We start from the raw sequence: 115,343 nt of genomic DNA, 5'->3' as shown, positions 1-115,343 counted from the left end.
CGACGAGGCTCTCCGAGTAGTGGAGCCGAACGGTGACACCACCGTCGGTGAGTTCCTCGACCTGTTCCGCCCATCGCTGCGCCGTACGCGACTGGTCCGACGTGGCGTTGGAATAGGTCGTGTAGTGCAACACGTAGGTGTCGTCGCCCAGAGCGGTACCGCTACACGCGGTCAGTACCGCCAGGGCCGCGCCCGAGGCCAGGAGTCCGGTGGCACGGGATACCGAACCACCGGCTCGGGCACGTCTTGCGCCTGCGTTCATGTCTCACGCTCCTGTTGGGGCCACGCCGTAGCGACGAAGGGTCAGGGCGGGGTTGACCTTGCGGACGTGGTCGAGCCGGTCACGTTCGACGACGGCCTTGCCGATGCCCGGGGCCTCACCGACGGTGGCGATGGCGATCCCCATCGGGTCCACGACGGCGCTGTTGCCGGCGCCGGTCGGGGCGCTCTGGTCGGCGGCGAGAACGTAGACGGTGTTCTCGATCGCCCGGGCCCGCACCAGGGTGTTCCAGTGGTACTCCTTCAAAGGACCGGGAACCCATTCGGCGGGCAGGGCGATGATGTCCGCGCCGGCGTCCACGAGGATCCGCGAGACCTCCGGGAAGCGCAGGTCGTAGCAGGTCTGCATGCCCACCTTGAAACCGTCGACCTCCAGGATCTGCGGCTCCTGCGGGTCGGCGGCCAGGACACGGTCGGACTCCTTGTAGCCGAACGCGTCGTAGAGGTGGACCTTGCGGTAGACCGTCTTGACCTCGCCGTCCTGGATACCGACGAGGGTGTTGTGGATACGGCCACCGGTGGCCGTCTCGTTCACGCCGGCGATGATGGAGAGGTCGAGTTCGGCGCTGAGGGCGCGCAGGCGCGAGACCGCCGGACCGTCGAGCGGCTCGGCGCTGTCGACGAACCGATCGTCCATCGCGGGGGCGGTGAACACCGCGTACTCCGGCAGCACGGCCAGGCGCACGCCACCGGTGGCGGCCTCACGCAGCATCCGCTCGATCTCGGCCAGGTTCTCGGCCTTGTCCTCGGCGGGCGCGAACTGCACGACTGCAACGTTCAGGGACATCAACGGCTCCTCAGCTCGTTCTCGATGTTTCGCAGGGTGTCGAGCGCTCCGGTGAACCCGGACAGCAGCGCTCCGTACTGCATGGTGGTCACGATGGTCTCGGCATTCTCCTCGACCGCGAGACGTTTTTCCGCGTCGCTCCAGGCGGGCAGGACCCACGGCTTGCCGGCGGCCTGGGCCGCGCGGGCCAGGTGGCGCAGGTCCGCCAGGTCCTCCTCGCCGGCGGTGTAGGCGCCACGGTCACGACGCAGCGACAGGTCCGAGGGACCGATGAAGATGCCGTCGACCATGGGCAGGGCGAGGATCTCATCGATCTCCTCCAGCGCGGAGGCGTCCTCGATCATGGGGTAGCAGCGTGTCCCGGTGTCCTGCCGGGTGACCCACTCGTCGGTGAAGCCCCGGAAGTCGGAGGTCCGGCCGCCCGCGAAGGACCGGTCGCCCAGCGGGGGGAACTTCGCGAATCCGCAGACCTCCTTGGCGTGGGCGGCCGACTCCACGTGCGGGATGGCCACGATGTTGGCTCCCAGGTCCAGGGCCTGCTGGATCGGGCCCCGCTCCGGTCCCAACACCTTCGCGATGACGTCCATGCCCTTGGAACGGATGAGCGGCATGATCCAGTCCAGGGCCGCCAGGTCGAACGTCCCGTGCTCGATGTCGAGTACGACCGTGCCGTATCCGGCGAGGTTCGCCATCTCCACCGCCGCCGCGGAGGGCTCGGAGAGCCAGACCGCATGCCGCTTGTCCATTTGCGCGCTCAAGGTGCTTCCCTTCAAAGGATGTGACGCACACCGCTAAATATCTGGTGTGGACACCTTGTATACACGGAGCATCCAGGCTGTGTAAAGGTAGGGTGGGCTCTGTGTCACATCAAAACAGCATCGCAACCGGGGGTAGCAAACCTCGACAGTCCGCACGGGAGCGCGCATACGAGATGATCGGGGCCGCCATCCTGGCCGGCACGTTCGCCGAGGGCGAATTCCTTGACGAGGCGGTCCTGGCCAGGGAGGTCGGCACCTCCCGAACACCGGTGCGTGAAGCGCTCCACCGTCTCCAGGCCGAGCGCTTCGTCGACCTCGTGCCTCGACGTGGCGCGCAGGTCCGGGTCGTCACCGCCACGGAGATGCGCCAGATCTATCAGGCCCGTTTCGTCATCGAGGCCAACGCCATCGGCAAGATCTGCGATCGCCGTCTGGGCGCTCCCCCCGAAACCCCGGAGCTCATCGAAGCGCTGGAGACCGCCGGCCGGAACCAGGACTGGAACGAGTTCGCCCAACTCGACCAGCGATTCCACTCCTGCATCGTTCAACATCAGGGCAACGCGGTCCTGGCCCAGATGTACGACTCCCTACGACCACGACAGGTGCGTCTGGCGGTACGCACCATCACGCAGGGCCCCGAACGCTTCCCCATCATCGAGCGCGAACACCGTGAACTGGAGGCCGCGCTCAACGCACACGATGCCGCCCTAAGCACGAGGATCCTCAACGTGCACCTCCAGGAGGTGCCCGAACTCGTCCGAGCCTTCTCGGAGTGACCCGGCTCGATCGACGCTCGATCGGCATGGTTCGCCCGAACCCTGGAACGCCGGGTCCCCCACCCCCCATGGGCGAGCGGCCCGGCGCTCGGCGACCCGGTCGACCCCCGGCATGCCCCGATCAGTCCTCGTTGGGGTCCTTCTCCGCGTCCTTGTGCGCCGGATGCACGGTGCCGGGCTCGTGGTCCGGCGGACCGTAGAGCGCATAGAGCTTCAACGGCCGGTCACCGGTGTTGACGACGTTGTGCCAGGTCCCCGCCGGGACCATGATGACGTCGTCGTCCTCGACCTCCCGGACGAAGTTCAGATCGTCCTCGGCCGGCCCCATCTCGGTGCGTCCACTCCCCTGCTCCACCCGGAGGAACTGATCGTTGTCCGGATGGACCTCCAAGCCGACGTCGTCGCCCACGGCGATGCTCATCACGGTGAGCTGTAGGTGCTCGCCGGTCCACAGCGTGCGTCGATAGTGGCTGTTCTCGACGCTCGCCTCCTCGATGTCGACGACGAACGGTCTCCCGCCCCGGTCCTTCCCGGTGGTGTAGTCATCGCTCACGGCCGTACCTCCTGGGGTCACGCGTGGAACAGTTCCCGACCTGCCTCACCCTAGGCACCAGCGTGTGAAGCACCCAAGAAGGCACGGCCGGGGTCCACCGGGTTCACCCGTCCGAGAATCCCCACCGCCTCCGCAGGTCCGCGCTCACCGTTTCGGTGTCCCGATTCCGGGTCTCGGGGACGAACCTGGCCACGAAGACCAACCCCACCAGACAGATGGCCGCGAAGATCCAGAACGTGGGGCCCTGCCCGATGAGTTCGATGACCGGCAGGAACAGCAGGCTCACCAGGAAGTTGGCCAGCCAGTTCACCGTCGCGCCCACGCTGGACCCGGTCGCCTGGTGGTCGGTCGGGAAGAGCTCCCCGAGCAGGATCCAGAAGATCGGGCCCATGCCGACACCGAACGACAGGATGTAGGCCATCATGAACACGAGCATGAAGAGCGGGGCCATGCCCACGCTGAATGCCAGTCCCAGCAGGCCGATGGAGACGAACATACCGGTCAGGGAGATGAGCAGCAGCGGGCGACGGCCGATCCGGTCCACGAGGCTGAGCGCGACCAGCGTGATGACGACGTTGACCACACCGATGAAGACCGAGTAGTAGATCGCGTTCGACGCCGACAGCCCGGCCTGACCCATGATCGTCGGCGCGTAGTAGAGGATCGTGTTGATCCCCACGAACTGCTGGAGCGCGGCCAGGGCCACGGCGACCAGGAGCGCCGCCAGGGCCGTGCCCTTGAACAGACTCGACGACCCCCTACGGGCCCTCTCCTCCTCTTCGCGATGTTCCTCGGTGACCCGGGCGACCACCTTGTCCGACCCACCCGGTTCGGCGACGCTGTCCACGACCTCCCGCGCCCGCTGTGTCCTGCCGTTGCGGATCAGCCACGTGGGCGATTCGGGCAACCACACGGCCGCGATGAACAGGAGCGCGGCGGGGATGGCACCGACCCCGAACATCAGGCGCCACATTCCGGCGTCGGCCAGGGCCCAGTTCACCAGGTAGGAGACGAGCAGGCCCACGGAGATGAACAGCTGGTTCAGGCCGAGGATGCGCCCTCGGATCTGCGCCGGCGCCATCTCGCCGAGATAGGTCGGCACCGTGGCCGACACCCCGCCCACGGCCAGGCCCATGACGAACCGGCCGGCCACCAGCGTCCAGTATCCGGGGGCCAGGGCCGCGGCCATGATCCCGACGAAGAAGACGACGCCGATGGCGCCCATGACAGGACGGCGCCCGTAGCGGTCGGCGATACGCCCGCAGCCGAGCGCGCCGATGACGGCACCGAGCAACAGAATGCTCACGGCCGAGCTCTGTTGGAAGGACGTGAGCTCGAAGTCCTCCTGGATGAACAGCAGCGCGCCGGAGATGATGCCGGTGTCGAAGCCGAACAGGAAGCTACCGAGGGTGATCCCGATCGCCCATCTACGGACGGTCCTGAGTCCCTTGGGCGTGAGCTCGACGAAATGGCTCTGCTGCCTGGGACGGGTGTTCAACGGTTGGCTGCTCATGGCTCCCGGTTCTCCATGATCTCCGCGCCGGTACTTCCGGCCCGGTAGTGGTGGAGGGGGACCCGGCCGGCGTTCCACGCCCGCAGCACCGGCTCGACGATGCGCCACGACTCCACCGACATGTCACCGCGCACCGACAGGGGCATCTCGTCGGAGAGCACTCCTCGGAGCACCTCGCCGTATTCGAGCAGTTCACCGGGGTCGTAATCGGTGGCCAACGTGACCGGTGAGACGTCGTAGGGGTCTCCCGGGCCGTTCACGTTGAGGTCCATCCCGATGTGGCGAGAGCCCAGACCGATACGCAACCGGTTCTCGACGAGGTCGCCGACGAGGCCGGTGGGGACGTGTTGTGGGGCCTTGAAGCGGAAGACGATCTCCTGGCGGGGCGAACCGATCGCCTTTCCGGTGCGGATCCGGAACGGCACACCGTGCCATCGCCAGGTGTGGACGGCGAACACGACCTCGCACAGGGTCTCGGTGCCGCGTTCGGGGTCGATACCGTCCTCGTCCACGTAGGCGGGCATCGAACGGCCCTCGACGGTGCCGGCGGTGTAGCGGGCCCGGTGGCTGAACCGTTCCGGATCGTCCCGCCACACGCGAGTGGCCCGCAGGATCCGGGCCTTGGCGTCACGTTCGTCGCGCGCGTCCAGGGTGCTGGGTGGTTCCATGGCCACCATCGCCAGGACCTGGAGCAGGTGGCTTTGGACCATGTCGCGCAGGGCTCCGGTGACGTCGTAGAATCCGGCCCGACCCTCCAGTCCCAGGGACTCCTCGAAGAGGATGTCGACGGACTCCACGTGCTCGGAGGAGAGCAGTGGTTCGATCACCCGGTTGGCGAACCGGATGCCGAGGATGTTGAGCACCGTCGTCATACCGAGGAAGTGGTCGACCCGGTGGACCTGTTCCTCCGGTACCAGGGCGTGGAGCAGCTCGTTGAGCGCGATGGCGTCGGCCATGTCGGTACCGAAGGGTTTCTCCAGGACCAGGCGCGTGTCCTCGGGGACGCCGATGCGTTCCAGGATCCGGCAGCTCCCGACCACGACCGCGGGCGGCAACGCGAAGTAGAGGGTGACGCGGCCTCGGGCTCGGGCGAGGAGTCGACGCAGGTCGGATTCGTCGGTGGCGTCGGCCTGGACGTAGCGCGTGTTGCGTACGACGGTGTCGACGTCGGGCCCGCTCACACCCCCGTCCGCGAACGCGCGGGCCACCGTCTCCTGCCACTGCCCGTCGGTGCCCTCACCTTGGCCGCTACCGATGAGGAGGAGGTCGCCCAGTGCGTCGGCGGCGACCAGGGTGCCCAACCCGGGCAGGAGCAGACGTTGGGTCAGGTCGCCTTGCGCACCCAGGATGATCAGGGTCTGGACCGATTCTTCCACCGAGTCTTGCATGGGTCTCCCGTTCACCCGGCGAACCCCGGACCGGCCGGCCCCGGACGCCCGGTGAGCGGGCCAACGGCGTGCCCGTCTCCGGTCCGGCACCGAGGTCGAGGTGTTCGCGCGAGATAGTGATGAATAGGCGATCCAGGCGGACCGCCGAAGGTGTACGCCGTGACCTTGGCGACCGGGGGACGCGCGACCTCGTCGAGCGCGCCCTCCGGTGTGCGCCTGTGCGCCGAACCGCCGGCTCCGCGCCGTGTGCTCACACGGGCGTCGGCGTCACAGGCGCAGGACCGGCTTCAGGACGCGGCCCTCGGCGGCGTCGGTGGCGGCCTCGTTGATCCGGTCCGGCTCGTAGAGGCGGACCATCTTGTCGAAGGGCAACCGTCCGGACCGGTACAGCCCGACCAGTTCCGGGATGAAGTCGAAGACGTCGCTGTCTCCCTCGGTCACACCACGAATGGTGCGCCCGTTGAGCAGGAAGTTGACGTCGAAGGTGCCGTCGGTGCCCACGGGAGGCGCGCCGACCACGGCCGCCATACCGTCGCCCACCGCCAGGGAGTCGACCGCCTGGCGCAGCAGGGCGGGCACCCCACTGCTCTCCAGGGCGTGGGTGAGCCCCCGGCCGCCGGTGATCTCGGCGACGCGCGCGACGGTGTCCTCCTCCTTGCCGTTGATGGTGTGGGTGGCGCCCAGTTCACGGGCCAGTTCCAGACGGGAGGGCACGATGTCGATGGCGATGATCTTCGCGGCCGGGGTGAGCGCGGCCCCCATGACCGCGGACAGGCCCACCGCTCCGGCTCCGAAGATCGCGACCATGTCCCCGCTGCTCGGGTCGAGTTCGTGGAGCACGGCCCCCACACCGGTCTGGATCCCGCAACCCACCGGCGCCAACATCGCGAGTTCGTCCTCGTCGGCAGCCTCCACCGGGACGACGCTGCGCGCGTGGGCCACGCAGTACGTGGCGAAGGAGGACTGTCCGAAGAAACGGCCACCGATCGCCTCACCCGTGGTGGAACCGATCGGGGTGGTGCCGTCGGGGCGCCTGCCGTCGAAGTTGAGGGAGAGGAAGTCGACGCAGTAGGCGGGGTGTCCGTGCCGGCAGGATCGGCACTTCCCGCAGGAGCTGAAGGAGAGCAGGACCTTGTCGCCGGCCGAGACGTGGGTGACGCCCTCGCCCACCGCCTCCACCACGCCGGAACCCTCGTGGCCGAGCACGGCGGGCAGGGGGGTGTGCAGGTGCTCGTCGCGGGTGGCCAGGTCGGTGTGGCAGATCCCGACACCCACCACGCGGACCAGGACCTCGTCGCTACGGGGTTCCTCCAGGCGGACGTCCTCCCAGGTGAAGGTGCCACTACCGGGATGGACCACCGCGGCCCTGGCTTCGGACATGACCGAGTCCTCTCTTGCGTCCGTCCCCCGAGAAGGGGAGATCGGGCACATTCTCCGTCAGGGGGAACGCGGTGGCCGCAGGACGCGCCGAGTGATCCGATGTCGTCCGACGTGGTCATCCACCTGATCGTTCTCGCCCGGAAGAGGGAATCGGTTGGTCCACCGAGTCGTTCATGCGTTCCCTCGGGCGAACTCCGAGCCGACACCGGCAGTAACCGCGAAAGGGTGTGCGGTGGTGGGGACCGGTCGGTGGGAAGGCACGGGCACGGACCTTCGAGGGAGCGACCACGGGTGGCCACAGAGTGGCGGGGGCCTCGCGCAGAGCATTCAGAAGGGTTGTCCAGACGGACAGAGAAGACGTGAGGTGTCCCAGGTTCACCCCGTGGTGATCCGCTCCCCCATGCCCAGGCTCGCCGCGTCCGCTGCGGCCCGACCCGCCCGCCACCCGCTCGGGTTGGTCGTCCGGGAGACCCTGGCCATCTCCAGTTCGGGGAAGGACTCCGCCAGCGCCTCGCGTACCTGCCGCTCACGCGACGCCAACACGGGCAGCAGGTCGGTGCCCGCGCGAGCGTACTCGTCCAGGGCCGCGCTCTCCTCCCCGTCCGCCGACTCGGCCAGGCGTTCCCCGATCCGCTGGGCGAAGGAGCTCAGGAAGGAACTGCGGAAGGACCGCGTCGTGGAACGGCCACGGGCGTCACGGGTGGAACCGGCCCGCCGCATCGCGGTGGTGGCCTGGACCAAAAGGGAGGTGAACAGCAACTCCACCATGTCGATCTGGTCGGGGAAACCCATCACCGTGCACATGCCCATGTTCTTGTGCCAGACCGACCGACAGTGGTTGGCCTGCGCCACGACCTCCAACAGCACCACCTTGAGGTCCTCGTAGGGGGCGTCCAGGGGCATGCGCCGCGCACCGACCTCCGATACGCGGCCCGATTCCGCCATCAGGGCGGCGTGGTCGATGCTGTGCCTGGCCATCAACCGTTGGGCCCGTTCGGAGAGCGCCTCGGCCTCCTCCGGGAACTCGGTGGCCTCCGCCTTGGCCAACAGCGCACGGATCCGGGCGAGCTTGCTCGGGTCCACCTGGTCCCGGAGCCGGCGGGAGGTGGCTCTGGCCGTTCCCGGCGGGGGCGTGAGGACCTGGATCTGCGGGAGGTGGTCCAAGAACTCGATGAGTTCCAGGGCCGTCGTGACGTGGCCCAGACGGGTGACCCCGTGCCGTTCGATGAACCGGGCCGTGTGGTCGATGTCGGTCCCCCACCACGGCTCGCCCAGCCCGCGCACCTGGTCGGCCCACTCGGGCGCCACCCGGGCAGCGGCGTGGTGACGGTTCTCGGCCATGACCACGTCCGTGACCAGGTCGGCGGCCTGACGTGAGTTCTCCCGACGCACGATCCGGACGAGTTCGGCGGGCTGCCACCCTCGGGGCCACACCTGGGCGACCGCGTCGACGAGTACGCCGAACAGGGCCCTGTCCACGATCCGGTGCCACTCGCCGCCCTCCTCCGCGAGTATCGCGGCGACCTCCTCGCGAGGCCGGCCGGGGCACCGACCACAGTCGCAGGAGGACGCCCCCGAGTCGATCAGGGCCGTGATGATCTCCTGATCGGTCATCGTGTCGAAGATCGACCCTTCGAAAGGCGCTTGGCTCTGGGTGGGGCCACTGCGACGGCGTTGCCGCTCCCGCGACTTCTTCTGCTTCGCCCGACGGCGTTCGCGATTGGACTTTCCCACGTGGTCCTCACCATGGTCTGGGATGTTCGTTACGAGCGTCCCACATCGACGTCTTCGCCGTTGACGGTTGTGGACAACGCGCGAACGATCCCTCGATCAGGTGGTCGGGTTCGTCGCGATGGCCGCGTACCACGGTGAAGTGGCGGGGCCGGGCGCCCACGGGGGCGCCCGCGAGGTGGTCCAGGTGGGCGCTCCCGTCGTTCCCTTCAAAGGGTCCGGGCAAGGCGGGTCTGTCGCACTCCTCCGCTACGCTCCGCGTGACCCTCCGACCATCACCGTTGGGCTTCCCGTCCCCATCCCCTCCCATCCCCCTTCCCGGGAAGATCCGCGGCCTCCTCCAGGAGTCCCCATGGAACCGACCTACGCCGATCTCACCGCCAGTCCCGCTCGGGTGGCCAACGCGCACGTGGACCGCGAGAACGCCCGGTTCGGCGGAAGCAGGATAGAGCTGGATTCGGGAGGCTCCGTCGATCTCACCTTCTACCTGGACAAAGTGATCGTGGAAGGCGTCCTGCGGGTGACCGCGCTCGTCTCCAAGAACGGGGGCTCCCCGGGGCATGCCCCGCTGACCGTGCTGGTCAACGGCGAACCGGTGGCCTCGCGCCTGACCATCCCCGGCGGCGGCGACCTGCCCCAGGACCTCGACTTCGCGGTTCCCGGCGGGTGGCTGCGAACGGACGGCCCCAACGTGGTGACGGTGCGCAGCGGCACGGACGCCCGAACGATGCTGTGGCTGTATCGCATCAGCGTCGACTCCATCGACGAACGCGACCGCTCGGTTCGTGCGATGCTCGCCGCCGCCGACCGGCGTTCGGTGCTTCGCTACACCACCCGCAAGCGGGTCCATTCCACGCAGGGGCCACAGCAACAGTGGGAAACCGCCGAGCGGCTGCTGGTGTACGTCGACCGGGGTGAGAAGGCACCGATCGCTCAGCTCTCCTGGCGCGACGCCGACGGAGCCGAGGCGGCGATCAGCTTCCAGTCGGCACTGGGTGACTTCCACGGCTACCACCGCTCGGCCGATGGCCTGCTGAGCGAGTACCGGGGTGACCTGGAACAGCGCCTGGCCTACCCGGAGGGGACGGAGGAGGCCACCGTGCACCGCTTCCGCACCGAAGAGCACTGGGGCGAGCGTTGGCACACCTCGGGGGAGCTGCGGCTGATGGTCGAGGATGGTGACGCCCCGGTGGAGCGGATCACCTGGCGCGACCAGCGGGAGAACTCCGGTTCGGTCGCCTTCGAGGAGGATCGGACAGGCTTCCTCGGCTATTACCAGCGGGTCGGCGAGGGCCCCATCGGTTACCGAGGCAGAGCCGTCAACGAGGTGTGAGCGGTCGCGCTGCTCAAGGCGGCGCGACACGGCGCCCCCATGCCCTGGTCCACGGAGCGGACCCCGGCCACCGAGTGACACGGTGCCCGGCGAGGGTCATGGGGGCGCGGGGCCGTGTTCTCAGGCCTGGCCGGACTCGGCGCGGCGGATGCGCTTGAGGGGGATGGGCAGGACGCAGACGGGGGCCGGGACGGCCAGGCGGTGACCGGTGTCCTGGGGAACGCCGGTGTCGGGATCGATGAGCAACGACATCAGCTCATCGCCGTTCTGGGCGGCGGCGACCAGGTGGTCGGGCTCGTCGCGATGGCCTCTGACCACGGTGAAGTGGCGGGGCCAGGCCCCCACGAGGGTGTCCGCGAGGTGCTCCAGGCGGGCACCTCCGTCCCGGACCGCGAACGTGGAGATGGCGTCGGCGCCCCGGTTGGAAACGTACACGCGCCCCTCGTAGGTGCTGGTCGGGGGCAACGCGTCCCCCTCGGCGATCTCACGACCCTCGACCTTGAGCCGGTGCAGGGCGATCTCGGCGGGGAAGTTCTTCCCGGCCGCCTCGTGGGCGGTGGCGGTGACCGAGCCCAGGTGTTCGCCGCTGCCGGACACCCCGTCCCAGCGGACGACGTGCACGCGGGAGTCGAGCTCACCGGCGACGTACACGTGGTCGCCGTTGACCACCATGTGGCGGGGTCCGGTGCCGGGTGGCAGGGGCACGCCGGGGAAGGCGTTCTCGCGAGGCTCGGGGGCCTCCTCGGTGAGCTGTTCGGGGACCGGGCTGTAGTGGTAGACGCGCAGTTCGTCCGTGCCCAGGTCGGCGGCGAGCAGGTAGCGGTTGCCGGGTTCGAAGGAGTCCAGGGCCACGGCGCTGCTGTGCGCGTGCGGCCCTTCCTGGCGTTCGGTGACGGGGCCGGTGCCCTGGTGGGTGAATTCGAGGGTGTCGCCGGTGGGTGTGCCGTCGTCCGCGGTGGCGACGAGGGTGACCACACCGTTGGCGTAGTTGGTGACGGCGACCTGGTGCGGGCCGAGGTAGCGCACGTGGCAGGGGGAGCCACCCCCGGTGGGCACGGAGCCGATCTCGGTGAGGGAGGCGTCACCGTGCGGCCGGAAGGCGGTCAGGGTGCCTTCGGCGCGCTCGTTGACCGCGTACACCGTGGGCGGTTCGGGCCGGTAGGCGAGGAAGGAGGGACCGGTGGTGTCGACGGCGATCCCGCCGTCGGTCATCTCACCGGTCCGGGGGTCGAACCAGACCCGGTGCACGCCCTGTCCCTCCCCCGGCGGTTCGGAGTCGGGGGTGTAGGTCCCCACGAGCAGGAGCCGTCGTGGTGTGTCCACAGGGTGCCTCGTTTCCGTCGCTTGGGGCAGGGATGTGGTCCATACCACCGGCGGCATGGTATCGCCCCTGGGCACGGTCGGAAAAGGCCGAACCGAGCGGCGCACCGACCCCCGTGTGAACGTCCCGGGGTCCGGACCTCGCGCGAGGCGTCCAGGTCGCGCGCACCTGAGTCCCGAAAGTATTCACTGTTCACAAAAAAGAGGCCTCTGCCCTGTGTAGCGCATCTGTTACAGTTCCTCCTCGAAAGACCGATCCGGGGAGGACGGAACCACCCTCGATAACCCATGTCCTCTGCGGTTTCGGCGGATTCAGTCTCTCGGATTCCGCGAGAAAGCAGAAGACCAGGGCACTTAGGGACCTTGGTCGTGAAAAGCACACGAAGGTCCAGGGCAGAGACTCGATCATCCTCGGTTCGGAGGGTGCGCCCGGCCCGGCGTACTCACCACCCGTGACCCCGCACCCGAACAACAGGACCCCCATTGGCCCTCCGTCCCATATCCGAAGTACCGCTGCCCGACCAGGCGACCATCGAGGATGTCCGCCTCTCGTGCGCCGATATCCCCGAGGGGTCGACCCGCCTGTCAAGGGCCTTCTACGACCACCTCTTCGCCATGGTCCCCGAGGTGCGGGTGATGTTCTCCACCGACCTCAAACCGCAGCAGCAACGCATGGCCGACGCCCTACTGTCCGTGGTCCACCACCTGGACACCCCCGAGGAACTCGCGGGATACCTGCGGAACCTGGGGCTGCAACACCACCGCGAGCTGGGCGTGCGACCCGAGCACTACCCCCACGTGGGACGTGCCCTGATCCGCGCCGTCAGCGAGGTCTCGCCCACCTGGTCCTCCTCGATGAGCTCGTCATGGGTGCTGGTCTACCAGTGGATCACCGCGCACATGATGGCCGGGGCCGAGAGCGCCATGTCCCACTCCGCGTCCCACAGGGCACGCTGACGGCATCGGACGTCACACCCGCGCGTCGCCGTCCCCGTACACCGCACACCGTCGAAGGTCCTCGTTGATGACACAGAGCAGTAGCAACCACGTGCCCGGATCCGAGGGGGAACACTACGTACAGGCGGTCATGGGAAGCACCGAACGCGCCGAACGCTTCTACCGCGACCAGATGCTGGACCACCTCAATCCGATGATGAGGGAGTTCATCGCCCGTCAGGAGATGCTGTTCATCGCGACGGCCGACGCCCGTGGTGAGTGCGACTCCAGTTTCCGGGCCGGGCCACCCGGTTTCGTGCACGTCATCGACGAGTGGACCCTGGTCTATCCGGAGTATCGCGGCAACGGTGTGTTCGCCAGCGCGGGCAACGTGATCGAGAACCCGCACATCGGGCTGATGTTCATGGACTTCCAACGCGACCGGATCGGCCTGCACGTCAACGGCCGCGTGAAGATCATGGAGGACGAGCGTCTGCGACCCCACGTCCCGAACCTGCCCCTACCGCAGATCCCGGGCCAACGGGCGCAGATGTGGATGATGGTGCAGGTCGAGGAGGCCTACATCCATTGCCGTAAGCACATCCCCCACCTGCGCAAGGTCGGCGCCGACGAGTCCTGGGGCACGGACGACGCGCTGCGCAAGGGCGGTGACTTCTTCGCCGCCAAGGAGGAACGCGAGACCCGCCTGCGCGCACCCTCCGGGGTCGGCCACCCGTAGGCGCTCACCGGGTGCCCCCTTGGAGGGGTACACCCGGTGACCACTACTTCTTGTCGGCGGCCTTGACCGCCTCGATCGCCTTCATGATGCGTTTGTCCGAGACCGGGTAGGCGGTCCGCAGCTCCTGGGCGAACAGGCTGACCCGGTACTCCTCCAGCATCCAGCGCAGTTCGACCACGTCCGGGTCGTCTACGCGGCCGGCCTTGAGCACACCCCGGATCCGCCGCACGGCCTGGCGCATCTGTTCGACCTTGGACATGTTGACCTGGTCGCGGCGCGGGTTCTCGGGCAGCTTGTTCAGCCGGTACTCGATACCGCGCAGGTACCGGTGCACGTCGTCCAGACGGGACAGGCCGGCATTGGTGAGGAAGCCATCGCCCACCAGGTCGCCCAGCTGACCCTGGACGTCGTTGAGCGAGGGCAGCACGGCCAGGGACGTGGAGCCCTTCACCTTCTTGGACACCTTGCGCCACAGCACGAGGACACGGGCGGCCTTGTCCAGGACCTCGGCGAGGGTGTCACCCAGGTCGGCGCGCACGCGATCGCGCAGCTTCGCGAAGTCGTCGCCGTTCCACACCGGGCCGCCCTCGCGGGCCAGCAGGTGGTCGACGGCGGCGGACTCGGCGTCGGCGAGGATCTTCTTGATCGAACCGTGCGGGTTGTCGGCCAGGGCGAGCTTGTCCGGGTTGTTCAGGCCCTTGCTCACCGCCGTCGCCGGGGACGGGATCGTGAGCAGCAGGAGTCGGCGCACACCCGCGCGCATGGCGGAGCGCTGTTCGGCGTCGGTGTCGAAGATGCGGATGGCGACGCTGTCGCCCTCGTCCACCAGCGCCGGGTAGCCCTTCACCTTGGGGCCCAGCGCCTTGCGTTCCAGGGTCTGCTCCAGCGGGCCGAAGTCCCAGGAGGTGATGCCCTTCTTCTCCACGCCCTTGGCCTCGGTGGCGATCGCCTCGCGCAGCCGCGGCTTGAGCTTGGCGCGCAACCGTTCGAGGTCCTTGGACTCGGCCAGTGTGCGCTTGCGGTCGTCCACGGCGCGGAAGGTGATGCGCAGGTGGTCGGGGACCCGATCGAGCTGGAAGTCCTCGGGCCGGACGCGTTCGCCGTAGGCCATGACGGTGAGCTCCGCGGCCAGGGCCTCGGTGAGCGAACCCTCATAGGGGTTCAGGGCGCCGCGGGCCCGGGCCGCGTTGTCGGGCACCGGCACGAAGTGGCGACGCAGCGGTTTGGGCAGCGAACGGATCAACGCCGTGACGAGCTCGTCGCGCAGTCCGGGGATCTGCCAGTCGAACCCGTTGTTCTCCACCTGGTTGAGGAACTTGACGGGGATGTGCGCGGTGACGCCGTCGGAGTCGCTGCCCGGCTCGAACTGGTAGGTGAGCGGGAAGACGAAGGGCCCCTGACGCCAGATGTCGGGGTAGTCGTCCTCGCTGACCACGTCCACGCCGTCGTTGATGAGCTCATCGCGGGTGAAGTCGAGGAGCGTGGGTTCGGTGCGGCGGGCCTTCTTCCACCAGGAGTCGAAGTGGGCGGCCGACACGGCGGAGGAGTCCACGCGACGGTCGTAGAAGTCGAACAGGGTGTCGTCGTCCACGACGATGTCGCGGCGGCGGGCCCGGTGTTCGAGGTCCTCGACCTCGTCCAGGAGTTTGCGGTTGTCGTGGAAGAACTGGTGGCGGGTCTCCCAGTCGCCCTCGACCAGGGCGCGGCGGATGAACAGCTCCCGGGACATCTCCGGGTCGATCCGACCGTAGGACACCTTGCGCTGCACGACGATGGGCACCCCGTACAGGGTGACCCGCTCATAGGCCATGACGGCGCCGCGCTTGCGTTCCCAGTGCGGTTCGCTGTAGCTGCGCTTGACGATGTCGCCGGCCAGTTCCTCGGCCCACTCGGGTTCGATCCTGGCGACCATGCGACCCCACAGTTTGGAGGTCTCGACCAGTTCGGCGGCCATGACGAAGCGCGGTTGCTTCTTGAACAGGGCCGAACCGGGGAAGATCGCGAAGCGCGCCCCACGACCGCCCAGGTACTCGTGTTTGTCGGGGTCCTTGAGGCCCACGTGGGAGAGCAGACCGGACAACAGCGACATGTGGACGGCGCGGGTGTCGGCGGTCTCCTCGCGCAGCGGCGGCACCTCGATGTCCATCTGCCGCAGGACCTGCTTGAGCTGGCCGTGGATGTCCTGCCACTCGCGTACCCGCAGGTAGTTGAGGAACTCCTCGCGGCACATCTTGCGGAACCGGTTGCCGGACAGTTCCCTCTGCTGCTCGCGCAGGTGGTTCCACAGGTTGAGGAAGGCCAGGAAGTCCGATTCCTTGTCGGCGAACCGGGCGTGCGCCTGCTGGGCCTGTTGCTGCTTCTCCGTGGGGCGTTCGCGCGGGTCCTGGATGGACAGCGCGGAGGTGATCACCATGACCTCGGGCAGGCAGTCGCGTTCCTGGGCCTCCAGGACCATGCGCCCCAGGCGGGGGTCGATGGGCAGCTGGGCCAGGCGGCGGCCGGTCGGGGTCAGGCGACGCCGGCTCTCCTTGGCGTCCTTGGGCTCGGGGTGCAGGGCGCCCAACTCGGTGAGGAGGTTGACGCCGTCCTTGATCTGGCGGTGGTCGGGCCCGTCCACGAACGGGAACGCGGCGACGTCGCCCAGCCCCAGGGCGGCCATCTGCAGGATGACCGAGGCCAGGTTGGTGCGCAGGATCTCGGGGTCGGTGTACTCGGGGCGGGACAGGAAGTCCTCTTCGGAGTACAACCGGATACAGATGCCCTCCGAGACACGACCGCAGCGACCCTTGCGCTGGTTGGCGGAGGCCTGCGAGACCGCCTCGATGGGCAGACGTTGCACCTTGGTCCGGTGCGAGTAGCGGGAGATGCGGGCGGTGCCGGGGTCGATCACGTACTTGATGCCGGGCACCGTCAGGGACGTCTCGGCGACGTTGGTGGCGAGCACGATGCGGCGGCCACCGTGCCGGGACCACACACGTTTCTGTTCGGCCACCGACAGGCGGGCGTAGAGCGGAAGGACCTCGGTGCCGCGGAGTTTCTTCTTCTCCAGGGCCTCGGCGGTGTCGCGGATCTCGCGTTCACCGCTGAGGAAGACCAGGACGTCGCCGGGGTCCTCGCGGGAGAGCTCGTCGACGGCCTCCAGGATGGCCTGGGTCTGGTCCTTGTCGGTGCCCCCACCCGGGTTCTTCTCCTCCGGGTCGAGGATCTCGTCGGTGATGGGCCGGTAGCGCACCTCCACCGGGTAGGTGCGTCCGGACACCTCGATGATGGGGGCGTCGTCGAAGTGACGGGAGAAACGCTCGGGGTCGATGGTGGCCGAGGTGATGATGACCTTCAGGTCGGGCCGCTTGGGCAGCAGCTGCCTGAGGTATCCGAGCAGGAAGTCGACGTTGAGGCTGCGTTCGTGCGCCTCGTCGATGATGAGCGTGTCGTACTGGCGCAGCATCCGGTCGTGCTGGATCTCGGCCAGCAGGATGCCGTCGGTCATCAGCTTGACCAGGGTGTTGTCACCGGAGGAGTCGGTGAAACGGACCTTGTAGCCGACCGTCTCCCCCAGGGGGGTGCCGATCTCGTCGGCGACGCGCTCGGCGACTGTGCGGGCGGCGAGCCGGCGCGGCTGGGTGTGGCCGATGGTGCCCATGACGCCACGACCCAGCTCCATGCAGATCTTTGGCAGCTGGGTGGTCTTACCCGAACCCGTCTCACCGGCGACGATGACGACCTGGTTGTCGCGGATGGCCGCGGAGATGTCGTCGCGTTTTGCGCTGACCGGGAGTTCTTCGGGATAGGAGAGTTCGGGGACGGCCTCACGGCGCAGTTCCACGCGCGTCTCGGCGCGTTCGACGTCCTTGACGACCTGGTCGCGCACCGAGGCGCGGCGACGCTCGTCACCGATCTTGGCGAGGCCGTCGATGCGGCGACGGAGCCGATGGCGGTCGGCGGGCATGAGGCCGCGCAACCGGGCGCGGAGCGGATCCGCGTCGGAGGAGGGTTTGCGCGCGTGCGCGGGCGTGGTGGTGCTCATCAGTACTCAAGGTTAGAAGGGCCCGCAACCGGTTTTACCGGGCGTGGCCGGCCGGGTCGGTGCGGGGTGCGGGCGGCTGCCGGGTCGGGGTCCCGGGCGCACCACAGTCGCCAACGCCCCGACGAGACGGATTGTTCCGCCGCCGATCAGTGGGGACGAGTCAGCCATTGGTGGAGAATGCGATTCCACTGCCGAGGGTCGTTCAAGTGAGGGTCGTGAAATGTGTCCTCCATCTCTACGAGGCGGGTGGTGGGACGACGGTCGAGCAGACTCCGCTGCTGAGCGTCGCTGAACATGCCGAGGTCGCCGAAGACGGCGAGGGTCGGGACCTGCAGGTTCTCCCATTCGGACCATCGCGGTCGGCGGAGGCCGACCATGATCGCTTCCAGGACCGCGGGGTCGAAGCGGGGCACGAATCCCTCGGGGGTCTCCTCCAGATCGGCGACCCAGACCTCGGTGAGATCGTGGCGGCCGAGGTGGGCGCGGGCCGCGTCCCGGTCGGGGAACGGGGTGGGCCAGGAGGCGAAGTACGCGCCGATGCGGGGCGCGGTCTCGGGGCCGTCTCCCCCGGGGTGTCCCTCCAGCATGGTGAGCCGGTCCACGAGGTCGGGGCGGGCGCTCGCGGTCAGCATCGCGGTGTGGGCGCCCATGGATTGGCCCACCAGGTGCACGGGCCCCTCGGCGAGTTCCTCGATGACGGTGACGATGTCCGCGACGAACGCTTCCCGGGAGGTGTCCTCGGGCAGGCGGGTGCTACGGCCGTGGCCGCGTTGATCCACCATGAGGACCCGGAAGTCAGGTGCGAGGGCGTGAGCGGTCGGGAGGAACTCTCGGGCGTTGCCGGCCAGGCCGTGGAGCAGCACGACCGGTGGTCCCTCGGTACCGGTGTCCAGGACGTGGAGGGTAACGCGGTCGCGGTGGATCCACCGCGACCGCGTCGACGAAGAGATCACTCGGCGATGCTCCGGTCCACCGCTTCGGCGGTCCGGGGGGCGTGTTCCTCCATCATGGTGAAGTGGTCCCCCGGCACCTCGAACCGGTCGTGCGCGGTGGGCCAACTCCAGTCCAGGCCGAGTTTGGCGCCGCCGGCGGTGACCACCGCTTCGATCGGACGCACCTGCACCGTCGGGCCCCGCCACGACGAGGGCCGCCACGAGGAGAACAGGTCGAGGTAGGCGCCCATCGCGGTCAGTCGGGCGGTGTCCATCAGCTCGAACTCGTTGGCGCGCTCGGTGACGAACTCCGTCACCATGGGCAGGAGTTCGTCGTCGCCGGGCACCACCGTGTCGAGTAGGACGGCCTTCGCGGGCGGGGTCCCCCTGGCGGCGAGTTCCTCGGCGACGGCGTGTGCCGTCCAACCACCCGAGGAACGACCGACCAGGACGAACGGACGACCGGCGGCCACGGCGAGCGCCTGGTCGGCCTGGGAGCGCACGAAGGTGTCCAGGTCCGCGGGTAGTTCCTCGCCCTCCAGGTACCCCGGAGCGGAGAGCACGTGGACTCCACGGCGTCCCTGCCACCGGCCGGCGAATCGGGCGAACTCGTGCGGGCCGGAGGTCATGACCAGGGACGGGTGGCAGATCAGGACGGGTTCCTCGGGTCCCGTGGCCAGGGTGGTGGCGGCAGAGGGTGAGGCCCCGGTGAAGACCGCGCGTGTGCGCGAGGCGGCCAGGGCCAGGTCGACGGCCTCCTTGGGGCGGTTCGCGACGCAGGCGTCCAGGAAGAGTCCGACCAGGCTGTCGGGGGTCCCCCCGGTCGTGCCCGTTCCCGGGGTGGACCCGCCCATCTCCCGGTCGAGGTGCTCGGCCAGGGCCACCGGGGTGGAGTGCTGGAACACCAGGGTGGCGGGCAGGCGCAGATCGGTGAGCGCCTGGAGGTGGTTGCGCAGCTCCACGGCGGTCAGCGAGTCGAACCCGGACTCGGGGAACTCCTGGTGGGCGCCGTACTCCGCGTAGCCCAGGATCTCGGCCGCACGTTCACGGACCAGTCGGGTGATCAGCCCCCTGCGCTCGGCCCCGGACGGCACGGAGATCACCCGGTCGGTGTCGCCGGCCGCGCGTTCGGGGGCGCGCACCAGCCCGCGCATCAGCGCCGGCACGGACCCTTGGGTGACCGCTCGGGTGCGCAGGCCCACCAGGTCGATCGGTGAGGGCACGAGTTCGGCGCGGCCGGCGGCCATGGCCGCGTCCAACAGCGCGCACCCCTCGTCGTCGCCGATCCCCTGGACGCCCCAGGTGCGGGCCATCCGGTTCGCGGAAACGTCGTCCATCTCGGCGAACTCGCGGGTCTCCACCAGCCAGCGCCCCCAGGCCAGCGACTGGGCCGGCAGTCCCTGTTCCCGACGGTGCCGGGCGAGTGCGTCCAGGTAGGCGTTGGCGGCCGAGTAGGCGGCCTGACCGGCGCTACCGAAGACCCCCGCCGCCGAGGAGAACAGGACGAACGCGTCCAGGTCGAGGTGGGCGGTGAGACGGTGCAGGTTCCACGCGCCGACGGCCTTGGGAGCCATCACCTTGTCCAGGCGTGCGGTGGTCAGCCCGGTGAAGGTGGAGTCGTCGATCAGGCCGGCCGAGTGCACGACCGCCGAGACCGGAACCTCGGTGAGGAGGTCCCGCAGACGGTCGGTGTCGGTGACGTCGCACGCCTCGATCCGGACGCGGGCCCCGAGCTCGGTGAGTTCGGCGACGAGTTCGGTCGCGCCGGGGGCGCGGGGCCCCTGGCGACCGATGAGGAGGAGGTCCTCCACGCCATGCCGGACGACCAGGTGGCGGGCGACCAGGCTGCCCAGGCGGCCGGTGGCCCCGGTGATCAGGACCGTTCCACCGGGGCGCAAGCGAGTGGACAGCTCCAGTACGGCCTTGCCGACGTTGTGGCCGCGCTGCATGATCTGGAACGCCTCGGGCGCCTCCTCGATCGGGTACCGACTGAGGGGGCCGCGGGGCAGGGTGCCGTCCGCGAGGAGCGGCAGGAGTGCGGCGAAGGCGCGCCGGATCGGCTCCGGCCCCGATTCCAGGACGTTGAAGGCCCGGTAGGTGACGCCTTCGGGGACGTCGCCCGTTCCGAGCAGTTCGTTACGGCCCAGTTCCATGAACCGGCCGCCCTCGCCGAGTAGCCGCAGGGACGCTGTGATCGCGTCCCCGGTGAGGGAGTTGAGGACCACGTCCACGGTGCCGGCGCTCGCGCGGAAGCACTCCTCGAACCCGAGTTCACGCGAGTGCGCGATCTCGTCCTCGCCCAGACCGGACCCTCGGAGCAGGTCCCATTTCTCGGGGCTTGCCGTGGCGAGCACGCGGGCACCGAGGTGCCGGGCCAGGCCGAGTGCCGCCTGACCCACCCCGCCCGCGGCGGAGTGGATGAGGACGGTCTCACCGGCGCGCAGGCCGGCCTCCTCCACCAGGGCGAGGTAGGCGGTGAGGTAGACGGCGGGGATGGCGGCCGCCTCCGCGTGGTCCCACCCTTGGGGGACCTTGGCCAGGTACCGGTGGTCGGCCACCGCGACCGGGCCGAAGGCGCCGGGGAAGAGCCCCATCACCCGATCGCCCGGCTTCAGGCCTTCGGTGGCCTCTCCGACCTCCAGCACCACGCCGGAGCCCTCGTTGCCGATGTCGCCCGGTTCGGGGTACATGCCCACGGTCATCAGGACGTCGCGGAAGTTCAGCCCCGCGGCGCGGACGGCGACACGCACCTCATGGGGTGCGAGCGGGCGTTGGGCCACGGGCACGTAGGTAAGTCCGTCGAGGATGCCGTGACCGTCGGTGTCCAGACGCCAGCCCGGGCCGCGGGCGGGCGGAACGGTACCGATGTCGGCCTCGGAGCGGGTGCGGGCCAGGCGCGGGGCGTGGAGCCGACCGCCCCTGGCGGCCACTCGCGGTTCCGCCGTGCGCAGCGCGGCGGCGACCAGTTCCGGGTCGGCGTGGTCGGCGTCCAGCAGCAGGAAGCGGCCGGGGTTCTCGGTCTCGGCGGAGGCGATGAGTCCCCACAGCGCCGCGGCGGACGGGTCGACGGGCAGGTCGGTGTCCCCCGGCAGGCTCACGGCTCCCCGGGTGAGCACCACGAAACGGGTGGCGGCGTAGCGGTCGGCCTCCACCCGGTCGCGGATCGGGCCCAGTACGGCGGACAACCGTTCGAGGGCGTGTTCGGGGTCGGCGCCCGCGGGTCCCTCGGGCGCGAGCACGATCACGGCGGGCGCCTCGTCGCCCTCCTGGGGACGACGATCGATCCCGGGCACGGTGCCCACCGCGGCCCAGGTCGTCGGGTCGGGCACGGCGCCCTCGCCCGGTTCTGTGAGTTCCTCCCACTCCTGGTGGAAGAGCGCGTCCTGGTCCGCTCCGGTCATCGGTGCGGCCTCCCGGACGGAGAGGGCGGCGATGCTCAGGACGGGCGCGTCCTCGGGGTCGGTGAGCAGGACCTCGTAGGTGTCGTCCCCGGTCCGGGTGAGCCGCACCCGGACCCGTTCGGGGGTGTCGGACCGATGCAGTCGTACCCCGCTCCAGCCGAAGGGCATCAGCAGTCGGGGCGCCTCGTCGGTGTCCGTCTCACGCAGGAGCAGGGACTGGAGTCCGGCGTCGAGCAGGACCGGGTGCGGGCCGGTCATCGCCTCGGCGTCAGTGGGCAGGGTGTCCGGTCCGGCCTCGGCCCAGGTGCGGGTTCCGTCGGCGCGGACCGCGCGCAGGCCCTGGAAGGCGGGACCGTACTCGATGCCGCGGGCCTCGAACAGGGCATAGGTGTCGGCCATCGCGAGTTCGGTGGTGCCGGGGGCGAACGGCACGGGGGCCGGCGCGGGGGTCCGTGCGGCCGGGACCAGCCGTCCCTCGGCGTGCTCGGTCCAGTGTTCTCCGTCGGGGGAGGACGAGAGCAGCCGGAAGTCGCGCGCCCCGCGCAGGTCGGGGGCCTCCACGATGACCTGGAAGGGCGTCCCGGGACCGTCGGGGTCGATCTCCAGTGGTGCGCTCAGGGTCAGCTCGGCGATCTCGGGACGGTCGCAGACCCGTCCGACGGTCAGGAGCAGTTCCAACGTGGCGGTTCCGGGCAGGATCACCCGACCGGACACCGCGTGTTCGGTCAGCCAGGGCGCCCGCGCGGTGTCGAGTCGGCCGGTGAAGAGAGTCTGTCCGCTCGCACCGATCGGCGTCCAGGCGCCGATCAGCGGGTGGTCGGCGGGGGTGAGGCCGACCGATGAGGGATCACCGGCGAGCTCGGGCTCCTCCAGCCAGTATCGGCGTCGTTGGAAGGGGTAGGTCGGCAGTTCGACGTCGTTCGCGCCGGCGCCCAGGACCCGTTCCCAGTCGACGGTGATTCCTTGGCAGTGCGCCTCGGCCAGCGCCGTGAGGAAGCGGTCGCCGGTGTCCTCGTCCCGGCGCAGGGTGTGCACCACGGGGCGGTCGGCGACACCGGCGGCCTCCAGGGTCCGCCGCAACGGCATCGACAACACCGGGTGCGCTCCGACCTCGACGAACGCGTGCCCGGCGGTGGCCAGTCGACGGATCACCGGTTCGAGGAGCACCCCGTGGCGCAGGTTCCGGTACCAGTGGTCGGCGTCGAGCGTGCTCCCGTCCACGGGCTCCGTCGGCGGCTCGTCCCCCGGTCGCCAGGTGGGCGAGGGGGCCACGGTGGAGTGGAACGGTACGGTGCCCGGGCGGGGGCGCAGGTCGACCAGACCGGCCCGGAACTCCTCCTCGACCCGGTCCATGAGGAAGCAGTGCGAGGTGTAGTCGACCGGGATCCTTCGCACGAAGGTCCCGTCCCTCTCACGGGCCGCCACGAACACGTCGATGACCTCGGCGGCACCGGCGACCGTGCTGGTATCCGGTCCGTTGGCGCCCGCGAGGACGATCCGGTCACCTTGGCCTTCGATCAGACCGGCGACCTCGGCCGCGCCGAGCCCGACCACGGCGATGCCGCCCTCCCCCGCGACCTTGCCCAGCACACGGCTGCGGGTGACCACCACCCGCGCACCGTCCTCCAGGGAGAGGATCCCGGCCACACAGGCGGCGGCCACCTCTCCTTGGGATTGACCGACCACGGCGGAGGGTTCGACCCCCGCGGCGCGCCACAGCCGGGCCAGGGACACCAGGACCGCCCAGAGGGCCGGTTGCACGACGTCCGCCGGCGCGTCCTGCCCCATGAAGGGCGGGGCGTGGGGTTCCTGTCGCAGGACCGCCGACAGCGACCAGTCCACGAGAGGGGCCAGGGCCCGTTCGCACTCGGCCACGGACTCGGCGAAGACCGGGGAGTGCGCCATGAGGCCCTTGGCCATGCCCGCCCACTGACCGCCTTGACCGGGGAAGACGAAGACCGGCTTCTCCGAGCGTCCGGGCCGGTGGACCTCACCGGTGACCAGACCTTCGGTGTCCTCGCCTCGCGCCAGGGACCGCAGCCGGTCGGTGAGGACCTCGGTGTCGGCGCCGACAACGGCCGCGCGCCGGGCGAAACGGCCGCGGGTGGTGGCCAGCGAGCGGGCGACGTCGCCGGCGGAGGGGGCACCACCGGGGTGGTCGGTCAGCCGATCGGCGAGACGGTCGGCCTGGGCCGTGAGCGCGGCCCGGTCGCGGGCGGACAGCGACCAGACGGTGCGCCCCTCGACCAGTGGCCCGGCGGTTTCCGGGGCCTGCGAGGCCTCGGCGGCGGGTTCGGGGGCCTCCTCCAGCACGAGGTGGACGTTGGTCCCGCTGATGCCGAAGGAGGACACACCCGCGCGGCGCGGTCGTTCGCCGCGCGGCCAGTCCCGCGCCTCGGACAACGGCCGCACACCGCCCGATTCCCAGTCGACCAGGGTCGAGGGGCGATCGGCGTGCAGCGTCCTGGGAAGTCGTTCGTGACCCAGGGCCAGCACCATCTTGATGATCCCGACGGCGCCGGCCGCCGCCTGGGTGTGGCCCAGGTTCGACTTGACCGACCCCAGCCAGAGGGGATCCCCGCCCGACCTACCGCCGAACACGTCCAAGAGGGCGTCGGCCTCGATCGGGTCACCGAGTTCGGTGCCGGTTCCGTGCGCCTCCACGGCGTCGATGTCGTCGGGGGTCAGCCCGGCGTCGGTCAGCGCCGCCCGGAGCACCCGGGTCTGCGCGGGGCCGTTGGGGGCGGTCAGTCCGCTGGAGGCGCCATCCTGGTTGACCGCGCCGCCCCGAACCACCGCCAGGACGCGGTGGCCGTTGCGTTCGGCGTCGGAGAGCCGCTCCAGGACCAGGGCCGCGGCGCCCTCACCGAACCCGGTGCCGTCCGCCCCGGCACCGAAGGCCTTGCAGCGACCGTCCTGGGAGAGCACGCCCTGTTTGGCGGACTCCGCGAAGAGCGAGGGACTCGACATCACGGTGGCGCCGCCCGCCAGCGCCAGTGAGCACTCGCCCTGGCGCAGGGACCGCACGGCGAGTTGGACGGCCGTCAGGGAGGAGGAGCACGCGGTGTCGACGGTCAGCGCGGGGCCCCGCAACCCCAGGGTGTAGGCGATCCTCCCCGAGGCCACGCTGGCGGCGACGCCGGTCATCAGGTAGCCCACGGCCCCTTCAGGCATGGGCACCCTGCCGGAGGTGGTGGTGCGGGCGTAGTCGGTCGTGCTGATCCCGGTGAAGACCCCGGTGGACGTCTCGGCCAGGGCCGCGGGGTCGATCCCGGCGCGTTCGAGGGACTCCCAGGTGACCTCCAGCATGAGCCGCTGTTGGGGATCCATCGCCTCGGCCTCGCGCGGGGAGATCCCGAAGAACCCGGCGTCGAACCCGGCCACGTCGTCGAGGAACCCGCCGCCCGCGGACATGCCCGGGCGGCCTCGCATGTCCTCGACGTCCCATCCCCGGTCCTCGGGCAGGTCGCCGATGGCGTCGGCCCCCTGTGCCAACAGGTTCCAGAGTCCTTCCGGGCCGTCCACCCCTCCGGGCAGACGGCAGCCCATGCCCACGATCGCGATGGGCTCGCTGTCGCGTTCACGCAACCGCGCGAGTTCGGCGCGGGTGCGTCGCAGATCGGTGGTGACCCGTTTGAGGTAGTCGAGAACCTGTGCGTCGTCGGTCATGGGCGTGCCTCACCGCTTCACTTCGCGGCACCGCGCACGGTGCCGAGGTCTTGGCTGTGGTCGTTCGGTTCTTGGTCCTCGGCGTCGGCCGGGATCAGTCGCCCAGGGTCTCGTCGATGAGCGCGAAGAGCTCTTCCTTGGAGGCCGTGGCCAGGTCGGAGCCCTCGGGTCCGGACTCCGGCCGGTTCGACGCCCCCGGATCCAGTCGGCCCAACAGGGCTCGGAGTCGCTCGGTGACCAGGGTTCCCCGTTCGCCCTCGTACTCGTCGAGGGCGGCGGTGAGGCCGTCGAGACGTTCCAGGACGATCTGTTCCGCGCTGCCGAACACGCGCTCCTCGACGTGCCGGGCCAGCGCCTCACAGGTGGGGTGGTCGAAGGCCACGGCGGAGGGCAGGCGGACCCCGGTGAGCGCGGAGAGCCGGTTGCGCAGTTCCACCGCCGTGACCGAGTCCATTCCGAGGTCCTTCAGCCCCCGGTCGGACGGGACGTCGTCCGCCGACCGGTACCCGAGGATGGCCGCCACGTGCTCGCACACGTGCTCGGTGAGCGCGCGGACCCGTTCGCCGCGCCCCGCCCCGGAGAGTCGGTCCCGCAGGGTCGCTCCCTCCGTGGGCGGGGTGGTGGACGCGGTGGTCCCCGTGCCCCCCACCGGGTGGAGGTCGCCGATCAGTGGGCTGGGCCGGTTGGCGGTGAAGGCCACCCGGAAGCGCGGCCAGTCGACGTCGGCGACGGCCAACGCCGTCTGGTCGTGGTCCAGGGCGCGCCGCAACCCCTCCAGCGCCGGTTCCGGTTTCATGGTGGGCAGGCCGTGTCGGCGCAACAGTCCGGCCACGGCCTCGCGACCGGCCATCCCCGCACCCTCCCAGGCACCCCACGCGATCGACGTGGCGGGTAGTCCCAGGGAGCGGCGGTAGTGGGCGAAGGATTCACAGAAGACGTTGCCGGGGGCGTAGTTGCCCTGGCCGGTCACACCGAACACGGCGCCCACCGACGAGAACAACACGAACGCCGAAAGGTCCAGCCCTCTGGTGAGCGCGTGCAGATGCACGGCTCCGTCCGCCTTGGCCCGCAGGACCCGGGCGATGTCGACCGGGTCGAGGTCGGCCACGGCGCCGTCGTCCAACTCGGCGGCGGTGTGGAACACGGCCGTGAGCGGGAGGTCCTCGGGAACATCGGCGAGGGCTTGGGCGAGTTCGGCGCGATCCCCGACGTCGCAGGCCACGAGCGTGACCCGGGCCCCGGCCGCACGGAGGTCGGCCGTCAGTTCCTCGGCCCCGGGGGCCCGGGGTCCGCGGCGGCTGAGCAGGAGGAGGTGCTCGGCCCCCAGTTCGGCGAGCCGGCGCGCGGTGTGCGCCCCGAGCCCTCCGGTGCCGCCGGTGACCAGAACCGTGCCCGACGGCTTCCAGTCCCGGACCCCGTCCCCTCCGAGCGGTGCTCTGGCGAGTCGTCGCGCCAGCACGGCGGGTCCGCGCACCGCGAGTTGGTCCTCACCCGCCGCGACCCGGCCGGTCAGGATCGCGGCCAGGACGGTTCCGCTCTCCGGGTCGTCGGGGTCGGGGAGGTCGACCAGACCGCCCCAATGGTCGGTGTGCTCCTGGGCCGCGACACGGCCCAGGCCCCACAGCAGCGCGGCGGCGGGATCGTTCACGCCGGTTCCGCTGTCGACCGCGCCACTGGTCAGGCACCACAGCGGGGCGTCGATCCCCGTGTCGAGCATGGCCTGGAGGGTGAGAAGGGCGTCCTTGTGGGCGGGGTCGGTGGACGGGGGCCGGACCTCGTCGGGGGCGGTGTCCAGGGCGGTGGTCAGCAGGACGCCGGCGATGTTCCCCGCCCCGTCCCGGGCGGTGTCGAGCAGCGCGGACACCGAATCCCGCCCGGCGTCGTGGGGGAGGTCGACGACGCGGGTGCGGTGACCGTCCGCCTCCAGGGCCGCGACGCAGCCCTGGATCGCCGGCCCGCTCCGGGAGCCGACCAACAGCCAGGTGCCCCGGTCGGTGGCCGTGGCCGGTGGGTGCGCCGAAGCGATGGCGGGCACCGGAACGGTCACCCACTCCTCGCGGTAGGTCCAGCCGCCGGCGGGACCGCCGTCGACGGCGCCGACGACGTTCTCGAAGGAGCGTCCCTCGGCCTGCGTCTCCGGTCCCGGCCGCCAGTACCGCTGTCTTTGGAAGGCGTAGGTGGGCAGGTCGACCGGGACGGCGTCCACATCGAACAGTGGGGACCAGTCGAGGTCGACACCGTGGCCGTGGGCCTGTCCCAGGGCCGTCAGGAAGCGGACCGGGCCACCCTCGTCACGGCGCAGGGTTCCCAGCGCGACCGTGTCGTCGGCCCCGACGGCCTCCGCTGTCTCCTGAACGGCCGGGGTGAGCACCGGGTGCGGTCCGACCTCGACGAACACGTCGTGTCCGGCGGTGATCAGGGCCTCGGTGGCCTCGGCGAAACGCACGGGTTCGCGCAGGCCCTGGAACCAGTGGGCGGCGTCCAACGGTCGTCCGTCCAGGAGTTCACCGGTCAGGGTGGAGTACAGGGGGATCTGCGGTCTGGTCGGAACGATCCCGGACAGTTCACCCTGGATCCGATCGCGCAGGACGTCCACGAACGGTGTGTGCGACGCGTAGTCGACGGCGATCATCCGGGCCCGGACGCCTTCGGCCTCACACCCCTGGACCACCTGGGCCACCGCGTCGGGTTCACCGGCGATGACGGTGCTCGAAGGACTGTTGACCGTGGCCACGTGGACCCGTCCCGCCCAGGGGCCGAGGCGGTCGAGCACGGCCTTGGCGGGGCTCGCCACCGAGGCCATCGCCCCGGTGCCGGCGAGTTCGAGCACGGCCCGGCTGCGCAGGGACACCACCTTCGCGGCGTCCTCCAGACCGAGGGCGCCCGCGATGTGCGCGGCGGCGACCTCCCCTTGCGAGTGGCCGACCACGGCGGCCGGGACCAGGCCGTGCGCCATCCACAGGCGGGCCAGGGAGACCATGACCGCCCACAGCGCGGGCTGCACCACGTCCACGCGGTCCAGTGCGGGTGCGCCCCGCACGCCTCGAAGGACGTCGGTGAGCCGCCAACCGACGTGGGGTTCCAGCGCCCGTTCACAGGCGTCGACGTGCCGGGCGAACTCGGCGGAGGCGTCCAGAAGCTCGACGGCCATGCCCTCCCACTGGCCGCCCTGGCCGGGGAAGACCAGTACGGGGCGGCGGTCCGGGCGGGCCCGTCCGGTGGCCACGGTGGCCCCCGGCGTTCCGGCCTCCAGGGAGGTCAGCGCGGTCAGGAGTTCGTCGCGGTCGCGTCCCGTGACCACGGCCCGGTGTTCGAGGGCCGAGCGCGTGGTGGCCAGAGCGTGCCCGACATCGGACGGAAGGAGGTCGGGGTGGTCCTGGACGTGTTCGCGCAGGCGCGCGGCCTGGGCGGTGAGCGCCTCGGGGGTGCGTGCGGACAGGGGCCATGCGGCGGCCCCCGCCACCGAGACCGGCCGCGCGGGGACGTCCCGTGGGTCGGCGTCCGGAGCCTGTTCCAGGATCAGGTGGGCGTTGGTCCCGCTCATCCCGAACGAGGAGACCGCCGCCCTGCGCGGCCGGCCGGTGTCCGCCCAGGGACGGGTCTCCTGGAGCAGCCGGACACCTCCGTCCCAGTCCACGTAGGTGCTGGGTTCGTCCGCGTGCAGGGTGGGCGGCATGATCCCGTGCCGCAGGGCCTCTACGGTCTTGACGACCCCGGCCACCCCGGCGGCGGCCTGCGGGTGCCCGATGTTGGACTTGAGCGAACCCAACCAGAGCGGATGGTCCTCGGAACGTCCCCGGCCGTAGGCGTCGATCAACGCCTGAGCCTCGATGGGGTCGCCCAGGGTGGTCCCGGTGCCGTGGGCCTCCACCAGGTCGACGTCGGCGGGGGTCAGCCCGGCGTCGGCGAGCGCCCGGCCGATCACCCGGGTCTGGGAGGGGCCGTTGGGGGCGGTGAGCCCGTTGGAGGCCCCGTCCTGGTTGACCGCGCCGCCCCGAACGACCGCCAGGACGCGGTGACCGTTGCGTCGGGCGTCGGACAGGCGTTCCAGCACCACCATCCCCGCCCCCTCCGAGAAGGCGGCTCCGTCGGCGTCCCGACCGAAGGCCTTGGAGCGCCCGTCGGGGGCCACCCCGCGCAGGCGGGTGAACTCGGTGAGGGTTCCGGGGGTCGACATGACCGTGGCGCCACCGGCCAGGGCCAGTGAGCACTCGCCCCCACGAAGGGCGCGCACGGCCAGGAGCATGGAGACCAACGAGGAGGAACAGGCGGTGTCCACCGTCAGCGCGGGGCCGGTCAGTCCCAGGCAGTAGGAGATACGGCCGGAGGCGACGCTCGACGACACCCCGGTCAGGGTGACGCCGTCCGCCGTGTGCCGGTGCACCGGCGGCCCGTACTCCTGTTGGACGAGCCCGACGTAGACACCGGTCTCGCTGCCGGCCAGGGAGGTCGGGGCGATCCCCGCCCGTTCGAGCGTCTCCCAGGCCAGTTCGAGCAGGAGGCGCTGTTGGGGTTCCATCGCCTCGGCCTCACGGGGCGAGATACCGAAGAAGGCCGGGTCGAAGTCGAAGACGTCCCGTAGGAAGGATCCCCGGTCCATGTCGACGAGTCGGCCGTTCTCCCCCTGGGCCAGGAGTCCCGTCAGGTCCCATCCACGGTCGTCGGGGAGGGGACCGACCGCCTCCCGTCCCTCGAAGACCATCTCCCACAACTGTTCGGGGGTGTCCACACCACCCGGCAGCCGGCATCCCGTTCCCACGATCGCGATCGGTTCGGGTTCACTCTCCAGCTCGGCGCGGAGCCGGGAGTTCTCCTTCATCGTGTTCCGGAGCGCCGCGACCAGGCGTTCGCTTTCGCTGCTCAACTCAAGCTCCTCGTCAAACGCTCGGGCCCCGCAGGGCGAGGTCCACCAGTTCGTCGACGCCCATCTCGTCGATGTCGTCCTCGTCGCCGGTCTCCGTACGAGGTGTGTCGGTCCGGTGTCGGCCGACGCGCTCGGTCGCGGCCTCGGGTTCCCGAGCCAGGAGACCGTCGAGCAACCGTGCCAGCGCCCGGGGGGTGGGGTGGTCGAAGACGGCGGTGGCCGGGATCCGCACCCCGATGGCGCTGCTGAGCCGGTTGCGCAGCTCCACGCTGGTCAGCGAGTCCGTGCCCTGTTCGGTGAAGGGGCGGTCGGGGTCCACCTTGGACGCCGAACCGGCCCGGTGTCCCAGGACCACGGCGGTGTGCGCGCGGACCTCCGCCAACAGGGCACGGGACCGCTCGTCCTCGTCCATGGCGGCGAAGCGCGCGGCCGGATCACCCGTGTCCCCCGCGCCACCGGTGGAACCGGAGGCGGTGGGTGTGGCGGGCAAGGCACGCTCCGCGCCGGGTTCGGGCAGGAGCCCTCGGAGCACACTGACTCCGGTGGCCGGGGTGAGCCACGCGGGGACCGCGTGGACCGGGTTCCGGGAGAGCACGGTGTCGAACAGGTCGAGCGCCGCGTCGGGCCGCATCGGCAACAGACCGCTCCGGCCGAGCACGTCCAGGTCGGACTCCTCCAGGTGGCCGGTCATACCACCGCCACCTGCCCACAGCCCCCACGACAGCGAGACGGCGGGAAGGCCGTCCCCGCGCCGCAGGTGTGCCAACGCGTCACAGAAGGAGTTGGCCGCCGCGTAGTTCGCCTGCCCGGGGTTGCCCAGGACACCCACCGCCGAGGAGAACAGGACGAAGGACGACAGGTCGTCGGTGAGTTCGTGCAGGTTCCACGCGGCGTCGACCTTGGGGCGAAGGACGGTGTGCAATTGCTCCGGGGTCAGGGTGGCGACGGTGGCGTCGTCGAGGGTTCCCGCGGCGTGGACCACCGCGCGCAGCGGACGCTCCTCCGGCACCGCTGCCAGGACACTCCGCAGTTCCTCGCGGTCGGCCGCGTCACAGGCGACGACCTCCACCTCGGCGCCGAACGCCTCCAGCTGGGCGGTCCGCTCCGCCTGTCCGGGGGTGTCCGCGCCGCGACGGCCGAGCAGCAACAGGTTCCGAACGCCGTAGGCGGTGACCAGGTGGTGCGCCAGACGGTGGCCGAGCCCGCCGGTGCCACCGGTGATCAGGGTCGTGCCCTCCTGGGGGAAGGGTGCGGGGATCTTGAGGACCACCTTGCCGACGGTCTCGCCGCGCTGGAGCGCGCGGAAGGCCTCCTGAACCTCTCCGACCTCGTACACGGTGGTGGGCAGGGGACGCAGGGCCCCCTCCTCGAACAGCTCCATCACCCGCACGAGCATTCGGCCGATCCGTTCGGGATCCACGTCCGGCAGGCTGAAGGCCTCGTAGGTACGGCCCGGGTGGTCGGCGGCCACCTCGTCGACGTCACGGATGTCGGTCTTGCCCATCTCCACGAACCGGCCGCCCGGTCCCGCGCCGTCGCCGGGCGAGCGCAGGAGGCGCAGTGAGGCGTCCACGAACTCGCCGGACAGTGAGTTGAGGACCACGTCGATGCCTCGGCCGTCGTTGGCCTCCCTCAGCCGGCCCTCGAACTCCAGCGTGCGGGACGAGGCCAGCCGTTCCATCGGGAGGCCGTAGGCGGCCAGCCCCGGCCACTTGTGCGGGCTGGCGGTGCCGAACACCTTGGCGCCCATGTGCTGGGCGAGTTGGACGGCGGCGGTACCCACGCCCCCGGCCGCCGCGTGCACGAGCACGCTCTCACCGGGGCGCACCGCGGCCAGGTCCACCAGGCCGTGGTAGGCGCTCAGGAAGGCCACCGGCACCGAGGCCGCCTGCTCGAAGGTCCAACCCTCGGGCATACGGGCCAGACGGGCCCGGTCCGCCACGGCGAAGGGGCCGAAGGCACCGTCGAACATCCCCGCCACCCGGTCACCGGGGGCCAGGTCCGTCACCTCGGAACCCGTCTCCAGGACGATTCCCGCACCCTCGATGCCGATCCCGACACCGTCGTCCACAACACCTAGAGCCGTGACGACGTCATGGAAGTTCACGCCGGCGGCCCGTACGGAGAGACGTACCTCCGAGGGGGCCAGGACGGCACCGCCTTCGGGCGAGGGCACCGCGTCCAACGCTTCCAGGGAACCCGGGCTCCGCGTGTCCGCGCGCCACAGTCGGCCTGGCGGGGTGAAGGTTCCTTCCTCCGTTTCCTGGGGTTTCCGCAGACGTGGGACCAGGACGGTGCCCGAACGCAGGGCGATCTGTGGTTCGTCGAGTTCGAGCGCCGCGGGCAGGACCGCGTGGGACTCCTCGGCACCGTCGGAGTCCAACAACACCAAGCGGCCGGGATGTTCGCGCTGGGCCGCGCGGAACAGTCCCCAGACCGGACCGGCGGCGAGCCCGGGGAGCGGCTCCCCGGTTTCGACGGCGACCGCGCGCCAGGTGATCAGGGCCAGCCGAGAGTCGACCGTACGCTCGTCCGCCAGCCACGCGCGGACCGATTCCAGGGCCGACTCCAGCCCCTGCCGTACCGCGTCGGGCAGGGTGTCGCCCTCGGCGTAGACCACGGAGGCGGGCAGCTCGGCGCAGACCAGCGCGGGCACCGGCGCCTCGGGATCCAGGTCCGCCAGGGCGGGAAGGGTACCGGTCTCCTCGACCCGGGGTTCCGGAGGTTCGACCCTCTCCCACTGGAGCTCGTACAGCTCGGGAAGTTCGCCCGGCTCCGGTTCGGGCAGAGCGTCCCGGCCCAAGGGCCTCAGGGTCAGTTCATCGACGGACCAGAGCGTTTCGCCCCCGGTGTCGGTGGCCAGGAGCCGGTAGCGGTCCCCGCCCAACGGGGAGAGCCGTGCCCTCAGCGTGCGGGGCATCTCCCCTCCCTCGAAGGCGCTCAGCCGAATACCGCTCCAGGCGAAGGGCACCACGGGTCCGTGGTGGCCCTCTCCGCCGCCTCCCGGTAGCACCGCGTGGAGGACGGCGTCCATCAGGGCCGGATGAAGCGCGTGGAACGTCTCGTCCGTGGCGACCCGCTCCGGCAGTTCGACCTCGACGAAGAGTTCGTCCGCGTATTCGTGCACCGACTTCAGTCCGCGGAACGCCGGACCGTATCCGTAACCCCGAACGCTCAGGTCGGTGTAGTCGACCGGGATCCGCTCGGTACCGGAGGTGGGCGGGACGGTCGAGCCCGGTTCCGTGTTCTCGGGGGCGCCCGCGGGGGTCCGCACGCCAGCGACGGCACCGGAGGCGTAACGGATCCAGGGCGGGTCCATGGTGGCCCCACCTCGCGCGTACACGTTGACCTCACGGTGCCCTCGCCCGTCCTGGGCGGCGACGAGGACCTGTAGCTCCGCCGTCCCCTCACGCCCCAGTGTCAGGGGCGCCTCCAACACCAGGTCCGTGACGACGTCGGCACCGACGCGCGCTCCCGCTCGGGCGACCAGGTCCACGATCGCGGTTCCGGGCACCATCACCCGGCCCAGGACCCGGTGGTCGGCGGTCCAGGGCTGTCGGGCGACGGAGATCCGGCCGTGGAACACCGCTCCCCCGTCGGCCAGGGAGAGTCCGTCGTCCAGCAGCGGGGTCGCCACCTCCTCCGCACGGGCCTCGGGCGCACTCGGCGAAAGCCAGTGGCGGGAACGCTGGAAGGGATCATCCGGCACGGTGACCGGGGCGACCTCGTCGGCCACCCCCTCCAACAGCACGTGCGCGTTGGTACCGCTGATCCCGAAGGAGGACACCGCGGCCCGCCGGGGTCGTCCGGTGTCGGGCCAAGGGGTCTCCTCGGACAGCAGACGCACACCACTGCCTCGCCACTCGACCCGGTCCGTGGGTTCATCCACGTGCAGTGTCCGTGGCAGGCGACCGTGGCGCAGCGCCTCCACGGTCTTGATCACGCCCGCGACCCCCGCCGCGGCCTGGGCGTGGCCGATGTTGGACTTGAGGGAGCCGAGCAACAGGTCGTGCTCCCGATCCTGGCCGTAGACCGACATCAGGGCACGGGCCTCGATCGGATCGCCCAGCCGGGTCCCGGTGCCGTGCGCCTCGACCGCGTCGACCTCGCCGGGGGCGAGCCCGGCGGCGGACAGGGCCTGACGGATCACCCTCTCCTGGGCCTCCGGGTTGGGGGCCGTCAGACCATTGGAGGCCCCGTCGGAGTTCACGGCGCTGCCACGCAGCAAGGCCAACACGGGGCGACCGTTGCGGCGCGCCTGCGAGGCCCGTTCGAGCAGGAGCATGCCCGCTCCCTCCGCCCACGCGGTGCCCTCGGCGCCCGCGCCGAAGGCACGGCAGCGCCCGTCCGCGGACAGGCCGCGCTGCGCGGAGAACTCCAGGAACATCCCGGGGGTGGCCATGACGGTCGCACCACCGGCCAGCGCCATGGAGCACTCGCCCCGGCGCAGGGCGGCGGCGGCCTGGTGCAGGGCCACCAGCGAACCGGAGCAGGCGGTGTCGATGGTCAACGCGGGGCCGTTGAGGCCGAGCACGTAGGCGATACGCCCGGAGGCCACGCTCAGCGTGCTTCCGGTCAGCCGGTACCCACCGTCGGCGTCACCGGCCGGATCGGCCAGTCGCGCGCCGTACTCGCCGGGCATCGCACCGACGAAGACGCCCACCTGTCGACCGCGCAGTTCCTCGGTGTCCAGGCCGGCCCGTTGAATCGCCTCCCAGGAGGTCTCCAACAGCAAACGCTGTTGGGGATCCATGGCGTCGGCCTCGCGAGGGCTGATCCCGAAGAAGTCGGCGTCGAAGAGGTCGGCGTCGTAGAGGAATCCGCCGTTGCGCGTGTAGGTGCGCCCGGGGGTACCGGGTTCCGGATCGTAGAGCGAGTCCAGGTCCCAGCCACGGTTCTCGGGGAAGGCCCCGATGGCGTCGGTCCCCTCCTCCAGCAACCGCCACAACTGTTCCGGTGAGCTCACCCCGCCGGGCAGGCGACAGGCCATCGCGGTGATGGCGATCGGGTCGTCGTCGGCCGCTCCCACCGGCGTGGTCTCGGCGGGGGCCGCACGGCGCGGCGCGACCTTCTCCCGCTCCCGGTCGGGCGGTTCCTCGCCCAGTTCCTCGGCTACGTGTCCCGCGAGCGCGGCCGGGGTGGGGAGTTCGAAGAGGACGGAGTCCTCCAGGCGGACACCGGTCTCGTCCTCGATGAGGTCGGCCAGTTCCAGCAGCATGATGGAGTCGAAGCCGAGGTCGCGGAAGGCCCGCCGTTCGTCCGCGGGCTCCAGCCCGTCCAGTTCCAACACCTGGGCGCTCAGGGACGCCACCAGCCCGGAAGCGCCTCCGCCCCCGGGGGTGACCGACCCGTCGGCAGGTTCTGGCGCGCCCTCCGCCGCCACGGTCATCGGTGCGACCGGGGTGAGCTCGGGCCAGTGACGGGTGCGTTGGAAGGGGTAGGTGGGCAGGTCGACGCGGTGCGCGCCCGAACCCCTGAAGAGGTTCCCCCAGTTCACGTCCAGTCCGGCGGTGAAGGCCTGGGCCGCCGCGGTCAGCAGCTGGGCCTCGTCTCCGTGGTCGCGCCGCAGGGTCTCCAGCACCGCACCGCGCGTCTCACCGGACGCCAACACGCGTTCGATCCCGTGGGCGAGGACGGGATGCGGGCCGACCTCGACGAAGGTGTCGTGTCCGCCGGCCACCGCCTCGGCCACCGCTTCGGCGAAGCGGACCGGATTGCGCAACCCCAGGTACCAGTACCGACCGTCCATGGCGGGCCCGTCCTGGCGCAGCTCGCTCCCGGTCAGCGTCGACAGGACGGGGATCCGGGCCGGACGCGGCGTGACGCCCTCCAACTGTTCGAGCAGGGTCTCCCGGACCCGTTCGACGTGCGCGGAGTGCGAGGCGTAGTCGACGTCCACCAGGGCGGCGTGCACACCGTCGTCCACGCAGTGGTCCACGGCGGCGCGCACCGAGGCGGGATCGCCCGAGACCACCACGGACTCGGGCCCGTTGACCGCCGCCAGGTGGAGGTCGTTCAGCGAGCCGATGAGCTCCTGGGTCTGTTCCGGGGAGAGTCCGAGGGAGGCCATGGCACCACTGCCGCCGAGGGAGGTCAGCGCCCGACTGCGCAGCGCCACCACCTTGGCGGCGTCCTCCAAGGTCAGCACACCCGCCACGTGGGCCGCGGCGATCTCGCCCTGGGAGTGACCGATCACGGCGGTGGGACGTACCCCCAAGGTCTCCCAGACCCGGGCCAGCGCCACCATGACCGCCCACAGGACCGGCTGGACGACGTCCACGCGGGCTCCGGGGCCGACGTAACGGGGCGCCCCCGGCTCCCCGCGAAGCACCCGGGTGAGGGACCAGTCGACGTAGGGGTCCAGGGCCCGCTCGCACTCACGCAGTCGCCGACCGAAGGTCCGGGCGAGTCGACCGTCGCCGTCCAGGAGCGGACGGACCATGCCCGCCCACTGGCCGCCCTGTCCCGGGAAGACCAGGACGGGGCCGCGACCATCGCGTTCGCCCACCGGCGCACCGGAGGGACGGATCGACTCCAGGTCACGTGTTCCATTGCCGCCCGGGGCGAGGATGACCGCGCGGTGCTCCATGACCGTGCGGGTGGTCGCCAGCGAGAAACCCACGTCCTCGGGGCGCAGACCGGGCCGCTTGGACACGAAGGAGTGCAATACCGAGGCCTGGGCGCGAAGGGCCGCCTCGGAGCGGGCCGAGAGGATCCAGGGCACGGGGTCGAGAGCGCCCTCCCCCGGTGCCTGGCCGGAGGCCTCGGGTGTGCGTCGAGGCGGCGGAGCCAGGACGAGGTGGCAGTTGGTCCCGCCCATGCCGAAGGAGGACACCCCGGCCAGAGGTGTCTCCGTGGGCCAGGGTTCCCGAACGGTCTGCGGGGCCAGCCCCAGACCCTCCAGGTCGATCCCCGGGTTGGGCGCGTCGAAGTTCCGAGTGGGCGGCAACAGGCCGTGGGAGAGGCTGAGCACGACCTTGATCAGGCCGACGATTCCGGCGGCGCCCTCCAGGTGTCCCACGTTGGTCTTGACCGAGCCCACCCGCAGGGCGCTGGAACGCTTGGTGAAGACCTCGCCGAGCGCGGCGGCCTCGACCGGGTCGCCGGCCGGGGTGCCCGTGCCGTGCAACTCCACGTACCCCACGTGCGCGGGGTCGATCCCGGCCCGGCGGTGGGCGGCGCGCAGGACCTCCACCTGACCTTCGGGTTCGGGCCGGGCCAGGTAGGAGGTGGGACCGGAGTTGTTGACCGCTCCGCCGGACAGAACGGCGTGGACGTGGTCACCGTCCGCCAGCGCGCGATCGAGCGGTTTGAGGACGACCACGGCCCCGCCCTCGCCTCGGACGTAACCGTTGGCGCGCGAGTCGAAGGTGTAGCAGTGGGCGTCCGGCGACAGACCGCCGAACAACTCCACGTCATCGGTGCTTCCGGGCAGGAGGATGAGGTTGACGCCGCCGGCCAGCGCGATGTCGCACTCTCCACTGCGCAGGCTCTCCATCGCCGTGTGCACGCTGACAAGGGAGGAGGACTGCCCGCTGTCCACGGTCATGCTGGGCCCACGAAGGCCGAGCGTGTAGGAGACGCGGTTGGCGATCATGCCGCGCTGACCACCGGTCAGGCTGTGGTGCGAGGCGGGCTCGTCCCGAAGCAGGAGGGAGTAGTCCGAGGAGATGGCACCGGTGAAGACCCCGGTCCTGGTGCCGTGCAGACTGTCGGGCGCGGTACGCGCGTTCTCGACGGCCTCCCAGCTCAGTTCGAGCATCAGCCGCTGCTGGGGGTCCATGGCCACGGCCTCGCGCGGGGAGACACCGAAGAAGGCCGCGTCGAAGTCCTCGGCACGATCCAGGTAGCCGCCCCAGCGGTGGTCCCGTTCGGTGGAGGTCCAACCGAGACGTTCGGGCGGCGGTGAGATGGACTCCCGCCCCTCGCACAACAACCGCCAGAGGGCCTCCGGTGTCGAGGCGCCTGGCAGCCGGCAGGCCAGCCCCACCACCGCGATGGGTGAGCGGGGGGCCGCACCGCTTCGAGGATCCCTGGTCATCGCGTTCCTCCGGTCGAACTCGACGTCCTCACCCGGGCGGGTCCTGGCCCGAGGGAGTCACGGCTCGGCTTGAAAGTCTCGTGAAGGTGCACGCGCACTGCCCTTTATGCGCAGTTCAGGGTGGGTCCGACGAACACGAGGCCCCGCGACCGAAACCGATGAACTCTTCGGAAATCGACCACGGGGATAATCAAGCCGCACACGGCTCGATCAACACTTCAACCACACGTTCCCCACCCGTGGTTTCAAGCCGTCCGCAGAGTGGATGCTATCCGCGATTCAGGACAGAAGACAACGGAACACTAGTTTTCGGTCAATCCACTGCGAGCATTCAGACCCTGACACAACTGGTAATTTCACAGAACTGTTACCAAAAGGAAATGCCCGATGTCCGTGGACATCGGGCACTGCGGGGTGGGGCGGGAGCGATCAGCCTCCGTGCCGCTGTTGGACCTCGGAGAGATACCTCATGGCCTCTTCCTGGTCCAGGAGCCAATTGGCGTAGTCAGGCGGGTAGTCCCACCCCTGAATCCAGCGATCTGCGATCTCGGGGTGGTGTTGCGCACCATCGATGAGCCGGTGGAAGTAATCCGGCAGGTCACCCTGATCCCAAATGGTGGAATTCATCTCAGACCACAGCTGGTTGTGCAGACCGAATTCCCAGAACCGATCGAACATGCCGACCAGGAAGTCCTCATCGAACTTCCCATCTCCGTGTTCCATGATGGCCTCAAGGTAGGCCTTCGCACAGTGCATGGAGTTGTTCCAGCTCTGGCCGACGTAGGGGTCCATCGTGACGACGACATCGGCCATACCCAGAACCCTCCCTCCGGACGGCAGAATCCCGACGGGGTTGCGCACCTGGGGGGTGACCTCGTCGGTGAGGGTGCTGTTGTTGCCGTCGACCAGCGCCGCGTCCTTGACCCGCTCGTAGTACTCCGGAGCGTAGCGACGCATTAGATCCTTCATCCGGCGCAGCTGTTCCTCAGGGCCCGGACGGTCGGGCCAGGCGTCCATCGGTCCGCCTCGTTTGTCCACCATGACCAGGGCGTGGCAGGGGCCCTCCTGGCTGAGGATGGGCATGAGGATGGTGTTCCCGGCCTCCGCGGCGGAGGCCGCCCAGCCGACGTTGACGTCGTCAGCGGAGTCCGGCCACACGTCGTAGATCAACGCCTGGGCCATGGACCGGGGTCGGGCTCCGCTGAAACGACTCTCGTCGTAGTCGAAGAGTTGACCGAGTTCCCCATGGCCGACCGCGACGATGATCAGGTCGAACATCCGGGAGAAGTAGTCGAGGTCGGTGACGGTGACGCCGTGGATGACGACCTTGCCCCCACGGTCCTCGAAGAACTCCAGCCAGTCGGCCATCTTCACTCGGCGGTCCACCGACACCATGTAGTCGTTGTTCCGGCCGGTCCTACCGACGAAGGACAGGGCGGGATTGTCCGCTCCCGGGTAGAGATGGATTCGTTGGTTACGGACCTGCGGGGACAGCACACTCCACAGGTCGAGGTCGTACTCCCGCTCGTGGCTCAGGGCCGTGGGAAGGGTGAACTGCGTGACGGAGGACCGTCCCGTCCGGATCTCCGTCGAGGACTGCCCCGTGATCACCGTGACGTCGTAGCCATGGGTCAAGAGACCGTGGGCCAAGTGCAGGCCGGCGTGGCCGGCGCCGACGATAAGGATCTTGCGCATTGTGTCGCTTACTTTCCTGGGAATCTACGGGGCTGTGGGAAGGGTCGACCACGAGTCCGAGCGGCCCCCACCCGTCAGGCGACGGGCTCGCTCGTTCGTTTGTGCTCCAGCGCGTACCGCAACAGGGTCTTGAGTACGTCGCCGCCGGACATCCGGTGCCGGGCGTCGAAGTCGATGATGGGCACCTCCGGGCTGACCTCCAGGGCCTCACGGACCTGATCCGAGGTGTAGTCGAGACGACCCTCGAACTTGTTCAGCGCCACGATGTAGGGGATGCGCTTGTTCGTCTCGAAGTAGTCGACGGCGTCGAAGGAGTCCGCGAGCCTTCGGCAGTCGACCACGACCACGGCACCGACGGCGCCACGGACGAGATCGTCCCACATGAACCAGAACCGGGCCTGGCCCGGTGTACCGAACATGTACATGACCAGCTCGTCGTCGATGGTGATGCGACCGAAGTCCATCGCGACGGTGGTGGTCGTCTTGTCCGGTGTGACCGAGGTGTCGTCGTGTCCGACGCTGGCCTCGGTCATGATCGCTTCGGTCGTGACCGGTGGAATCTCCGACACCGAGCGAACCAAGGTCGTCTTGCCGGCGCCGAAGCCACCGGCGATGACGATCTTGCTCGACATCTTCTTGCGATTCGACCTGTTGTCACTGGAAAAGTCGTTCGAGACCACGAAGAGCCCTCTCCAGAACCTGGTTTTCCGATGGACTGCTGCCGGTGATGGTCGGGTGGATGTACACCAGGTCCTGCTCAGCCAGGTCACTGACCAGCACCTGTGTGACGCCCAGAGGGATGTTCAGCTCGGCCGAGACCTCGGCGAGCGACCGCGTCTCCCGGCACAGCTTGTGGATGTTGATCGACTCCGGCATGAGGGTGCCAGGAGGGTCCTGCCCGGGCTCGGACGTCGAGACCAGGGTCTGCACCATCAGCGGATGCCGTGACCGGGTACGCCCACCCGTGAAGGTGAACGGACGGACACGGTTACTCCTTCGCCTTCGGAAGCTCATAGCCGAGGCAACCTCATTCCTGCCGAACCGTTACGGAACACGCCGTCGTCAGTTCTGGATGACTTCGCGCAACTGCGAGCGCAGCTGCGGCGTGAGCACGTGGGCGACGTTGTCCACGAGCTTGGCCATCTGGAAACCGACGATCTTCAGCTCCGTACCGGGTGCGGTCAGCACCGCCATGCAGGAACCGTCACTGATGGCCATGATGAAGAGGTGGCCGTGGTTGAAGCGAACGAGCAGCTGCTCGCACTCACCCCGCTGGAACAGACCGGCTCCACCGACCGCCAGGCTGTGCAGGCCGCTGGAGATCGCCGCGAGCTGTTCCGCGTGCTCTTCGGGGAAGTCACTGGAGTGGGTCAGCACCAGGCCGTCGGAGGAGACCACCACGGCGTGTTCGACACCGCGCACGTCCCGGACGAACCGGTCGATGAGCCACGAGAAGTTCTCAACGCTGTCGTTCGTGGATTCAGTCATGCTTGTGCTCTACCTGCCTCGGCCGAGTTTCTTGATTCGCTGGGGGTCTGGGAGACGGCGGAACCGCGCGATGCCGCACGGGTCGCCGTGTCGATCGTCATTCCTGGTCGCCCTCTAGCTCCTCGCCTTCGAGAGCGGCGCGTTCCCCGTCGAGGAAGTCGCCGATCTCGTCACGGATCTGCTCCGCCCGGGCCTCACCGGTGAGCTTGGGCGGGGTGTCCTCCCTGCCCTTCGGGGCGGGCGGCGGGTTGTCCGAGAGCGCTCCGGGGTGCGGCATCATCCGCAGCGGCGAACCGTGCGGGGTGGCGCTGCGCCGGGGCAGACCGGCCGCCGTGACGGCGGAGCTTCCGCCGGTGGGCGGCTTGGGCGCTCCGTTGGATCCGGGGGAACCGTTGGTGCCGTTGGTCTTGCCGTTGCCGGTCGATCCGATCGGTGTCACGGAGGCGCTCGCGCTCGGTGTCGTCGAGGTTCGGGCCTGCCCGGGTACCCGGGGGGTGGCGATCCGCAGAAGTCCCTGGGGGATGATCGTGTAGGCGTTGACCCCGCGGAACGAGCGAGGCTCCAGGCGGGCCTCCAGACCGTGCTTGCGGGCGATGCGGCTGGCCACGTACAGGCCCATGTGCCGGGGCACCTCGTCGTCGAGGACCGGTTCGCCCTCCAGTCGGTTGTTGAGCTCGGCCAGCTGGGACTCGGGGATGCCCACGCCCTCGTCCTCGACGACGATCATCAGGCGCCCGTCGTCCAACTCCTGGGCGCTGATCACCACCTGTGAGTGCTCGGGCGAGTTCGCCGTGGCGTTGTCCAGCAGCTCCGCGAGGAGGTGGCTGATGTCGTCGGCGGCCAGACCGGTGATGGAGGCCTGGGGGATCTTGCCGAGGGTGACCCTGGGGTAGTCCTTGATCTCCGAGGTCGCGGCGCGGGCCACGTCCAGCAACGGGACGATCTCGTCGTGAGCGTCGGACTCGCCACCGTCATGCCCGGTCAACACCAGGAAGTTCTCTCCGTTACGCCGCATACGGGTCGCGAAGTTGTCGATCTGGAAGAGCTTGTCGAGCAGGTCGGGGTCCTGGGCGCTGGTCTCCAGTTCCTCGACCATCTCCAGCAGCGCGTCGACCAGGGAGAGGTCGCGCATGGCCAGACCGGCGAGCGCCTCGTTGAGGAGGTCGTCCTTGGAGTCGCGCAGGACCTCGGAGACGGCCTCGGCCACCTCCGCCTTGGCCGCGGCCTCCTCGTCCTGGACGACGCCGGCCTCGGGCTCGGGGGCCTCGGTCTCCTGCTCGACAGGGTTCTCGGCGCTCGGCCGCTCCCGCTCCGGGGTCGTCTCCTCGCCCGTCTCCTCCTCCGCTCGGGTGAGCGCCTTGTCCTGGCCCACCTCCGAGGAGAGGGTCGGTTCGGCGCGCTCGGCGAAGAGCGTGGCGGCCGACTCGGCGGTGATCACCTGTGGCTGCTGCCCGGCGGCGAGCACGATGACGTGCTGGACGGGCTGACCGTAGGGGTTGATCTGGCCGTAGGGCGCGAACTGGCCCGGGTAGACCATCGGCTGCCCAGGCAGGACGTAGCCGGGCGGCTGGTAGGGCAGCGGGTAGGCGCTCTGGTACGGCATCGGCTGCGCGTAGGCCTGGTAGTGCGGCGCGGGCTGCGGCATCGGCGGCTGCGGCGGGTACCCGGCGGGCGGAGCCGCGGGGTGACCTTCGTGGTGCGGCCGCTGGTAGTAGTACGAGTTCGGCTCGTATCCGCCTCGGTGGCCGTGGTCGGGGTGTCCTTGGGGGCCGGGGTACGCGGGCGGGCCCTGGTGACCGTACGGCCCGGGGTACCCCTGTCCTTCCCCGTAACCCCGCGGTGCGCGGTGGTCGTACGGGGCCGGGGGTCCCTGCTGTCCTCGCGGGCCGGGGCCATAGGGGTCCTGCCCACCCGGGCCCCGGTCCCAATCCTGTTCCGGGCCCTGGTGTCGGGTGGGCGAGGGGCGCTGCGACTCGTAGGGCGCCCGCGGGCCCTGCTCGTATCGCGGGGGCGCCCAGTGTCCTTGTGGCGCCGCGGGCTCGGCCTGCGGCCACGGGGTCTCCGGCGGCGCTTCCGGACGCGGTGGCTCCGCGCCGCGGCCCTCGGCTCTGTACGGCTCGGAGACCACGTGCCGCCCCGGCTCGGGCCGGTGCTCGGCCTCGGGGGCGGGTGGGGACACAGGGGCCTGGGGCCGCTCCGTGTTCTCTGACGGGGTGGGGGTGTCGGTCATGGTGTCCGTGGTGGCGGGAGTGTTCTGGCTGCGGAGTTCGGGCTCGTCGAGCCCGACGCCGCGCCACTGACCGACCGGGGTAGCGCCGGTGTCGACGTCGTCGACCTCGACGTTCCTGGTCGTATAGGGGTTGGGGACGCTCACCCTGGAAGTGGGACGGTAACCGTTCTCGGCGGACGCGGAGAAGGGTCCGGTGGGGGGCTCCGTCACGGGTGTGGCCTCGCCGGCCGACGAGCGGTCGTCGGGTTCTTGCGAGTGCGGATGCACGGGCTGATGCACGGGATTTCCTAGCTCGGTCTCCGGTGACGGGGGTTCCTGGGACTTGACCATCCGGGAGATGGCCCGGCGGAACCGTCCTTCACGCCTGGCTCCACGCCCACCCTCCGTCGACATCATCTTGGCCAGGGAGTCGTCATCGCGTTCCTGCGGTGACTGCGCCTGTGCCACAATCTCGTCTCCTCGAATCAGGTGGGCGGCTCGGCGGTGGCCCCGCACCACCGCCCCGACCAGGGAGGATGAAACTTCGGGGCCTTCGATCGGTTACCTGACGGGACAGGTTCCCCGATCGCCGGGGGAACGCCTCGACGGCCTTCGGGGCCGAGGGAACCTGTGGTCGGGCCCGTCACCGGCCCGGGCGACGTGCGCCCGATCCGGAGGACAGGTGTCCACGTTCCACACAATTCCTGTTCTTCCACCGAGAACCGTCGTTCGGTTCGTCAGACTAACAAAGGACGCCCCGCTTGACAGAAGAATCGGAGAAGGGGTGGAAAAGCCCCAGATGAAACCCACATGACGTGCGAGAACACCCTGAAACCAATACCCCGAACACCCCCCGAAGCGCGGCATTTATACCTTTTGTCTGTTTCTAGCCAGGTGTCATCAGTATCACTACTAATCGGCCCTGATCTGGATCACGCGACCCCGAAAGGGTGCTAGGACGTGTTCGGTGGACGCGCCGCGCAGCAGGGCGGGTATTCGCGGAACACGCCCTAGGAAAGATCCAGACCGGTCTGACCTGGGGCGGCGTTGACGAGCGCGGCCATGTTGCCCGGAGGCTGCCGGTTCTCGTGCAGGATCTGGTGGGCCTCACCGATCTCGTCGAACCCGACCACCTTGGTCACGCACGGGTCGATCCGACCGCTCTCGACGAGGTGGATGGCTATACGGCACTGGGCCGGCGAGGCGAAGTGGGAACCTTGCAGGCGCTTGAGGCGCATCCACAGGAAGCGCAGGTCCACATCGGCCTGGAAACCGGAGGTGGCCCCACAGATGACGACCATGCCCGAGTTGTCGCACAGGTACAGGGACGTGGGCAGGGTGTCGGCCCCGGTGTGCTCGAACACGATGCGAGGCGAGCGCCGCTCCCCCACTTCGGCCCAGAAGCGCTTGCCGAAGGCGCGTACACCGCGGAACCACTCGGCGTAGGCCTGGGTGTCGCTCTCGTCGGGAACCCTTCCCCAGTGGTCGAACTCGGTCCGCAGGATGGTGCCGACCGCGCCGAGTTCGCGGCACAGCCTCGCCTTCTCCTCGGTGGAGACCACCGCGACGGGCAGGCCACCGGCCTGATGGACCAGCTGGATGGCGGAGGTGCCCAGACCGCCCGCGCCACCCCAGATGAGGACCGGGTCGCCGGGGTCGACGGTGTGGGGCGGCCAGCCGAACAACTGCCGGTAGGCGGTGGCGACGCTGACGAGGAAGCCGCCCGCGACGTCCCAGGGCAGGGACTCGGGTTTGTGGTGCAGTTGGACGTCACGGACCAAGGTGAACTGGCCGAAGGACCCGTGGTTGTTCTCATAGCCCCACACCCGCATGGTCCTGGAGGCGATGGGGTCGCCGCCCATGCGGATGTCGTCGGCCGTCTCGTCCCACTGCCCGGGGGCGATGATGACGTGGTCGCCGACCTTCACGTTGGTGACACCGTCGCCGACGGCCCAGACCACACCGGAGCCGTCGGACCCACCGACGTGGTAGTCCTCGGGCTCCCCCGCCTTCTCACGCGCGGCGATGACGTCGGCCGGGTGTCCCTTGGCCGCCCAGATGTTGTTGTAGTTGATCCCCGCGGCCATCGTGTAGATCAACACGTGCCCGGGCTTCAACTCGGGGACCGGCACGATCTCACGGGCGAACGCGTCTCGGGGCTCTCCGTAGCGTTCCCTGCGGATGGTGAAAGCGTGCATGCGCGTGGGCACGTGGCCCAGTGGCGGAACCTCTCCGATTTCATACAGGTCCTTGGGCATGACGCGGCGATTCCTTTCGACGGCCGAGGCCCCTGAACGGGGCCGGGGTGTGATCGGGGCGTGGATCGGGCGGTCGGGAAAACGCGTGTGCGGTTGCACGCGCGAGGCGAGACTACATTCACTTCACATGCCCGCGTATAAACGGACATTGAGTAATCAAATGCACCCTGGTCCGTAATAAACGGAGGCGGGGCAGGACGAAGGGGCGGACGTCCGTCGACGCCCGCCCCTCTCTGCCGTTATCGGTACCGTTCGTTCCGCCCGATCACTCCTGGACCGGCCGCAGTTCGCCCTGGATGAGGGCGAGGATGACGTGGTTGTCCTGGTACTGCTCGTTCTGCGAGGTGGGTGTGTCCGTCGGGAACTCCTCGACCCGCACGCCCTCGATCGCCGGGGACAGGTACTTGTAGGTCCAGATCGGGACACGCGGCAGGAGTTCGTTGAAGATGATCGAAAGCCTCTTCAACGCCTCCTTCTGCTCTTCATCGCTCTCGGCGCGCTGGGCGGTGTCCACCAGCTCGGCGATGTCCACCTCACCCTGGGAGGGGCTCTCGACCTGGAGGTCGAAGCCCTGACCCGGGGAGTCTTCGGTACCGGCGTTCTCGGTCAGGAAGTTCATCTGGAACGCGCCCCAGTAGTCGGGCTGTTCGGGGTTGCCCCAGTGCCGGACGGCGACCTCGAAGTCGCCCGCGCCCCAGATACCCCACGGGTTGTCCTCGGGTACGTTGCGGGCCTCGGTCTTGATCCCGAAGTCGTTCCAGGCCTCCTCCACCTGGGTGGCGGTCAGCTCGAAGTCGCCCCAGCCGGCGACACCGATGACCTCGAAGCTCGCCTCCTCACCGTCTGGCAGGAACCACTTGCCGCCCTCCAGGGTCCAACCGGCCTCCTCCAGCAGTTCGGTGGCCTTGTCGTGGTCCTGGTCGTAGTTCTCGAACCCGGCCAGTTCCTCGGCGGTGAAGATCTCCTCGGCCTGGATGTCGGCCAGACCCGCGTAGTGCTCGACCCTGCTGTAGGCCTCGCCCCGGGCGACCTGCCCGATCTGGTCGCCGTCCAGGATGTAGGCCAGCGCCTTGCGCACACGCACGTCCTGGACCTCCGGCTTGGCCCGGTGGTTGAACATGATGCCGCAACCGTCGTAGCCGGCGTGTTCGATCCACCGGAACCCCTCCACGCCCTGGAAGGCCTGCTGGTCGGCGGCGGAGGGCGCCAGGGTGGAGTAGTCGACGTCACCGCTCTGGATCAACAGCGCGGACTGGCGGTTGTCGCCCTTGTGGATGACGACCTCGTCGAACGCGACCTCGGTACCCTGGTAGCCCTCCTCGTTGCGCACCAGCGTGATGCGCGCGTCCGACATCTGCGCCTCGTCGAACTTGTACGGACCGCTGCACACGATCTCGTCGGGGTCGAACTCGATGAACTCGGCGTTCCAGTCGGCGTGCTCGTCGTCGCCTTGACGGACACCGTCGTTGACCATGTCCACGGCGGGTTGGCCGAAGCCTTCATAGGTGGTCTTGGAGACGACGCGGTGCTTGATGATGCTGCGCTCGATGTTGGGGAAGGGGTCCTCGAAGCCCACCCGCACGCTCAGGTCGTCCAGCTTCTCCAGGGCCTGGACCTGTGGGAACCCGAAACCCCACGGTGGGGCCTCCAGGACACGCATGGCGTAGCTGCGGATCATGTCGTCGGCGTTCAGGTCCGAGCCGTCGCTCCACTTCAGGCCGGACCTCAGCGTCACGACGAGGTCGTCGCCGTCCCACTCGTGCCCTTCGAGCAGGAGGTAGTCCCACTCGTGGGTGCTCCAGTTGTAGACACCGCCCGGGCACAGGAACAGGTCCTTGTACACCGAACCGAGCAGCAGCGCGCCGTCCTCACGGTGGACGTTGCGGGTCATGGAGTCCAGGTCGAAGTCGAAGACCCCGGTGAACCGTGTGGTGCCACCGCTCTCGGCGTCACCGCCGGCGCAGGCCGACAGGAGCCCGGCGCCCGTGACTCCGGCCGCGCCGAGCCCCATGGCCCGCAGGAGGCGTCGTCTGCTCAGATCCTGCCGGATCGCGTTGTGGAGGGGGTGGGGGGAGGTCATGGTTGACGCTTCCTTTCCAGGAGGACGGCGAGCAGACCGAGACTGAGGACGACCAGGCCGATACCGACGGTGACGACGCTGATGACGAACTCGGCTGTGCCGGGGGATGTGAACACGGCCATGAGGACGCAGGCCAGGGTGAGGAAGGATCCGACGAGAACGCCGAAGCGCCCGATGAGGAGGAGCAAGGTCCCATCACCCCCGGGTGACGACGTGACAGGCGAGCAGCCGGTCGTGGCCGCGCACCAGCGGGGGCCGCACGGCGTCACAGTCGCCCTCGGCGTAGAGGGGACAGCGTGGATGGAAGTCGCAGCCCGGCGGCAGGTCGGTGAGGTCGGGGATGTCGGCCTCGCGCAGTCGGACCCGTTCCTTGCCGTGGACCAGGTCCGGGTCGGGTTCGCACACCGCGGAGACGAGCGCCTTGGTGTACGGGTGCCGCGGATCGTTGACCACCCGGGGGGTGGTGCCCTGTTCCACGACCTTGCCGAGGTACATGACGGCGATCTCGCCGTGCCAGGCGAAGTACTTGGCGACGGCGAGGTCATGGGTGATGAACAGGAAGCCGACACCGAGCTCGTCGCGGAGTTTTCCGAGGGTGTTGAGGAGACTCACCCGGATGGACACGTCGAGCATCGACGTGGACTCGTCGGCGATGATCACCTCGGGGTTCATCGCCAAGGCACGGGCCACGGCGACGCGTTGCCGTTGGCCGCCGGACATCTGGTGGGGGTACTTGTCGAGGTGGTCCTCGGCGGGGGTCAGGTCGACGCGTTCGAGGAGTTCGGCGGTGGCGCGCCTGGCCTCGGCGTGGTTCTTCACCATCTTGTGCCGACGCAACCCGGCGGAGACCGTGGAGTAGACGGTACGGACCGGGTTGAGGGAGGCGTAGGGGTCCTGGTGGATGTACTGGACCGAGCGGCGGAAGACGGCGCGTTCCCTCCGATCCATCGTGGCGACGTCCTTGCCGTGGAACAGCACGGAACCGGCGGTGGGGTCCGCCAGGGCCGCGGCCATGCGGGCCGTCGTGGTCTTGCCGCAGCCGGACTCCCCCACCAGGCACAGGACCTGTCCGGGGCGGACCTGCAGGTCGACGCCGGCGACGGCGGGCACTTCGCCTCGGGGTGTCTTGAAGGTCTGGCGAGCGCCCTTGAGGGTGAGCACCGGTTCGGTCGGCGTCTCGGTACTCACCGGGGTGGTGGCCAAGGTGTGGTCGATCAACGGGAGACCCCCTCTGCGTGGAGTTCGGCGTCGGTGGAGCGCAGGCAGGCCGCCGCGTGAGCGAGACCCTCGTCTCGGGGGACGAGCACGTCCAGCTCCGGGCGGGTGAGGTCGCATTCGGGCAGGGCGTGGGCGCAGCGCGGGGCGAAGGAACAGCCCGGCGGCAGCGCGTGGAGGCTTGGCGGGCCGCCGGGCAGCGATTGGGGGACGTGCAGATCGCCGACGACCGGGGGCACGGAGTCGATCAGCGCCGAGGTGTAGGGGTGCCGGGAGCGGTGGAAGATGTCGCGGGTGGTGCCGGTCTCGATGAGGCGTCCCGCGTACATGGTGCCGACCCGGTCGGCCAGGGCGGCGGCGAGGCCCAGGTCGTGGGTGATGAAGACCATCGAGAAGCGCAGTCGTTCGCGCAGTTCGGCGAGGCGTTCCACGATGGAGCGCTGGGTGAGCAGGTCCAGGGCGGTGGTGGGTTCGTCCAGGATCAGCAGTTGGGGGCGCAGCGCCAGGGCCAGGGCGATGAGGCCGCGCTGTCGCATGCCGCCGGAGAGTTCGTGGGGGAAGGCGTTCAGGACCCGGGCGGGGTCGAGCCGGACCATCTCCAGGAGTTCGGCGGACTCTTCGAGGATCTCCCGCCGGGGGCGTCGATCGCCGTCCTCGTGGGCGCGGAAGGTGTCGACGAAGTGATCCCCGATGCGCAGCACCGGGTTGAAGGCGTTCATGGCGCCTTGGAAGACCATGGCCGCCTCGTTCCAACGGAAGCGGCGCAGCCTCTCCTTGTGGAGGGTGCGCACGTCGACGCGGGTGCCGTCCTTGCGCCGAAAGAGGATCTCGCCCTTGGGGATGACGCCGGTACGCGGCAGCAGTCGGAGCAGGCCCAGGCCGAGGGTGGTCTTGCCGCAGCCGGACTCCCCGACCAGGGCCATGGACTGACCGGGGTGGAGGTCGAAGGAGACGTCGTGCACGGCGGTGACGTGGGTCCGGCGTCCGGTGCGGTAGCCGACGTCGATGCCGCGAACCGACAGCAGGGCGCCGTCGTCGGTGCCCGGGCCGGTGGGGAGGTCGTTCACGGGGATCACCTGTCCCGGAGTCGGGGGTTGAGGGCCTGTTCCAGCGAACGGGTCATGGTGACCAGCCCGATCTGGAAGAGCATGATCATGACCATCGGGGCGATGAGGAAGGGCGCCGCCTGGGGCAGGAGGAAGGCGTTGTTGTCCCAGGCCTGCTGGATCATCAGCCCCCAGTTGTCGGCGGTGCTGGGCAACAGGCCGAGCAGGTACATGCCGACGACGGCGTAGATCGCGTTGGTGATGGCGATGATGAAGTTGATGAAGATGTAGCCGGCCATGTTGGGCAGGACCTCGACGAAGAGGATGCGGGCGGTGCCCAGGTCCTGGAGGCGGGCGGCCTCGATGAACTCGCGTTCCTTGAGGCTGAGCACCTGCGCGCGGATCGACCTCATCAGGAACGGCCAGGTGACCAGGCCGATGATGAAGGAGACCACCAGTGGCGACGAGGTCCGGTAGAAGGACGCGATGACCAGCATCAGCACGATGAACGGGACGGTCATCGTGATGTCGGTGACCTGGAGCAGGAAGTGGTCGATCCGGCCTCGCACGTAGCCGGCGACCGCGCCCAGGACGACGGCGATGGCGACGGTGATGAGGGCGGCGACGAAGCCGACCCAGATGGGTTCGCGACCGCCGAGGACGAGTTGGGTGAAGGTGTCCTTGCCCTCGTGGTTGGTGCCGAGCCAGTGTTCGGCGTTGGGGGCACCCCAGATCTTGGCGACGTCTGTGGGGTTGGCGTGGTCGATGAACAGCGGCCCGACGAAGGAGAAGAGCAGGACTCCGAGGACCAGGCAGAGCCCGATGAATCCGCTGGTGCTGCGGGTGATGCCCTGCCAGATGGCGCCCCAGACACCGGGGGCGGGGGCGGAGGCTGTGGTGACGGCCATGGCTCGTTCGTCCCCTCTAGTGCCGCGTCGGTCGGGGTTCGCCCGTTACGGAGCGGCGTTCAGGATGGTGCATCGCAAGGCGGCGGGAAGCCCTCATAGCGGTTCCTATCTGGGTTTTTCGCCAACGCGGCGAGGTGCCGTGCTGAACGTCGCGACGGGGTGAACCTCGGCCGACGCGGCACTAGTTTCGGATGCGCGGGTCGAGCCTGCTGTAGAGCAGGTCGGAGATGAGGTTGGCGACCACCACGCACGAGGTGATGATGACGAGCAGGCCTTGGAGGAGCGGGTAGTCGCGGTAGTGGACGGCGTCCAGCAGCAGGCCGCCCACGCCCTTGTAGACCAGGACCTGTTCGACGAAGATCGCGCCGCCGACGAGGGTGCCGAAGGAGATGGCGATCTGGGCGACCAACGGCAGGACCGCGTTGCGGCCGACGTAGGCGGTCGCGATGCGGGTGTCGGGCAGGCCGCGGGCTCGGGCGACGGTCACGTAGTCCTCGCCGAGGACCTCGGTGGTGGAGGCCTTCATGACGAGCATCCAGGTGCCGATGATGGCGAGGACGTAGGTGAGGATCGGCAGGGCCGCGTGGTAGAACGCGTCGCCGACGAAGACGAGCGTGAAGCCGGGTTCGACTCCGGGGCTGAGGGTGCCGCGCAGGTCGATGGGGTTGAACCAGCCCAGGTACATGCCGCCGCCGACGACGAGGACCATGGCGATGAGGTAGTTGGGGATGGCCCCCAGGACCGAGGCGAGGACGCTGAGCACGTGGTCGATGACCTTGTTGCGTCGGTAGGCCATGACCATGCCCAGGGTCAGGCCGAGCCCGATGGCGATGAGGGTGCCCACGCCGATGCTGAAGAGGGTCCAGGGCAGGTAGGCGCCGATGGCTTCGGTGACGCCGACCCCGGGGCGGTTGATGGTGCCGCCGAAGTCGAAGGTGAACAGGCCGACGAAGAACTCCCACCACTGCCGCAGCAGGGGCGCGTCGGGGTCGTAGGCGAGCGAGTTCATCGCGATGGCGCGCGCCTCCTCCATCGACATGCCGCCCTGGGTGAGACGGCCGGCCATGACGTCGATGGGGTCGCCCGGCATCGCGCGCCCGAGGAAGAACGTCACGTTGGCGACCACGAACACCACGACGACGGCCTTGCGGATCTTGACGAAGACGTGGTCGCGCCAGATCCGTCCCAGGAGGGTCGTCTTCGGGGGTGTGGAGGGCCCGACGTCACCGGTGTCCGGTGGCGGGGCGGCCGCGAGTTCGGTGGCCACGGAGCTCCTTCGGGCGAGGGGGTCGGAAGGGGGAAGCGCCACGCTTCTATTAGGAAAGTTTCCTAATAGAACATCACGCTAACGCGGCCGATGTGCTCTACGCCACCCCCGTGACCGAACGGCGTCCTTCACGCGACCCGATCGCCACCACGAACCGAACAGACGACCACAAACCACCCGACAAGCACGGGTTCGAGTGTCCGCATCCGGTCACCAGGACCCACTCATGACATTTGTGGGTGTTGGCGCTCCTTGCACGCTTCGTACGGTTGCTGCGCATACGCACGCTTCCGACGACAGCGGAGGGAATCCCCCGTGCCCCCAGCACGCACCGTCATCCGTGGGACCGCGGCCGTGATGGCCGGCGGTCTCGCCCTGACCCTGGCCTCGGCACTCCCCGCCACGGCCGAACCCGTCGATCCGATCCCCCTCGACGACGGCGCCACCATGGACGCCCTCGCCCCCTTCCACGACCAAGAGGTCGACTGGGCCCTGTGCGAGGAGGAGCTCCTCGCCGAACTCGAACTCGAATGCGCCCGGATCGAGGTCCCCCTCGACTACGCCGACCCCGGCGGAGAGCGCATCGAGATCGCCATCCTCCGCTCCGCCGCGAGCGACCCCGAGGCCCGGCGAGGCATCCTGTTGAGCAACCCGGGCGGCCCCGGCGGCGCGGGGCGGGCCCTCGGCGCCGACCTGGGGCTGAGCACGCGCGCCGGCGAGGTCTACGACAGCATCGGCATGGACCCGCGCGGAACCGGAGCCTCGACCCCGCTGGACTGTGGGAGCGAGTTCCCCCTCAGTTACCCGCGCCCCACCGACCGACAGATCTCCGAGACCACCCGGGAGACGATCCGTTACACCCGGGAGTGCGACGCGGCGGAGGGCGACCTGCGTCCGCACATGACCACGGCCAACACCGCCCGGGACATGGACGTGGTCCGTGCGGCGCTGAACGAGGAGCGTCTCAACTACGTCGGCTACTCCTACGGCACCTACCTGGGCGCGGTGTACGGGAGCCTGTTCCCCGACCGGCTCGACCGCAGCGTGCTCGACTCACCGGTGCACCCGGACGGCATCTGGCGGGAGAGCTTCATGATGCAGGCCACCGCCTACACCGACAACATGGGGCGGTACTCGGCCTGGTTGGCCGAACACGACGAGGTGTTCGGGATGGGGGACGACCCCGAGGAGATCCTGCGCGTCTTCGAGGAGACCGCCGACCGACTGCAGGAGGAACCGCGCGACGACCACCCGAGCGGCCAGGCCTATGACGGTAACGCCTTCGCGGCCGAGGCGGGGTTCGCGGCGCGAGGGCAGAGCACCTGGGACGACGCCACCTGGTATCTCAAGGACGTCATCGACGGTGAGCCCTTCCCCGAGGTCGAGCCCGTGCCCGAGGTCGCGCGGGACGAGGCCGACCTCTTCGGGATCAACATGGACCTGCACACGGCGATCCTGTGCGAGGCCGAGTGGCCCGATCGCGTCTCGACCTACCACGCCGACATGCGCGACCATCGCGAAAACCACCCCTACGGCACGGGTGCGCACTGGGCGGGCCCGCAGACCTGCGGCTTCGCCCAGAACCTACCGACCGAACCGGCGGTGGACCTGATCCCGGCGGGCACGACCACCCCGCTGGTCATCGCCGGTGAGTACGACGCGAACACGGCCTACTCGGGCGGCCCCGCCATGGCCGAGACCCTGGGCGGTTCCCTCGTCACGGTCACCGACGACGGCGGCCACGGGTTCTACGCCGTCATCGACCTGGTGGACCTGGAGTTCCTGCACCCGTGCGTGAACGAGGCGGTGGACGCCTACCTCGTGGACGGCGCGGATCCACAGGACCTGGAGTGCGCGGGGCTGCCTCGCCCGGAGGCGACCTCCGATCGGCCCGACGCGATGGACCTGGGCGAGTTGTTCCAGCGGTTCGAGGAGTACGACGAGTCCGAGCCCACGCGTGCCCGGGCCCTCGGCCACCACTGATCCCCCGCCATGACCGAGAACGGCCCGCACCGGTGGAGGTTCACCGGTGCGGGCCGCTTCCGTGGACGGGAACGCTCTCACGTCGCCGCGGAACACACCCTAGATCTGGGAGTCCTCAAGGGTCCCGGTGGTCTGTTCGCCGTACTGTCCGACCAGGCACAGGTACTCACGGTCGCCCTGGGCCCAGCCGTCCTCCGTCGGCATGAGGCTGGAGAAGTCCAGCGCCGACTCCATGTAGTCGGTCCCGACGAAGTCCTCGAAGGCGTCGACGCAACCCTCGTTGACCATGTCGTTGAGGGCGTCGCCCTCCGGGTAGGAACCGCTCTCGTCGAGGGTGCCCTCGTAGTAGACCTCAAGGTCGTGCGGCTCCGAGCAGTCGATCTTGGGCACCGAACTGACGTTCTCGTCGGTGTCGGCGCTCCACTCGTTGATGCAGTCACCGGTGCTGAGGACGAACACGTCCTCATCCTGTGCGCCGAGCGGCTCGGGCTCCTCGGTCTCGGTCTCGGTGAAGTCGGTCTCCTCCTCCACCGGCTCTTCGCTCTCGATCGGCGTGGGGCTCGGCTCGGGCTCCGCGCCCTGGAAGGCCGGGGGGAGGAACGGGAGTCCACAGGCGCTGAGGGACAGGACCGCACCCACGGCCAGAGCCGCCAGGGCGGCACGGCCGGGCAGGTACCGAGGGGCTTGGGACACCATTGCTCACTCCAACAAGATCGTCGCTGCCGCGCCGGTCTTGGTCGACCGGCACCACCTATATCGATGCGTCGGAGCCGGAGAAGGTTCCATCGACCTGCGGGTTTCTGACAATTCACCAAAAACCGACCGGCCGGCGCTTCTCGGAAGCGCCGGCCGGTACCGGTCGAGAGCGGTCGAAGATCAGCGGCCGGAGGCCTCGAGCGTGCCGGTGGTGGGCTCGTTGGCGACGACGTAGCAGAGGATCTCGCGGTCGCCCGCGGCCCAGCCCTCCGCGATCGGGCGGAGGGAGTAGGCGTAGAACTCCGACTCGTACCACTCGACACCGATGAACTCCGTGAAGGCGGTGCCCTCGCAGGCCTCGGTCGCGGCGGTCTCGATCGCGTCATCGCCGGGGAAGTCGCCCTCGGGGAGGATCTCACTGTGGAAGAACTCGGAGTCGTGCGTCTCGGAGCAGTCGATCAGCGGGATACCGCTCACCTCTTCGCCCAGCAGGGCGGTCTCCATCTCGGCCTCGTTGAAGCAGTCGCCGACACCGACCTCCATGACGTCCTGCGTCCCGCCACCGGCGGTGCCCCCACCCTCCGAGGCGTCTTCGACCTCCACGGTTCCACCATCTCCCGTGGCGCCCTGCTGGTTCTCCAGCGCCGTCTGGACGATTCCGCAGGCGGACAGGGAAAGGACCGCTCCGGCGGCGAGCAGGGTGAGGGACGCGGTGCGAACGGCGGGGGTGAAATCGGACATGGCGGTCTCCGGCATCGTCAAGGGATAGGGGTACCGAACCGGGAACAGGAGGTTGGCGGCAGAAAGACAATCCACCACATATTGACCGCTTGTCAATTCGGTTTCCCCTTGGCCACGGAAGCGTCTCGGACCTGGACTCTTCGTGGTCGGCGGCAGCGGCCCGACCCGGGGAACACCCTGGAAACGACGAAGGCCCCAACCGACGTTCTGCGTCGATCGGGGCCTTCACCCACTGTGCGCCATCAGGGACTCGAACCCCGGACCCGCTGATTAAGAGTCAGCTGCTCTGACCAACTGAGCTAATGGCGCCTGTTCTCCGCCCGACCCTTGGGCCCTGCGCGGCAACAAGGACAACTCTACCGGATCCACGAAGCGACTTGTGCCGTTCAGGACCCGTTCGCCGCCGGTTGTGCCGCAGACCACTGGGCGCACCCTCCGGCCGACATCCCCATCGGCACGACGACAACGAGAAAGGCCCCGGCGATCGTTTCCGATCACCGGGGCCTTCGTCTGGTGCGTCATCAGGGACTCGAACCCCGGACCCGCTGATTAAGAGTCAGCTGCTCTAACCAACTGAGCTAATGACGCCCGACTCCCGCGGAGAACCTCGCGGCTCCCTGCGGCTACGGATGTAACTCTAGCAGGATCGCGGGGTGGCCGCGAACCGGTTTCGGGGCCGGCCGAGGGTCGGCCCCGTCACATCGTGGATGCGCCGGCTCCCTAGGAGAAGGCCAGCACCAGGACGACGATGATCCCGATGGCGAGGAGGACGCCGACGCCCGCCAGCACCAGCGGAAGGATCGGGCGGCGCGGGGCCTCTTCGGGCTCGGGGTTGTCGTCGACGAAGCGGCGGAAGTGCTGCGTGGTTCCCGCCGGGTCCATGTCGGGATCGTTGTTCTGCGTCATGGGGTTGACACTAGCGACTCATGGCACCGGTGAGCACCCCCTGAAGCAGAATCGGTCGATCTCACAACCGACCGTCGACCGGCCGCCAACAGTGCGAGAACCCGACATCGGGGCGGTGGCGGCCCTGCCGCCGCACTCCCCCTCGTGACCCGATCGAAAACCGAACGTAAGAGGATTGCCGCAGACTCAGTGCGGGTGCTCGGATCCCGGTCGGTACTTCCCCGCGGCCGAGCCCGCACCCAAGGGCCCGGCGCGAAGAACCGCGGCCATCCGGGCCGTGGGGGAGATCCCTCGTGCCGGGTCCACCCGTTCCACCAATGGCACCAAGGCGTCCGCCGTGTGTTCGGGATGGGCGTCCAACCACGCCACGGCCATGCGCAGCGACAGGGGCAGGCCACCGGCCAGCTCGGCCACCCGACGCAACGCCTCTTCGGGGTGGCGCCGCTCCCCCAACAGGGAGCGCAACAGCGCCACCGCGTCCGCGACGCCCAAGGCGTCGATGGGCAGTGCGCGCACACCGTCGCGGACCAACAGGTCCGTGAGCCAGCTACGACCGGTCACCACCGCTGCGCTGCCGGGGTCGCCCGGTAGGAGCGGGCGCACCTGGTGGGCGCTGGCGGCGTTGTCCAGGAGCAGGAGCACCCGCCGCCCGGCCATCAGGGAACGCAACCGGGCGGCGGCCTCGTCTGCCTCGTCCTCGGCCGCCGACAGGTCCACGGAGCCGACGCGGCCCGCCGACAGGGAGCGCACCAGACGGCGCAGCACCTCGGTCGCCTCGCGAGGCGTGCCGTCCGGACGGCGCAGGTTCACGTAGAGCCGTCCGTCGGGGAAGTGCGCGGCGACGGAGTGCGCCCAGCGGACGGCCAGGGCGCTGGCCCCGGCCCCGGCCGGCCCGCGGACCAGGACGCTCACGGGGGTGGCCGCGCAGGGGTCGACGAGACGGTCGAGTTCGGCCAGCGTCTCGGCCCGGCCGACGAGCGGGTTCGGGGCGGCGGGGAGTTCGGCGGGTACCAGGGGCCAGGGGCCGTGTTCGCCCTCGCGCGCGGGGTGGGAATGGGAACACGTGTCGCGATGGTCCCGGGGGCGCGGCACCGAGAGGGGCGGGACACCCGAACGGGCCGGGAACGGGTCGGGGTCGGCGGCCACGCGAGTGGAGCGCCCACTGATCCCCAGGTCACCGCGTAGGACCCCGTGGAAGGCCGCCAGGAGCTCACGGCCTGGATCCAGGCCGGGTTCCTCCGCGAGGGCGGAACGGGCACGGGAGTAGGCGTTCAGGGCCTCGCTCCGTCGGCCGCACCGGTACAGGGCGACCATCTGCACCCGGACGAGGGGTTCGCGTCGGGGATGAGAGGAGACGATGGGCGCGACCCGGTCGGCGACGCGTTCGTGCTCACCCCGGTCCAGGTCCGCGGTGAAGGCCCGCTCGGCCACGCGCAGGAGCTCCTCCTCGATCGGCGGCACGTCGTGGTGGTGCAGGACCGGGGAGGCGACGTCGGTGAGCACGGGTCCGCGCCACAGGGCCAGGGCTCGGCCGAGCAGGTCGGCGTGGGCGTCGGCCTCGCCGCGTTCGGCCGCGCGGTCGGCCTTGTGGACCAGGGACCGCAGGCGCAGCAGGTCGCAGCCGTGTGTTCGGAGGTCGACGCGGTACCCGTCGTCGGTGCTGCGGATGAGGGGGTCGCCCAAGTGCTCTTCGAGGAGGGCTCGGAGGCGGGCCACGTGGACCTGGAGGGCGCCTCGGGCGGCCGGTCCGGGTTCGGTCCAGACACGGTCGATGAGGTGGTCGGTGGGCACCGACGCGCCCGTGTTGAGGAGGAGGGCGGCGAGCAGGGAGCGGCGGCGCTCACCGCGTAGGCGGACCGGGGAGCCGTCGACGTGGAGGGTGAAGCGACCGAGCAGCCCGACCCGGATACCGTGGTGTTCGGACGGCCCGTCCGCGGTCGACTCGTCCTGTGGTCCGACCGGGCCGAACCGCGCCACAGTGCCCTCCCTCGTGTCCCCGGATACGGCGGTTCTCCGAAAATCCCGGAAGTTGCACCGCTTCGTCCCAGCGTGCCCGCTGAGCTGGGATCCCGCAATCGGAACAGGGATACTTGCCGCGCGGACCGTCCCTTGAAATCCTTGAATCTCCCGGTTTTTCCCGTCCGTGCGTTGACTCTGCACCGCGACCGAAAGAAACTTTCCTTCATGGCGCAAATTCCGAAGTCTTCAGGCGAATCCGTGAACCCGGATGAGGGTCCCGCGCCGAGCGCACCGACCACGGTGCTGCGGATCCGCTCCCTGCTTCCCTCCCTCGCCCCCGCCGAACAGCGGGTGGCCCAACGGGTGATCGACGACCCCGAGCGGGCCGCCGCCTCCTCCATCACCCAACTCGCCAAGGATTGCGCCACCTCCGAGGCCACCGTCATCCGCTTCTGCCGCACCATCGACTTCAGCGGTTACCGGGAGCTGCGTCTGGCCCTGGCCACCGAGGCCGGTCAGGCGCGCGGCGCCCGCAGCAACATCCCCGAGCTGTCCAGCGACATCAACCCCGACGACACCCTCGTCACGGTCGTGCAGAAGATCGCCTACACCGACGCGCGCGCGGTGGAGGAGACCGGTGCCGCCATGGATGTGGAGGTGTTGCGCGCCGTCATCGACGCCCTCGCCAACGCCCGGCGCATCGACATCTACGGGGTGGGCGCCAGCGCGTTCGTGGGAGCGGACCTCCAGCAGAAACTGCACCGGATCGGGCTGACGTCGTTCGCCTGGTCGGACGCGCACGTGATGCTGACCAGCGCCTCCTTGTTGGAGGACACCGACGTGGCGATCGGCATCTCGCACAGCGGCACCACCATCGACACGGTGCAGGCGCTGAGCGAGGCCGGCAGGCACGGTGCGAAGACGGTGGCGATCACCAACTTCCCGCGCTCGGCGATCGGGTTCGCCGACCACGTCCTGACCACCGCCGCCCGCGAGACCACGTTCCGTTCCGGTGCGACCGCGTCCCGACTGGCGCAGCTGACCGTCGTGGACTGCCTGTTCGTGGGGCTGGCCCAGATCCGGTACGCCGACAGCCGGAGCGCGCTGGAGACCACCTACGAGGCGGTGCGAGGGCTTCGACTGCACGAGGACCGCAAGCGCCGCCGTTCCGAGACCCCGCCCAGGAACTCCGACGGCGGTAACGAGAGCAGTACTACCGACAGCAGCACCGGAAGCGACGACTGAGCCGCGACCCGGACCGAAGAGGAGAGCTCATTGCACGGCAGAGACGGACGAGCACAGGATCGAGCGGAGGATCATGAGGCCGTGATCGTACGGTCTCCCACCGAGACCCGGAACTCCGGTACCTACGACATCGACCTGTTGCCGGCACTGGAGATCCTCCGACAGATCAACGCCGAGGACGCCACGGTCACCGCGGCGGTATCGGCCGTCCTGCCACGCCTCGCCGAGGCCGTGGAGCTGGGGGTGGCCGCCCTGGAGCGGGGCGCCACCATCCACTACTTCGGCGCGGGCACCTCCGGTCGGATCGCCGCGCAGGACGCCGCGGAGCTTCCGCCCACCTACGGGGTACCGGCGGACTGGGTGGTGGCGCACCACGCGGGCGGCGGGGGTGCCCTGTCCAAGGCCCTGGAGGGGGTGGAGGACGACTGGGAGGCCGGCCGGGTGGACGCGGCAGGGGTGACCGAGGGCTCCCTGGTGGTCGCTCTGGCCGCCAGTGGCCGCACCCCGTACGTGGGAGGCGCCTTGGAGGCGGCCCGGGAACGGTCGGCCGCCACGGTGCTCATCACCGCGAACCCGGACGCGCCACTGGCCTCGGCGGCGGACGTGCACGTGGGCGTGGCCACGGGCGCGGAGGTGATCGCCGGTTCGACCCGGATGAAGGCGGGCACGGCGCAGAAGCTCCTGTTGAACGCGTTCTCCACCGCGGTGATGGTGCGGATCGGACGGACCTACTCGAACCTGATGGTCGGGGTGGACGCCACCAACGGAAAGCTGCGCGGGCGTGTGCTGACGATCCTGGGCGAGGCCACCGGCCTGGACGAGGCGGCCTGCGCGCAGGCGCTGAACGCGGCCGAGGGCGACACCCGCGTCGCCCTGGTGACGTTGCTGGCCGGGGTGGACGCCGAGCGGGCCGCGGACGCGCTCAAGCGTGCCCGCGGCCGGGTCCGGGTGGCCCTGGACGAACTCGGCGTGGGCGGCTCCAAGCCGAGCTAGTGCCGCGTCAACCGGGGTTCGCACGCAAGGCCCGGCCGGGTCCGTCCCGGTCGGGCTCACCCGCCCAGGACCGCGTCGATGAGGCCCAGCGGGGGCGCGCCCAGTTCCAGCAGCTCCCGATGGAAGCGCGGCAGTGAGAAGTCCTCGCCCCACTCCTGCCGGGCACGTTCGCGCAGGGCCAGGATCTCCAGCTTGCCCCAGGTGTACCGGCCGTAGGTGGGATCGAAGGTGGCGCGCCGGGCCTCGGCGCGGGCGGCCGGGCCGCGCAGCGCGGTGTCCTCGGTGAACCGCGCGGTGGCTTCCCGCACCGTCATGGAGCCCGAGTGCAGGCCGATGGCCACTGCCAGGCGCGTGACGCGGACCAGCGCCTCCAACCACACCCCGATCTCGAAGTGGTCGGCGGTCCATTCGGGGTCGCCCAGGCGTTCGGCGGCGTAGGCGCCGAACCCCTCGTCCACGCACACCTCCTCCACGTAGTGTGCCCACCCCTCGACGAAGGACATGGAGGGCAGCGCGCGCCGCACCGGGCTCTGGAGGCGACGCAGGGCGCGTCCGTGCGAGTAGTGGCCGGGTGCGACCTCGTGCACGCTCACCGCGGGCAGGGTGGTGTGGCTGAACATCTCCAGCCACTCGTCGGCCTCCTCCTCGGACCACTCGGGGTCGGGCGGGTTGACGTAGTAGAAGGACGCGGTGTCCTCCTCCCAGGGCCCGGACCAGGCCATCATCGCGGTGCCCCAGCGCAGGGCGGGCGGTGGCACGTCCACCTCGCACTCACCGTCGCCGTAGGGGGCGAGGGAACGCTCGGCGGTGAACTCCAGGCACAGACGCGTCCACTCGCGGGCCGCCTCGAGGACCCCGTCCGCGCCGGGGTGGTTCCGGGTGAGCTCGCGGGCGAACTCCATGGGGTCGCGGTCGGGCGCCAGGCGCCCGGCCGCCTCGGCCAGGCGGGCGCGCAGTCGGTCGCGTTCGACGTCGGCGCGGGCGGCCAGGTCGTCGAGATCGACCTCCATGGCCTCACCGATACCCATGAGACGAGAGAGCGTCTCCGCGCCCAGACCGGCCTGATCCGGGCCGTGTTCGGCGGCGTGTTCCAGGTGTGCCATCAGTCGGGAGTGCGCGACCAGGGCGGCGTCGCGCACGTCCTCGGGCAGTTCGTCGGGCAGACCGCCGATGAGCCCCCGCGCCGCGGTGAGCAGCGACTCGGCGATGGGCGCGGAGACACGGTCCAGGGACGCCAGGGCGTTGTCGGCCAGCCACGGCCACAGCCGCAGGTGGGCGAGGCGGGCTGCGTCGCGTTCGGCGGCGGGTGCGTAGTCGCGTTCGTAGTCGGACAGGTCCATCTCGCCGATGTGGAGCAGGGGGTTGGTCCGGTGCCACTGGAGTTCGCCCAGTTCGTGCCGGAGCGCGTTCTCGAAGGCGGCCAGGTGCGCCTCGTCGTGGGCGTCGTCGAGCGGGTCGCCGCCCAGGTCTTCGAGGTGGGCACGCACGCCCGCCGGTGACAGGTCGGCGGCCCTGCCGTCGTAGGAGTGGAGTCCGGCGTGCCCGCGCATGGCGCCGGGCAGCAGGTCGGCGATGGCCCTCAGCCGCGGGGGGAGTTCCTCGTGGGAAGGTACAGACATGCGGCCGACCCTAACGTTCCCGCGCCTGGTCGGTCCCGCCCCTGACACGCTCCCCCGGCGCGTCCGGTGAAGGCGCCGGCCGGTTCCGGTGTACACGCGCTCGATCACCGGGAACCGGGTGGGACGCTCGGTCGTCTCCCAGGGTGTGACGACCTCCGAGAACTCCCAGACACCCTCGACTCCCGAGTCCGCTGAACCGGGCACGGGTGCCGTGCGCCCGGGCAGGCGCCGTCTTCCACTCCTCCTGGCCGCCGTGGCCGTGATCGTGTTGGGCTGTGTGCCGTTCGTGTGGCAGCTGTTCGCCACCTCCGAGCATCGGTATGGCGTCGAGGAGGTGCCCGAACGTCCGGTCGCCTTGGTGCTCGGCGCCGGGGTCCGCCCCGACGGGATGCCCAGTCACCTGTTGGCCCAGCGTCTGGAACTGGCGGTGGAACTGTACGAGGCCGACCGGATCGAGGCGGTACTGGTCAGCGGTGACAACGGCGTCGACCACTACAGCGAGACCGACACCATGCGCGACTACCTGATCGAGGCGGGCGTCCCGGCGGATCGGATCGCCGGCGACCACGCCGGGTTCGCCACCTGGGACTCGTGTGTGCGGGCCACGGAGGTCTTCGGGGTGGAGGAGGCCGTGGTGCTGACCCAGGACTTCCACGTGCCGAGGGCGGTCGGGCTGTGCCGGGCCGCGGGCATCGACGCGGTGGGCGTGGGCGACAACAGCTTCGGCGAACGCGCGACGGCCACCGTCTACGGGTGGGTGCGCGAGGTCCCGGCGGCGGTGGCCGCCCTGGGCACGGTCCTGCTGCGTCCGGACCCCACGTTCCTGGGCGAGCCCGAGACCGGCGTGGAGGAGGCCCTGGCCCGGGCCGCCGAAGAATCGGCGGCCCCCTGACCAGAACGTGTTCGGCGGTCAGCGACCGCCGAACAGACGACCGAACAGACCCGAGGGCGCCTGCTGGGGCTGCGGGGCCTGCTGGGCCGGGGCGGCCTGGGGCACGGGCTCCGGCTCGGGTTCGACGCCGACCAGGGCGCAGAACTCCTCGGCCTCTTCGGGCAGGGCCCAGGCGGCGAGCGTGGCGGTGAACTCCTCGTCCTCCCAAGCCGAGGCGGGCAGCTCGGCGATGGCCCACAGGACCTTGAGGGTCTCCTCGTCGTAGTCGGCCTGGACGTGCTCCTCGGCGGTACGGTCCTTGGAACGCGGGCCCAGCACCAGTTCGAGGCCGACGCCGGTGACCAGGGCGCGGGACTCGTCCTCACCCTTGATCAGGCCGGTCAGGATGTCCAGACGCAGTCGGCGGGCGCGATCCCCGGCGCGGCCCAGCGCGAGGAAGCCCAGGACCTGCGGGGAGCGGGGGCCGCAGTGCGGCCACGACTCGTTGAACAGACCCTCGTAGCCCATCGTGGTGCCGCCACCGCGGCCGATCCGGCGCAGGCCCTCGCGGGGGGTGTTCTCGCCGTGGATGAGGACCATCGCCACCGAGGCGGCGAAGGAGTTGTAGAGGTTGCCACCGGCCATCTGGTGGGTGAGACCGACGGTGGTGTCGATGTCGTTCGGAGCGGCGAGCAGGCCGAGGGCGAACAGTTCGGCGGGCAGCGGCTCGGACTGGCCACCGCCGCCACCGGCGGCCTGATCCATCGCGTCGCGCAGGGAGGTGGGGGCCTTGGGGGTGGGGCGCAGGTCCTTGGCGAGGAGGAACTGGGAGGCGCCGGTGATCTCGGAGACCACGCGCTCGGACTCGTCGGGCAGGAACGCCAGCAGGTAGCTCACCCACTCGCCGGCCCGGTCCAGGCCGCCCCGGTTCACTCCACCGTGTAGGAGGGAGACCAGGTCGGGAACGCGGGCGAGCACGGCCTCGTAGGTGTCGAGTTCGGCCTGCAGGATCTCCGCGCCGTCGTCGGACCCCATCACGGCCAGACGGTTGCGCATCCGGTGGTGGTGCTGCTCGTCGGGGGCCTCGTCCATCCAGTCGCGGTACTGGGCGCGCACCTTCTCGGCGTCGTTGGAGAGGGCCCAGGCCACCTCGTCACGCCACTGAGCGAGGTCGAGGTGCTCGGGGAAGCGGTCCTCCGCGTGGGCCGCGACCAGCTCCAGCAGGAGGCTCAGGGGCCGCCACCGGTCCATGTCCGGGGTCTCGTCGGCGGTCGCGGCGTCGACGAGGTGGTCGACGACCTTCGGTGCGGCACGGTGGCCCGGCTCGGGGAACCGGATGATGTCGTGGAGGTCGGACAGCGCGCTGTCACTGCCGGCGACCCTGCCGAGGAGTTCGGGGATGCGTTCCCCGCCCTCCGGGGCCAGGGAGGCCCAGTCGACGTCGACGGCGTTGTCGTGTGGTTCGTTTCCCGTGGTCGCGTTCATATGCCCGATTATCCCGGCTCGGGCAACAGCTCTGAGCCCCGCTCCTCCTTGTCATCGCGCCGACGACCTCGCCCGTGGTGTCGGGATCGGCGCCGCGAGCGGGATCATCGCGGGTCGGGGCGGCCGACCATGGCGGGTGCGGGGCGCAGTACGGCGTCCTTGAGGGCCTTGAAGGCGGCGGGGACCTCGCGCAGGTAACCGATCACGGTGGAGCGTCGTCGGGCGCCCAGGCTGGAGTCGCCCACCCCCACGGCGTCGATGCCGGCGGCGCGGGCGAGCGCGATGGTGCGGGGCAGGTGGAAGGACTGGGTGACCATGGTGGCGGCGTCCACCCCGTAGTACTCCTTGACCCTGACGCAGGTGTCCCAGGTGCGGTAGCCGTGGGGGTCCGCCTCGATCAGGTCGACCGGGACGCCCTGTTCGACCAGGTAGCGGGTCATGGTGTCGGTCTCTCGGCGGGACACGTCGCGGTTGTCCCCGGAGACCAGGACGCGATCGACCTTGCCCTCCCGGACCAGGTCGACGGCCAGGTCCAGACGACGGGCGAGCAGCGGCGAGGGGCCGTCGGACCAGGCGGCGGCGCCCAGGACCACTGCGACGGGGCGGTGCGGGACACGGGCGGGTCCGGGACGACGTCCGACTCCGGCCAGGCGCGTCCACGCGAACGGAGTCAAGGCGAGGGCGACGACCACGATCGTCCCGATCCAGATGAGCACGACCGCCCGCCTTCCGATGTCCGGCACGGCCCGTGCCGTGCGCCCCACCATCATGGCGCACGGCCGTAGCGGTCAGGTCAGGAAGGAGGCCCAGCCCCCGGACCGCTTGTGGCGCACACGCAGGCCGCCGCCCTGGGCCGAACCGGTGACGACGAAGTGGGTGGCGTCGTTCCGACGGATCGAATCGACGTCCGAGCGCACGCTGCCGAACCAGGAGGAGTCGACGTCGACCTCGGCGGTGGCCCCCTCGGGCAGGATGATGTCGGCCGAGCCCCAGGAGGCGTCCACCCACACCTCCACCACCGGGGTGGTGACGCGGGCTTCACGGAAGTCGAGCCTGGTTGAGCCGAAGCGGGCATCGATCTCGATGCGATGCGGCACGGTCCAATCGCCCTTGCGGACCAGGGAGTCGCCCTTGGCCTTGAGTTTCAGCGGTTGGCCGACGGGGCCGGCCGGGGTGTGCTGTGGGGCGACCGCGCCAGGGGAGGCCGAGGAGGCCAAGCCGCCCGCGCCCGTGGGAAGGTCCGCGACGATGGGTTCGAGGTCGGCGTAGGTCTTGGCGCTGTAGACCGCGTTGAGTCGCTCGTCCACCTCCTCCAGGTCGAGACGCCCTTCCCCTGCGGCTTCCCGCAGGATCTCCGCGACCTGGTCGCGCTCGGCGTCGGAGATACGCATTCGGCTCATGTCATTGGGGGCCACGTGCTCGTCCCGCTCCTTCTGCCTGTTTTGTCAGACCCACGTTAGAGCATGTGGAGCGTCGGCGGCGGTCGCCGACCGGCGTGATCGGAGGAAGGCGCTCCCGCCCCGCTTTGGGCCGGACGGGAGCCGGGTACTGCTTCTCTAGGGTGGTTGAGGACTCTGCCGGGGTAGGACGGACCCCGGCAGAGTCCTGAACCACGCGTGTTCCCCTCCCCGGCCGCCTCCACGATCCCGCAACGCACCCCGCCCCGCACAGAGCGTGTCCGCATCCGGCCAGACGGTGAGCGGGGCGTGGGGACGCCTCATGTTCTTCAAGCGTTGCCCGGTCGGCCACCTTGTCGGGTTTCGGTCACTTCGTCCACACCCGACCGCACCCACCCCTCACTCCCCCCGTGTTCCCAAGCGAGAGGGTTCGCCATGCCTCTGCGCACCTAATTTCGGTCAGACCATTAATCGGGTTTTGGACACCGAGACTTCCAGCGAAACCGCAGGTCGCGGAGAGCCGATCGCAAGGACTCCGAAAACTTGGCGATGGACTTCGAACACCCCTTCGCAAGCCACGCTTTGAACTGCGGAAACACGGAACATCGAAGGTTCCCGAAATATCCCGTTCTTCGCCTTCCCGACAGCGTTTGCCCAAATTCCGTAGCGAGCATGTTTCAAGTGAACGCGAACGGTCGCCCGACCGACTTCCTCTCGCGCGACGCCCATCCGATCCGACCAACCAGCAGAGCCACCATCAGGTCGAAGACCGGAGGAGACCACGACGTGTCCGCCCTTGCGATCGCCCCGACGTTTCTCAGCGACTTCAACCGCCTCGCGCCCGACGTCCAACTCGGCACCCTGGCCGTGATGCGCGCCTACCAGGCCGGAGAGACCACCGAACTGGAATCCGTCGCGGGCGCCGCCGACCCTCGTGTCCGGGTCGTGTCCATCGCTTCCGACTGGACCGGCGTCATCGCCCCCGACCCGTGCACGGAGTCCCATGAGGACGAGTCCGCGGAACAGGACACCGATGACCCGCACTACCGGCTGCTCACCGTGCGCCCGCGCGCCGAGGCGCTGCGCTACGCCCAGAATCTGCGCCCCCGGGCCCTGGCCGACGCTCCCGCCGAACTCGGGCTCGGCATCGTCGACCTCACCCCCGTCGGCCCGCCCGAGCTGTCCGGCGCCCTCAACGCGCCCTTCGAGCAGTGGCAGATCACCCTGCACCCGGACCAGCAACGGGTCACCTCGGGGCACTTCAACGGATCCGTGCAGGTCACCGGGGGACCCGGCACCGGTAAGAGCGTGATGGCGCTCTACCGTGCCGCGTACCTGGCCGAAGCGGACGCCGCCGCGCACCCCGAGTCCACCGGTGAGTCGGTACTGCTCACCACCTACAACCGGGCGCTCGCCCAGTCCCTGGCGGACCGCTTGGACCGACTGCTTCCCGACCCCGGCACCAGGTCACGTGTGCGGGTGGTCACCATCGACGGCCTGGCCCGTTCCGTGGCGCAGAGCCACAGCAGCGTCGCGCCGCGGATGCTCGGCAATGACGAGATCGCCCAGCGGTGGCGTGCGGTCGCCCTCGCCGACGGGCTGCCCTTCTCCGGGCGGTTCCTGGTGGACGAGTGGGAGCAGGTCATCCTGGCCAAGGGCCTGGAGTCGCTGCCCGACTACATCCGCTGTGAGCGCAGCGGCCGCGTCCAGCACCTGGCGCCCGAGCACCGACGTCAGGTCTGGGAGACCGTCCGGCGCTACGTCGGCGCGATGCGGGTGGAGGGGTTGTGGTCCTACCCGCAGTTGGCCGCCGAGGCGGCCCGGCTGCTCACGCGTTCGGGCCCGCTGTTCCGGTACGCGGTGGTCGACGAGTCCCAGGACCTGCACCCGGCGCAGTGGCGGATGCTGCGCGCCGCGGTCCCCGAGGGCCCGGACGACCTGTTCATCGTCGGTGACCCGCACCAGCGGGTGTCCGACAACCGGGTGTCGCTGGCCTCGCTGGGGATCAACGTGCGCGGCCGGGGCCACCGACTGCGGGTCAGCTACCGGGTGACGCAGGAGATCCTCGACTGGAGCATGCCGATCCTGGACCGCCGTGCCGCGTTGGGCATGGACGACGACGCCGACACCCTCGCCGGCTACCGTTCGCTGCTGCACGGCCCCGCCCCGGTGGTCCGCGGCTGCGACAACCGCACCGAGGAACTCCACGCCCTGGGCGACTGGGTCCGGGTATGGCTGGAGGCCGGGGTGAACCCGTCCGAGATCGCGGTGGCCGGGCGCAACCAGTGGGTGGCGCGCGGGGTCGCCAAGGAATTGGAGGCGCGCGGGATCTCCACCACGCCGCTGGAAGGGGCGGGCGCGCCGGGCGCGGTCCGCGTGGGGACGATGCACCGGATGAAGGGCCAGGAGTTCCGGTGTGTGGCGCTGGTCGGCGTGAGCGACCACCTGCTGCCGCCCAAGGCCGCGATCGAGGCGGCCGACGGTGACCAGGTCGCCCTGGAGCACGCGATCCAGCAGGAACGGACCCTGTTGTTCGTGGCCTGCACCCGGGCACGGGACGCGTTGTACGTGTCGCACGTGGGCCGGCCCAGCAGGCTGATCGCCGACAGCCCCTGATCGAGGCGCGCACGGGAAAGGGCCGGGACGTCGATCGACGTCCCGGCCCGTGCGTTCACCGCCCCGGGGCGAAGTCCCCGTCCATGTCGGAGATGACCATCCGGTCGGTGTAGGCCATGGGGTCACCGACGTCGACGTCGGTGACGTACATGATCGGGAGCAGCAGCGGCGGTGGGAAGTCCGGGGTGAAGGTGATCGGGATTCCCAGGAGCCGCACGTGCATGCTGGTGACGTGGAGTTCGACGTTGCCCTCCAGGTCCATCGAGGGCAGACCCAGGGATCGGCGGGTTCCGGAGTCGTCGAACCAGAGCTCGCCGCCGCTCATGTTGGAGCCGCTCATCGTGATCTTGAGGTAGCGCCGTGGACCGTCGGCGGTCGGGCACTCCACCACGCCTTCGTAGCCGGCGCCGAACATGGTGAGGCTGTCGGCGGTCAGTCCGGACTCACGGGTCGATCCCTGGAAACAGCCGTCGTCGGAGACGACCGTGACCTGCGGGTACTCGCCCTGCTCCTGCGCCGCCCGGCAGGCCTGGACCATGTCGAGGAGTTCCTGCTCGTCCTCGAGGACGGCGTCGTCGCCGAGGGCGGGTTCGCACGCGGCCGGGTCGGCGTCCTCGCCGGCGGGATCCTCCTCATCCTCCTCGCTCTCCCCCTCCTCCTCGGGGTCCTCCCCGGCGTCCTCGTCCTCATCGGGATCGGTTTCCCCGGGAGGTGTCCCGGGTTCGTCGGAAGGACTCGCGGAGGGGCCCTCCTCGGGCTGCTCCTCGGACTCTTCGTCGTCGGGCAGCAGCCAGTCCCAGGGCCACCCCAGGGTCGGGGCGGGTGCCGCCGCGATGGTCATGGCGGCGGCGAGCGGAAGGGCGATCGCGGCCAGGGGCCGGGTGCCGCCACGCGGTTCGTCGACGGTGACGTCCTCGGTGACGGTGCCTTCGGCAGAGGGGCCGGGGTCCCGGTTCTCGGCGTTCTCGGCGTTCTCGCCCCCTTCGGCCTCTTCGGTCGCCCGGGCACCCTTGCCCCCGCGCCGCCCACGCGGTCGGTTCCGGGCCTCGGGGCCCCAGGCGAACACGAGCGACCCACCGACGATGCCGAGCAGCATGCCGATGACGAAGCCACCGAAGTTGGAGGTCACGAAGGACACCAACGCGAGCATCAGTCCGACCACGCCGAAGAAGGTGCGCTGCGCCGGCTGCAACCAGCTCAGCACACCGATCACGATCAGCAGTCCGCCGATGAGGTTGCCGGAGACACCGGCCATCCCGGAGAAGACGAGTAGGTCGATGGGCAGGATCAGGCTCTGTGCGGCCGGTGCGACCAGAAGCTCGATACCGGCCGCGACGAGGAGGGATCCGCCCCAGAACGGCCGGGTGCGCCGCCAGTTCCGGAACCGTCCCCATCCCGTGCGGAGCAGGGTCATCGCTTGGGCCATGGGATCAGAAGCACTCGTGGTTTCCGGGCTTGATGGCCAGTCCCAGGCCGCTCAGTCGCAGCGAGCCGGAGGTGACCGCCCAAGAGGTCAGTTCCATGTCGTCGACCGAGATGGTGTCGGCCTGCAGACCGAAACCACCTTCCGGTCCCTGGCCGCCGTCGGCCTTGTCGAGGGTGCCGGCGTCACGGCCGATCTCGATCGCGCCGAACTCCGCGTCGCCCTGGAGCTGCTCGATGTCGATGACCATCGAGGTGCCCTCGACCGGGGTCTCCTCGCCCGCGGTGATGACCAGGGTGGCCTCGCCGATGGGCAGGTCCCACAGGGAGGACATGCACAGGTTGCGCAACTCGGTGGTGTTCACGGTGGACAGACCGATCGGTCGGGCCGAGCCGTCGACCGACTCGGCGACGTCGCCGTACTGGCTGAAGCCGCTGCCGCTGAGGTTGTCGGCGGACATCTTGAAGCTGTCACCGGAGACCGCGAAGGAGGACGCGAGCACGCCCTGGGTGGTCATGCCACCGAGGACCCCGGCGGCGACGAATCCGGGGACCGCGAGCAGGGCGAACCTGCGCCAACGGGTCCCACCATTGCCTTCGTACTGCTCGGACGGGTCCTGAGACGCCTCCGGCGCCTCCTCGGGTGCCTTGGGCATGTGTACCTCCAGAGGGTTCCGCCGTCGGAGGACGACGGGGGGAAGGAACTTGCGCCGACGCACGCCACGTGTGTTACTTGGAACACACCCTACTCGGCGGTAGTGACGAACATTACAATATGTATTGTCACATTTCTAGATGACGCCATCATCGTTGCGGACTCGTATCCGGCCCATTACGGACAACTGCCGCCCGACCCGAAAAGTAGAGGCCCGAACCCATGTCTCCTCTGTCTCCTCAGAGCACACCGGACGCCGACGCACCCGAGGAAGCGGACGACCGTTTCGACTACGACGTGGTCGTGATCGGATCCGGCTTCGGTGGATCGGTGAGCGCCCTCCGCCTCACCGAGAAGGGCTACCGAGTCGGCGTCCTGGAAGCCGGCCGACGCTTCACCCCCCAGACCCTGCCGTCCTCCTCCTGGGACGTGAAGAACTTCCTCTGGGCGCCACAGGTCGGCATGTACGGCATCCAGCGCATCCACCTGCTCAAGGACGTCATGATCCTCGCCGGAGCCGGCGTGGGCGGGGGTTCGCTCAACTACGCGAACACCCTCTACCACCCGATGGACCCCTTCTTCGAGGATCCGCAGTGGCGGCACATCACCGACTGGAAGTCGGAGCTGTCGCCCTTCTACGACCAGGCCCGCCGCATGCTCGGTGTGCGCACCAACCCCTCCATGACCCCCTCCGACGTGCACCTGAAGGCGGTCGCCGAGGACATGGGCGTGGGCGACACCTTCCGGCTCACCCCCGTGGGCGTGTGCTTCGGCGATGGTCAGGACGGCACCGGCCCCAAGGCCGCGCCGGGCGAGTCCGTGGGCGATCCCTACTTCGGTGGCGCCGGACCCGACAGGAAGGCCTGCACCGAGTGCGGTGAGTGCATGACCGGCTGCCGTCACGGCGCCAAGAACACGCTCACCGAGAACTATCTGTACTTCGCCGAGCGGGGCGGTGCCGAGGTGCACCCGCTGACCACCGTCGAGCGGGTGCGCGAACGTCCCGGGTCGAAGGGCGGTGGTTTCGCCGTCGACACCCTGCGCACCGACGCGCCCCGGCGCAAGGAGAACGCCCGCACCTTCACCGCGCGCCAGGTCGTGGTCGCCGCGGGAACCTACAACACCCAGACCCTGCTGCACCGAATGCGCGACGAGGGGCTGCTGCCGCGCCTGTCCGACAAGCTGGGCACCCTCACCCGCACCAACTCCGAGGCGCTCGTCGGCGCGATGAGCAAGCGGGTCCCCCCGCCGGAGGACCTCACGCGCGGCGTGGCGATCACGTCCTCGATCCACCCCAACGACAACACCCACATCGAACCGGTCCGCTATGGCAAGGGCTCCAACGCGATGGGACTGCTCACCACCATCCAGGTGCCCGGCGGCGGAAGGGTCCCGCGCTGGCTGCGCTACATCGGACTGGCCCTGCGACACCCCGGCGTTTTCGCCCGTAGCCTCTCTAACCGGCGCTGGTCGGAACGGACCGTGATCGGACTGGTCATGCAGTCCCTGGACAACTCGCTGACCACCTCGGTCGAGCGCGGCCTGTTCGGCGGCCGCAAGAAACTGACCTCCAGGCAGGGGCACGGGGAGCCCAACCCCACGTGGATCCCCGAGGGTCAGGAGGCCGCGACCCGTTTGGCCGAACGCATCGACGGATATCCGGGCGGAACCGTCGGAGACCCGTTCAACATCCCGATGACCGCGCACTTCCTGGGCGGCTGCCCGATCGGGGACAGCGCCGAGAGCGGGGTCATCGACCCCTACCACCGGCTGTACGGGCACCCCGGTCTGCACGTGGTGGACGGTTCGGCGGTCACCGCCAACCTGGGCGTGAACCCGTCGCTGACGATCACGGCGCAGGCCGAACGGGCGCTGTCGATGTGGCCGAACAAGGGCGACGAGGACCCGCGCCCGGAACAGGGCGTGGAGTACCGGCGGGTGAGACCGGTGTTCCCGCGCGACCCCGCGGTTCCGTCGGGCGCGTTCGCCGAGCTGCGGTACACCACGTCGTTGCCGCTGACCGTGGTCGAGCCGGCTTCGGAGGCCGCACGGGTTCCAGGGCCGGGAGAGGCTCCGGGGAAGGCCTGAGCGGTACCGCCTCGGCACCCGTTCGACCCGCGCTCCCGCGGCACCCCACGACACCTGTTCGGGCCCGGCCCCGTGGTCGACGGCCGGGCCCAGTGGGGGCTTCGTCTCGACTCGGGGGGCGACCGGTCCAGGTCGACGGGGCTGAAGGGGCGACCCGCGGCCTGGGCGTTCTCGGCCCGTGTCGGGGGTTCAGGAGGGGCCCGTGGAACCCTCGTACCCTTCGGCGTCCTGTTCCTTGAGCTTCTCCAGGGCCTCGGCGAAGTGGTCGCCCATGACATCGCTGAGGTGGTGGGCCATCTCCTGGGCGAGCACCGCGTCCACGGCCTGTTGGGCCAGGGGCCGCACTCTGCGGACCAGTTCGGAGATCTGGTCCACCTCGTCGGCCTGGATGACGCTTCCGGGGGTGTACTCGCTGATGATGTGGTCCGACACCGTGCGGACCATGTGTTCGGAGACGTCGCCGATCCGGTTCCTGAGGTTCTCGGCGATGTCGAGGACCGAGCCGACCGTCATGCCGAGCTTGACCAGTTCGACCCCCGCGTGGAACAGGCGCGGGCTGGGGACCCGGAACCGTAGGCCGTCGCGTTCGATGACGCGCAGCGCGAGGGCACGCCTGATGGTCCTGGGGGTCACCTCCTTGCCGAAGAGCTCCCGGAGCTCTCCGAGGCCGACGTAGTCGGGGATCTCGTCACTCCAGGCATCACCGATGGCCGACTCGAAACCGAGGATCTCCGACAGGTCGCCCCCGCGTTCCCACACGCGGAGCATCTCGCCGATGTTGGCGAAGGTGTAGCCGCGGCGGAGCAGTTGGCCGATCAGCCGCAGGCGCGCCAGGTGCGCCTCCGAGTAGATGCCCACTCGCCCCTCGCGGCGCGGTGGCGCCAGCAGCCCTCTGTCCTGATACACCCGGACGTTGCGCACCGTCGTTTCGGCGAGCCGGGCGAGTTCGTCAATGCGGTATTCGGCCATGGCACCACCCTAGAGACACGACAGGGCCGTACTCATGGGTAATCACGTCCCCTCGGCCCGGTGGGCGTCGTCGACGACGATCGTAACCTTCCCGGCCAAACCGTACGGGCCGATGCACGGCTCGCGACTCGAACGCCCCGGACTCCCGGAACCTACTCGCGAGTAAACAACCGGCTACATCCCATTGCATTGTGACAATGACCGTTGTAACGTTCCGGCAATGACTGTGGAGGAGATCACATGACGGCCCCCCTGCCTCGTCACCTGCGCCGGCTCCCCGGCCAGAACGCCATCGTCACCGGCGCTTCGGGAGCGTTCGGCGACGCGACCGTCGCGGTCCTGCGCCGCCTCGGCGTCAACGTCGTCGGCATCGACCGCAAACCCGGCCCCGGGGTCATCGCCTGCGACGTCACCGACGATCGACAGGTACGCGAAGGCGTCGCCGAGGCGGTGGAACGGCTCGGCGGCGGCCTGGACCTGCTCATCCACTACGCCGGCGTCGGCCCCTCCGTGGACATCGGCCACCTGCCCGACGCCCACGCCCACCAGGCGCTGGAAGTGAACCTCCTCGGCACCTGGCGGGTCACCGCCGCCGCCATGCCCCACCTCGTCCGCTCCCGGGGCCGCGTGATCGTCACCGCGTCCCTGCTGGCCAACCTCCAACTGCCGCTCGCCGGCGCCTACACCATCTCCAAGCGCGCGGTCTCGGCCTACGCGGACTGCGTACGCGCCGAATACGGCACCCACGTCGACGTCACCACCGTCTACCCGGGCTTCGTCGACACCCCGATCCACGAGAGTTCACGCGCCACCGGCGCCTCGCTCGACGGTGTCGTTCCGGCCGAGACCGAACGCGACACCGTCATGGCGGTGGTCCGGGCCGCCGGGGCCAAGCACGCCCCACGCGACATCGCCTCCACCGCCCTGGGCACCGCGGCCCTGCACCTGACCCGACACTTCCCGGGCGCCACCGAACAGATCGTGTCGCTCCAGCTCGGCCTGCTCCTCACGGACGGCACCTTCGCCGACGCGGAGATCGCGCGGGGGATCCACTCGCGCCACGGCACCCGGCACACACCCACCCCCCTCTCCTGAAGGAGGAGCCGATGACCGCCGAAATCGCGGGCAAGCCCAAGATCACCGACCGCGAGGACATCGCCAAGCGTCTCCTGCGCGGCTCCGCCAAGGCCTCCTACGACCCGCTCGTCGAGATCGACTGGGACGCCCCCGTCGACCCCGACATGTGGGCGATCCGCCCCGAGCGCATCTCCCTCTACGGCACCCACTTGTGGGAACGGATGACCGACGCCCAGCGCAAGGAGCTGTCGCGGCTGGAGGTGGCCAGCATCGCCACCATCGGCATCTGGTTCGAGACCATCCTCATGCAGATGCTGGTCCGGCACACCTACGACAACGACCCCACCACCCTGCACGTCCAGTACGCCTACACCGAGATCGCCGACGAGTGCCGGCACACGGTCATGTTCGCGAAGATGATCGAGAAGCTGGGGTGGGAGGCGCACAGGCTCGACCCGGTCGCCCACCAGCTCGGACGACTCTTCAAGACGATCGCGCACGGCCCGCTGATCTTCGCCGGCGCCCTGTTCGTGGAGGAGGTCCTGGACCAGTTCCAGCGCGAGACCATCCCGGACGAGGAGATCCTCCCCCTGGTGCGCGCGGTCGCGCGGATCCACGTGACAGAGGAGGCCAGGCACATGCGCTACGCCCGCGAGGAGTTCAAGCGCGACTGGCCGCAACGCGGTGCCCTCAACAAGGCCTACAGCCGCGTCGTGCTGGGTCTGGTCACGTACTACTCCGCGACCCGACTGATCAACCCGAAGGTCTACGAGCAGGTGGGACTCGACCCCAAGGAGGCCTACCGGGTCGCCAAGCGGAACCCGCGCTGGACCGACACCAAGACCTGGGCCTCCCGCAAGGTGGTCGACACCCTGGAGACGGCGGGCGCCATCTCCGGCCTGGGCCGGTACTTCTGGAAGAAGGCCGGGCTGCTCGGCCGCTGACCCGCGCCGGCACGATCCCCGCCCGGGACCCTCGTGCCCCGAGAACCCCGTCGTCGGAAGGCGGAACGCGCCACGCCTTCCGACGGCGGCCCCGACGCCGGGGCCCGAGAGCGAACGCGCCACGCCCTCGAGCCCCGGTCCCCCTCCCCCTGCGAGCGGTACGCACCGCCCCCCGGGGCATACCTACCGGTCGGTGAAGCAATGCGTCCCGATCGGGACCATGAAGGGAAGAGCGACGTGACCGAAGCAGTACCGCATTACCGGGTGGCCGTCATCGGCTCCGGTTTCGCCGGCATCGGCATGGCGGTCCGCCTCAGGCAGGCCGGGCTCAAGGACTTCGTCGTCCTCGAACGATCCGACGGCATCGGTGGAACCTGGCGGGACAACTCCTACCCGGGCGCCGCCTGCGACGTCCCCTCCCACCTGTACTCCTTCTCCTTCGCGCTCAACCCGAACTGGAGCCGCACCTTCTCCCCCCAGCCCGAGATCTGGGACTACATCAAGCGTGTGGCCGGGGAACACGGCGTCGACGAGCACGTGCGTTACGACAGCGACGTCGAGTCCGCACACTGGGAACCCGACCGGAACCGGTGGCGGATCGAGACCAACAGCGGAACCCTCACCGCCCAGTTCGTGGTCAGCGGGGCCGGTCCCCTCGCCGACCCCTCCGTCCCCGACATCAAGGGCGTCGACACCTTCGAGGGACGGTTGTTCCACTCCGCCGAATGGGACCACGACCACGACCTGACCGGCCGCAAGGTCGCGGTGATCGGCACCGGCGCCTCCGCCATCCAGTTCGTGCCACGGATCCAGCCGAAGGTCGGCCGGCTCACGCTCTTCCAGCGCACCGCGCCATGGGTGATGTTCCGCCACGACCGCGACATCACCGGGCCGGAGCGGTGGCTGTACCGGAACGTCCCCGGTGCCCAACAGGTCGCCCGCAAGAGCATCTACTGGGGGCGCGAGACCTACGTCCTCGGGTTCGCGAAGAGACCCTCGTTGCTGAAGGTCGTGGAACGGTTGGGCCGGGCCAACATCAACCGCAGCGTCAAGGATCCCGAGCTGCGCCGCAAGCTCACACCGAACTTCCGCGCCGGTTGCAAGCGCATCCTGATGTCCAACGACTACTACCCGGCGCTGGCGCGGCCCAACGTCGACGTGGTCACCGACGGCATCGTCGAGATCCGCCCGAACTCCGTGGTCACCCGTGACCCCTCCGGCCGAGAGAGCGAGCACGAGGTCGACACCATCATCCTCGGCACCGGCTTCCACGTCTCCGAACCGCCCATCGCCCGCCGGGTGTTCGATCCCGAGGGGCGCTCCCTCGCCGAACACTGGGGCACCGACGCGCAGGCCTTCCGGGGCACCACGGTCAACGGGTTCCCGAACCTGTTCGTGCTGGCCGGACCCAACACCGGCCTGGGTCACACCTCACAGGTGTTCATGATCGAGGCCCAGATCCGGTACACGATGCAGGCGCTCAAGTTCGTCTGCGGCAACCGGATCGACCGGCTCGAACCGCGGGCGCGGGCCCAACGCGCCTACAACGAGATGGTGCACGAGTCGATGCGGGGCACCGTGTGGGTGACCGGTGGCTGTGACAGCTGGTACCTCAACGAGGAGGGCCGCAACACCACCCTGTGGCCCACCTTCACCTGGAACTTCGCGTTGCGCACCCGCTGGTTCGACCCGCACAACTACGATCTGCGGCGGATCCGTTCGGCCCGTCGATCCGCTCGCACGAAGACCGCCGCGGTCTGACGGAGGAGGAACACCATGAGCGGTTTCGACGACGACGAAGAGGAGTACCAGGGCACGGTGACGGTCCTGTTCTCCGAGGACGCCACCGAGGGTCCCGAGGTCGAGGCGCACATCGCCGGCCACTTCTCCCCGCTGACCGGTGACTACCGCTGGACCGGACGGCTGTCCGCGCACCCGGACGTCAGCAAGGCCTACCAGGACGGGGTACGGGCCGTCGTGGTCCGCACCCCCGACGGTCACCGGGGCGTCGGCCGGCTGGAAGCCCCCAACCTGTGGGGAGGCCACCCCGTCAACGGAGTGGGCACCCCGCCCTACGCCGTCCCCCGGATCGTCCTGGATGACGACTGAGGGGATACAAGCGTCCCCCGGGTCACGCGCCGGCCCGGGGGACACCCCTTCCCCCACCCTTTTCCGCACCGACACCCGAAAGGTGATCCGATGGCGACACGACACGTGGGCCACGCACGGGAACTCCAGGTCCGTTCCGCCGACGGAACCCTGCTGCACGTGGAGGTCCGTGGCCCGGACGACGGTCCGACCGTGGTCTTCTCGCACTGCTGGGCGACCTCCCTCGCCTCCTGGGGTCGTGTGGTCCGACGGCTGGACCCCGGCCTGCGCGTGGTCCTGTACGACCAGCGCGGACACGGCCGCAGTCAGACCCCCATCACCAAGGCCGGCTACGGCACCGAGAAGCTCGCCGACGACCTGTGCGCCGTCCTGGCGGCCACCGTCCCCGAGGGGGAGAAGGTCGTGGTCGCAGGGCACAGCATGGGCGGCATGACGATCATGGCGTCCGCCCCGCGTGAGACCTTCCAGGAGAAGGTGGGTGCGGTGCTGCTCACCAACACCGGCAGCACCGACCTGACGGCGAAGTCGACGGCGATCCCCTTGCCGGGCCCACTCGGCACCCTCGGCGCGAAGATCTTCCTGACCGCGCCGCTCCCCCTTGGCCCGGCCACCCCGGTCAGCGAGCACATCTTCCGCTATCTGGTCATGGCCAAGGGCACCGACAAGGCGACCAGGCACCTGTGCGCCCGTCTGGTCCACGGCTGCGGCAGTGTCCCCCGGGGCGCGTGGGGACGGGTCATGACCACTTTGGAACTGGACGAATCCGTCCGCCGGATCACCGTCCCGAGCGTGGTCGTGGGCGGCTCCGAGGACAAGCTCACCCCGCCCTGGCACGCCCACCACCTCGGTGACCTCCTGGAGAACTGCGAGGAGGTGCGGGAGATCCCCGCCCTGGGCCACATGGGTCCGTTGGAGGTCCCGGGCACCCTCGCCGAGATCGTCGACAAGCTCGCCGTCGACCTCCCCACGCCCCGCTGAAGCGTTGGCCTGCCCGCCCCTCAGGCGGGCAGGTCGGCCTCCGCCAGGATGGTCTCCAGCTCCTCGATCCCGTAGTTGTCGACAATGAGGATCTCCGCCTGCGGGATCAGCCAGGAACGCTGCGCGTAGAGCATCATCTGGTTGACCGGAGAAAGCGAGTCCACGCAGGATCCGGGACCGAACCCGTACGAGGCCTCCTGTGCCCCGACCTCGACCGTGGTGTGCTCGAACTCCTCCAGGGACTCGCCTTCCTGCCACTCCCTCAACTCCGCCCAGTCCAGGCAACCGCCCGGGTCGGTCCCGGGGTGGAACCGTTCCTGAACACCGTCGGGCCCCACGATGGGCTGCCACGTTTCGCCCCCGTAGGCGATACCACCCGGGCCGAGCACCTGGACGTGGTGGCATTCGTGCTGCTCCACCGGCAGGCCCCAGGTCCAGTCGACCTCCTCACATCCCTCCTGGCCGCCGGGGTAGAGGAGCATCCATTCCTCGGTGACCCGTTCCTCTTCGACGGAGAAGTTCCCGAACTCCTCTTCGATGGTCAGGGCGGTCCATCCCTCGGGGAGGGTGAGCGTCATCCCCCGGAACTCCGCCCGTTCCAGGTCCGGTTCGGTGGCGGGGTCGGAGGCTGCGACGGTCGCCTCTTCCTGTCCGGGGAGGATCGGCTGGTCGGAGTACATCCGACCGCCGACCCAGGCGCCCGTGACGACGGTGACGGCCAGGGTCGAGGCGACGACGGAGGCGGTGACCTTGCCCATCCCCGCGACGATGCCCGCGCCGGCGGACTTGGCCGCGACCGCTCCCGCACCACCTCCGGCCAGGGGCGCCGAACCCGACAGCAGCGCCACCGAACCGGCGGCGACCCAGGTCCCGCTTCCCCGGACCACCGGGAACCCGGTCCACACCCGTCCCAGGAGAGCGCGCAGGCGTTCGCGCGGCCCCTCGGTCCGCTCACCGGCACCGGCCAGGTCGAGCAGTCTCGTGAACGCCTCCACCGCGCTGGGCCGCTCGGCCGGGTCCCGGGACAACGCCGCTGAAACCAGCGGCAGGAGCTCCTCGGGGACACCCTCCAGCTCGGGTTCGGACGTGCGGGTCCTCGCGATGAGTGTGGCGGTGTCCCCCTTGCCGAAGGGCCCGTGCCCGGTCGCGGCGTAGACGACCAACCCGCCCCAGGCGAACATGTCGACGGCGAGGGTGTCCCGTCCTCCGTCCAGGCGCTCGGGGGCGACCCATCCGGGGGTACCGAAGATCCCCTTCTCCGGGACGTGGTCGTCGGTGGCCCTGGCGATGCCGAAGTCGAGGACCTTGGGGCCGGTCGGGGCCAGGATCACGTTGGCCGGTTTGAGGTCGCGGTGCATGACACCGGCGTGGTGCACCGCGGCGAGCGCCTCGGCGGTACCGGCCGCGAAGGACAGGAGGCGTTCTCCGGTCAGCACCCCGTGTTCACGGACGTGGTCCTTGAGGGTGCCGCCCGGCACGAACTCGATGGCCATCCAGGGGCTCTGGGCGTGGGGGTCGGAACCGAAGAAGGCCGGGGAGCACTCGGCGTCGACCCTGCTCAGGAGTTCGGCCTCCCGGGCGAACCCCGCACGGAAGACGGGATCGGCGGCGTAGCGGGGGTGGACGACCTTGACGGCGACGTGCCGGTCGGTGGGGTCGAGCGCACCGTAGACCACGCCCATGCCTCCCTCGCCGAGCCGGCCGACCAGCCGGAAGGGACCGACGACGACCGGATCGCCCTGGGCCAAGGGAGTGAACGCGGTGGGTAAAGAGGCTTCGGACGGGACCGCTGGGGGGCGCATGGGGTCTTCTCCTCGCATCGGGGTATCCGATGGGACTACCCGAGGGAAAGATTCGTTCGCCGAAGGGGCCGGGGCCCGCCCGCCCGCTCAGGCAGGGTCGCGCGTCAGGGTGGGGATCACGTGTTCGGACACCTCGGAGTGCACCTGGTGCAGGCGGGCCTGGACGGCACGACGGAGTTTGGCCAAGCACTCGACCAGGGTGATGTCGTCGCCGACCATGCCACCCTTGGCCACCACCGGAGTTCCGTCGAGCGGGCCCCCGCTGAGGTGACCATGGATCGCCAGGGGCACCACCTCGCCACCGACGTCGAAGGCGTGCACACCGAGCTCGTCCAGGACACTGGCGACCAGGTCGCCGCCGGTCAAGTAGAGGCCGCTGGGCAGAGCGTGGGGACCCACCCTGTCGGCGAGTTCGTCGACCACGTCGGAGACCAGACCCGCGAGCCGACCGGGCAGTTCGGCGCGGGCCTGGGGTGGCAGCTCCCGAACGTCCTCGGAACCGGTGACCAGCCGCAGCACGCAGAGTTCGGGGAAGCCCGAGGACGACAGGTGTTCGGTGAGCTCTTCGGCGACCGTGTCGGCGTGGTCGTCTTCGGGGTCGCTGAGCCGCACCGCGTCGACGTCGACGAAGCGCACCGCGCCGGTACGGGCCACGGTGGCCAGCTGTCGCCGGGTGAGTTCGGTGGTACTGCCGGCCACCGCCAGCATGGGGCCGCGCGAGCCGGCCTGGCCGCGCAGGCGCAGGGCGTAGGCGAGCAGCGCTCCGGTGGGTCCGGGGTCGACGGCCACCCAGACCGTGCCGTCGGAGTGGTGCGCCGAGGCGGCGGCCTCCGCGATGTCGGTGAGGTGCTGTTCGGTGGAGGCGTCACAGACCACGACCGGTTCGTCTCCGGCGAGGAGTTCGGCGGTGAGCAATTCCTGGGTGATCCGCCGGATCGGCACGTGCCGGACGGTCAGGTCGGTCTGGGCGCCCAGGATGTCGGCCACCACGCTGGTGGTCATCGGGAAGAGCGGGTCCCTGGCCAGGTCGGTGTGTTCCAACGGAACGCCGTTGACGAGCTGCACCCCGTCCTCGGTGATGCGACCGGAACCGGGGAAGGCGGGGGTGAACAGCACCCGCACCCGGGTCCCCGAGGGCACTCGTTCCCGAACGGCGTCGTAGGCGGCCTCGACCTCGGCGCCGATGTTGCCGCGCAGGGTGGTGTCGGTGCGCTTGACCACTAGCCCGACCGGCCACACCGCCTCGATGACGTCGGTGACCAGGTCGGCCGCCTGTTCGGCGGGGACGTGGCGGCTGTCCAGGTTGGCCACGACCACGTCGTAGTCACCGGCGACCCTGCTGACGTGTTCGGGGGTCACCGTCGCCACCCGCATTCCGGTGCGGGCGAACCTCGCGCCGGTGGCGTTGGCACCGGTGAGGTCGTCGGCGACCACGAGTACCTGGGCCACGGGTGTCTCCCTTGCGCTTGAAGCTCGGTGAACTCCCTCCAACATAGAGCCAAGGGCGGGTCGAGACGTCTTCTGCCAGGTCGGTACACGACCGCGCCCCGACCAGCGAAGCGATCGGGGCGCGGAAGGGAACGGAGCATACCGACGGGTTCAGGCCTGGGAGCGCGGACCCGCCGAGGTCAGAGTCAGGTCGGCGTAGCGCTCGCCCTCCACCAGATCGGTCAGACCGTCGAGCTCGTGAAGCTCGGATTCGGTCAGGTTCAGGTCCACCGCGGCGGCGTTCTCGTCCAACCGGTGCGTTTTTCTCGTACCCGGGATGGGCACTACGGGCAGGCCCCACACGTCGGTGCGCCGCTGCACCCAGGCCAGCGCGACCTGGCCCGGGGTGGCGTCGTGGACTCCGGCGATACGAGTGAGCGGTTCCAGGATGCGATTGTTGGCCTTGAGCCGCTCATCGGCGAACCGGGGCTGGTGACGGCGGAAGTCGTCATCGGCCAGATCGTCGCTGGTGGTGATCGTGCCGGTGAGGAAACCGCGCCCCAATGGGGAGTAGGGGACGAAACCCACCCCGAGCCGGACGCACTCCGGGACTACGGCCTCCTCCACGTCACGGCTCCACAGCGACCACTCGGTCTGCACGGCGGCGATCGGATGAACGGCGTGGGCACGGCGCAGTTCGCCGGCGGTCACCTCGGACAGCCCGAGGTGGCGGACCTTGCCCTGGGCGACCAGTTCGGCCATGGCGCCGACGGTCTCCTCGATGGGGACCGCCATGTCGACCCGGTGCATGTAGTACAGGTCGATGACGTCGGTGCCCAGGCGACGCAGGCTGGCCTCGGCCGCCCGACGAACGTAGGCGGCGTCGCCCCGAACCGGTCGGGCGTCGGGGTCGTCGGTCCTGAGGATGCCGAACTTGGTGGCCAGGACGGCGTCGTCGCGACGCCCCTTCAGCGCCCTTCCGACAAGTTCCTCGTTGGCCCCGCGCCCGTACATGTCGGCGGTGTCCAGGAAGGTGACGCCGATGTCGAGGGCGTGGTGCAGGGTGTGGACGGACTCGGCCTCGTCTCCGGGTCCGTAGAACTCGCTCATCCCCATGCAGCCGAGTCCTTGGGCGGGAACGGTGGGACCGTTGTCTCCGAGAACGGTGGTGCGCACGATGGCTCCGATTTCGTTGGTGTTCGTCGTGGACGGGTGCCCCGGTGAGGGACGTTACGCCGCGCTCTCGCGCGGCAGGGTACGCATGACCAGCAGACGGCAGGCGACCATGCAGACCAGGAAGAGCACGGCCATCGGAAATAGGCTGTCGACCTCCAGAAGGGAGGAGCCGAGCATGATGAGGCCGGCGAAGAGCATGAGGCAGAAACCGAGCCAGGAGCTGGCCAGACCGGTCATTTCCGGGAAACGGGAGACTCCCGCCCCCATGAGGTTGGGGTAGAGGACACCGGCGAAGAGAACGATCACGGCGGAGGGCGCCGTCAGCACCCACAGGTTGGGCTCGGTGAGCGCGGCTCCGGCGACCATGGCCACCGCGGCGACGACCGATCCGGTGGAGGCGACCTGGAACTTGAGCCGGTTGGTGACCGAGGCCGGTAGGAGCCGGTTGCTGAACACCCCGACGAAGTAGGCGGCGCCCATACCCAGGGCGATCGCTCCGTACAGCGCGGGTGAGTATCCCATGACGTCCTGTACCAGGAAGGGGCCGATGAGGTTGAAGGTCAAAAGCACGCCGTAGCACAGGCCCATGGACAGGTAGATGCACGTGAACACTCCGTCGCCGAGGATGGTGGCGGTGCCCGAGGCCAGGTTCTTGATGTTCAGCGGCCGGGGGGACTCGTGGGTCTCCCGGTAGACGACCCCGACCATGAAGAGCAGCATCACGCCGTAGGCGACCAGGAAGTACAGGCTGTACTCCCAGTTCAGACGGGTGTGGAACCAGGCTCCGATGACCGGGGCGATGATCGGCCCCAGCCCCCAGGAGACCACCATGTAGGTCATGACGGTCCCGAGGCGGGTGCCGCTGAAGCGGTCCGCCGCGATCGCCTTCATCACCACGGAGGCCGCGGTGATACCGAGACCCTGGATGACGCGAGCGGCGACGAAGACCCAGATCGAGGCGGCGAACAGACTGAGCACACCGCCGAGCAGGTACAGGGTGATCCCGATGAGCAGGGAGCGTCTACGGCCGATGGCGTCCGAAAGCGGCCCGTAGAACAACTGACCGACGGAGAACGCGATCAGGTAGAGGGTGACGCTGAGCTGGACCGCGTTCTGGGTGGTCTCGAAGGCTCCCACCATGGCCGGCAGCGACGGGACGTAGATGTCGATGGCCATCTGGCCGATCGGGGCCAGCAACACGATCAGCCAGATGAGGAACGTGTCGCTGTTGGCCGCTCTGGCCCGGCGACGAGTGGTGGAGGAGAGGTCGGGACCGGACGCGGCCCCGGAACCGGAAGAGGGTCCGGTGGTGGTCATCGACGTTCCTTCTTTCGTTGGGAGGTTGGACCGGCCGGTGGTCCTGTGAGGGGGTGCTCCCGTTCCAGGAGCATGCCGGTCCAGGTGAAGCCGGCTCCGGCTCCGATGAGCAGTACTCGCTCGCCCGGTTCCGGGTCGGCCCTGTGTGTCCAGGCGTCGAGCCCGGCGATCTGGTCGGCGGTGCCCAGGTGTCCGACGGTGGCTCCGAACGACCACAGGGAGCGATCCGCTCCACCGGGGAGTTCGGGGAAGTAAGAGCTCTCCAGCAGTGGTCGGCCGAGGTTGGGGTACACCACCGCCCGGATCCCGTCCGTCTCACCCCCGGGCAGTAGCGCATCGCGTATGGACGCGACCGCGGCCCGGGTGAGCTCCCCCAGGGCCTCTCCACCGTGTCTGCTGAGGAAAGCGCGTTTGCTCGCCCGCATGTCGTGTTCAATGGCCAGACCCTCGTGCGTCTCGGCGGCGGGACGATCGTCGCGGTGCAGGCCCTCCAGTGAGGGCTCCGACACCGAGTGCACGGCACGGATCCGCCAACCGCGACCGTTCGATGCGCCGATGACGGCGGCGGACGCCCCATCTCCGTAGACGATTCCGTAGTCGCCGGTGAAGCGGTCGAAGGACGAGTCGGAGAATCGGTCGGCGGCGACGACCAGCACCGCCTCGTTTCCGCCGGCTCTGCCTTTGAGGACGTCGGCGGCCACGTCCAACAACAGAAGTTGGGCGTTGCAGCCCTGATGGACGTTGAAGGGGAGGGAGTTGACGCAGCCGAGCCGTTCCTGGAGCCAGGACGCCGGCGACCACATCCTCCTGTGTCCGTGCCGGTGGATCGAGGTGAACACCACCATCCGCACGTCCCCGGCGTCGACACGGGCCTGATCCAGGGCTCGCCGCGCGGCGATCAACCCCATGTCCCCGGGATACAGCTCCGGTTCCACGCACACGGTGTCGTAGCGGTAGGCGAGGACACGTTCCCTTTCCCGTGCGGGGAGGTCGCCCACCGCCCGCTGTACTTCGACACGCTGCTCGGGCAGGTAAGAGCCGGTCCCGAGGAGGTTCAGGACGTCGTTCACCGGACCGTTTCCGTTCTTCGGGTCGGAAGCTGACTCCACTCATGGGCCAGGCCGTCGAGGCGCGCGCGCACGAAGGCCCGTTCGGGCTCCGTGGTGGCCTCACGCATGGTCTGGAGTAGACCCGACACACTGGTGCTCCGGGCGACCCGTTGCGCGGCGGGACGCCTGACCGCCTCGTATCCGTCCAACAGCTCGGTGGGGGCTCCGGACAGAACCGTCTCCAGGCGTCCGGCCAGATCCACGGCGTCGGCGAATCCGGTGTTCATGGCCTGGCCGCCCGCCGGCGAGTTCACGTGCGCGGCGTCGCCCGCCAGCAGGGCGCGGCCGACCCGGAACCGCTCGGCGAGGCGTTCGTGCACCTGGTAGTGGGTGACCCGGTCGATGGTGGCCATGTGCAACCGGGAACCGAACCCGAGCCCGTCGACGGTTCCGCGGAAGACGTCAGCGGCCAGGACCTCTTCTCGCTCCATGCGGCGGGAGGTCACCGGCCCGGCGATCCGCATCCGGCCTCCGGGCAGGGGCAGCACGGAGACCGCGCCCTTGGGGCCGACGAACATGGCCGACTCGTCGTGGAACGTGGTGAGTGAGTCTCCCGGAATTCCCTCCGCGAGCAGGTAACTCATCGGGAGGGTGATTCCTGGAAAACCCACACCCAGATGTGCGCGGACCGCGCTGCCGGCACCATCCGCGCCCACCAGGTAGCGTGCGCGGACCCGTGTCGTCGGGGCCACTCCGTCGGCCCGGCGTGTCTCGGCCAGGAGGTGACCGGGTTCCTCCCGGTGACCCGTGTACTCGACACCGCGCAGCAGGCGACCGCCCAAGGACAGGTAGAGCCGCTCCAGGACACGTTCGACCTCTGGTTGGGGAACGTTGAGATAGTAGGGATGGCATGTGGGCAGGTCGGCGAAGTCGACGGTGTAGTCGGCGCCGTCCAGGACGTGGAAGACGATCCTTCGCATGCGCAGCGCCACACCCTCGATCCGGCCACGCGCTCCCAGCCCCTCCAGCCATTCCAGGCCGGCGGCGTGCACCATGACGGCGCGGGCACGGGGGTCGATCTCCAAAGCACGGTCCACGATCACGCAGTCGATACCGCGTCGCCTGAGTTCGCATCCCAACGCGAGCCCGGTGGGCCCCGCGCCCACCACCAGGACTTCGCAGTTCGCGGCGGCTTCCGAGCGGTCTGTTCCGCCCATCCGGTCACTCCCCTTCCGGGGAGAGAGGGCACCGAATGCCGAGAGTGGTCTGTACGACCTCACCACGCCGCCCTCCGCATCGACCAGTCAGCCAGCACGCACCCGCATCGGCAGTCCTCACCGTGATGGAGTTCGGCGGGGGCCGGCATGTGGGGATCCAGCACCGACCAGCCACGCTCGGCCGCGTGGGCCAACAGCTCCGGGTCGGAGCCCACCACGTGGGGGTGTCCTACCGCCTCCAACAAGGGGAGGTCGCTCGAGTGGTCACCGTAGGCGTGGCTGCACCGCAGGCACAGCCCGCGGGCCACGGCGAGCTCCCGTGCCGCCGTGCCCTTGGCCGTTCCGATCATCGGCCGCTCGACTTCTCCGGTAAGTCGCCCCTGTTGGACCACGGGTCTGGTCCCATGGACCTCGTCCGCCCCCAGCCCGTCGGCTATGGCGTCCAGACAGGCGAAGAAGGAACCCGACAGCAGGATCGTGCGCGTCCCCTCGGCACGATGGCGGCGTAACGCTCGGACGGAGGCCGGCAGGAAGAACCCCGGGCGTCCGCGGTTGGCCTTGAACCAGCGCGTGCCCTCCCTCGCCAGGGCTTCGTAGGGTTCGCCCCGATAGAGCCGGTAGTAGGCGCGGTTGACCTGTGCGCGGGAGGATCCATCGGCGGCCATGCGGCGCAGGTCCGCGGTGATGCGGTCGTAGGCGGAGCTCGGCTCGCCCCGCGCACGCAGATAGTGATCGAGGAAGTCGAACATGCTCTTACCCGACAGAAGCGTCTCGTCGACGTCGAAGAACGCGCCCTGGCCGGGGGCTCCGTGTCGGCAGGCGAACAGTGTGCTCATCGTGGCCATCACCCCTTGGCCTCGACCAGCCCGGCCGGTTCCGCGTAGACATCCCAGTCGCCCCTCCCGGAATCGGCGAGGTAATGGTGGAGGGCGCGTCCCGCGCGGCGGTGTTCGATCTCGTGGAGCGTCTCCGAGGCGAAGGCCGTGAACTCGACCTCGGATCGGGAGGAACGTCGGCCACCTTGTTCGATGTCGACGGTGACACCGAACCCGAGGCGTCCGGGGTCTTCGAGGTCGGATCGGTGGACCCGGTAGTGAATGCTCGCGTCCAGGGGGAACAGAAAGTTCTCGAAGGTGGTGGCCAGCGAGTCGATGACGAAGTAGTAGTACCGGTGAGGGTGGCTGGAGGCGTGGTAGCGCTCGGTGACGGCCAGGAACATCTGGCGTACGGCTTCGACGGCCACCATGCCTTGGACGTGCTGGCCGGTCTGGTGGTCCAGGAGGAGCTCGTTGTCCGCGTGCAAGCGTAGAGAGGCCCGGTACTCGTCCTCGTCGACCCGGACGAGGTCGGCGACCAGGACGTTCTCGACACGGCACTTGTGCGCCTCGCCACGGCCCACGATGTCGGGGACCCGATCCTGGAAGAGGACTCGTTCCCACACTCCTCTGGCCCGGAGCACGGCGTGTACGTACTCCCACTCGTACTCACCGATTCCTTGACCCGCCAAAATGACGAGTGGGTGAGCGAGGTCGTCGTATTCTCCGTCGCGTACCGCCTTCGTGAAGGCACGCAGGGTGCGGACCTGTTCTTGTGCGGCGAACCCCGCGAAGCGGTCGCCGACGATACAGAGGGCGGTTTCGGGCTGCTCGAACATGTTCACGCCTTTCCACTGACTGATCCGTGTGTCGAACCTGGATGCACTGGTCCATGAGTGATCGGATCGCCGGGCCAAGGGCGAGTGTCCGTGTGTTTCAGGGGCTTGCCGGTTCCCTCCGGGGGAGCGAGGCCCCACCGCGGTCGGTGTCCTCTTCGGAAGCGCTGTGCCAGCATGCAAAACCAACTAGTTGGTTGTCAACGCGAAAAGACGCCGCCCACCGTCCGGATCCGGACACGTGACCTGCGACACGCGTATCCGAGGGACGCGCCACCTTGAGAAACCAACTGGTTGGTGCCCGGCTACCCTGAGAACATGAGACGAACCGAGGTCACGCGCACGCTTCTCCTGGACGCCGCACGGCGGGAGTTCGCGGACCACGGGATCGCCGGCGCACGGGTGGATCGGATCGCCGAGCGCGCGGGCGTCAACAAACAGCGCCTCTACGCCTACTTCGGTGACAAGGAACGGCTCTTCCAACACGTCGTCACCAACGCGCTGGACGAACTCTCCACAGCCGTGGAGCTCCAAGGCACCGAGCCCTCCGAGTACGTACGGCGGGTCCACGAGTTCCACCGCGACCACCCCGACCTGCTGCGGCTGCTGCTGTGGGAGTCCCTGCACTACGGAGACCGCACCCTACCCGGCGAGGACGAGCGCGCGGCCTTCTACACCGGCAAGGCCGGCGACCTCGCCGAGGCCATGGGCGAGGAGCCCTCCCAGCGCACACGGCTGCTACTGCTCACCCTCATCGGCGTGGCGGCCTGGCCGAACATCGTTCAGCAACTGTCCCGGATGGTCCTGGGCCGTGACCCGCACACTCCGGAGGCACGGGAGGAATTAACCGATTTCCTGGCCTCCTTCGTCCACTCCGCGATCGAGTCCGCTCAGGACACCGGAGGAACGCCCCCCGAAGAGCACATGCCCTGAACACCACGGAGTCAGCCCTTGGGCAACTCCACCACCGTTCGGGTCCGGGCACTGTGGCGGGCCGCCTCGATGACCTCCAGTCCATGGATCACCTCGTGCGGGTCCACCGGCAGTGGTTCGCCCTCGCCGACCGCGTCGCGCACCCCGACGTAGAACTCCTGGTAGGCGCCTCGTTCGCCGGGTACCGGCCGCGACTCCCCGTCGACGCCGAGCGTGCCCCACTCGCCCTCGGGCAGAACGCCCCAGTCGGGGGCCGTGGGGTTCTCCCCCGCGACCAGACGCGCTTCCTGTCCGTCCATGCCGTAGGAGGTGTAGCCGCCTCGATCGCCCAGCACCCGGAATCGGGGGCCGTTCCGCGCGCTCAGGGCGCTCATCCACAGGTGGGATCGGGTGCCACGGGTGTGTTCCAGCGCGAGGAACACGTCGTCGTCGGCGCGCGCCCCGTCCCGCAGGGCGTCCACCTCGGCGTAGACCGAGGTGACCGGGCCGAACAGGTTGACGGCCTGGTCGATCAGGTGCGGGCCCAGGTCGTACAGCAGGCCGGCACCGTGCTCCACGCTTCCGCTCTCCCGCCACGTCCCCTTGGGCTCGGGTCGCCAGCGCTCGAATCGGGACTCGAACCGGTGGATCCCGCCCAGGGATCCCTCCTCGACGATCCCCCACAGGGTGAGGAAGTCGGCGTCCCAGCGGCGGTTCTGGTAGACGGTGAGCACCTGGTCGAGGTCGGTGGCCAGGTCGGTGAGTTCGCGGGCCTCCTTGGCGGTGAGCGCGAACGGTTTGTCCACGACCACCGCGAGCCCGGCCTCCAAGGCCGCTCGGGCCAGCGGGGCGTGGGTCTCGTTGGGGGTGCTCACGACGGCGATCTCGTAGCGTCCGGCGTCGGCCCACAGCTCCTCGACGGAGGGATACACGGCCACGTCGGGATAGCGTTCGCGCGCGGCGGCCTGCCGGGCGGGCGACCCGGTGACCACGGCGGACAGCCGCAGGCCGGGGACGGCGTCGATGAGGGGCGCGTGGAAGACCTCCCCGCCCTTGCCGTAGCCGATGAGGGCGACGTGCAGTTCGGGTCCGTCGTGCTCGGGGATGCCCTGACCGGGGCTGGTGGGTGCGTCGACCATGCCACCAATGTACTTTTCCCGCCGGTCCTCCTCCGACCCGCCCGCCACAGGCAGGTCAGAACGATGAACCCCCTGCACACAACAAACCAACGCAAGATTTCGGATTGTTACGCAAGATTTTGCGCGAAGTCTGGACATCGGGTCGAAATCCTACTTACATCGGTACACGCATGACCCGGATCACAAGCGCCGTACAGCGTGAGTACGTGCCGAAGGAGCCCCCCTTGCCCAGAAGCGGCTACCGCCCCCTGCTCCCCGTGGCCGCGGCCACGGGGGCCCTCGTCCTGTTGGTCTCCGGCTGTGACTACCTCAGTGGAGGTGGCGGCGGCACCGCCGACACCTCCGACATCGACTGCTCCCCCTACGAACGGTGGGAGGACACCGGTGGCACCGTCTCCGTCTACGCCTCCATCCGTGACGAGGAGGGCGAGCGGCTGGAAGAGTCCTGGGCCGACTTCGCCGCCTGCGCCGGGATCACCGTCCAGTACGAGGGCAGCGGTGAGTTCGAGGCCCAGTTGCCCATCCGTCTGGACGGCGGCAACGCTCCCGACCTGGCCTTCATCCCACAGCCCGGCCTCCTGGAGCGCTCCGTCGAGGACGGCCACGCGGTTCCGGTCGCCGACGGCGTCCGCGAGAACATCGAGGCCGGTTGGAGCGAGGACTGGCAGGGCTACGCCACCGTCGACGACGAGCTCTACGGTTCTCCGCTCGGCGCCAACATGAAGTCCATGGTCTGGTACTCCCCCGCCTTCTTCGACGAGAACGGCTACGAGGTCCCCCAGACCTGGGACGACATGATCGCGCTCAGCGAGGAGATCGCCGCCGACGGGACAAAGCCCTGGTGCGCCGGTTTCGAATCCGGTGACGGCACCGGCTGGCCCGGCACCGACTGGATCGAGAACACGCTGCTGCGCACCTCGGGCACCGACGTCTACCACGACTGGATCTCCAACGACGTCGCCTTCGACTCCCCCGAGGTCGTCGAGGCCTTCGACCTGGCCGAGGGCGTCCTGCGCAACGAGGACTTCGTCAACGGCCCGTTCGGCGGCGTGGACAGTATCGCCGTCACCTCCTTCCAGGAGGCCGGCCTGCCCCTGCTCGACGGTGGCTGCGCCATGTACCTCATGGGCTCCTTCTACGCCGCCCAGTTCGAGGAGGACGTGAACATCGGCGAGGACGGCGACGTCTACGGCTTCGTGCTCCCGGGCATGGAGGCCGACGGCGAGGTGCCGATCATGGGCGGTGGTGAGTTCACCGTGGCCTACGACGACCGCCCCGAGGTCACCGCCATGCACGAGTACCTGTCCTCCGTCGAGTTCGCCGACAAGCGCGCCTCCCTCGGTTCGTGGGTCTCCGCCCACCAGGACCTGGACCGGTCGCAGCTGCCCGACCCGACCGATCAGTTCACCGCCGAGGTCCTGAGCGACCCCGACACCGTCTTCCACTTCGACGCCAGCGACACCATGCCCTCCTCCATCGGCACCGACGTCTTCTGGACCGCGATGATCGACTGGGTGACCGGCTCCGACACCGAGGACGTCCTCGAAACCGTCGAATCCGCCTGGTAACCCGGCCCCCGGCCCGCCGGGGCGGAGCGTGCGCACACGCGCGCCTTCGCCCCGGCCACCCCTCCCAAGGAACCACCCATGGAGTTCTCGCTCCTGTCCGAGCTGCCCAAGCTCGTGTGGATGCTCATCGGGATCGTCGCGTTCCTCGCGGTCATCGGCCTGATGCTGATCCTCATCGACGTCCCCCGTACCCGCCGGGACCGTTGGCAGGCCTTCCTCTTCCTCGCCCCCGCACTGATCCTGTTGGTCGGCGGGCTGGTCTACCCTGTCCTGCGCACCACCTGGCTGTCCTTCTTCGACCGCACGGGCACCGAGTTCGTCGGTCTCGCCAACTACCTGTGGATGTTCCAGCGCCCGGAGATCCTCCTGGTTCTGCGCAACACCCTGCTGTGGGTGCTGTTCGCACCGGTCCTGGCCACGGCGATCGGGCTGCTGTACGCGGTGCTCATCGACAGGTCCCGATTCGAGTCGATCGCCAAGTCGCTGGTGTTCATGCCCATGGCGATCTCGTTCGTGGGCGCCGGCATCATCTGGCGGTTCGTCTTCGCCTATCGCCCGGCCGACCAGGAACAGTACGGCCTGTTCAACCAGATCGTGGTCTGGTTCGGCGGTGAACCCAGACTGTGGCTGCTCGACCAACCCCTCAACACCTTCCTGCTCATCATGGTGCTCATCTGGGTCCAGGCCGGGTTCGCGATGGTGGTGATGTCCGCGGCGATCAAGGCCATCCCCGCCGAGATCGTGGAGGCCGCCCGGATCGACGGGGCCGGCCCCTGGCAACTGTTCACCCGGATCACCCTCCCCTCGGTGTGGCCGACGCTGCTGGTCGTCATCATCACCATCACTGTGCAGACCCTGAAGGTCTTCGACATCGTCCGCACCATGACCGCCGGCAACTACGGCACCAGCGTGATCGCCAACGAGATGTACAGCCAGGCCTTCCAACAGGGGCAGGTCGGTCAGGGCTCGGCCCTGGCCGTGATCCTGTTCGTCCTGGTCATCCCGCTGGTCATAACGCAGATCCGGCGTACGCGCAAGACGAGGGAGCAGCTGTGAGCCGCCCGACCCCCACGGGCGGGGAGACCGCCCACACCGTCCCGGACGTGCGCGCCGGCGCCGCCGCCCGAGTACGCCGACGGTTGAGCGGCGGCGCGGCGAGCCTGATCGCCCTGGTCATCGCGGTGGTGTGGACACTGCCGACCGCGGGGCTGTTCGTCTCGTCGTTCCGCCCGGCCGAGCAGATTCGCACCACCGGCTGGTGGACGTTCTTCGCCGACCCGAGGATCACCCTCGACAACTATCGGGACGTGCTGTTCGGCAGTGCCGGTGACGGTCGCCTGGCGTCCTACTTCGTCAACTCGCTCGCCATCACCCTGCCGGCCACGATCTTCGTGCTGGGCGTGGCGGCCTTGGCGGCGTACGCGCTGGCGTGGATCGACTTCCGAGGCAGGGACTGGCTGTTCCTGGGCATCTTCGCGCTCCAGATCGTCCCGTTGCAGATGTCCCTGGTGCCGTTGCTGCGCTTCTTCTCCCAGGGCGTGACCATCGCCGGGGTGCGGGTGCTGCCCGCCTGGGAACTGGGCGGGGCCATGGACTTCACCAACGTGTGGGTGGCGCACACCATCTTCGGCCTGCCGCTGGGCATCTTCCTGCTGCACAACTTCATCTCGCAGCTGCCGAAGTCGCTCTTCGAGGCGGCGCGTGTGGACGGCGCCGGGCACGGCAGGATCTTCGCCCGGATCGTGCTGCCGCTGATCGCGCCCGCCCTGGTGTCCCTGGGCATCTTCCAGTTCCTGTGGGTGTGGAACGACCTTCTGGTGGCGCTGATCTTCACCGGTGGCGACATCTCCACCGCGCCCTTGACGGTACGGCTGGCCGAACTGGCCGGAACCCGAGGAGAGGCCTGGCACCGGCTCACCGCGGGCGCGTTCGTGTCCATGGTGATCCCGCTGCTGGTGTTCTTCCTGCTCCAGCGGTACTTCGTGCGGGGTCTGCTCGCCGGCAGCGTCAAGGGCTGAGGGGTCTCAGCCCGCGCGCAGAGCCGTGCGGGCGGCCTCCAGCGTGGTGGTGCGGTAGGCGGCGCCGAACAGGCACAGGTGCACCAGCAAAGGGTGCAACTGGTGCAGCGCCACCCTGCCGCGCCACCCGGCGGACAGCGGCGCCACCTCGTTGTAGGCGTCCCGCACCCGGTCCAGGTAGGGCAATCCGAACAGGGACAGCATGGCCAGATCGGCCTCACGGTGACCGCCGTGCGCGGCCGGGTCGATGAGCACCGCGTCCCGTTCGCGCCAGAGCACGTTGCCGTTCCACAGGTCGCCGTGGACGCGCGCGGGCGGTTCGACCTCGCCCGCCAACCGCGCCACCGCGTCCACGACCCGCTCCACCTCACGGGCGTCTCCCGGGGTGAGCGAGCCCTGGTCCCGGGCCTGACGCAGGTAGGGGCGCAGCCGCTGTTCGGCGTAGAAGGTGGGCCAGTCGTGGCTCGGGGTGTTGTCGAGCGGCAGCGGTCCGATGAAACCGGGCCATTGCGCGCCGAACGCGTCCGCGCCGGTCAGGTGGGTACCCGCGAGCTGACGGCCGAGCCGTTCGGCGGCGCCCGGCGAGGGCTCGTCCTCCGCCACCCATGGCAGCACCAACAGGTGTTCGTCCCACCCCTGCGGAGTGATCACCGGGGAGCCGAAGCATCGTCCCAGCCACTCCAGGCCGCGGGCCTCGGCGGTCAGCACGCCCATGGCGGGCGAACCTCGCGTCAGGGACTTGACGAACAGGCGGGTTCCGTCACCCAACTCCGCGTAGGACAGGGTCCAGTCGTGGCTGGTGCCCGCCTTGGCGGCGCGTCGCACCTCTCGGCCCAGCAGCGCCGAGATCCGGTCGGCGAGCGTGCCGGTCAACGGGTCGCGGCGGGGGCCCTGTGGTCCCCGCGGCCCGTCCGGCCCGTGTCCTCCGGCGCCGGGGCCTCTTCCCCCGGTGCCGCGCAGGTGCGCGATCGGCTCGCCCTCCACCGTCTCAGTCCCGCAACCGGGTGACGAGTTCGTTGGTCAGGCCCTTGGCGGCGGCCTCCACCATGTTCAGGACCGCGGTGAAGCCGTCGTCTCCCCCGTAGTAGGGGTCGGGCACCTCGGGGTTGGGCCCGACGCCCGGGGCGAAGGAGCGGAACAGTCGGAGCCGGGAGATGTCGAACCCGAACTCCTCTCCCCGCTCGTCCACGACCCGGCGCAGGTCGTCGAAGTTGTCCAGGTCCATGACCAGGATCAGGTCCCGGTCGGCCAGGTCGGAGGACCTGAACTGGCGGGCGGTGTGGTCGGTCAGGTACCCGTGCACGCGCAGGGTGGACGCGGCGCGGGGATCCATCCCACCGCCCACGTGCCAATCGCCCGTGCCGGAGCTGTCGACCCGCACGAGGTCGCTCGTCCCGGCACGTTCGAGGTCCGCGGTGAGCACCTTCTCCGCCATCGGCGATCGGCAGATGTTTCCCAGGCACACCACGCTGACGCGGTAGGGACCGGCGGGGTCACGCGGTTCCGGCAGACTCATGTCTCTTACCGTAACGAAGATCCGCCGCGCCCACCCGTTCTGGCACGGTGCGTGTGCGCCCCACCGCCGATTTCCCCGCCGCTTCGGCTCCCGTCAGCTCTTCGGCAGGCGCACCACGGTCACGAAGAAGTCGTCGATCTGCCGCACCACGCGGATGAACTGTTCGAAGTCCACCGGTTTGGGCACGTAGGCGTTGGCGTGCAGGCGGTAGCTGCGCAGCACGTCCTCCTCGGCCTCGGAGGTGGTGAGCACGACCACGGGGATGTGGGCCAGGTCGTCGTCGCTCTTGACCTCCTCCAGGACCTCCCGACCGTCCTTTCGGGGCAGGTTGAGGTCGAGGAGGATCAGGTGGGGGCGCGGCGCGTCGGCGAACTCGCCCTCACGACGCAGGAAGCGGAGCGCCTCGACGCCGTCCGAGACCACGTGCAGGCGATTGCCCAACTTGTGTTCCTCGAACGCCTCCTTGGTCATCAGGACGTCACCGGGATCGTCCTCGACCAGCAGCACCTCGATGGGATGCACCAACATGACCTCGCTCAAGCTTCCAGACCCCTATACGGGCCCCGACCGGTGACCGGGCGGTGCCGTACCGCCGGTGTCCTCTGAGGGCGGGGGACCGTCCCCCTCCGGTTCGTCGACCGGGGGTTCGGTCTCCGACTCGGTGACACCGGACTCTCGTGTGGTGGTCGGCGCCTCGTCCGCGGGGGCGGACTCGACGGCCTCGATGCCCTCGACGCCGTTAACGGCCTCGGTGGCCGGTTCGGTTCCCTCGTCGGTCTCCGACGCGGTGACCTGCTCGGCCTCCGCCTCGGTGTCGACGGGCAGAGTCCAGCATATGCGGGTTCCGGTCCGGTCGGAGTCCGCCTCGTCCGTGGTTTCGGACCCCTCGGGATTGTGCACGTTCACCGAACTCGTGTCCAACCACATACGACCACCGTGGAACTCGATGATCTTCTTGCACATGGCCAGGCCGATCCCGGTACCGGTGTACTTGTCCCGCGTGTGCAGGCGCTGGAAGATGACGAAGATGCGTTCGGCGTACTGGGGTTCGATGCCGATGCCGTTGTCGGAGCAGGAGAACACCCATTCGTCGCCCTCGCGTTCCACCTCCAGGCGTACCTCGGGCGCCTCATCGCCGCGGAACTTGATCGCGTTGCCCACGAGGTTGAAGAAGACCTGGGTGAGCAGGGTGCGATCGCCCTGGACACTGGGCAACGGATCGCCGGTGACGACGGCGTCCGTGTCCTCCAGGCTCCTCTCCAGACTGCTGAGGGCGTCCTCCAGGGCCGTGTTCAGGTCCACGGTCGCGAAGTTCTTGGTGCGCCCCACCCGGGAGAAGGCCAACAGGTCGTTGATGAGGGTCTGCATGCGCTTGGCGCCCTCGACCGCGAAGTCGATGTAGGAGTCGGCGCGCTCGTCCAGCTGACCGTGGTAGCGGCGCTGGAGGAGTTGGCAGAAACTGGCCACCTTGCGCAACGGTTCCTGGAGGTCGTGCGAGGCGACATAGGCGAACTGCTCCAACTCCAGGTTGGACCGGCGCAGTTCCTCGGTCTGGTGTTCCAGGAGACTGGACTGCTCCTGGAGCTTGCGTCGGGCGGAGGCGACCTCGTCCAGGTCCTGCACGATGCGTTCGCGCATGGCGTCCACGTCGTGGCCGAGCTGAACGATCTCCGGCGGCCCGTGCAGGACGATGCGGTGGGCGTAGTAACCCTCGGACACCTGACGCATGTGCCCGGCCAGGTCCTCCATGGGACGCAGCACCCATTGCTGGAGCATCACCCACAGGAACACCGACATGAACACCACGACCAGGCCGACGAGCACGAGCAGCGCCACGACCTGCTGGGTGGCCAGGGTGAGGCCGCTCTGGGCCTCGGCGATCTCGTTCTCCAGGTGGTTGGTGGTGGCGTCGGCGGCCCGGTTGAGTTCCAGGAAGAGGACGCGTCCGCGCTGGAGGTCCTCCTGCGTGGGCGCCTCGCCCGCGCGCACCTTCTCCGAAACCGGTTCGGCGAAGTCCTCGCTCCACACGTCACCGGCCTCGATGAGCTCCTCGACCTTGGGCGCGACGTCCTCGTTCTCCTCGGCCAGCATGCTGAGGGCGTTGCGGTACTCGGCCAGCGACATGCGCTGCTCGGTGTAGGGCTGGAGGAAGTCCCGGTCCCCGGTGAGGATGTAGCCCCGCAGGGCGTGGTCCTGGCTGAGGTAGGCCGATCGGGTCTGCTCGACGGTGCTCAGCCCGGGGGTGAGCGACTCCACCTGAAGGGTCAGGGAGTCGCGGGCCTGGAAGGCGGCGAGGGTGATCACCGACACGGCCACCACCAGGACGACGGCGACGACCGTCAGCAGGCTGGTGACCCGACGGCGCAGACTCCAGGAGTGGCGGGCGGGATACATGTCCCGGGTCAGTGCGCCGATGGCGGGCGAGGAGGTCGCGGTGGACACGTGCTCGTCCCGTTCCCGCCCGGGCCCCTCCTCCCCACCGTTCTCGGAGCCGGTCGAGGGATCGGTGTCCATGGTGCGGTCTTCCTCCCCGGTGGGGCTCAAGCGGGTTCTCCGTGGCTGATGAGCAACATCGCCACGTCGTCCTGGAGCGGTCCACCGTTACTGCGCTCCGCCTCGTCCACGAGGTGTTCGGGCAGGTTGTTCAGGGCCACGCCCTGGCTCAGCACCCCGTTGACCAGGTTGCGCAGACCGGCGACCTCCAGGCGCATGGGCGGCCCGCCGTCGTAGGCGTCGACCAGGCCGTCGGTGTAGAACAGCAGGCTGGTCCCGCGTGGCAGGAGGATCTCGGTGGACTCCTCCTGGTCGACGGGGAAGACACCCAGCGGCGGCTGTGGCGGGGCCTGGATCTCCTCGGCGACGTGGTCGACGACGAGCAGCGGCGGAGGGTGACCCAGGCTGCGGATGCGGGCGCGCTCGCTACCGGTGTCGAGGCTGGCCATGCACAGCGTCGCGTACATCTCCTCCTGCGCGCGCTCGCTGACCAGGAGCCGTTCGAGGTTGGGCAGGATCAGCTCCTCGGGGACACCGCTCATCACGAAGGCGCGCCAGGCGATGCGCAGGCTGACGCCGAGTGCGGCCTCGTCGGGCCCGTGCCCGCTGACGTCGCCGATGATGACGTGCGTGGTGCCGTCCTTCTCCACGGCGTCGTAGAAGTCGCCGCCGACCAGGGCGCGCTTGCGGCCGGGCCGGTAGTAGGCACGGTGGCTCAGGGGCGAGCGCTCCAGCAGGACCTGGGGCAGCAGACCGCGTTCCAGACGCATGTTCTCGCGTGCGCTCAGTCGGGCCTCGCGCAGCTGGCGGGCGTTCTCGTCGGCGCGGCGCCGCTCCAGTGAGTAGCGCAGGCTGCGTGCGAGTAGGGACCCGTCGACCTGGCCCTTGACCAGGTAGTCCTGGGCGCCGGCGGAGACCGCGGCGATGCCCTCGTGCTCGTCGTCGAGTCCGGTGAAGACGACGACGGCGGCGGCGGGTGCGCCGTCGAGGACCTCGCGCAGCAGGTCGAGCCCCTGCGCGTCGGGAAGGTTGAGGTCCAACAGGACGCAGCCGCGGAAGCCCTTGAGGTGCTCACGGGCGGCCTTGAGGGTGGACACCCAGGTGATGCGGGTGGTGAGCACTGTGTCCGCGAGGAGTTCCTCGGCGAGAAACGCGTCGCCGGGGTCGTCTTCGATCAGCAGGACGTCAACCGATTCGACGGTAGCCTCCACCCGGTCGGTCAGGATGGTGTCGTCGACCAGGGAGGCGCCGCCGTCCCCGGTAGCGCCTCGTGCGGCCTCGGCCGCTCCGTCACCGATCACCTCGATGGGATCGTGCCCTGTTCTCCTGGTATCCACTCATCGCCTCATGGTTCACGGTCCGTGGGACGCGCCGGCACGCCACCGACCCGGGGTGGGCGCCTCGCCCCCGCGCGGTTCGGACCGCACGACACCCAAACGATAAACGCCCCACCGACCACTTGACCAGGCGAGGAGACGAGAGACATATGACTCGGCCGAAGAACCCCGGTCACGCCTGTGACTCAGAACACCCGGAGCGGGCCCTTCGTCCATATTTTCACGACAGAGTGTCGTATTCTTCTTGACAGGCGCGGATACCTAAATGACATCATGTCATAAACGCGCCCAATGGAAAGAGGGAGAGTGTCGATGAGCATCACGGCCCCGGCCCCCGCTTCGAACACCGGCCCCACCCAGGCCACCGACACCCCGTCGTTCTCCGAGCGCCTCAAGGCCGCCACCTGGAGCGACCACGCCGCGGCGGAGCACCACGGCTTCACCAAGGCGCTCTTGGAGGGCGAACTCTCCCTCGACGGCTACACCGCCATGGTCGCCCAGCACTACTTCGCCTACCTCGCCCTGGAGCGGGTGGGACGCGCACTGACCGACGACCCGATCGCCGGCCGCTTCCACTACCCGGAACTGGAGCGCGTCCCGGCGCTGGAGGCCGACCTGGAGCGGCTGCTCGGCGCCGATTGGGCGGACCGCGTCTCTCCGAGTCCGGCCACCCGTACCTACGTGGCGCGCATCGAGCAGATGGCCGACCACCCCGAGGGGTTCGTCGCCCACCACTACACGCGCTACATGGGCGACGTCTCCGGCGGACAGTTCATCCGCCGGATCGCCGCCAAGGCCTACGGGTTCTCCGACGGAGCCGGCGTGGCCTTCTACGACTTCGGTTCCCTGGGCAGCCTGCCCAAGTTCCGTACCGGGTACCGCGAACGCCTGGACGCCCTGCCCCTGGACGAGGGCGCCGCCGCCTTCCTGGTCCAGGAGACCCGCCTGGCCTACCAACTCAACACGGAGGTCCTCGCGGACCTGGGCCGCCGGCACGTCTGAGCGGTGTTCCCCAGCGCCACCACCGGCGCCTCGTCCCACCCGTCGCCCGCCACCACCCCCAACGGACGGCCTGACGGCCGACGGTCCTCTTTCCTTCGGGCGCCCGAACGGGCGACCCCCGTGGTCCACGAGGGAGCGTCCGGGCCCGCGCAACGTGGCACCATAGGGCCATGCCCAAGATCACGGCTCCGACCATCGCCGCTCACCGTGCCCGCACACGGGAGAGCATCATGGACGCCGTCGACGAACTGATCAGGTCCCAGGGGATCGACCGCGTCTCCATGACCGACGTGGCCAACGCCGCGGGCATCACCCGCACCGCGCTGTACAACTACTTCCCGGACAAGCCCGCGCTCCTGCTCGCCTTCACCGAGCAGGTCAGCGCGGCGTTCATGGAACGGTACAAGCGCGAGCTCCCCTCGGGGGTGTCGGCCGCGCGTCGTCTGTCGGCCTTCGTGCGCCTCCAACTGGAGGGCATCGTCGCGCATCCGCACCCGCCCGCCGCCGAACTCGGCGCCAGCCTCGGACCGGACGCCTACCAGGCGCTGGCCGCGCACGTGGCCCCGATGCAACGACTGCTCACCGAGATCCTGGAGGAGGGGACCACCTCCGGGGAGTTCGACCGCATGCCGTGCGAACGTGTCGCCTCCCTCACCCTCTCCATGGTGGGATCACGGCGTCTGCCCCTGGTGAGCGGTGAGGTCGGCCTGGAGGAGACCCACTCCCTGGTGACCAGGTTCGTGCTCCGCGCCCTCGGTGTGGCGACCGAAACCGTCGACACGATCCTGCCGGAAAAACCCTCGAACACCACTCTGGGTAGCAACTGAAACACCCTCGGCGATAAGGGTCCGCTCCTAATCCGCGATGGCCATGTGTGGCCGGTGTGGAACGGCATGAAGACGTGACGCCCGGGGAACGAGAGGATTCAGCCCGTCTCCCCGGGCCGTCCCCGTCCGCCCTCGACCCCCGTGAGGCCTCTCAGCCGTGTCCCTCGTACTGATCGCTCTCGGCGCCATGCTGGTGTCGGTGGCCCTGTTCAACAAGTTTCCGCGTCTTGTCGCCGAGCGCCCGGCCGCGCCCCGCACCGGTGGCGGGGTCGCCACCGCCCAGCGCACCACCGCGCCACCCCGGCTGCGCCTGGCCGACGCACGACTCACCGAGAACGGACGTGCCGTGTTCACCGCCATCGGCGGCAGCACGCTCATCATCGCGTTCTTTCTGGCCCTGTCCGGGCTCTAGGGCATGTTCCGCGAATACATACCCTGCTGTGCGACGCCCCAGCGGCACCTTCACTGCGTTCTCATCAGTCGACAGCCAAACCCAGGCTGACTCCTTCTTCGGCCTTGTGCCGGCACCACTGGATGCGCCGCTCGCGACGGGCAGCATCCACGGAACACGCCCTAGCGCCGCGTCAGGGTCGGGAGGGCCGGCCACCGGCCATACGGGCCAGCAGACCACCCGCGATCGTGACCGCGATGCCGCCGGTCACCACCGCGGCCCGGCCCACCCGTTCGCGCAGCAGCGACACGCGCCGAGCGGCGGCCTCGGCCAGCTCACGCTCGGAGGCACGGAAGGCGCCACCGCACAGCACCGGATCGAGCTCTCGGGGCCGCCAGCGCGCGAGGGTCCACGGCTTCATCGGCAGTCGCGGGCTCGTGCCCGGGGTGGTGCGCGGCTTGAACCGCACGGGCACCTCCTCGGGCGCGTCGGCTTGGAGGAATCGCGGCGAGGGACCGGTGTAGTACAGCTCGCCGGGAGCGTTGGCGATCATCTCCACCAGCAGCTTCGCGCAGGCCCTGGCGTCGCCCAGGGCCGTGTGCTGACCCGTGGGCCAGTCCCCGCTGAGCAGGTGGGAGGCGCGCGGCAGCGAGTATCGGGACAGCTCCAACTGCGAGCGCAGGGCCCGCAGCGTGCACAGGCCCGACTGCCCGGACGACAGCCCGGCGGGCACCAGTTCGGCGGCGAGGAACCGCTCCTCGAAGTCCAGGTTGTGGCCCACGACCACGGCCCCGGACAGCAGTTCGGCGATCCGGGGGACGATCTCCGCCGCACGCGGGGCGCCGATCAGCTCGCCTTCACCGATCCCGTGGAACTCCTGGCCGCCGAGCGGTGCTCGGGGGTCCACCAGGGTGCTGAACTCGTCCACGACGCGACCGTCGCCGTGCACCCGCACCACGGCGAACTCCACCAGCCGGGCGCCCTCGCGCGGATCCAGGCCCGTGGTCTCCACGTCGATGACCGCGTACTCCAGGTCCGCCGCCCGCGTCCCGACCCGTCTGCGGGTCAGCGCGCCCGTTCGCAGCGTTCCCATCGTGTTCCCCACTCCTCGCATCAGCTCTCGGTCGCGGCGTTCTCACCGCCGGCAACGACCCTACTGCCCAGGTCGGGCAGCAGGGTCCGTCAGGTCGGAACCCTCAGGAGTGGGAAGAATCGTCCTCTTGTGTACGTTTTGACGCGTGCCCGGCAAAGGTCGGGGGATCCGATCTCCCCCATGGCCCGGGAACAGTCACCCGATCGGCCCCGATGGCGAGGAGATCCCACATGACCCAGAACCCGATCCCCGGTTACGTCCCCCTGGCGGAGGTCGTGCGTTCCGGGATGCGTGAGAGTGTCCACTACGGTGCCGTCGTCGGCCTGTCCCCCGAAGGAGAGATCGCCTACGCCCGCGGCCCCGTGCACGACCCCATGTTCCCCCGTTCGGCCGCCAAGCCCTTCCAGGCCCTGGCCATGCTGCGGGCGGGCGCCGATCTTGAGGACGCCTCCCTGGCCATCTCCGCGGGCAGCCACGGCGGCGAGGACATCCACGTGGCCGAGGCCGAGCGCATCCTCTCCGCCGCAGGGCTCACCGCCGACGACCTCGGCTGCCCCGAGGACGTCCCCGGCGGTGCCGCGGCCCGCAAGGCCTTCTACGCCGAGGGGCGCTCCCCCTCACGCCTGTACATGAACTGTTCGGGCAAGCACGCCGGCATGCTCGCCGCCTGCGCGGCCAAGGGTTGGGACACCGACGGCTACCTCGACCCCGAGCACCCCTTCCAGCAGCTGGTGCGCGAGGCCGTCGAGGACATGTGCGGTGAACAGGTCTCGCACACCGCCGTCGACGGTTGTGGGGCGCCCCAGCTCGCGGTGACCCTGGTCGGCCTGGCCCGCGGCGTGCAGAGCATGCGTCTGTCCCCCGAGGGCACCCCCGAACGCTCCGTCCTGGAGGCGATGAGCACCTACCCCGAGTACGTCTCCGGCACCGACCGGATCGACACCGAACTGATGCGCCGCGTGCCCGGTCTGGTCTCCAAGGTCGGCGCCGACGGGGTGCTGGTGCTCAGCGCCGCCACCGGCGAGACCGTCGCGGTCAAGATCAGCGACGGTGACGCCGAACTGCGGGCTCGTACGCTGGTCGGTGTCACCGCCCTGCGGGCCCTGGGAGTGGACGTCGAGCCCATCGCCGACCACCTCACCGTCGACGTCCACGGTGGTGGAGGAATCGTCGGCCACGTCGGCGCGCTGTAGACCGGGAGCGCCCCCGAACCCAACGCCCGCACACCACACGAGGGAGAACGCACGGTGTCCGACACCCTGGACCAGATCGTCATCGCAGGCGCGGGGATGGCGGGACTACACGCCGCCGAGGCCCTGCGCGAGCACGGGTTCGAGGGTCGTCTGACCCTGCTCGGAGAGGAGCCCCACGGGCCCTACTCGCGTCCCCCGCTGTCCAAGGAGGTCCTGACCGGCATCGGCATGGACCCGGCCTCGGGCGGGGCCGGATGGTTGGTCGGGCACCGTGCGCTGCGTCTGCGCGAGGAAGAGGTGGTCCGGGACCTGGACCTGGATCTGCGTCTGGGCACCCGCGCGGTGGGCCTCGACCCGGTCTCTCGCGAACTCCGGTCGGCCGGCCCCGAGGGCGCCTCCTCCCTGCGCTACGACGGGTTGATCGTGGCCACCGGAGCGCGGGCCCGGCGGCCCGACACCGACCTGGCCGGGGTGCACGTCCTGCGCACCCTCGACGACGCCGAGGCGGTGCGCTCCGCCTTCGACTCCACGGGGGCTCTGGTGGTGGTCGGGGCCGGTTTCGTCGGTGCCGAGGTGGCCGCGAGCGCCCGAGCCGTGGGCATGGAGGTGACCCTCGTCGAGGCGGCGACCACCCCGATGACCCGGGTGGTGAACCCCGTGATCGGCGAGGTCCTCACCGAGATGCACCGGGAGAACGGTGTCGACGTGCGCCTGGGCGTGAGCGTGACCGGGTACGAGGGACACGGCGGTGTGGAACGGGTGCTTCTGTCGGACGGCTCGACGATCGAGGCGTCGCTGGTGGTGGTCGGGATCGGCGTGCACCTGAACACCGAGTGGCTGCGCGGGTCGGGCGTGGAGCTCCTGCCGGACGGGGCGGTGCTCTGCGACGAGTACTCCGCGACCTCCGTGCCGAGCGTGTACGCGGTCGGGGACCTGGCGAACTGGCCGCATCCCCGCTACGGCGGTCGGATCCGCCTGGAGCACTGGACCAACGCGAGCGAGCAGGGTGAGGCGGCCGCCCACAACCTGCTCGCCGGTTCGGGTCGTGCTCCCTTCACCCCGGTCCCCTATTTCTGGTCCGACCAGTACAAGAAGAAGATCCAGCTGTTGGGACAGGGCGCTCCGGCGGATCAGGTCACCTTCGTGCACGGTTCACCCGAGGACCGGAAGTTCGTGGCGTTCCTCGGGCGCGGGGGGATGCTCACCGGGGTCCTGGGGTTGCGATCCACCCCGCGCACCATGCGTTACCGGGGCCTGTTGGAGAAACCCACCACGTGGGAGGAGGCCCTGGCCGCCGCGAGGGTCGGTCCCGCAGCATGATGGCCTGCTTGGGCACGACCTCTCCGCCCGACGGACCTTCCCCCGCCGGCGCCGCTACCGGGCGAACCGGTCGGTGGCCTCGATGAGACGGTCGAGGATGCCCGGCTCACTGACCGCGTGTCCGGCGTCGTCGACGACGTGGAACTCCGCCTCCGGCCAGGCGCGGTGCAGGTCCCATGCGGTGCGCATCGGGGTGCACACGTCGTATCGGCCCTGGACGATGACGCCGGGGATGTGGCGGATGCGCTCGGCGCCCTCGATGAGCTGTCCGGGCGTAAAGAAACCCTTGTTGTGGAAGTAGTGGTTCTCGATCCGGGCGAACGCCAGCGCGTAGTCCTCGTCGGCGTAGTTCTCGCGCAGCGACGGGTTCGGCAGCAGCGTGATCGTGGAACCCTCCCACACGCTCCACGCGCGGGCGGCCTCCAGGCGCACCCCACGGTCCGGGGAGGCCAGACGGCGCGCGTAGGCGGCGACGAGGTCGTCGCGCTCCTCCTGCGGGATGGGGGCCAGGTAGGACTCCCACAGGTCCGGGAAAAGGTTGGAGGCACCCTCCTGGTAGAACCAGCGGATCTCCTGGTCGCGCAGGGTGAAGATGCCGCGCACGATCAGCTCGGTGACCCGCTCCGGGTGCTTCTGGGCGTAGGCCAGGGCCAGGCAGCTGCCCCAGGAACCACCGAAGACCTGCCAGGCGTCCACCCCGACCATCTCGCGCAGTCGTTCGATGTCCTCGACCAACGTCCAGGTGGTGTTGGTGGACAGGTCCACGTCCATGCCACTGGCGTGCGGGGTGGAACGTCCGCAGTTGCGCTGGTCGAACAGCAGGATCCGGTACTTCTCCGGGTCGAAGAGCCTGCGGTGGTCGGAGTTGCAGCCGCCGCCCGGGCCACCGTGCAGGAACACCACCGGCTTGCCCGTGGGGTTGCCGCTCAGTTCCCAGTAGACGCGGTCACCGTCGCCGACTTCGAGCATCCCGGAGTCGTACGGTTCGATCGACGGATACAAGGTGCGCAAGGCATGGCCTTTCATAGCTGTGGCGGGGCCGGACCGGGATCAGAGCCGGTCCAGCAGCTCCGCCTTCTTGGTGCTGAACTCGTCCTCCGTCAGCAGCCCCTCGGCGTGCAGGCGACCGAGCTCACGGATCTTCGCGAAGATCGCGTCGCCGTCGTCGCCGGCGGCCTCCAGCGCGGCGGGTTCCTCCACCGACACGGTGTGGCTGTTGACGGTGGCCGCCATGAGGAGGGTCTCGTCGCTGCCCTTGGCGCCGTGCGAGACCAGGGTGAAGAAGTCGTTCTCCAGGTCGGAGGTCTCGGTCAGGGTCACCCCGCGCAGGACCACCCGCAGGAAACCCTCGCCGAAGTCGACCTGCGGGGTCCAGTGGACGCGGTCGATCTCGGAGAGTCGGTACTCGCGGAACTGTTCTCGTTCCTTGGGGGTGCTGGTCATCCACCCGTCCCACTGCAACCGCACCCGCTCTCCGTCGAAGGAGGCGGAACCCTCGGCGGTGCGCACCTGCAGGGGCGGTCGGGCCACCAGCGCCCGAGCGGTCGCGGCGGGGTCCTGCGGTTCCTGTGTCATCTCGCGGGCGAAGCGGGCGGAGGCGGAGAGCTGTTCGGAGAAGTACTCGGCGACCAGTTCCTTCTCGTGCGCTCCGGTCAGCAACAGCGGGGTGGACGCGGCCCCCGTGGTGTCCAGGTCGGTGTAGGGGTCGGCCCCGTCCGCCAGGCGCATCCGCAACCGCCACCCTCGTTTGCGGTCGCCCGGGTCGAACTCCACCTCGCGCACCGCGGCGAGCGGCACCGTACAGTGCCCCAGCGCCTTGAACAGTTGTGGGACCTTGCGCCCGGTCCCGAAACCGACGCGTATCCGCTCCTCGTCGAAACGCCAGATCGCGTGGTGCCCGTGTAGCTCCTCCATGGTCCACCACCTTAGAGGGGGCGACCCACGACACAAAGCCCGCGTCGGCACGGTTCCGGGCGGCCCTCCAGGCGTCACCGGGGGCCGTCGAGGGTAGAACCTCAGGGGCACACCCCGACCCACCGCCCGCACGGCGGTGGCGGCCCGTGGACGGCGCGCGGCGCGCGCCGGAGCCGAACCGGAGGTCTTCGATGTCGAAAGGGATGTCCGAGGGCGCGCGGGAGTTCCGTGCCGCGCGGGACCTGCTCCTACAGCGCCAAGAGGACCGGGAGGACCAGGAGACCGTCCGACGCGAATTCGCCTGGCCCCGGCCCGAACACTTCAACTGGGCGCTCGACCACTTCGACCACGTGGCGACGACCCGGCCGGACCGGACGGCGTTATGGCTGGTGGAGGAGGACGGCACCGAGACCCGCCACACCTACCGGCGGTTGTCCGAGCGCTCCGACCAGGTCGCCAACTGGCTGCTCTCGCAGGGGGTCCACCCCGGCGACCGGATCATGGTGGCCTTGGGCGACCAGGTCGAACTGTGGGAGATCACGCTGGCCGCGATCAAGCTGGGAGCGGTGGTCTGTCCCACCTCGCCGGCGCTCGCGGAGGGCGACCTGGTGGATCGGCTGGACCGAGGCGAGATCTCGCACGTGGTCTGCTCTCCCACCGAGACCGAACGCTTCGACCCGTTGAGGGGTCACTGGACGCGGATCTGCGTGGGCTACATGGACGGCTGGCTCAGCTACCCCGACTCCGAACACGCCGGGCTGGAATTCCAGCAGCCCAGACCCACCGCCGCCGGCGATCCCCTGCTGATGTACTTCACCTCGGGGACCGCCACCGCGCCAAAACCGGTCACCCACACTCAGAGTTCCTATCCCATCGGGCACCTGTCCACCATGTACTGGCAGGGGGTCCGGCCGGGGGACATCCACCTCAACGTGTCCGCGCCCGGGTGGGCCAAGCACGCCTTCGGCAGCTTCTTCGGCCCGTGGAACGCGGAGGCGACCGTGCTCGTGGTCAAGCAGGCCGCGTTCGATTCCGAGAGATTCCTCGACGCGCTGGTGCGGCGCGGGGTGGACACCCTGTGCGCTCCGCCCACGGTGTGGCGGATGCTGGCCCAGGCCGACCCCGGGGCGTATCGGGTGAACCTGCGCGAGGCCGTGGCCACGGGTGAACCGCTCGATCCCGAGGTGATCCACCGCTTCCAGGAGGCGTGGGGGATCACCGTGCGCGACGGGTTCGGGCAGACCGAGACGACCATGCTCATCGGCAACGGCCCCGGACAGCCGGTGGTCACCGGTTCCATGGGCCGCGCGCTGCCCGGATACGACATCTCGATCATCGACCCGGCCACCGAGGAACCCTCCGACACCGGCGAGATCTGTGTGGACCTGGGCAACGCCCCCGTGGGCGCGATGCGCGGTTACTCCGACGATCCCGAACGCACCCGCCGGAGCACCCGCGCGGGCCGGTACCGCACCGGGGACATCGCCTCCGTGGATTCTCGCGGTCACATTACCTATATCGGCCGAATCGACGACGTGTTCAAGGCCTCGGATTACCGCATCTCACCATTCGAGCTGGAAAGCGTTCTGGTCGAACACGAATACGTGGCGGAGGTGGCCGTGGTGCCCTCCCCCGATCCCCTGCGACTGGCGGTGGTCAAGGCGTACGTGACCACGGTCGACGGGGTGGCACCCGACTCCGAGAGCGCGCGGGCCATCCTGCAGTACGCGCGCGATCGACTCTCACCGCACAAGCGGGTCCGCCGCCTGGAGTTCGGAGTCCTGCCCAAGACCCACTCGGGTAAGATCCGACGGGTGCACCTGCGCCGGGCCGAGTCCGAACGCGGCACGGTCACCGACGGCACACGCAACCCACGTGAGTTCTGGGAGGAGGACCTCCCCGGGTTGAAGGAATGATCCCTCCCCACCCGCGAGGTTCCGAATAATCGCACCCGCGCCTTTTCGTCTCAGAACATGAGACGGAGTTCGGGCAATTGCGCAAATGTGTCCTTTCCCATCCCCGCGAACCGGTGGAATGACTCACGTCACCACGCCGGCACCGATGTGCCGCGCTACGGTTTCAGTACCGCAACAAAACGACCGGACGGGAACAGGGAAACGATGACGAGCACCAATGACACACGGGTGGCGAGTTACAAGCCGCTCATCGCGCCCCGGGACCTGCTCGCGGAACTTCCGCTCGGCGACGAGAGCACCGCCTTGGTCGAGAGCTCGCGCGCCGAGGTCAAGCGCGTCCTGGACGGGGAGGACGACCGTCTGCTGGTCGTCGTCGGCCCGTGTTCGGTGCACGACACCGAGTCCGCCATGGACTACGCGAACCGCCTGGCCGAGCTGGTGCCGTCGATCAGCGCGGACCTGTGCGTGGTCATGCGCGTGTACTTCGAGAAGCCCCGCACGACCGTGGGTTGGAAGGGTCTGATCAACGACCCGGGGCTGGACGACACCTACGACGTGCACCGTGGTCTGCGCACCGCCCGCAAGCTCCTGTTGGACATCAACGCGCTGGGGCTGCCCGCCGGGACCGAGTTCCTCGACCCGATCACCCCGCAGTACATCGCCGACGTGGTGTCCTGGGGCGCCATCGGCGCCCGCACCACCGAGAGCCAGGTGCACCGTCAGTTGAGCAGCGGTCTGAGCACCCCCGTCGGGTTCAAGAACGGCACCGACGGTGACGTGCAGGTCGCAGTGGACGCCGTGGGCGCGGCCTCCGCTTCGCACACCTTCTTCGGTGTGGACCCCAGCGGTGCCGGTTCGGTCGTGGAGACCCAGGGCAACCCGGACTGCCACGTCATCCTGCGCGGCGGACGTAGCGGCCCCAACCACGACCCGGCCTCGGTGGGCGCCGCCCTGGAGGTCATCGGCGGGGCCGGTCTGCCTCCGCGGCTGATGATCGACGCCAGCCACGCCAACAGCGGCAAGGACCACGTCCGCCAGGTGGGTGTGGCCCAGGAGATCGCCGACCAGGTCGCCGAGGGCCAGAAGGGGATCATCGGCGTGATGCTGGAGAGCTTCATCGAGGAGGGCGCCCAGAAGCTCGGGGACCCGGCCGCGCTGACCTACGGCCAGTCCATCACCGACAAGTGCATGGGCTGGGAGACCACCGAGGGTGTGCTGACCAACCTCGCCGAGGCCGTGCGCCGGCGCCGCAAGAACGCCGCCTGACCCTCGTCCCCCACGACGTGGAAGGGGGCTCGACACGGAACATCCGTGCCGAGCCCCCTTTCCGCGTCCACGGGACCGTTCAGGCACCCGCGGCGCTCGGCGGGAGCACGTCGAGTTCCACCAGGAAGTCGCGTCCCAGCGACTCGCGCACCCCGGGGTCGGTGTCCTCGTCCAGACGCAACGCGAACGTGTGCAGGTCATCCCCGTTCTCCACCCAACCGACCCACCAGCCCGGCACCGAATCGGCCTCCGCGCCGAGACCGGTCCGCCCGTACAGGGTGTGGTCGCCGCCGCGTTCGATCTCCAGCATCTCCCGCAGTGCCTCCTGGTGCTCCACCTCCACCGGCAGGTCGGCGCGGGCCAGCGCCGCCAGGAACGTGGTCTGCTCCACCGCGGTGATCTCCAGCGGACCGTCCACCCAGAACCGGCCCGGTTCGCCGTCCTCGCCCACCTTGCGGTTGCCGTAGTCGAAACGGTCCACCCAGGTGGACATCCGGTCGTGACCGATGCGTTCGGCGACCTCCTGGTGCAACGACACGTCGGGGGTGGGCAGGGATTCGCGCAGACTCAGCTCGTCCTCGCCCCCGTCGGAGACCACCTCGTCGAGGTCGGACACCACACCCGTCTCCAGGGCGATGAGCGTGTTCGGGAGCTTGAACGTGGACGCCGGAACCACCCGTTCGCGGGCCTGCTCGGCGCCCACCACGGTCACGGAACCCTCCCGCACGTCGTGGAGCACGAAGGTGCCCTCCACCCCCGCCTCGTCCAGCAGCGAAGCGAGCTCGGGGCGCTCCACCGCCTCCAGGTCACCGAACGCGATCGGGGTGCCGCTCTGGTCCGGCCGAGCAGGCCGGTCCGCCTCGGGTTCGGCCCCACCACCCGAGCACGCGACGCCCGCCACGAGGGTGAGAACGGAACCGGTGGCGGCCAGGGCGAAGCGGACCGTCCTGGGAGAACGGATGGGAACGGTGTCGGTACGCACTCGGCTCCTCCAGCGGTGTTCGAGGGAACGTCCGATCCCAAGCTAGGTCATGATCCCGTTCCGGTCCCCCACCTTCCGAAGAGTCGATCCACAACCCGTCGGCCACTCTTGGGAGCCCTGTGTCGCCGCTGCTAGGCTGAACCCGTTGCTGACCCCGTACGGGAGAGCGCCCACGTAACCAACGCGGGCCGCCGAAGGAGCAATCCCTCCCCACAGACAACCTCTCAGGCACACGGACCGTACGGGCGAGACCACTCTGGAAAGCAGGGACGACGTTCCCTCGCCGAAGGTGCAAGCCACACCACATGCGTGGCGAAGCTCTCAGGCACCCATGACAGAGGGGGAGGATGGCAACGCCTCAACGCAACAATCGACGCCCATCCTCTCGGGAGTGCCCATGTCAGAGTCCACCTCCACGCCCCGTCTGACGGCGTTGCACAAGACCCACGAAGAGGCCGGGGCCACCCTCGTCGACTTCGCCGGCTGGCTCATGCCGCTGCGCTACGGCAGCGAGACCGCCGAACACACCGCGGTCCGCGAGGCCGCCGGGCTCTTCGACCTCTCCCACATGGGTGAGATCCGTCTGAGCGGCCCGCAGGCCGACCAGGCCCTCGACAACGCCCTGGCCGGCCACCTGTCCAAGCTCAAGGTCGGCCGCGCCCGCTACACCATGCTCACCGCCGAGGACGGCGGCGTCCTCGACGACCTCATCGTGTATCGCCTGGCCGAGGAGGAGTTCCTCGTCGTGGCCAACGCGATCAACGTCCCGGTGGTCGCCTCCGCCCTGGCCGAGCGCGCCGTCGGATTCGACGTCGAGGTCGTCGACGAGTCCGCGGACTACTCCCTCATCGCCCTGCAGGGCCCCAAGGCCGTCGAGATCCTCGCCCCGCTCACCGACGCGAACCTGGACGAGATCCGCTACTTCGCCGGCTACTCGCACAGCGTCGCCGGGGTCCCCGTACTGCTGGCCCGCACCGGCTACACCGGCGAGGACGGCTTCGAGATCTTCATCAGGCCCTCCGACAAGGCACCCGAGATCTGGGCCGCCCTCATGGCCGCCGGCGCCGAGCACGGGCTGGTCCCCGCCGGGCTGTCGGCCCGCGACACCCTGCGCCTGGAGGCCGGGATGCCGCTCTACGGCCAGGAACTCACCGCCGCGCTCACCCCCTTCGACGCCGGACTGGGCCGCGTGGTCAAGTTCGAGAAGGGCGACTTCGTAGGCCGCGCCGCCCTTGAGGAGGCATCGCGCACCGCGCGCGCCCGGCGCCTGGTCGGGTTCGTCGCCCGCGGCCGCCGCCCGCTGCGCAAGGGCCAGGACGTCCTGCGCGACGGCGCCGTCGTCGGAACCATCACCAGTGGCGCCCCCTCCCCCACCCTGGGCCGCCCCATCGCCATGGCCTACGTGGACGGCGACCTCGACACCACGACCGGCACGTTCACCGTCGACGTGCGCGGCCGCGGTGAGGAGGTCGACGTGGTCGAACTTCCGTTCTACCAGCGGAAGTCGTAGGAGCGGGGTCCCCTTCGGACCCCCGCAGGACCTGCGCGCGCCACCACCCGGATCCCCACGAGGGACCGGAACGGTCGGGGCGTGACCAGGCGTAGGTCGGGTCGGGCCGGCGCGTCCGACGGGCGCACGGCACACAAAGGACGAGCATCTCCAAGGAGAGTTGAAGTGAGCGTTCCCACGGAGCTGGGTTACACCGCCAAACACGAGTGGGTCGTGATCAAGGACGGGGTGGCCACCGTCGGCATCACCGCGTTCGCGGCCGAGTCGCTGGGCGACATCGTCTTCGTCGAGGCCCCCACCGTCGGGGAAGAGGTCAACACGGACGACCCGGCCGGCGAGGTCGAGTCCACCAAGTCCGTCAGTGAGATCTTCTCGCCGGTCGACGGTGAGGTCACCGAGATCAACGAGGCCCTCGAAGAGGCGCCCGAGACGATCAACTCCGACCCCTACGAGAGCGGTTGGCTGTTCAAGGTCCGGGTGTCCGAGGAACCCACGGACCTGCTCTCCGCCGCGGAGTACACCAAGCTGATCGAAGGCGAGAACTGAAGATGACCAGCGACAACCTGCTCAACCAGACCCTGAGCGAGCTGGACCCCGAGGTCGCCGCGGCGGTCGACGCCGAACTGGGCCGACAGCGCGACACCCTTGAGATGATCGCCTCGGAGAACTTCGCCCCTCAGGCGGTTCTGGAGGCCCAGGGCACGGTCCTGACCAACAAGTACGCCGAGGGCTACCCGGGCCGTCGGTACTACGGCGGCTGTGAGCACGTCGACGTGATCGAGCAGCTCGCGATCGACCGTGCCAAGGAGCTCTTCGGCGCCGAGCACGTCAACGTGCAGCCGCACTCGGGCGCCCAGGCCAACACCGCGGTGTACTTCGCCCTGCTCAAGCCGGGCGACACCATCCTCGGTCTGGACCTGGCCCATGGTGGTCACCTCACCCACGGCATGCGGATCAACTACTCCGGCAAGATCCTCAACGCCGTGGCCTACCACGTGCGCGACGAGGACGGCACCGTCGACTACGACGAGGTCGCCGCCCTCGCCAAGGAACACCGTCCGAAGATGATCGTCGCGGGCTGGTCCGCCTACCCGCGTCAGCTGGACTTCGAGCGGTTCCGTAAGATCGCCGACGAGGTCGACGCCCTGCTCATGGTCGACATGGCGCACTTCGCCGGTCTGGTCGCGGCCGGACTGCACCCCAACCCGGTGCCGTTCGCCGACGTGGTCACCACCACCACGCACAAGACCCTGGGTGGTCCGCGCGGCGGCATGATCATGACCAAGGCCGAGCTGGCCAAGAAGATCAACTCCGCGGTGTTCCCCGGCATGCAGGGCGGTCCGCTGGAGCACGTGATCGCGGCCAAGGCGGTCTCGTTCAAGGTCGCCGCGAGCGAGGAGTTCGCCGAGCGTCAGCGTCGCACCGTCGCCGGTGCCCGCATCCTCGCCGAGCGCCTGACCCGGCCGGACGCGACCGAGGCGGGCGTCAAGGTCCTCACCGGTGGCACCGACGTCCACCTCGTCCTGGTGGACCTGGTGGACTCGCCGATCAACGGCCAGGAGGCCGAGGATCTGCTGCACGAGGTCGGCATCACGGTCAACCGCAACGCGGTGCCCAACGACCCGCGCCCACCGATGGTCACCTCGGGCCTTCGGGTCGGCACCCCGGCCCTGGCCACCCGCGGCTTCGACGAGGACGACTTCCGCGAGGTCGCCGACGTCATCGCCGAGACCCTCAAGCCGGAGCGGGACATCGCCGCCCTGCGCGCGCGGGTCGACACCCTGGCCGCCAAGCGACCGCTCTATCCGAACCTGTAGCGGCGTTCCCGCCGTGCGGGCCCGGCCGGGGCCCCCCCGCGGGCGCCCCCCCCCCCCCCCCCCCGTGGAGAAACACGAGGGGCTCCAAGGGCCGAAGCACCCAAGACCGCTGGAAGGCTGGGATAGGACGCGGGGGGGGAAACACC

At 69.6% G+C, this 115,343-nt stretch carries 84 protein-coding genes, 2 tRNA genes, 1 pseudogene and 1 riboswitch (1 of these 88 only partly in view); of the genes and pseudogenes, 29 read left to right on the top strand and 58 right to left on the bottom strand.

Going from position 1 to position 115,343, the window contains the following annotated elements; genetic code table 11:
• The 3 genes in view from ACWGSK_RS22690 to ACWGSK_RS22680 are tightly spaced (at most 3 nt apart) and all read right to left on the bottom strand, a layout consistent with a single transcriptional unit that may run on beyond the window.
• A protein-coding gene (locus ACWGSK_RS22690; protein ID WP_358504288.1) for a C4-dicarboxylate TRAP transporter substrate-binding protein crosses the window boundary here: on the bottom strand, positions 1 to 262 show its 5' end (the start). Its footprint begins 857 nt before the window's first position; the window shows 262 of its 1,119 coding nt (coding positions 1-262); the start codon lies at positions 260 to 262; the stop codon falls past the left edge of the window.
• A 3-nt stretch (positions 263 to 265) separates the two neighbouring features.
• Positions 266 to 1,066 (bottom strand): carbon-nitrogen hydrolase family protein, encoded by an 801-nt coding sequence (locus ACWGSK_RS22685; RefSeq protein ID WP_358504291.1) that lies wholly within the window; start codon positions 1,064 to 1,066, stop codon positions 266 to 268.
• A complete protein-coding gene (locus tag ACWGSK_RS22680) occupies positions 1,066 to 1,824 on the bottom strand; it encodes an HpcH/HpaI aldolase family protein (protein ID WP_358504294.1) in 759 nt (252 codons plus the stop codon). Before ACWGSK_RS22680 ends, ACWGSK_RS22685 begins: the two co-directional genes overlap by 1 nt.
• Before the next feature lie 92 nt (positions 1,825 to 1,916).
• Here ACWGSK_RS22680 and ACWGSK_RS22675 point away from each other — a divergent pair, with 92 nt between their 5' ends.
• Entirely contained in the window at positions 1,917 to 2,600 is a 684-nt protein-coding gene (locus tag ACWGSK_RS22675) for a GntR family transcriptional regulator (protein ID WP_452456667.1), read from the top strand.
• 121 nt (positions 2,601 to 2,721) lie between these two features.
• Here the strand turns inward: ACWGSK_RS22675 and ACWGSK_RS22670 are convergent, their stop codons facing one another.
• The 6 genes and pseudogenes from ACWGSK_RS22670 to ACWGSK_RS22645 all read right to left on the bottom strand — a co-directional run.
• The gene (locus ACWGSK_RS22670) at positions 2,722 to 3,153 is read right to left on the bottom strand and encodes a cupin domain-containing protein (protein WP_067597214.1); all 432 of its coding nucleotides are present in this window, start codon (positions 3,151 to 3,153) and stop codon (positions 2,722 to 2,724) included.
• Positions 3,154 to 3,256: 103 nt separating this feature from the next.
• Positions 3,257 to 4,666 (bottom strand): sugar porter family MFS transporter, encoded by a 1,410-nt coding sequence (locus ACWGSK_RS22665; protein WP_358504297.1) that lies wholly within the window; start codon positions 4,664 to 4,666, stop codon positions 3,257 to 3,259.
• Positions 4,663 to 6,054 (bottom strand): glucose-6-phosphate dehydrogenase, encoded by a 1,392-nt coding sequence (locus tag ACWGSK_RS22660; RefSeq protein WP_452456666.1) that lies wholly within the window; start codon positions 6,052 to 6,054, stop codon positions 4,663 to 4,665. The genes ACWGSK_RS22665 and ACWGSK_RS22660 overlap by 4 nt, the downstream gene beginning before the upstream one ends.
• A gap of 267 nt (positions 6,055 to 6,321) precedes the next feature.
• Positions 6,322 to 7,434, bottom strand: coding sequence for an NAD(P)-dependent alcohol dehydrogenase (locus tag ACWGSK_RS22655; RefSeq protein WP_452456665.1), 1,113 nt, complete (start codon positions 7,432 to 7,434; stop codon positions 6,322 to 6,324).
• Between the two features lie 375 nt (positions 7,435 to 7,809).
• Entirely contained in the window at positions 7,810 to 9,048 is a 1,239-nt protein-coding gene (locus tag ACWGSK_RS22650) for a DUF2786 domain-containing protein (RefSeq protein ID WP_452456664.1), read from the bottom strand.
• Positions 9,049 to 9,262: 214 nt separating this feature from the next.
• Positions 9,263 to 9,379 (bottom strand): annotated as a pseudogene (locus ACWGSK_RS22645) (lactonase family protein); the annotation flags it as partial.
• Between the two features lie 138 nt (positions 9,380 to 9,517).
• Between ACWGSK_RS22645 and ACWGSK_RS22640 the strand changes: the two are divergent.
• A complete protein-coding gene (locus ACWGSK_RS22640) occupies positions 9,518 to 10,498 on the top strand; it encodes a hypothetical protein (RefSeq protein WP_452456663.1) in 981 nt (326 codons plus the stop codon).
• Between the two features lie 120 nt (positions 10,499 to 10,618).
• Here ACWGSK_RS22640 and ACWGSK_RS22635 read toward each other — a convergent pair whose 3' ends face one another.
• Positions 10,619 to 11,821: a lactonase family protein gene (locus ACWGSK_RS22635; RefSeq protein WP_452456662.1), complete on the bottom strand. Its 1,203-nt coding sequence runs from the start codon at positions 11,819 to 11,821 to the stop codon at positions 10,619 to 10,621.
• Between the two features lie 480 nt (positions 11,822 to 12,301).
• Here ACWGSK_RS22635 and ACWGSK_RS22630 point away from each other — a divergent pair, with 480 nt between their 5' ends.
• Both ACWGSK_RS22630 and ACWGSK_RS22625 read left to right on the top strand, forming a co-directional pair.
• The gene (locus ACWGSK_RS22630; protein ID WP_452456661.1) at positions 12,302 to 12,775 is read left to right on the top strand and encodes a globin domain-containing protein; all 474 of its coding nucleotides are present in this window, start codon (positions 12,302 to 12,304) and stop codon (positions 12,773 to 12,775) included.
• Between the two features lie 67 nt (positions 12,776 to 12,842).
• A complete protein-coding gene (locus ACWGSK_RS22625; protein ID WP_452456660.1) occupies positions 12,843 to 13,493 on the top strand; it encodes a pyridoxamine 5'-phosphate oxidase family protein in 651 nt (216 codons plus the stop codon).
• A gap of 43 nt (positions 13,494 to 13,536) precedes the next feature.
• Here the strand turns inward: ACWGSK_RS22625 and hrpA are convergent, their stop codons facing one another.
• From hrpA to ACWGSK_RS22540, 17 genes are all read right to left on the bottom strand, one after another.
• The gene (gene hrpA / locus ACWGSK_RS22620; protein ID WP_452456659.1) at positions 13,537 to 17,517 is read right to left on the bottom strand and encodes an ATP-dependent RNA helicase HrpA; all 3,981 of its coding nucleotides are present in this window, start codon (positions 17,515 to 17,517) and stop codon (positions 13,537 to 13,539) included.
• Positions 17,518 to 17,663: 146 nt separating this feature from the next.
• Entirely contained in the window at positions 17,664 to 18,470 is an 807-nt protein-coding gene (locus ACWGSK_RS22615) for an alpha/beta fold hydrolase (protein WP_452456658.1), read from the bottom strand.
• The gene (locus ACWGSK_RS22610) at positions 18,467 to 25,519 is read right to left on the bottom strand and encodes an SDR family NAD(P)-dependent oxidoreductase (RefSeq protein WP_358504355.1); all 7,053 of its coding nucleotides are present in this window, start codon (positions 25,517 to 25,519) and stop codon (positions 18,467 to 18,469) included. The genes ACWGSK_RS22615 and ACWGSK_RS22610 overlap by 4 nt, the downstream gene beginning before the upstream one ends.
• A 94-nt stretch (positions 25,520 to 25,613) precedes the next feature.
• Positions 25,614 to 30,383, bottom strand: coding sequence for a type I polyketide synthase (locus ACWGSK_RS22605; protein WP_452456657.1), 4,770 nt, complete (start codon positions 30,381 to 30,383; stop codon positions 25,614 to 25,616).
• Between the two features lie 13 nt (positions 30,384 to 30,396).
• Positions 30,397 to 38,424: an SDR family NAD(P)-dependent oxidoreductase gene (locus ACWGSK_RS22600; protein ID WP_452456656.1), complete on the bottom strand. Its 8,028-nt coding sequence runs from the start codon at positions 38,422 to 38,424 to the stop codon at positions 30,397 to 30,399.
• A 429-nt stretch (positions 38,425 to 38,853) separates the two neighbouring features.
• On the bottom strand, positions 38,854 to 40,119 hold the full coding sequence (locus tag ACWGSK_RS22595) for a styrene monooxygenase/indole monooxygenase family protein (RefSeq protein WP_452456655.1): 1,266 nt from the start codon (positions 40,117 to 40,119) through the stop codon (positions 38,854 to 38,856).
• Between the two features lie 74 nt (positions 40,120 to 40,193).
• The gene (locus ACWGSK_RS22590) at positions 40,194 to 40,751 is read right to left on the bottom strand and encodes a GTP-binding protein (protein WP_067597162.1); all 558 of its coding nucleotides are present in this window, start codon (positions 40,749 to 40,751) and stop codon (positions 40,194 to 40,196) included.
• A gap of 22 nt (positions 40,752 to 40,773) precedes the next feature.
• On the bottom strand, positions 40,774 to 41,133 hold the full coding sequence (locus ACWGSK_RS22585) for a DUF742 domain-containing protein (protein WP_084392184.1): 360 nt from the start codon (positions 41,131 to 41,133) through the stop codon (positions 40,774 to 40,776).
• 48 nt (positions 41,134 to 41,181) lie between these two features.
• Entirely contained in the window at positions 41,182 to 41,607 is a 426-nt protein-coding gene (locus tag ACWGSK_RS22580) for a roadblock/LC7 domain-containing protein (RefSeq protein ID WP_067597160.1), read from the bottom strand.
• A gap of 97 nt (positions 41,608 to 41,704) precedes the next feature.
• Positions 41,705 to 44,284 (bottom strand): ATP-binding protein, encoded by a 2,580-nt coding sequence (locus tag ACWGSK_RS22575; RefSeq protein ID WP_358504366.1) that lies wholly within the window; start codon positions 44,282 to 44,284, stop codon positions 41,705 to 41,707.
• A 542-nt stretch (positions 44,285 to 44,826) separates the two neighbouring features.
• Positions 44,827 to 46,074 (bottom strand): crotonyl-CoA carboxylase/reductase, encoded by a 1,248-nt coding sequence (gene ccrA / locus ACWGSK_RS22570; RefSeq protein WP_358504369.1) that lies wholly within the window; start codon positions 46,072 to 46,074, stop codon positions 44,827 to 44,829.
• A 265-nt stretch (positions 46,075 to 46,339) separates the two neighbouring features.
• A complete protein-coding gene (locus ACWGSK_RS22565; RefSeq protein WP_358504372.1) occupies positions 46,340 to 48,154 on the bottom strand; it encodes an ABC transporter substrate-binding protein in 1,815 nt (604 codons plus the stop codon).
• Positions 48,151 to 48,342, bottom strand: coding sequence for a hypothetical protein (locus tag ACWGSK_RS22560; RefSeq protein ID WP_358504375.1), 192 nt, complete (start codon positions 48,340 to 48,342; stop codon positions 48,151 to 48,153). Before ACWGSK_RS22560 ends, ACWGSK_RS22565 begins: the two co-directional genes overlap by 4 nt.
• 7 nt (positions 48,343 to 48,349) lie before the next feature.
• Entirely contained in the window at positions 48,350 to 49,372 is a 1,023-nt protein-coding gene (locus tag ACWGSK_RS22555; protein WP_358504377.1) for an ABC transporter ATP-binding protein, read from the bottom strand.
• Positions 49,369 to 50,436 (bottom strand): ABC transporter ATP-binding protein, encoded by a 1,068-nt coding sequence (locus ACWGSK_RS22550; RefSeq protein ID WP_358504380.1) that lies wholly within the window; start codon positions 50,434 to 50,436, stop codon positions 49,369 to 49,371. The genes ACWGSK_RS22555 and ACWGSK_RS22550 overlap by 4 nt, the downstream gene beginning before the upstream one ends.
• Before the next feature lie 5 nt (positions 50,437 to 50,441).
• The gene (locus tag ACWGSK_RS22545) at positions 50,442 to 51,323 is read right to left on the bottom strand and encodes an ABC transporter permease (protein WP_452456654.1); all 882 of its coding nucleotides are present in this window, start codon (positions 51,321 to 51,323) and stop codon (positions 50,442 to 50,444) included.
• A 181-nt stretch (positions 51,324 to 51,504) separates the two neighbouring features.
• Positions 51,505 to 52,590 (bottom strand): ABC transporter permease, encoded by a 1,086-nt coding sequence (locus ACWGSK_RS22540; RefSeq protein ID WP_452456653.1) that lies wholly within the window; start codon positions 52,588 to 52,590, stop codon positions 51,505 to 51,507.
• Between the two features lie 315 nt (positions 52,591 to 52,905).
• Here ACWGSK_RS22540 and ACWGSK_RS22535 point away from each other — a divergent pair, with 315 nt between their 5' ends.
• Positions 52,906 to 54,573, top strand: coding sequence for an alpha/beta fold hydrolase (locus ACWGSK_RS22535; RefSeq protein WP_358504389.1), 1,668 nt, complete (start codon positions 52,906 to 52,908; stop codon positions 54,571 to 54,573).
• Between the two features lie 99 nt (positions 54,574 to 54,672).
• On the opposite strand, the gene ACWGSK_RS22530 is transcribed toward ACWGSK_RS22535, so the two are convergent.
• The 6 genes from ACWGSK_RS22530 to ACWGSK_RS22505 form a co-directional block, all read right to left on the bottom strand.
• Entirely contained in the window at positions 54,673 to 55,269 is a 597-nt protein-coding gene (locus ACWGSK_RS22530; RefSeq protein ID WP_452456652.1) for a septum formation family protein, read from the bottom strand.
• A gap of 180 nt (positions 55,270 to 55,449) precedes the next feature.
• Positions 55,450 to 56,010: a septum formation family protein gene (locus tag ACWGSK_RS22525; RefSeq protein ID WP_452456651.1), complete on the bottom strand. Its 561-nt coding sequence runs from the start codon at positions 56,008 to 56,010 to the stop codon at positions 55,450 to 55,452.
• Between the two features lie 235 nt (positions 56,011 to 56,245).
• Positions 56,246 to 56,319: transfer RNA gene (locus ACWGSK_RS22520), tRNA-Lys, on the bottom strand.
• A 202-nt stretch (positions 56,320 to 56,521) separates the two neighbouring features.
• A tRNA-Lys gene (locus ACWGSK_RS22515) sits at positions 56,522 to 56,598 on the bottom strand.
• A gap of 132 nt (positions 56,599 to 56,730) precedes the next feature.
• Positions 56,731 to 56,916: a hypothetical protein gene (locus ACWGSK_RS22510; RefSeq protein WP_452456650.1), complete on the bottom strand. Its 186-nt coding sequence runs from the start codon at positions 56,914 to 56,916 to the stop codon at positions 56,731 to 56,733.
• 186 nt (positions 56,917 to 57,102) lie between these two features.
• Positions 57,103 to 58,893: a BTAD domain-containing putative transcriptional regulator gene (locus ACWGSK_RS22505; RefSeq protein WP_452456649.1), complete on the bottom strand. Its 1,791-nt coding sequence runs from the start codon at positions 58,891 to 58,893 to the stop codon at positions 57,103 to 57,105.
• 207 nt (positions 58,894 to 59,100) lie between these two features.
• On the opposite strand from ACWGSK_RS22505, the gene ACWGSK_RS22500 reads away from it, so the two are divergent.
• Positions 59,101 to 60,120, top strand: coding sequence for a MurR/RpiR family transcriptional regulator (locus ACWGSK_RS22500; RefSeq protein WP_358504404.1), 1,020 nt, complete (start codon positions 59,101 to 59,103; stop codon positions 60,118 to 60,120).
• A gap of 30 nt (positions 60,121 to 60,150) precedes the next feature.
• The gene (locus tag ACWGSK_RS22495) at positions 60,151 to 61,113 is read left to right on the top strand and encodes an N-acetylmuramic acid 6-phosphate etherase (protein ID WP_358504407.1); all 963 of its coding nucleotides are present in this window, start codon (positions 60,151 to 60,153) and stop codon (positions 61,111 to 61,113) included.
• A 56-nt stretch (positions 61,114 to 61,169) separates the two neighbouring features.
• Here the strand turns inward: ACWGSK_RS22495 and ACWGSK_RS22490 are convergent, their stop codons facing one another.
• Entirely contained in the window at positions 61,170 to 62,732 is a 1,563-nt protein-coding gene (locus tag ACWGSK_RS22490) for a DUF885 family protein (protein WP_358504410.1), read from the bottom strand.
• Between the two features lie 145 nt (positions 62,733 to 62,877).
• Here ACWGSK_RS22490 and ACWGSK_RS22485 point away from each other — a divergent pair, with 145 nt between their 5' ends.
• Complete coding sequence (locus tag ACWGSK_RS22485) at positions 62,878 to 63,624, top strand: SanA/YdcF family protein (RefSeq protein ID WP_452456711.1); 747 nt, start codon at positions 62,878 to 62,880, stop codon at positions 63,622 to 63,624.
• Between the two features lie 18 nt (positions 63,625 to 63,642).
• Here ACWGSK_RS22485 and ACWGSK_RS22480 read toward each other — a convergent pair whose 3' ends face one another.
• The 3 genes from ACWGSK_RS22480 to ACWGSK_RS22470 form a co-directional block, all read right to left on the bottom strand.
• Entirely contained in the window at positions 63,643 to 65,088 is a 1,446-nt protein-coding gene (locus ACWGSK_RS22480; protein ID WP_358504413.1) for a hypothetical protein, read from the bottom strand.
• A gap of 104 nt (positions 65,089 to 65,192) precedes the next feature.
• Positions 65,193 to 65,804 (bottom strand): SanA/YdcF family protein, encoded by a 612-nt coding sequence (locus ACWGSK_RS22475; RefSeq protein WP_358504416.1) that lies wholly within the window; start codon positions 65,802 to 65,804, stop codon positions 65,193 to 65,195.
• Positions 65,805 to 65,876: 72 nt separating this feature from the next.
• Positions 65,877 to 66,488 (bottom strand): DUF1707 SHOCT-like domain-containing protein, encoded by a 612-nt coding sequence (locus ACWGSK_RS22470; RefSeq protein ID WP_452456710.1) that lies wholly within the window; start codon positions 66,486 to 66,488, stop codon positions 65,877 to 65,879.
• Positions 66,489 to 67,271: 783 nt separating this feature from the next.
• Here ACWGSK_RS22470 and ACWGSK_RS22465 point away from each other — a divergent pair.
• On the top strand, positions 67,272 to 69,101 hold the full coding sequence (locus ACWGSK_RS22465) for a UvrD-helicase domain-containing protein (protein ID WP_452456648.1): 1,830 nt from the start codon (positions 67,272 to 67,274) through the stop codon (positions 69,099 to 69,101).
• 55 nt (positions 69,102 to 69,156) lie between these two features.
• On the opposite strand, the gene ACWGSK_RS22460 is transcribed toward ACWGSK_RS22465, so the two are convergent.
• Entirely contained in the window at positions 69,157 to 70,527 is a 1,371-nt protein-coding gene (locus tag ACWGSK_RS22460) for a DUF6114 domain-containing protein (RefSeq protein ID WP_358504425.1), read from the bottom strand.
• A gap of 4 nt (positions 70,528 to 70,531) precedes the next feature.
• Positions 70,532 to 71,179: a DUF6230 family protein gene (locus ACWGSK_RS22455; RefSeq protein ID WP_358504428.1), complete on the bottom strand. Its 648-nt coding sequence runs from the start codon at positions 71,177 to 71,179 to the stop codon at positions 70,532 to 70,534.
• Between the two features lie 221 nt (positions 71,180 to 71,400).
• Between ACWGSK_RS22455 and ACWGSK_RS22450 the strand changes: the two genes are divergently transcribed.
• A complete protein-coding gene (locus tag ACWGSK_RS22450; RefSeq protein ID WP_358504431.1) occupies positions 71,401 to 73,266 on the top strand; it encodes a GMC family oxidoreductase in 1,866 nt (621 codons plus the stop codon).
• 189 nt (positions 73,267 to 73,455) lie between these two features.
• Here the strand turns inward: ACWGSK_RS22450 and ACWGSK_RS22445 are convergent, their stop codons facing one another.
• Entirely contained in the window at positions 73,456 to 74,235 is a 780-nt protein-coding gene (locus ACWGSK_RS22445) for a MerR family transcriptional regulator (protein WP_358504434.1), read from the bottom strand.
• 240 nt (positions 74,236 to 74,475) lie between these two features.
• Here ACWGSK_RS22445 and ACWGSK_RS22440 point away from each other — a divergent pair, with 240 nt between their 5' ends.
• The 5 genes from ACWGSK_RS22440 (at position 74,476) to ACWGSK_RS22420 (ending at position 79,343) form a co-directional block, all read left to right on the top strand.
• Positions 74,476 to 75,330 carry an SDR family NAD(P)-dependent oxidoreductase gene (locus tag ACWGSK_RS22440; RefSeq protein WP_452456647.1) on the top strand — a complete coding sequence of 285 codons (855 nt, stop codon included), beginning with the start codon at positions 74,476 to 74,478 and terminating at the stop codon, positions 75,328 to 75,330.
• A gap of 11 nt (positions 75,331 to 75,341) precedes the next feature.
• The gene (locus ACWGSK_RS22435) at positions 75,342 to 76,256 is read left to right on the top strand and encodes an AurF N-oxygenase family protein (RefSeq protein WP_452456646.1); all 915 of its coding nucleotides are present in this window, start codon (positions 75,342 to 75,344) and stop codon (positions 76,254 to 76,256) included.
• Between the two features lie 237 nt (positions 76,257 to 76,493).
• On the top strand, positions 76,494 to 78,017 hold the full coding sequence (locus tag ACWGSK_RS22430; RefSeq protein ID WP_452456645.1) for a flavin-containing monooxygenase: 1,524 nt from the start codon (positions 76,494 to 76,496) through the stop codon (positions 78,015 to 78,017).
• 15 nt (positions 78,018 to 78,032) lie between these two features.
• Positions 78,033 to 78,365, top strand: coding sequence for a DUF4873 domain-containing protein (locus ACWGSK_RS22425; RefSeq protein WP_452456644.1), 333 nt, complete (start codon positions 78,033 to 78,035; stop codon positions 78,363 to 78,365).
• A gap of 90 nt (positions 78,366 to 78,455) precedes the next feature.
• Positions 78,456 to 79,343, top strand: coding sequence for an alpha/beta fold hydrolase (locus ACWGSK_RS22420; protein ID WP_452456643.1), 888 nt, complete (start codon positions 78,456 to 78,458; stop codon positions 79,341 to 79,343).
• Between the two features lie 20 nt (positions 79,344 to 79,363).
• On the opposite strand, the gene ACWGSK_RS22415 is transcribed toward ACWGSK_RS22420, so the two are convergent.
• From ACWGSK_RS22415 to ACWGSK_RS22380, 8 genes are all read right to left on the bottom strand, one after another.
• Positions 79,364 to 81,145, bottom strand: coding sequence for a serine/threonine-protein kinase (locus ACWGSK_RS22415; protein ID WP_452456642.1), 1,782 nt, complete (start codon positions 81,143 to 81,145; stop codon positions 79,364 to 79,366).
• A gap of 87 nt (positions 81,146 to 81,232) precedes the next feature.
• A complete protein-coding gene (locus tag ACWGSK_RS22410; protein WP_452456641.1) occupies positions 81,233 to 82,594 on the bottom strand; it encodes a four-carbon acid sugar kinase family protein in 1,362 nt (453 codons plus the stop codon).
• A 150-nt stretch (positions 82,595 to 82,744) separates the two neighbouring features.
• Entirely contained in the window at positions 82,745 to 83,749 is a 1,005-nt protein-coding gene (locus tag ACWGSK_RS22405; RefSeq protein ID WP_452456640.1) for an aldo/keto reductase, read from the bottom strand.
• A gap of 54 nt (positions 83,750 to 83,803) precedes the next feature.
• Positions 83,804 to 85,066 carry a multidrug effflux MFS transporter gene (locus ACWGSK_RS22400; protein ID WP_452456639.1) on the bottom strand — a complete coding sequence of 421 codons (1,263 nt, stop codon included), beginning with the start codon at positions 85,064 to 85,066 and terminating at the stop codon, positions 83,804 to 83,806.
• Positions 85,063 to 86,136: a ketoacyl-ACP synthase III family protein gene (locus ACWGSK_RS22395; protein ID WP_452456638.1), complete on the bottom strand. Its 1,074-nt coding sequence runs from the start codon at positions 86,134 to 86,136 to the stop codon at positions 85,063 to 85,065. Before ACWGSK_RS22395 ends, ACWGSK_RS22400 begins: the two co-directional genes overlap by 4 nt.
• Positions 86,133 to 87,332, bottom strand: a complete 1,200-nt coding sequence (locus ACWGSK_RS22390) for an FAD-dependent monooxygenase (RefSeq protein ID WP_452456637.1) — start codon at positions 87,330 to 87,332, stop codon at positions 86,133 to 86,135. The genes ACWGSK_RS22395 and ACWGSK_RS22390 overlap by 4 nt, the downstream gene beginning before the upstream one ends.
• 59 nt (positions 87,333 to 87,391) lie before the next feature.
• The gene (locus tag ACWGSK_RS22385) at positions 87,392 to 88,168 is read right to left on the bottom strand and encodes an HAD family hydrolase (RefSeq protein ID WP_452456636.1); all 777 of its coding nucleotides are present in this window, start codon (positions 88,166 to 88,168) and stop codon (positions 87,392 to 87,394) included.
• Positions 88,169 to 88,176: 8 nt separating this feature from the next.
• Complete coding sequence (locus ACWGSK_RS22380) at positions 88,177 to 88,986, bottom strand: AfsA-related hotdog domain-containing protein (protein ID WP_452456635.1); 810 nt, start codon at positions 88,984 to 88,986, stop codon at positions 88,177 to 88,179.
• Between the two features lie 315 nt (positions 88,987 to 89,301).
• Here ACWGSK_RS22380 and ACWGSK_RS22375 point away from each other — a divergent pair, with 315 nt between their 5' ends.
• Positions 89,302 to 89,916, top strand: coding sequence for a TetR/AcrR family transcriptional regulator (locus ACWGSK_RS22375; RefSeq protein WP_452456634.1), 615 nt, complete (start codon positions 89,302 to 89,304; stop codon positions 89,914 to 89,916).
• 11 nt (positions 89,917 to 89,927) lie between these two features.
• Here ACWGSK_RS22375 and ACWGSK_RS22370 read toward each other — a convergent pair whose 3' ends face one another.
• Positions 89,928 to 91,034 carry a Gfo/Idh/MocA family oxidoreductase gene (locus ACWGSK_RS22370; RefSeq protein ID WP_452456633.1) on the bottom strand — a complete coding sequence of 369 codons (1,107 nt, stop codon included), beginning with the start codon at positions 91,032 to 91,034 and terminating at the stop codon, positions 89,928 to 89,930.
• Positions 91,035 to 91,258: 224 nt separating this feature from the next.
• On the opposite strand from ACWGSK_RS22370, the gene ACWGSK_RS22365 reads away from it, so the two are divergent.
• The 3 genes from ACWGSK_RS22365 to ACWGSK_RS22355 all read left to right on the top strand — a co-directional run bounded on the left by ACWGSK_RS22365 (position 91,259) and on the right by ACWGSK_RS22355 (position 94,620).
• Complete coding sequence (locus tag ACWGSK_RS22365; RefSeq protein ID WP_358504457.1) at positions 91,259 to 92,602, top strand: ABC transporter substrate-binding protein; 1,344 nt, start codon at positions 91,259 to 91,261, stop codon at positions 92,600 to 92,602.
• A 78-nt stretch (positions 92,603 to 92,680) separates the two neighbouring features.
• Positions 92,681 to 93,658, top strand: a complete 978-nt coding sequence (locus ACWGSK_RS22360; protein WP_358504460.1) for a carbohydrate ABC transporter permease — start codon at positions 92,681 to 92,683, stop codon at positions 93,656 to 93,658.
• The gene (locus ACWGSK_RS22355; RefSeq protein ID WP_452456632.1) at positions 93,655 to 94,620 is read left to right on the top strand and encodes a carbohydrate ABC transporter permease; all 966 of its coding nucleotides are present in this window, start codon (positions 93,655 to 93,657) and stop codon (positions 94,618 to 94,620) included. Before ACWGSK_RS22360 ends, ACWGSK_RS22355 begins: the two co-directional genes overlap by 4 nt.
• A gap of 6 nt (positions 94,621 to 94,626) precedes the next feature.
• Here ACWGSK_RS22355 and ACWGSK_RS22350 read toward each other — a convergent pair whose 3' ends face one another.
• The 5 genes from ACWGSK_RS22350 to ACWGSK_RS22330 form a co-directional block, all read right to left on the bottom strand.
• Positions 94,627 to 95,604, bottom strand: coding sequence for a fructosamine kinase family protein (locus ACWGSK_RS22350; protein WP_452456631.1), 978 nt, complete (start codon positions 95,602 to 95,604; stop codon positions 94,627 to 94,629).
• A 4-nt stretch (positions 95,605 to 95,608) separates the two neighbouring features.
• The gene (locus ACWGSK_RS22345; protein ID WP_452456630.1) at positions 95,609 to 96,136 is read right to left on the bottom strand and encodes a low molecular weight protein-tyrosine-phosphatase; all 528 of its coding nucleotides are present in this window, start codon (positions 96,134 to 96,136) and stop codon (positions 95,609 to 95,611) included.
• 93 nt (positions 96,137 to 96,229) lie between these two features.
• Complete coding sequence (locus tag ACWGSK_RS22340) at positions 96,230 to 96,664, bottom strand: response regulator (protein WP_026117172.1); 435 nt, start codon at positions 96,662 to 96,664, stop codon at positions 96,230 to 96,232.
• A 24-nt stretch (positions 96,665 to 96,688) separates the two neighbouring features.
• Complete coding sequence (locus ACWGSK_RS22335; RefSeq protein WP_452456709.1) at positions 96,689 to 98,530, bottom strand: ATP-binding protein; 1,842 nt, start codon at positions 98,528 to 98,530, stop codon at positions 96,689 to 96,691.
• A gap of 146 nt (positions 98,531 to 98,676) precedes the next feature.
• Complete coding sequence (locus ACWGSK_RS22330) at positions 98,677 to 99,936, bottom strand: PP2C family protein-serine/threonine phosphatase (RefSeq protein ID WP_358504566.1); 1,260 nt, start codon at positions 99,934 to 99,936, stop codon at positions 98,677 to 98,679.
• 342 nt (positions 99,937 to 100,278) lie between these two features.
• Here ACWGSK_RS22330 and ACWGSK_RS22325 point away from each other — a divergent pair, with 342 nt between their 5' ends.
• The 3 genes from ACWGSK_RS22325 to ACWGSK_RS22315 all read left to right on the top strand — a co-directional run bounded on the left by ACWGSK_RS22325 (position 100,279) and on the right by ACWGSK_RS22315 (position 102,207).
• Positions 100,279 to 100,968, top strand: coding sequence for a biliverdin-producing heme oxygenase (locus ACWGSK_RS22325; protein WP_358504469.1), 690 nt, complete (start codon positions 100,279 to 100,281; stop codon positions 100,966 to 100,968).
• 170 nt (positions 100,969 to 101,138) lie between these two features.
• Entirely contained in the window at positions 101,139 to 101,795 is a 657-nt protein-coding gene (locus tag ACWGSK_RS22320) for a TetR/AcrR family transcriptional regulator (protein WP_358504472.1), read from the top strand.
• A gap of 157 nt (positions 101,796 to 101,952) precedes the next feature.
• Positions 101,953 to 102,207: a hypothetical protein gene (locus ACWGSK_RS22315; protein ID WP_452456629.1), complete on the top strand. Its 255-nt coding sequence runs from the start codon at positions 101,953 to 101,955 to the stop codon at positions 102,205 to 102,207.
• 172 nt (positions 102,208 to 102,379) lie between these two features.
• Here ACWGSK_RS22315 and ACWGSK_RS22310 read toward each other — a convergent pair whose 3' ends face one another.
• Positions 102,380 to 103,279 carry a 3'-5' exonuclease gene (locus tag ACWGSK_RS22310; RefSeq protein WP_358504478.1) on the bottom strand — a complete coding sequence of 300 codons (900 nt, stop codon included), beginning with the start codon at positions 103,277 to 103,279 and terminating at the stop codon, positions 102,380 to 102,382.
• 230 nt (positions 103,280 to 103,509) lie between these two features.
• Between ACWGSK_RS22310 and ACWGSK_RS22305 the strand changes: the two genes are divergently transcribed.
• Both ACWGSK_RS22305 and ACWGSK_RS22300 read left to right on the top strand, forming a co-directional pair.
• Positions 103,510 to 104,472 (top strand): asparaginase, encoded by a 963-nt coding sequence (locus ACWGSK_RS22305; RefSeq protein WP_358504481.1) that lies wholly within the window; start codon positions 103,510 to 103,512, stop codon positions 104,470 to 104,472.
• Between the two features lie 54 nt (positions 104,473 to 104,526).
• Positions 104,527 to 105,792: an NAD(P)/FAD-dependent oxidoreductase gene (locus tag ACWGSK_RS22300; protein WP_452456628.1), complete on the top strand. Its 1,266-nt coding sequence runs from the start codon at positions 104,527 to 104,529 to the stop codon at positions 105,790 to 105,792.
• 54 nt (positions 105,793 to 105,846) lie between these two features.
• On the opposite strand, the gene pip is transcribed toward ACWGSK_RS22300, so the two are convergent.
• Together pip and ACWGSK_RS22290 are read right to left on the bottom strand one after the other, a co-directional pair.
• Positions 105,847 to 106,803, bottom strand: a complete 957-nt coding sequence (gene pip, locus ACWGSK_RS22295) for a prolyl aminopeptidase (protein ID WP_452456627.1) — start codon at positions 106,801 to 106,803, stop codon at positions 105,847 to 105,849.
• 39 nt (positions 106,804 to 106,842) lie between these two features.
• The gene (locus ACWGSK_RS22290; protein ID WP_452456626.1) at positions 106,843 to 107,706 is read right to left on the bottom strand and encodes a DUF4429 domain-containing protein; all 864 of its coding nucleotides are present in this window, start codon (positions 107,704 to 107,706) and stop codon (positions 106,843 to 106,845) included.
• A gap of 191 nt (positions 107,707 to 107,897) precedes the next feature.
• On the opposite strand from ACWGSK_RS22290, the gene ACWGSK_RS22285 reads away from it, so the two are divergent.
• Both ACWGSK_RS22285 and ACWGSK_RS22280 read left to right on the top strand, forming a co-directional pair.
• Positions 107,898 to 109,622 (top strand): AMP-binding protein, encoded by a 1,725-nt coding sequence (locus tag ACWGSK_RS22285; protein ID WP_452456625.1) that lies wholly within the window; start codon positions 107,898 to 107,900, stop codon positions 109,620 to 109,622.
• A 204-nt stretch (positions 109,623 to 109,826) separates the two neighbouring features.
• Complete coding sequence (locus ACWGSK_RS22280) at positions 109,827 to 110,888, top strand: 3-deoxy-7-phosphoheptulonate synthase (RefSeq protein ID WP_358504493.1); 1,062 nt, start codon at positions 109,827 to 109,829, stop codon at positions 110,886 to 110,888.
• Positions 110,889 to 110,967: 79 nt separating this feature from the next.
• On the opposite strand, the gene ACWGSK_RS22275 is transcribed toward ACWGSK_RS22280, so the two are convergent.
• Positions 110,968 to 111,870 (bottom strand): penicillin-binding transpeptidase domain-containing protein, encoded by a 903-nt coding sequence (locus ACWGSK_RS22275; RefSeq protein ID WP_452456624.1) that lies wholly within the window; start codon positions 111,868 to 111,870, stop codon positions 110,968 to 110,970.
• 149 nt (positions 111,871 to 112,019) lie between these two features.
• Positions 112,020 to 112,120, top strand: a riboswitch (glycine riboswitch).
• 147 nt (positions 112,121 to 112,267) lie between these two features.
• Here ACWGSK_RS22275 and gcvT point away from each other — a divergent pair.
• From gcvT to glyA, 3 genes are all read left to right on the top strand, one after another.
• Positions 112,268 to 113,380 carry a glycine cleavage system aminomethyltransferase GcvT gene (gene gcvT / locus ACWGSK_RS22270; RefSeq protein ID WP_358504499.1) on the top strand — a complete coding sequence of 371 codons (1,113 nt, stop codon included), beginning with the start codon at positions 112,268 to 112,270 and terminating at the stop codon, positions 113,378 to 113,380.
• Positions 113,381 to 113,545: 165 nt separating this feature from the next.
• The gene (gene gcvH / locus ACWGSK_RS22265; protein ID WP_358504502.1) at positions 113,546 to 113,926 is read left to right on the top strand and encodes a glycine cleavage system protein GcvH; all 381 of its coding nucleotides are present in this window, start codon (positions 113,546 to 113,548) and stop codon (positions 113,924 to 113,926) included.
• Between the two features lie 2 nt (positions 113,927 to 113,928).
• Entirely contained in the window at positions 113,929 to 115,197 is a 1,269-nt protein-coding gene (gene glyA / locus ACWGSK_RS22260; RefSeq protein ID WP_452456623.1) for a serine hydroxymethyltransferase, read from the top strand.
• Positions 115,198 to 115,343: the final 146 nt, after the last annotated feature.

It is taken from the genome of Nocardiopsis sp. NPDC055551 (genome assembly GCF_053619415.1).
The sequence above is the reverse complement of the archived record's forward strand: the minus strand, read 5'-3'. Positions and strand labels throughout refer to the sequence as shown.

What these genes read in the sequence shown, in the direction of transcription:
- ACWGSK_RS22440 (WP_452456647.1), top strand. Translation starts at nt 74,476, where the DNA reads ATGACGGCCCCCCTGCCTCGTCACCTGCGCCGGCTCCCCGGCCAGAAC.
- ACWGSK_RS22610 (WP_358504355.1), bottom strand. Translation starts at nt 25,519, where the DNA reads ATGACCGACGACGCACAGGTTCTCGACTACCTCAAACGGGTCACCACC.
- ACWGSK_RS22565 (WP_358504372.1), bottom strand. Translation starts at nt 48,154, where the DNA reads ATGACCTCCCCCCACCCCCTCCACAACGCGATCCGGCAGGATCTGAGC.
- ACWGSK_RS22385 (WP_452456636.1), bottom strand. Translation starts at nt 88,168, where the DNA reads ATGAGCACACTGTTCGCCTGCCGACACGGAGCCCCCGGCCAGGGCGCG.
- ACWGSK_RS22340 (WP_026117172.1), bottom strand. Translation starts at nt 96,664, where the DNA reads ATGTTGGTGCATCCCATCGAGGTGCTGCTGGTCGAGGACGATCCCGGT.
- ACWGSK_RS22310 (WP_358504478.1), bottom strand. Translation starts at nt 103,279, where the DNA reads ATGGGAACGCTGCGAACGGGCGCGCTGACCCGCAGACGGGTCGGGACG.
- ACWGSK_RS22420 (WP_452456643.1), top strand. Translation starts at nt 78,456, where the DNA reads ATGGCGACACGACACGTGGGCCACGCACGGGAACTCCAGGTCCGTTCC.
- gcvT (WP_358504499.1), top strand. Translation starts at nt 112,268, where the DNA reads ATGTCAGAGTCCACCTCCACGCCCCGTCTGACGGCGTTGCACAAGACC.
- ACWGSK_RS22460 (WP_358504425.1), bottom strand. Translation starts at nt 70,527, where the DNA reads ATGGCCCAAGCGATGACCCTGCTCCGCACGGGATGGGGACGGTTCCGG.
- ACWGSK_RS22415 (WP_452456642.1), bottom strand. Translation starts at nt 81,145, where the DNA reads ATGCGCCCCCCAGCGGTCCCGTCCGAAGCCTCTTTACCCACCGCGTTC.
- ACWGSK_RS22360 (WP_358504460.1), top strand. Translation starts at nt 92,681, where the DNA reads ATGGAGTTCTCGCTCCTGTCCGAGCTGCCCAAGCTCGTGTGGATGCTC.
- ACWGSK_RS22625 (WP_452456660.1), top strand. Translation starts at nt 12,843, where the DNA reads ATGACACAGAGCAGTAGCAACCACGTGCCCGGATCCGAGGGGGAACAC.
- ACWGSK_RS22425 (WP_452456644.1), top strand. Translation starts at nt 78,033, where the DNA reads ATGAGCGGTTTCGACGACGACGAAGAGGAGTACCAGGGCACGGTGACG.
- ccrA (WP_358504369.1), bottom strand. Translation starts at nt 46,074, where the DNA reads ATGCCCAAGGACCTGTATGAAATCGGAGAGGTTCCGCCACTGGGCCAC.
- ACWGSK_RS22685 (WP_358504291.1), bottom strand. Translation starts at nt 1,066, where the DNA reads ATGTCCCTGAACGTTGCAGTCGTGCAGTTCGCGCCCGCCGAGGACAAG.
- ACWGSK_RS22325 (WP_358504469.1), top strand. Translation starts at nt 100,279, where the DNA reads ATGAGCATCACGGCCCCGGCCCCCGCTTCGAACACCGGCCCCACCCAG.
- ACWGSK_RS22490 (WP_358504410.1), bottom strand. Translation starts at nt 62,732, where the DNA reads ATGTCTGTACCTTCCCACGAGGAACTCCCCCCGCGGCTGAGGGCCATC.
- ACWGSK_RS22545 (WP_452456654.1), bottom strand. Translation starts at nt 51,323, where the DNA reads ATGGCCGTCACCACAGCCTCCGCCCCCGCCCCCGGTGTCTGGGGCGCC.
- ACWGSK_RS22650 (WP_452456664.1), bottom strand. Translation starts at nt 9,048, where the DNA reads ATGACCGATCAGGAGATCATCACGGCCCTGATCGACTCGGGGGCGTCC.
- hrpA (WP_452456659.1), bottom strand. Translation starts at nt 17,517, where the DNA reads ATGAGCACCACCACGCCCGCGCACGCGCGCAAACCCTCCTCCGACGCG.
- ACWGSK_RS22510 (WP_452456650.1), bottom strand. Translation starts at nt 56,916, where the DNA reads ATGACGCAGAACAACGATCCCGACATGGACCCGGCGGGAACCACGCAG.
- ACWGSK_RS22280 (WP_358504493.1), top strand. Translation starts at nt 109,827, where the DNA reads ATGACGAGCACCAATGACACACGGGTGGCGAGTTACAAGCCGCTCATC.
- ACWGSK_RS22655 (WP_452456665.1), bottom strand. Translation starts at nt 7,434, where the DNA reads ATGTCCGAAGCCAGGGCCGCGGTGGTCCATCCCGGTAGTGGCACCTTC.
- ACWGSK_RS22290 (WP_452456626.1), bottom strand. Translation starts at nt 107,706, where the DNA reads ATGGAGGAGCTACACGGGCACCACGCGATCTGGCGTTTCGACGAGGAG.
- ACWGSK_RS22345 (WP_452456630.1), bottom strand. Translation starts at nt 96,136, where the DNA reads ATGAGTCTGCCGGAACCGCGTGACCCCGCCGGTCCCTACCGCGTCAGC.
- ACWGSK_RS22480 (WP_358504413.1), bottom strand. Translation starts at nt 65,088, where the DNA reads ATGAACGCGACCACGGGAAACGAACCACACGACAACGCCGTCGACGTC.
- ACWGSK_RS22450 (WP_358504431.1), top strand. Translation starts at nt 71,401, where the DNA reads ATGTCTCCTCTGTCTCCTCAGAGCACACCGGACGCCGACGCACCCGAG.
- ACWGSK_RS22665 (WP_358504297.1), bottom strand. Translation starts at nt 4,666, where the DNA reads ATGAGCAGCCAACCGTTGAACACCCGTCCCAGGCAGCAGAGCCATTTC.
- ACWGSK_RS22530 (WP_452456652.1), bottom strand. Translation starts at nt 55,269, where the DNA reads ATGGTGTCCCAAGCCCCTCGGTACCTGCCCGGCCGTGCCGCCCTGGCG.
- ACWGSK_RS22305 (WP_358504481.1), top strand. Translation starts at nt 103,510, where the DNA reads ATGACCCAGAACCCGATCCCCGGTTACGTCCCCCTGGCGGAGGTCGTG.
- ACWGSK_RS22400 (WP_452456639.1), bottom strand. Translation starts at nt 85,066, where the DNA reads ATGACCACCACCGGACCCTCTTCCGGTTCCGGGGCCGCGTCCGGTCCC.
- ACWGSK_RS22600 (WP_452456656.1), bottom strand. Translation starts at nt 38,424, where the DNA reads ATGACCAGGGATCCTCGAAGCGGTGCGGCCCCCCGCTCACCCATCGCG.
- ACWGSK_RS22375 (WP_452456634.1), top strand. Translation starts at nt 89,302, where the DNA reads ATGAGACGAACCGAGGTCACGCGCACGCTTCTCCTGGACGCCGCACGG.
- ACWGSK_RS22435 (WP_452456646.1), top strand. Translation starts at nt 75,342, where the DNA reads ATGACCGCCGAAATCGCGGGCAAGCCCAAGATCACCGACCGCGAGGAC.
- ACWGSK_RS22370 (WP_452456633.1), bottom strand. Translation starts at nt 91,034, where the DNA reads ATGGTCGACGCACCCACCAGCCCCGGTCAGGGCATCCCCGAGCACGAC.
- ACWGSK_RS22580 (WP_067597160.1), bottom strand. Translation starts at nt 41,607, where the DNA reads ATGACTGAATCCACGAACGACAGCGTTGAGAACTTCTCGTGGCTCATC.
- ACWGSK_RS22335 (WP_452456709.1), bottom strand. Translation starts at nt 98,530, where the DNA reads ATGTATCCCGCCCGCCACTCCTGGAGTCTGCGCCGTCGGGTCACCAGC.
- ACWGSK_RS22500 (WP_358504404.1), top strand. Translation starts at nt 59,101, where the DNA reads ATGGCGCAAATTCCGAAGTCTTCAGGCGAATCCGTGAACCCGGATGAG.
- ACWGSK_RS22525 (WP_452456651.1), bottom strand. Translation starts at nt 56,010, where the DNA reads ATGTCCGATTTCACCCCCGCCGTTCGCACCGCGTCCCTCACCCTGCTC.
- ACWGSK_RS22285 (WP_452456625.1), top strand. Translation starts at nt 107,898, where the DNA reads ATGTCGAAAGGGATGTCCGAGGGCGCGCGGGAGTTCCGTGCCGCGCGG.
- ACWGSK_RS22595 (WP_452456655.1), bottom strand. Translation starts at nt 40,119, where the DNA reads ATGCGCAAGATCCTTATCGTCGGCGCCGGCCACGCCGGCCTGCACTTG.
- ACWGSK_RS22660 (WP_452456666.1), bottom strand. Translation starts at nt 6,054, where the DNA reads ATGCAAGACTCGGTGGAAGAATCGGTCCAGACCCTGATCATCCTGGGT.
- ACWGSK_RS22585 (WP_084392184.1), bottom strand. Translation starts at nt 41,133, where the DNA reads ATGAGCTTCCGAAGGCGAAGGAGTAACCGTGTCCGTCCGTTCACCTTC.
- ACWGSK_RS22640 (WP_452456663.1), top strand. Translation starts at nt 9,518, where the DNA reads ATGGAACCGACCTACGCCGATCTCACCGCCAGTCCCGCTCGGGTGGCC.
- ACWGSK_RS22320 (WP_358504472.1), top strand. Translation starts at nt 101,139, where the DNA reads ATGCCCAAGATCACGGCTCCGACCATCGCCGCTCACCGTGCCCGCACA.
- ACWGSK_RS22590 (WP_067597162.1), bottom strand. Translation starts at nt 40,751, where the DNA reads ATGTCGAGCAAGATCGTCATCGCCGGTGGCTTCGGCGCCGGCAAGACG.
- glyA (WP_452456623.1), top strand. Translation starts at nt 113,929, where the DNA reads ATGACCAGCGACAACCTGCTCAACCAGACCCTGAGCGAGCTGGACCCC.
- ACWGSK_RS22470 (WP_452456710.1), bottom strand. Translation starts at nt 66,488, where the DNA reads ATGAGCCGAATGCGTATCTCCGACGCCGAGCGCGACCAGGTCGCGGAG.
- ACWGSK_RS22455 (WP_358504428.1), bottom strand. Translation starts at nt 71,179, where the DNA reads ATGCCCAAGGCACCCGAGGAGGCGCCGGAGGCGTCTCAGGACCCGTCC.
- ACWGSK_RS22445 (WP_358504434.1), bottom strand. Translation starts at nt 74,235, where the DNA reads ATGGCCGAATACCGCATTGACGAACTCGCCCGGCTCGCCGAAACGACG.
- ACWGSK_RS22380 (WP_452456635.1), bottom strand. Translation starts at nt 88,986, where the DNA reads ATGTTCGAGCAGCCCGAAACCGCCCTCTGTATCGTCGGCGACCGCTTC.
- ACWGSK_RS22390 (WP_452456637.1), bottom strand. Translation starts at nt 87,332, where the DNA reads ATGGGCGGAACAGACCGCTCGGAAGCCGCCGCGAACTGCGAAGTCCTG.